Consider the following 113,339-nt stretch of genomic DNA (forward strand, 5'->3'; position numbering starts at 1 on the left):
AGCCTACGAAGAAGTCGCCAATCGTCTCGGCGTACCGCTGTAATCGACGCAAGCATCTGATAGCACGGAAAAAAATCGCTTTTGGGGTTTGCTTCCGCGAAACACACTGTTATGATGCGCGCCGTTGGAGAGATGCCAGAGTGGCCGAATGGGACGGATTCGAAATCCGTTGTACCTTCACCGGTACCTAGGGTTCGAATCCCTATCTCTCCGCCATTATTGAAAGTCCTTATAAATCAATAGGTTATGAGGATTTTGGCAAAGCGAATTTGTACCAGCGCTTTGTACCAAAAATAGCCCTGATCTTCGGATTAGGGCTTTTTTTTGCTTGATTTTTGATCTGACGAATCTAGTATGAGGCCTTGATCAAATCCCGCGAGGTATCGATTTCGTTTGTTTTAATAAGCGTCAGTCGCCCCATGCCCACTCCAACGGAGTAACCTTTTAGGTTGCACGCGCTCAACGCCCTAACTTTGTAGGAGCATTCGTGAAACTCAATCAGCTATCTTTACGGGATTACCGCTGTTTTGATGCGCTCGAAATCGATTTTCATCCGGAACTTACTGTTTTGGTTGCGAGCAATGGTGCAGGTAAAACGTCGATTCTCGATGCTATCGCAGTAGCGTTTGGGCCATACGTTGGAGCCTTCGATGAGGCTGTTGGCAAGCACTTTGAGCCTAGTGACATTCGTCAGGTCCGAGCGCGAACCACGCTTACTCATGAGATGGAGTATTCCGCCAAGGGAGTAAGACTTGAAGCGAGAGGTGTGATCCCTGGTAGCGTCGCAGAGCAACTAGATGATTTACCATCAATATGGCGCCGGAGCCTCACTGGCCCGACTAAAACCAAGACGTCGGTCAAGGACGCAAAGGAGTTGAGAGATTGCGGCAAGCGTATGCAGGAAGCTGTTCGTACTCCTGGCAGCGATGTAGTCTTGCCTCTGCTCGCTTATTATGGCACTGGACGATTGTGGCAACAGAAAAACCAGAAAAAGCAGTCTTGGTCCAATAAAATTGTCCGGACGTCTCGCACTGTCGGGTATACCGACTGCTTAGACCCTGCATCCAAGTACAAAGCGTTCGTGGAGTGGTTTCGGTACTGGAACTTTAATGCCAAAGAGCTGCGTATCAAGGCCTTGGAGCTGAGAGAAACGGCTGTCGTAAGCGAATTTGACGGGTATATAGAATCAGTCAGTGCTGCCGTCAATGCATGCCTCGAACCCGCCGGTTGGAAGAATATCGAGTACTCGTTCTCGCGGGATGCTCTGGTTGCCCATCACGATGATTTCGGTGAGCTTCCTGTTGAGTTATTGAGTGATGGTATTCGCAATATGATTGGCATGGTTGCGGATATCGGATTTCGAGCAACTAAGCTCAATGGCCAACTAGGGGCCCACGCCGCGAAGTCTACGCCAGGAATCGTGCTCATTGATGAGGTGGATATGCATCTTCACCCTCGATGGCAGCAGACGATTCTTTCGCAGCTTAGAAATGCATTTCCCAGACTTCAATTCATCGTGACCACTCACAGCCCACAGGTATTGACGACTGTACCTTCGGAGTCTATTCGCATTCTTCGGGGTAACAAGGTTTATTCGGCTCCGCCCGGTACGGAGGGTTCGGAGCCGGAGCGAATGCTGAAGCAGGTGTTGGGGCTGGAAGAGGTGCGTCCGCCTGGTAATCCTGCTACACAAGAATTAAAAGAGTACCTAGCGTTAGTTGATCGAGACCAATGGAGCAGTGAGCGTGCAAAAACGCTTCGCGAGCGTTTGGATCGGCGCTATCAAGGGCAGGAACCTGCTTTGTTGGATGCTGACTTGCAAATTGACAATCGCAAATGGGAGTTGGGCGATTGAAGCGGGTGGTAAGGACTGCCGAGCCTGATGAATTGAAAGCCTATCGAGAAGCCAATCCGATGTTTGGCTGGGACGAGATGCGTCAGGATGCAGAAGGGCGTGCGGTCTATGACGTTATTCGCCCACGCCTGATTGAAGGTCAAGGCGGCATCTGCGCATTCTGTGAAATTGAGATCATAAGTCTCGATCCGACGCGCTGCCGCGTCGAGCACTTTCATCCCAAGTCAGACAGGGCAACACCTCACAACTGGGCGCTTGACTGGCAGAACATGATTGCTGTCTGCATGGGCGGTTCACAACGACATCACGCCTTGCCTTATACGAAAGAGCCTTTACCTGAAAACCTTAGTTGCGATGCGCACAAGGATAAAATGATTCAGAGCCATCGGCTGGAGGAGTGTTGCGAGGGGTGGATTATCAATCCGGTGGCTTTGCCCGCTTTTCCCAGGCTATTTTTCCTAGAAAAAAGCACTGGGGAATTGTTGCCAGATGGGCAATGTTGCTCGGAAGTCAGCGTGGAGGGAAACAAACATCCTACTACTCAGGCGCTGGTAGAGCACACGATCAACATGCTGAATCTAAACTGCGACCGTTTGTGTGAGGCTCGGAAGAGCGTACTTTGGAATATTGAGCGTAACAAAAAGCGACTGCGTGATGCTGCGAAAACACCCCAGCAAGGTATGGATGAGTTGGCGGGCCGTTTTTTACAGCAGCGGTGGCCAGGCTTTTTTACTACTATCCGTTTCTGTCTAGGGGCCGCAGCAGAGCGATATCTACAGAACAACGAGTATCGTGGGTGATGGCGACATCCGCCTTGCAACTCTTCGTTGAGTACCCGTGTCAACTAGCCTAGTAGTAGCTGCCTAGCGAGTACACTGTTTCGATTTGTACCAGTATTTTGTACCAAAACTAAGCTGTAGCCCCTATGCTGCTTGCGTTTCGGGGGCTGCAGAGCATTTCGCAGAGTGTCCCTATCTCTCCGCCATTATTGAATAAGACTAAGCCCCTGTAATCGTTAAAGATTACAGGGGCTTTTTCGTTTCTCAAGTTTGGTTTAGGGCAAATTTAGGGCATAAATGGCTTCTTTGAGACCGCCCTAGGCTGCTATAGCCCATCCGATTAACGGCCGTGGCACTTCTTGAATTTTGTCCCGCTGCCGCACCAGCAGGGTTCATTGCGCCCCGGAATTCGTGCTGGGCGTTCGGCTAACGCTGACGATGAGGTCGTTAGTTCAATAGTCCGGCGGCTCAATGCTACCGCGTCCGCTTTAATTGCGTCTGAAGTCATCTGCTCGCGCCGAATCCAGTATGGCGTTGCGTGGGTGGCTAACCGCCGAAACGTTACCTGCGCAAGTCACGCCATCTGCCAACATTGTCAATCTGAGCAGGTACGATCTCGATGAGTTGTGCATAGGTTCACTCAATCATTTCTGAGCCTCGTCACGGGCGCTTGGCACCAAGCAAGTGGTAGCTTATGGCTTAGATATCCTACCGACGACGAGCCTGGTGACGGTCATCGTCAGTAAGATCGCCGTCATCATCACAATTAGGGCCAAAAATGCACTCGGTGAGGCGCCCGGCAGTGACTGCAACAGTAGCGAATCGTTGCCACCGGGTATAAGTGTCGAACCTGCGCCCATGAATCCCCCGGCGGCGAGGGTACGTGCCGCTGACCATGCCGTTGGAAACTCAAACTTAAACGTACCAAATCGCTGAGCTGACATCACGCTGCCTGCCAGCGTGGCTAACGCCGCTATGCAGGCTACGGTGCCGACGCTGCCTGTAACCATACCGCCAACGAGGCTCGCTAAGGTCCAACTAGGCTCGATCGCAAACAGCAGCCCGGCGACTGCACCGATCATAACCATCCGCCGTCCGCTACCGGGTCGAACACCTAGGTACCTTTCAGCGCTCATGAAAGCAGCCAACAATCCTATGAATCCCCATGCGATCAGGCAGTACGTCGCGACCGACAGCGGTGTGGGCTCACTGAGGACAGATGGGTATTCCACGCGCTGACCCACGCGCGTCCCGTCGGTCAACAGGAAGCCAGCGCCCAGGCCGACCGGAAGCACGATCAACCGGACCTCGCCGTTACCGATGCGTCCCAGCGAGCCTAGAAGACATGCATCGTTAACCAACGCGCCGATACCGAAGAGTACGGCACCGATGATCAAGGTAAGTTCGACCGAGAACACAGGCGCCAATACCAACGTAGGCGAAGATATCCAGGACAACGGCAGAAGCAATCCGCTGGACGCCATTGCAGCCAAAGCGAGCCCACCCACGCGCCAGGCACGACGCTTGTACAGAACCTCGTGCGCTGCAGAAACCAGGCATGTGCCGGATCGGTTCACTATGAAACCCACGGTAAACGCAAGGGCAGCTACGAGCACCAGTACCCAGATAGGCAAGAGATCAGGCATCGATGGCGTCCTCAGCGTCGGTGTTATTTCGGGTGATACGCGAGTAAGAACACGAAAGCTGATCAGCCCGCCACGGGAGTGCGCATGGTGACGAATTCTTCCGCCGCCGTCGGGTGCACGCCGATGGTTTCATCGAAATGCTGCTTGGTCGCGCCTGCCTTGAGCGCGATCGCCAACCCCTGGATGATTTCACCGGCATCCGGACCTACCATGTGGCAACCCAGGACTTTGTCGGTGTCTGCGTCGACCACCAACTTCATCAGGGTGCGCTCCTGGCAGTCGGTCAACCTTAGCTTCATCGGCTGGAAGCGGCTTTCGAAAACCTGCACCTTGTGGCCGTCAGCCTTGGCGTGCTCTTCGCTCAAGCCGACTGTGCCAATGTTCGGAAGGCTGAACACCGCAGTCGGGATCATCGCGTAATCCACCGGACGATATTGCTCAGGCTTGAACAGACGACGCGCCACCGCCATGCCTTCGGCCAACGCCACTGGCGTCAGCTGCACGCGCCCGATCACATCGCCAATGGCCAGGATCGACGACTCAGCCGTCTGATAGAGATCGTCCACTTCAACAAAGCCACGCTTGTCCAGTTTGACGCCGGTGTTTTCCAGCCTCAGGTTGTCAAGCATCGGACGTCGGCCGGTGGCGTAGAACACGCAATCCGCTTCCAGCACGCGCCCGTCTTTCAGAGTGGCCTTGAGGCTGCCGTCGGCCTGTTTATCGATGCGTTCGATATCAGCATTGAACTGCAAGTCCATCCCGCGCTTGGTCAGCTCTTCCTGCAGATGCTTGCGCACCGCGCCATCAAAGCCTCGCAGGAACAGATCACCGCGATACAGCAGCGTTGTTTGCGCGCCAAGGCCATGGAAAATCCCGGCAAACTCCACCGCGATATAACCACCCCCCACCACCAGCACGCGCTTGGGCAGCGCTTTGAGGAAGAACACTTCGTTGGAACCGATGGCATGCTCGCGTCCCGGAATGTCCGGAATCTGCGGCCAGCCGCCGGTGGCGATCAGGATATGTTTGGCGGTGAAGCACTCACCGTTGATCTCCACCTGGTGCGGATCCACCAGGCGTGCGTGCCCTTCATGCAGGGTCACGCCACTGTTGACCAGCAGGTTGCGATAAATGCCATTGAGGCGATTGATCTCGCGGTCTTTGTTGGCAATCAAGGTCGGCCAATCAAAGTTCGCCTCACCCAGCGACCAGCCGAAACCACTGGCCTGCTCAAAATCTTCGGCAAAGTGCGCGCCGTAGACCAGCAGTTTTTTGGGCACACAACCCACGTTGACGCAGGTGCCGCCTAGGTAGCGGCTTTCAGCCACGGCCACCTTGGCACCATAGCCTGCGGCGAAACGCGCAGCCCGAATACCGCCAGAGCCCGCACCAATTACATAAAGGTCAAAATCGTAGGCCATATCACTCTCCTCGGCAGGCAACAGCAAACCTATTGCGGCCCTTATCCGGCGCATTGCGACCGGCCAGCTACTTGCTCGTCAATTGGGTGAGGGCACCCAGATCGTTTGTTCGCATCTCTAAGTGGACCAACATGCCTTCACTATTGAGCGTAAAAACTCTGTGGCTTGGATAACCACTTGGCGTTCGCTGAAAGTCGCGCCGTTAGGCATGCTGAAGGTGCCACCGTTGAGTTCAATGACGATATCGTCGTCGACTAGAGCGCTTTTTTTCGACTTGGTTATGTGAAAATCGTAACCAACATCTAAATAGCAGGGGACTAAACGTCCCCGGTCAAATTTGCGCCGGTTTAGCCGCAGGTTCATTTATGTAGCAAAAGTTGCTGCTCTGTTGGACAACCAATGTTCGCCAAGACTATTCGGCGAAAGCGGCTTCGAGATTGAGTTTTGCGGCATCACCTTCCCGTTGAAAGCCAGGCTGGTTCAACTTCACGGACCATACATAGTCGTGTTTGGGGCCCACGTTGTCGATGTGGCATTGGGCGCACTGAGCACGCGCTCGCGGCGGGGAGGATTGTTCATAGGGTGGTGCCTGATGCCCAAAACTGAAGTAAGACCAGCCGCCCGGCTCGTCAGGATAGCGCTTGCTGTCCTTGAGCATTAGGCTGAGCCCTGTTTGCCCGTGGGAAAAAATGACCTTGCTGCTACCGAGGTTGCAAACATACGCTGGCGGACCATCGCAGCTCTTTGGGTCGATACTGGTGATGCTGAACTCTTTGACCATCAGAGAACCTTCCGGCCATACCCCCGTTTTCATGAACGTCCGATAGGCGTTTGGCTCAACATAGACGCTATGGAATTCGGGCGTCTTGGTTACTGTGCTGTCCAGGGGGGTCACAGTGATAGATTCCCACGCCGCATAAGCGTGCACCCACGAACGGTAGCCTTTCGGAAGGGCAGCCTCACCGTTTTCGTTGAAAGCGAGCTTCACTGCCGGGAGAGGCAGTCCGACATCGCTGGATTGCTTTTCCATGGTGCCGGCCAAGGCAAACGTCCCCGCCAAGGCTGCCGCCGCCATCATCAGCCCGTAGGGCACTAATCGAACCATACATCCTCCTAGAAACGCTGCCCGTGAGAACGTTCTCACTGCATTGTTCGCTTTCCTTCAAGGTGCAAATAATCAAAGCACTTGGCCCTGAGTTCCGTTCCCATCACCGGTCCACTTACTGTTGTAGTGAACCAGTGAGCGTTTGCGGTTAGAGCGCTGCGCGCTGTGTATCACTCTGTTCGGAGCGAGCCGTCAGGTGTTGCGCCGCATTCTTGAACAGCACCAACGAACCGGCCATCAACATCAGATCCTTGATCAGGAAGGAGGTGGCCCCGCCCATGGCTGGGAAGCCCCCTGCCGAAGCCTCCCAACCACCCGGAGTTGTTAGAAGCAGGCTGGCGGTTGTCAGGTAGGTCAGAAAAGAGCCAGCCGCAGCAATCAGAGCGATCCTCGGCGACCATGCCCCGATGGCCAGACCCAGACCGATAGTGCATTCAGCTACGCCCAGGGCATAACTTGCGCCCTGAGTACCAAACACTGGGTACATCCACGAAAGGAGAGGGCTGTTGCTAATCAGCGGAATTAATGCCTGGGCTTCGTAATCAAACCATTTAGTGTAGGAAAACATAAAAAATATTAACACTAGGACCCAGCGTGTGAATTCGATTTCAAACGGTTGGCGAAGAAAGCGGGAATAAATTGATGAGAGCATAGTCCTTCCTTAAAACAGATAAGAGTTGTTGGTGTAAAGCCTGCTAAAATCGATGTATTACAGTTCTTGTAAGTTTTTTGAGAAGCTGAGAGAGTCACACTGGCTTCCAGGCCAAATGACAACGATTGAATCACGCCGGGCCTAATGCTCTGATAGTTCTGATTAACAGCAGATCACATGTCATAGAGTTGTCATACGCAGTATGGGGACTAATCTAGTTATGCTTTCCGCCTATATAGTGTGCTTGTGGCACTGACACTCGGGCCGACGGCCACGCTGTCCCCCAGAGTGAAAAGGTCCACAACATAGTACCCATCAAGGCGCACCAACCCACTTTATGCAGCATGCGCCCAGCCACTACAACCGCCCCCCGCCCCGAACGAAACTCACAAGCCGTCACTGCAAATAGGCCTACCCCACACACAGGCTGCCGCTTGCATCTGCGATGGCACCTACTGCCAAAATCCTCTCACTTAATTTCCGTAAACACTCCAACCAGCCCGCTATCTCCGACGCAAAATCTGTCAGATTTTCGGTTATAGTCTGAGCAAGAACCATGCGCTCATGCCGAATGTTACTTACCGGTAAGTAACATGTCAAGCGTAGTGGGCGCCACATAAAAAATAGGTGTTATGTCATGACTGATACTTCAACGGACCAGGTAGCGCGTGCAAAAAAAGAGGTGCGCTCAATTGCACCGAGAGAGAGAATTTTGCGTGCCGCAGTAGAGATGTTCCATAAATATGGAATTCACGCAGTCGGGGTTGAGGCGATTGCAGCAGCAGCGCACAGCAACAAAATGACTTTGTATCGACACTTTTCCTCTAAAGAGCTGTTAATTGCAGCCACCATTCGAGAGCAGCACAAAGCGAGTGAGGCTGCATGGCAAGCATTGCAGGAGGCGCATCCGAATGATCCGCGGGGAGAGCTCAACGGTTGGCTAGAAATGATGTACGCCTATATCCAGTCGCCAGAAGAGCTGAGCTGCAAATTCATAGATAAGGCAATAGATGTACGGGACGCTCAACATCCAGCTCGGTTGGCGATTGAGGAAATCAATCATGTGCACATCAACCATCTGATCGAGATGTGCCGTGCCATAGGCTTCAAGAACCCTGAGGTGCTGGCTATCAATTTGTTCATTGTATTTAAGGGCGCAGACGAAAGCCGCCATATCGGAACTCATCGTTTGGCAGTATCACTCCCTCAAATGGTGCAAACACTGATCGCCCCCCACGAGCCGCATTAGGGGCTTCAGTACTGCATCGGTTTTTGGTCAGTGCTAACAGCCCAGGTTGACACTTCAGTGTTTCTCTAACAGCCAACCACGGCCTATTGCTTCTTTGTGCAGTGGGTGGTAGCTTGTCAAATGTTACTTTTTGGTAACACTTAGGTTTGATGATTTTTAATACGTAACTGCCGCTAGCTCCGCTGTGCTGGACCTTCCGGCATTTGCCAGCGGCGCAATGGGCTACGTAAACCGTGCATAGTGGTCTAAGTGAGGTTGTTCACGCTGGTAGCAAGTTCTACAAGCAGATGGCATCGAGGCCATTGCCCGAATGCGTGGTTTGAACACGATAGTCTATCGAGTCGATGCAGTGGTCACTCGCGGCGATAAGGCGATCATAGTCGGTTACGACGCAATGTTTAAGTAGTCGTCTGCAGTACTAACTGGGCGCAGGACATATATACCTCGAAATGAAGTTGGACTGGGCACCTACCGGGAGCAGCGCCTCTATGAGTAATAAAACATTTGTCGCCCATCGCTTGCTAATGAAAGCGGTAGTTGCCGCTGTTCTTGCCAGTTCTGCCGTGCTGGTACATGCCAGCCATCACTTTGAGATTGCCATTGCACGGACCAACACGGCGATCAGCCAGCTGGACAACTATGTATTTCAAGCGGCTTCACCGGGGCGCACGGTCATTATCATGGATGTGAATTCAAGTCCGCGTCATGGTGCCACCTTCTCGCCGGATGCGTTGTACAACATCCACGTCGCCTCGGATGGCAAGTTCAAGGAGGGGCATACGTTCTCCTTCCAGTTTCAGGACGGTCAGGTCATGGCCTACCTATCGGATAACCCAAACGGACGGGTGGGTGAAACGGGTGTGGCTATTGGTAAAGGCAAGGTTGGCGGCAGCGTCAATCTGAAGGACAAGATTGCACTTTGGACCGGCATCATCAAAGACCCGTTCTACGGCAATTCGTCCGGCTTGGGGGCGTATTCGGCGCAACTGACGGCCGGCAAGTATGACCGTCAAGTCTGGAAATCCGCCTCCGGCACCAATATTTTCAAAGACCAGGAATGCGGCGCAATTGTGCTGGAAATTCCCAATGAAATGCTGGGCAAAAATATCAAGGTCTTCATGACGACGGCGCTCAAGGAAAATGGCAAGTGGAACCAGGTTCAATACTCGGCCAACCCTTTGCTGTCGCACATTATGTATTTCGCAGACGAGGCTGTCAGAGTCGAGCATGATCGCAGCCGGCCCAACAGCCAGTCAGTACTGAAAAATTTCGTATCAGCAAGCACCGCCCGCGCCGCAGGCATTGCACAGACGCAGGCTCAACCATTCGTCTATGGCGACAAAGTGGCTGATGCGCTGATTCCCGATGTGCTGAGTTATGAGGTTGGCAGCAAGGCAGTGTTTTCGGCCGATGTGCGTAACGGGCGCTACCTTGATGATGATGCGATGAGCGCCATGCTCACCCTCCTCATAGGCGAACCCACCAACCAGGCCATCGACAATCCCAAGTTGTATACCGACCAGTTCCCCTACGTCATTCCGTCAGGCAAAAAGTGATCCGAGGTCAAATCTGGACATAAGGCTAGGCCCGCACCACAAGGAAAGGCACGCCATGATCACTAAAACCTTACGCACAGTGGGTGCGAGCTTCGCACTGTTATTGCTGACCAATGCAATGGTTCAGGCTGATACCGACGACGTTGTGCGTGGCCAAAAGGCCTGGCTGCTCAATTGCGGCAGGTGTCATCAACTGGATGTGAATTCGGTAGGGCCGATGCACCGTGGCGTCGTGGGCAGGCATGCTGGTAGTGCAGAGGGTTTTGCGTATTCAGAAGCACTGAGGGAGTCTGACGTTATCTGGACGCCCGCCAACCTGAACCGATGGTTGACAGACCCGGAACAGTTTATCCCGGGGCAGGCCATGGGGTTCAGCGTTGAAAACGCCCAGGTGCGGCAGGACATCATTGCCTATTTGGCGACACAAAAAGCGCCTTGATCGGTTGCAGATAGGGATGTGAAAGCTGCTGGGGCTAAGGGAGGAGGGGCATGATGATTTGGCGGCCTATTTGGCTTGGAGTATTGCTGGCGACACTAAGCGGCAACTGTTTTGCCCATGCTTTCTGGCTGGTTCCTCACAAAGGGTTGGTCAGCAAAGATGATCTGGTGGCCATCGACCTGCGGGTGGGTGTCAGTTGGCCAGGTGAGAGAGTGGGGCGTCTGCCTGGCATGATCGAGACGTTTGACCGTTACGACGCGCAAGGTAAACAGGCCGTAAAGGGTCGTGACGGTGCGGCCCCGGTGGGACATTTTCGCGCCGGTCCGCCCGGCACCGTTGTTGTGGCCATGCTTACCCATGCTCAGGCCCTTACTCTGCCCGGTGATGAGTTCGACAAATACCTGATCGAAGAGGGGCTGGAGCAGGTGCGCAGCGAACGGCAAAAACTGGGTATCGCCGATGCGCCAGGGCGTGAGCAGTTTTTGCGTTGCGCCAAGACTTTGGTTCGGGTCAATAGCGATAGTGCCGGCTTTGACCGGGTGGTGGATTTGCCGCTGGAACTTGTTGCTGTCACTGACCCGTTCCAGCTCAAGCCGGGCGGGCGGTTCAAAGCCCGCTTGCTGCGCGAGGGCAAACCTGTGGCTGGGGTGCTGGTTAGGGCCTGGGCCAAGGATGGTCCACAGCAGGAGCAACAGGCCAGAACGGACCAGGACGGTGTAGTGGAACTTACTTTGGAAAAGACTGGATTGTGGTTTCTGAGTGCAGTCCAGATGCATTCGGTGATCGAGTACCAGGCCGACTGGGAAAGCATCTGGGCCTCCTTAAGTTTTGAGATACCTACGCCATGAATACTCGCCAACACCAACTTGAGGGCGTCTGTGTCGCCATCGTCTTGGCACTAACCACGTTTAGCGCACAAGCCCACAGCGGCATAGATGCCGGCTGGTTGCACCCATTGACTGGGTTGGATCACTTTTTGGCCATGGTGGCGGTTGGGGCCTGGAGTGCCCAAATCGGCGGTCGCGCCATCTGGCTCGTCCCCGGCGCTTTTGTGCTGTGCATGCTCTTTGGTGGCCTTATCGGCATGTCGATGATAGATCTGCAAGGCCTGGAAGTTGGCATTGCGCTGTCAGTCATCGCCCTGGGTGCAGCCATTGCCCTGCATCAACGCATGCCTACCGTGGTTGCCACGCTGGGCGTTGGCCTATTCGGCACGCTGCATGGTTATGCGCATGGCTATGAAATGCCCATCATTGACGACAAGATTGGCTACACACTTGGCTTTTTAGCCACCACCGCCACCCTGCACCTGATCGGGGCATTGGGAGCACTTGGTCTAATGCGCATCCAGGGAGGCGGCAGGATCTTGCGAGGGTTGGGCGTGATTTGCTCGATGTGTGGAGGCTGGATTATGTTCACCGCAGTTGGAAATCTTTGATGGTTTTCTTGGAATAAGTCATGACACGACGTGAAACGGACATTCTCATTGACGACTGTTTTTGGGGGGATGCAGGATTTTATGCCAGCTTTTCAAAGTATTCTTCGTCGGGTAGCCCAACTGACGAATAGTTGTTCCGGCGTGCATTTTATTCAGGATGATTGGCAGGTCGCCAGCGGCAACAGATAACACTCAGTTGGCGACGCTGGATGCTTTGTTCGCTACCGCACGGTTATCGGGTAGATCTGTTGTCATGATCAAGCTTGCAGTGTTCGGCCAGCTTGATGAGCGGGTTTGTGTAACAGCATGGCGCAGGACTTAATGAGAACGCCCGGTTGAGCGAACGCCGAGTGACCTTGGGTAAAGTCGCAGGTATCCACTGACCTTGCCTTGTCGATGTTCTGCGTTCAAAACTTTTGAAAGGGAGAGCACGATGCTTCGCCAAACGAAAGACCTGCAGGATCTCGCCATAGACGCCACCGATGGCGCCCTCGGCGACGTGAAGGACCTCTACTTTGATGACCAGGCCTGGGTGATTCGCTACCTCGTCATTGAGGCCGGCTCATGGCTGTCCAGCCGTAAAGTTTTAATCTCGCCCATTGCCGCTGGCACGCCCGATTGGTCCGCCAACTTGCTGCCGGTTTCGCTAACCCGCGAGCAAGTCAAGAACAGCCCTGTCATCGACAGCGACAAGCCAGTATCGCGGCAACAAGAGATGGATTTCATGGGGTACTACGGTTATCCCTATTATTGGGGAGGTGCCGGGCTCTGGGGCGAAGGAGCTTCCCCGGGAATGCTCATGAGCGGCTATTCCAACCTCGGTGCGGGACAGTCATCCGGACGGCCTCAAGTGGCTGAAGCTTACGAGCAGGCCGACGCGACGGCGCATCAGGATGACGACCTCCATCTGCGCAGTTGCAAAGCGGTCAAGGGCTACCATATCCACGCGAGCGATGGCGACATCGGCCACGTACAGGGTCTGATCGTCGACGTGGAGACCTGGGCCATTCGATACGTCATCGTGGACACCAGCAACTGGTGGCTTGGTCATCAAGTGCTGATTCCGCCGCAATGGATCCAGGAAGTGAGCTGGGCCGATGACAAGGTCTCGGTCAACCTCACCCGCCAGGCCGTGAAAGACGCGCCTCACTACGATGCATCGGCACAACTTGATCGCAAGCAGGAATCAAAAATCTACGAACACTACGGTCGTCCCGGCTATTGGGAAAGCGGGAAGTAACTCGAGGCAGCGGTTTAATGCCATCAGGTCCGCGTCTGAAGTTATGTACGCAACCCGCTTAATTCGGACCATCACGCAACAGGGAGAACACGCGATGCAACGCAATAAAGAAACAAGAATAATGACACGACCATCGCTTGCCACTGCCTTGGCTGCGCTCTTTTGCTTTGGCTTCGCCGCCCCGATTATTGCGGCGCCGTCTCCGGAAAACTCTGCGGGACACAAGTCGTCTCCGGACGCAAAAGCCGTAAGCACCAGGCCGCCAGCGAAGAAATGCTTAGCCGATCTGCGCGCCTTCGACAGTCAGATGCAAAAGGACGGCTACTGGATGCACGGATCCGGCTACGGATATGGCTATCCGATGTATGGCTATGGCGGCCGTGGCATGATGCCGGCCAGCGGCGCTGGCACTCATCAGCCTGGAGCAAGTTTCCGGCGCGCGCGACCGGGCTACGAAGTTCGTACGATGATCGCCTCCACTAACATTCTGGCGCAACACGGTGATCAAAAGGCGTGTGAGGTAATGCTTAGCGCTACGCGCGATATCTACAATAACTACTCCGCTGATTTGCAAAAAGGTGGAGCGACCAAGCTGGATGTGCCGGGCTGGCGGGCCCAGCAGATTTCAGCCGCGCAACCTGTGACCGAAGGTGACACCGCCTTCCGCTCCGATCAATTGGTCGGCACCGGCGTGGTCAACCCGCAAGGTGAAGACCTCGGCAGTGTCGACGATATCGTTATGAGTCCGCAGACCGGAAAGATCGCTTATTTGGTGATTGGTCGAGGGGGAGTATTCGGATTCGGTGAGAAGTACGTCCCGGTGCCTTGGGATCACTTCAAGACAACCACTGACGTCAACCTGCTGGTGTTGGGCACGACCGAAGCCGACTTGGACGCCGCTCCACTCGTAAAAGAAGACCGGTTCTCCCCACTTGGCGACTTCGGTCAGCAGAGTGAAAAGGTGGATGACTACTGGAAGGCGCACCTGTCGAAGTGAACTCGGTGGGCAGCATTTAATGTGTTATGCGTCATCGAGTCCACTGCAGCCGGTGAACCGTTGCACCGCATGCTCGCCTTCCTGCGAGGGGCCTCGGCGATCAGTCTCTGCTTAGGGGGCGGTTTACCGGGAACTGCTTTCTCCGGCTGGCTTAAAAAGGAAAAGCTCTATGAGAACATCCATCACGCTCACACTTGCCTGGCGTGGCCCGTCAACGCTTGGTCGCAACTCTCCAACAGCCCTATCCTCGATTTCACAGCGACTGCGCTCACAGGGGAAAAAGTCAGCGCTGCCCAGTTGCTTGGCCAATCGACGATCTTGATCGTCACGCCGAGCACCGACGCCGCAAAGAGCACGGGTCTGTGGGCCGAAGCGCTGCGCAAGAACATTGATCCGACTAGGGGGCATATCAGAGACGTGCTCGCTACTTGCTCCGCGTATTTTTCGCACCTGACGCAACCGCTCACTGTGGGCCGAGTAACGGTTGGTGCTGCTTACCGGACCAAGCAGGACGCGCCAGCATAAACGGTGTTGGCAGCGATCAGTCGATGGCTTTTCGAGAGCCGAATGTCCGGGCGAAAACGCAGGTGAACTCTGCGCCCACCAACAGGATCTGTGCTGAAAAGTAGACCCAGAGCAGTACCACCACTAACGAGCCAGCCGCTCCAAAGCCCGACGCGACGTTGCTGCGGCCGATGTAAGCGCCGATCACCACCTTGCCCCCAGTGAAGAGTAAAGCCGCCAGCAATGCGCCGAGCCACACATCGGACGCTAGGACACGCTGACGCGGCATAACCTTGTAGATCAGGCCGAAACTGAGCGCCACTAGTATGAAGCCGCCGAGCGCGTCGCCGGCCTCCACCACCGTCTGCCATTCGCCAAGTACCGGCTCCAGTTGGCGGCCCACGACAGCGAGCAGCGCACTGGTGAGCAACGATAAGATCAGCAGGAAGCCCAACGCGAGGACCATACCGAACGCCATCAGGCGTGCGCGCACGACCGAGAACCAGCCTTTCTTGCGCAGCTCCTCAGGCACTTGCCAAATCCGGTCGAGCGCGTTCTGTAGTTCGGCAAAAACGCTTGTGGCGCCAACGAACAGCAGCACCATCCCAACAGCAGTGGCGGTCAGTCCCTCGGCGGGCTCGCGCACGCTGACCAGCAGGCTCTGCACCGCGCCCGCGCTCCTCTCGCCCATCAGGTTCTGTAACTGCGCCTGGATTTCACCACGAGCGGCGTCTTCACCGAACAGCAGTCCAGCCATCGACATCACAACAAGCAGCATCGGTGCCAGCGAGAATATCGTGTAGTAGGCCAGCGCGGCGCCCATGCTTGGGACGTAGTCGTCAAGCCAAGAGGTTGCGACCTGCTTGGTCAGTCCCCACCAGGCGGCGGGCCGGCCGGACAGCGTCACAGGAGGTCGGTATTGAGTAGAATTTCAGTGGTATTCATATCTATTCCTTCACGGGTGCGCGCGACTTGGTGGTTGGAACCACCGAGTTCGAGGGGCCCGCACTCGCGCTGTCGGTTGCGCCCTGCAAGCGCTTTCCTGGCCGTAGCGGTAAGTGACACGCCTCGGTGGGTGAAAAACAAATGCATCCTGCCCCGTTTGCGCGCGCGAGTCTGTGCGACAGCACACACACGAGTGTATGCGCGCCGACCACGATGGGCCTTCAATCGAGGACTCCATCATAAGTTTTCAGCATTTTTTGGGCTTTTTTCACAATCTTTGGCTAGCTAACGATGAGCTTCTGAAAAAACTTTCGGTTGTGAGTAGCGAAGGGCGGGTGGGTAAAACGTTGAACCTGCGTCTCGTCATCGACACGCGAAAACGCGTAACGAGCCTGAAGCAAACCTGCAGATCACGCGATTTATCTGTATGGCAGCGCACACAGAACGACTTTTTCTAGTCGCACACGCAGCTTAGAAAATCAGCTCATTGGACTGAACGCTTTTGACCCCCCGTACGTTCTGCGCAAGTTCGATGGCCAGCGCCTGTTCAGTACCATTATTGACTTTACCACTGAGACTGACGACGCCCTTATTGGTGGTCACGTCGATGAATGAGCCGGCCACGTTGCTGGTGTACAGCAGGGTTGACTTAACCTTGGTCGTGATCCAACTGTCGCTAATGTCGCTACCCGCCTCGTCTACCACCTGCTTGCTACTCTCGACCATGCTGGGTTTCATCGCATTGACTTTGATCTGGTTATCAACCGCGATCACGCCATGGGTATTGCGCGCCAGACGACCGGCCAATTCACGCTCAGCCGCGCTTTGTGCAGTACCACTCAAAATCACCCGAGCAAACTTGGTGTCGACGTTTGTGCTCAATCCGGCGGCACTCTTGCTCCACAGCAGCTTCGATTTGACCGCTGCGGTGATGCTGGCGTCCTCAATCACATCACTGAAACCGCGCTCAGTGCCGGGCTTTGGCGCAACGTAGTTGGCGTCTACGATGATCTGGTTATCCACCGCTGTAATGCCTTTAACGCTCAGGGCAATTTCCTTGGCCAGATCCTTGTTAACCTCTTCCGTGACATCGCCTTGCAGAATGGCCTTGCCGTTCTCCACCGTGACATCAATTTTATTGCTGCGCAGATAAGGGCTTAATGCGAAGGTGGTCCAGATCTGAGTTTCCTGACGGGCATTGGTGACCTCTTGCGAATCGCCAGCGGCGTAAGCACTGAGACTGGCGCCGGCGATTGAAAGTGCGAGGAAGGTGCTGAGAAATAAGCTATTGGGCTGATTGTTCATGATGGTTCTCACTTTTAAGAAAGACCTGATGGGTCGAGATGCTGTCAAATAACAGCCCCCAATACCCAGCACTGCTCTGGCTAACCAAACAATGGGGCCAGACTCAGCGTTTAGATTGATGGATAAAATCGTTGACCGGCGTCTGTGCTGCTTCACGCGTGATGGCGTAGCGCTCCTGCTGCGACTTTTCTTCTTCGTTGTTGGTGCTGGGCTGTTGCTCTTCACGAGCCGCCCTTCTTGGTTCTTGGGTGTCGCCCTGCGGAAAAATCGTTATGGCTTTGTAATACGGCTGAGTCGTGCTCTTGCCGCTAGGCTCTTGTGCGCGGCTTTTGCTGGACGCACTGAGGTGGCGTTGTTCGCTGGGTTTGTTCATTTAAACCTCTGGCAAATACCTGGAGCGCTGCGAAGTTGCAGGGTCTCGGGATTAGGATAATGACAGTGGTGTGCATGCGCGTCGGTGCGCTAGCGCGCTTAAAAATAGCCCGCGGTCGAGATTTAAAAAAGTCTCAAACCTGAGCTGGCGGCATCAGCGCAATGCAGCGAAGCCCCAAGTACCTTGCACGTGCGCAGGGTATAACAAGGCTATGTGCGCTAACGGGCAGACCAGGCGGGTGCTCAGTAGAATCCGAGCCGTACGCCTGCCAATTGAGCTGCGCCGGATGAACGCAACAAAGCGCTCCGTCCTACTATTGCCCATGCCGTAGGAAACGCAGTCTTGCGCAGCTACCGCGCCGATCTGGCGCAGCAAACGGATATGGCCGTGCGCTTAGCTTGCGTTGCGTAGCTGCTGTGTGCGTTGCGTATGCGTTCGGGTCGCCAATCCGGCGTCCATGCAGCGACGCAGCACTTCATTGAACAACCAGCGAAACAGATCGCTGTCCCGCAAACGGCTGTGTCGATTCTTGGAACAGGTTGAGTGATTAGGGACTTCACCTTCAAGACTCAACCGGCAGAATCAGCGATACGCCAGGTTCAAATGGACCTCTTCGCACAACCGCGGCTCTGAGCGATTGACGAGGCGTTCGCCGGTCTGACCGGTATTGGTGGGCTGGATCCGTTGGGTAGGCAGATCCGCGCCCAGAATTCCCTGTGCAAGAAGGTACGTGTGTGCATCCGCACCGGCATGTTCAACCCGGAGGAGGCGAAATATGCCAATGGGGTGTTAGTGGATATGCCGTATCCCACTGACGACGTGCGGCTGCTCACGCAGGCGGCGGTGGGTGCACTTGATCAAATATTCCGACCAGGCTTCAAGTACGGTGAGGCTGAAGTGATGTTGCTCAATCTGTGTCAGCCTGGTGAGTACACCGATGATCTGTTCGCTGTATCGCAGCCGGCCGAGGCAACCTGGGTGATGACGGTGCTGGATCAGGTTAATGAGTGGTAGCGCTATCGCCTGTCATTAAAAAACGTTGCTGATGTACTTGGGGATTTTTCTTTTTTCAAGACTGCTAGGGAAATTGGTGGGCTGCGTCCAAACCATCAGCGGATGGTTTCGGCCGGCCGGATCTGGAGAATTTTGCATGGGGCAAATCATAAGCCATTCAATGCCCATTATGCATTTATGCAACCAGGAATTGGCAGGCCTTAAAGTCACTAGGTATGGGCCTATGCGCCAAAGGCATACAACGCGGCTCGATAAGCTCTGCCAGCTTAGGGCAAATTTAGGGAATGACCTACGCCGCAGTGGGCCGTTTCTGTCCTTTGAGCTTATCCAAAACCCAATATAATTGCGGCTTAGAGCGGGTTGTAGGGCGTGTTGGTCGGGTTCGAATCCCTATCTCTGCGCCACTACATAGAAAAAGCCCCGTAGCTGAACAAGCTGCGGGGCTTTTTCGTTTATGTGGTTTTTACATCGGTCTGGTTAGCCCGGCTGCAACACCACGTTATTACTCACATTGCGCCCCAGCACCAGCACCGTTACGAAACCGCAACCCACCAACGCTGTAGCCAAACTCAACAACACCGCGCTACCCATCTGGTCAACAATCTGCCCGCCGAAGAACGAACCCAAGGCAATAATCACCTGGAACAAGGCGACAAACAGCGGCATGCCGCGTTCGACATCTTTGGGTGCTACGACAAACATCCAGATGCTGGCGCAGGCGGGGAAGGCGCCGAAGGCGAAGCCCCAGAGTGCGATTAGCATTGCGGCGCCGGTCATGCCGGTGGCGAAGTAGGGGAACAGGGCGGTGCTGGTGCCGATCATCAGTGCGACCAGCAGCAGGGTGTAACGGACGCTGCGGTTGGCGGCGAAGCCGGCAAAGACATTACCCATCACCCCGGCGACGCCATACAGCAGTAGCAGTGAGCCAATTGTCGGGCCGTCAAAGCCGGAACTGTTTTTGAAGAAGGGCGCGACATAGGTGTAGGCGGCAAAGTGCGCCAGGCCGATCAGCAAAACAGCGATCAAGCCGACTCGTGCTTGCGGATTGATGAACAAGGCTGGGAGGTCACGGACCTGAATAGCCTTTTCCGGGGTGAGTCGCGGTAGCAGGAACACCTGCGCCAGCAGCACCGGTATGCCGACCAACGCGGTCACCAGAAAGGTCATGCGCCAGCCCATCAGGCCACTCAGCCACGTACCCACGGGCACGCCCAGTACGGTGGCCAGGGTCACCCCCATCATGATAATCGAGGTCGCCTTCGCGACTCCCACGCCCTTGGGCGCCAGGCGCCCGCTCAGGGCGATGGCCGTCGCCCAGAACCCGCCGATGCTGATGCCCAGCAACACTCGGCCGAACAGCAACAGGTTGAAGTCGCTGGCGTAGGCCACCACCGAGTTGGCGATGATCATGATCAGCGTCAGGCCGATCAGCAGGTAGCGGCGGTCCATGGCGCCGATGCTGACAGACAGCAACGGCGCGGCAAGGGCGGCCATGATGCCGGGCAGTGTGACCATCAGGCCAGCGTGGCCGGCGCTGATGCCGAGGTCGCTGGCGACGTCGTTGAGCACGCCCACTGGCAGAAACTCACTGGTCACCAGGGCGAAGGCACCCACGGCGACCGAGAGAATCGCCAGCCACTGCTGTTTGACACTCTGTTGATTATGTTCGGGAGGGCCGCTAGGGGCCTGGCTGGCGCTTGGCATGGTGTTGGGTTCCAGAGGGGAATGTCGCCTGAAGCCAGGCGAGGGGAAGGGAAATTGGAGGCGATTATAGGAATCGGTTCTGGCAATCACACAGGCGATCGTTTCGATAATAAACATCAGTGCAATCGATTCGACGCTCTCAGGCAGGCTTGAGGAAAGGTGGGCTGGGGAATACGGCAATGTCCTTCGCCCCGTGGTTTTGCAGAGGGGGCGTTTTTAGGTTTCAGTGCGTTAGCCAGGTGTTAATTTCATTTCACGGCTAACGCGTCGTTGCACCGCTACCTTTGGAGTGCTTCTGTTGCCGCATTGCTGCTTTGCGTATTTATCTGGTCGTGGAGTTTTTTAGCCACGCCCAAGCGTGAGAGCTTGGTCAATAGGCAGAAAACAGCAACGATGGAAAAGCACGCTATAAAAAGTAAAAAGCCCTTTTGTTCGGTCAGCGCTCTCTTTACATCTTCACGGTAGGTGGGGGAAAGGAAGAGCGAACATAGTGTGTTGATGGTGTCTTCAGAGAAGTCGTCGTTGTAGAACTTTTCGAGTACCGTCGGTGATTTGCAGTCGTCGACAGACAGCGTCTCGCTGGGCCAGATGTGAAACTTGGCGTTGTTTTCTGAAAGATAAAAAGCGGGGACATCAGGGGCTTTTTTCAAGGACACCATCAGGTAGCTGGAGCCCGCCAGCGGCGGCGTTATGCTGATGATCACAAGGAAAAAGATTCCAAGCCCCAGACACCCGTTCTTTTTGAAAGGTGTCAGCATTTTTTCTTTAAGCGATACGTTGGCGAAGTCGCTCCAGTCAATATACTTTCTGATTCTCGCGACATCGCTATAGCTGAAGCGGTTAGCGGTGATCCACTGGTCGGCTTGTTGGGCTTGCTCCAGGTTCTGCGCGGGGATGTTGAACTCGAACCGGTAGTATTCGACTTCGCGCAGATTTTTGCGGGTGGCTTCATATTTCTCGTTTTCAAAAGCCGTTGAACCGCCGAAAAAACGCCACAGTAAATCACGTAAAAAAATCAGCGAGCCTGAACGCGAGTAGATATATAAAACTAAAGCGCATATTGCCAGGCCACTTAATAGCCCGACGATGGCGGCGTAGTTTTGAAATGTCCACGTTACGATGTTGTCATTGAGTGCCGGTTGAGACATGCGGGGTCATCCTTGAAAGGGTTTCGGGGTAGGGGCGTGTCAGTGGCGCTACGGCAGCGAGTCGGATGAAAATCTAATGAAAATAGGCAGAGGGCTCAAGTTTTTTCAGATGTATTCATGTCTTTTAGAGCAGTTACTATAGGGACTACGAAGTGGTGGTTTATTTCGTACGTGTTTTCAAAAAAACGGCTACAGCTAGTTCGTTGCGAAGGCCTATTTAACTCACTATCTTTTTACGCCGAGCGAAGTCGCCCGAACATCTAGTTAGAAATCCCGCAACTGCAAAGGACATGCACGATGAGTACGAATACGAAAAAAACGTCCGGCAAGATGGCCACTTTGGCGGCGCAAACCCTCAGTAATCCAAACGCGTCGGCCATCACCAAAAGCCTGGCCGCTTCAGCGTTGGCGCAGCGCGGTACCGATAAGCAGACGAGTGCAGAGCTGGAGGAGAAAGCAGGGAAGGCGCTTCAGAGTGACAAATACAGCGAGGAGACCAAAGCCCTTGCGGCCTCGGTCCTGTCCCAAGCCAATAAGGAGCGGGGAAACTGAGTTAAAAACGACGCCATCACCTAGGAACGCCCGTAGCCTGAACAGCTGCGGGCTTTTTTGTATTCGGTTCGCTTCGAAGCATTTCTCACACCTCACCGAATAACTTCCGCCGCTGCGGTGTTCACCTCAAAGACCACCCAGGGAACGCCCATGAACACCTCTTCCGACCGCTACGACCGACTGACCCGCACGTTCCACTGGCTCACCGCCGCCGTGGTGATCTTCATGTTTGCCAGTGCCCATATCTGGGAAAACCTGGAGAAAGGCACGCCGCTGCGCAAGGGCCTGCAATCGGTGCATATCTCGCTCGGCATTGCCATGGCGCTGTTGATCGTCGTACGGATTGTATGGCGTGTGTTCTGCGGCAATCGGCCAAAGGCTGACAGTCACCCGACGCTTAACCTGCTGGCAAAAATAGCGCATGGTTGCCTATACCTGTTGCTGCTGGCGCAGATCGTGCTGGGCTTCCTGTTTCGCTGGGCTCAAGGTGAGCCTTTCAACTTTTTCGGACTGTTCCCCATTCCTGCGCCCTTTGCGATCGATCACGCCTGGCGGGGCACCCTGGGTGGCCTACATAACAATGTGGCCTGGGCGATCATTGTGCTGGCGGGTTTGCATGCCGCCGCTGCGCTCTGGCATCACTCCGTGTTGGGCGACAGCACGCTACGCCGCATGTTGCCGGGTTCACGCAATGCGCTTCAAAAGTGATGTTTCCTCCCCAACGTTACGGAGCATGACAACCATGAAGAATCGCCACGAACACCCCATCACTCAACGCATCGCGCTGTTATTCGGCGCGTGCCTGGCCGCCGCCTTACTCGCCGGCCAAGCCCACGCCTCCGGTGATGAATCAGCACCGCCCAAGCCCAATTGCCCCAAAGGTCAGGTCTGGGACACCAAGACCGGAAAATGCGTGCTGCAAACCAGCAAAGCCACCTCGGATGCCGACCGCACCGATTACGCCTACCGCCTGGCCAAAGATGGCCGCTACGACGAGGCCCTGGCCTTGCTCGACACCCTGCAAAACCCGAACACCGCCAAGGCCCTCAATTATCGCGGTTACGCCACGCGCAAACTGGGGCGCACCGATGAAGGCATCAGTTATTACCTGAAGTCAGTCGCGCTCGACCCCAACTACGCCCAAGTCCGCGAGTACCTGGGTGAGGCCTACGTGATCAAGGGCCGCGTTGATTTGGCGCAAGAGCAATTGGTGAAAATCAAAGCCTTGTGCAGCACCACCTGCGAAGAGTACGAAGACTTGGCCGCCGCCATCGCCGCCGCCCCACAGGCGTGAAACCGATGAGCGAATCAGCAGGGGGCAGCTATCACCACGGAGGCTGAGTTTCGCCGCGAGTTGGGCCTGTTGTTGCCGCGTTTATGGCGATACGGGTGGGTGTTGTCGCGACAAAAGCACGTGGCTGACGATCTGGTGCAGGCCACCTGTGTACGGGCGCTGGAGCGTGCCGGGCAGTTCGCGGCCGGCACGCGGTTGGACCGCTGGCTGCTGTCGATCATGCATTCCATCTGGCTCAACGAGCTGCGCTCGCAACGTGTGCGTCAGGGGCAAGGGTTTGTCGATGCGGAGCAGGAGCTGTCGTTCGATGGCGAGAGCCAGGCTCAGGATCAGGTATTGGCGGCGCAGGTGATCAAACGCGTTAACAGCTTGCCCGAAGCGCAGCGCGAAACGGTGTTTCTGGCGTATGTCGAGGGGCTTTCCTACAAAGAGATTGCCGAGGTGCTGCATATTCCCGTGGGGACCGTGATGAGCCGGTTGGCGGCCGCACGTTTGAAACTTGCAGAGAGCGCCCCTGCAAAAGCCCAGCAGGATAAATCCAGCGGAGAACGGCGATGACTCACACTAACGCACCGTCCGATGAGCGGTTGGTGGCTTTCCTGGACGGCGAACTGGAGGCTGAACAGCAGAAGGTTATCGCCGATCAGGTTCGCGCTGACCCGGCACTTGCCGCACGCCTGGGTGCCTTGCAGTGCGCCGACTTACCCTTCAAAACCGCGTTTGATACGGTGCTGGATCAAGCGCCCAGCGAGCGTTTGCACACAATGCTCAACGCGCTGCCACCGGCACAAGCCCCAACCCTGAGTCGGCGTCGCTTCCTTGCCGTCGCCGCCAGTTTTGCCGTGGCCGGTGTGGTCGCCGACCGCCTGTTCATAAGCTGGCCACGCGTGGAGTCCGGTCAAGGCTGGCGTGCCTCGGTCGCCAATTACATGGCCCTTTACACGCCCCAGACCTTGGAAAACCTCAGTCCCGATCCAGCCTCTCACATCGCTCAACTGCATGGCGTAGGCGAGCAATTGGGGTTGCCGTTGGCTCCAGCGTCTGTGAGCCTGCCCGGCGCCGAGTTTCGGCGTGCGCAGATCCTCGACTACGACGGCATCTTGATTGGCCAACTGACCTACCTGGACCCGCGCCACGGGCCATTGGCGTTGTGCATCAGGGCCAGCAGAAAGGGCACTGAGCCCGTCGCTACCGAACAGCGCCGAGGCATGAACGTGGTGTACTGGGCCAGCCAGTCCCATGGGTTCATGCTGATTGGTCGAAACCCTTTTGAGGATTTGCAGGTCATGGCCCGCAGCGTCGAGCGCACATTGCCGGCCTGATCTCAATGGGCGCGCGCCGCCTGCATCGCACGCCAGCGAGCCGGCGTTGTGCCTTCCCAGGTGCGGAACGCCCGATAAAACGAGTTCGTGTCTTCATAACCGAGCAGGCAAGCAATCTCCTCGATTTCGAGAGTCGGCTCGGTCAGCAAGTGGCGCACCATTTCCTGACGCGTTTGCAGCATGAGTTGGCGAAAACTGCTGCCCTCCTCGGTAATACGCCGCTGCAATGTGCGCTCGCTCATACCCAGTTCGCGCGCCACCTCGACCATGTCCGGGCGACCGCTGGCGAGGATGCGCCTGAGGGCGCTCTTCACCTGATGGCTGATCGTGACCGGTGCAGTTGCTTGGGCCAACGCCGCGGTCAAGGTCGGGTTGAGCATTTCGAGCAGTTCAGGATTGTGACCGGGAAACGGCCGGTTTAAATCGGTGGTGTCGAACACCAAGGCGTTACGCTCGGCGCCGAAACGTACCGTACAACCGAAAAATTCAGCCAGCGCAGTGTTGCCGTTCTGTGGGCGGGCCAGTTCGACACTGCGCGGCGTGATAGGCACCCTGGCGCCGCGTCGCCCCAATTCAACAAACGTCGCAAACGCTGCGTCGATCAATAACGCAGGAGGGGGCTGCTGGGTACGCAGCCAATCGAGGGTGACTGTGCAGCTCATGCTGTCTTCGCTCAGTTGCACACGCTCGGGTGTACACAGTTGTTTGAAACGGGCGAGGCGGTGCAGGCCATCACGAAAGTCGCGAGCAATAAACGCCGCAAAGCTGGAAGGCGGCAGTGTGGTGCTGTCTAGCCGCGTGACGATCAGCACGCCGGCAGCGGGGTCCGGGTTGAGCACAGCCACCGCCTCCCATAAGCGGAAGAATTCCTCGGTGCTGACTTGCCGACGTTCACGCCGCTCGCGAAAATTGAGTGTTACGGGAAGCCGTGCCTGACGCAACACCGCCGATGGCTCCAGCCCGATCGTTCTGAGGGCCTGCCAAAAAACGTCGGGGATATTGAAATGGGTTTGGCGTACGTCAGACATAGACCACCTTTATGCAATCAATCAGAGGCTGACACACTGAGATCATGCCATTTCTCGTCGCTGGCCGTGAGCTCTGCCGCCGCCCGTGCTGCGTATTGCACCGCATCGCTGCCGATCAGCAGGCGTAACGGCGCGTCCTTGTTCAGCGCCAACTCCAGTACGATCTCGGCAACTCGCTGCGGGCCAGTCGGCAGAATGCGCGGCGAGTTGAGCCGTTCAGCCAAGGCGCCGACACTTTGCTGGTAGGGCTCACTGATCGGCGCAATGGTCATGGAGCTGCCCGACCAATCAGTCCGCATGCCACCGGGCTCCAGCACCGTCACTTGAACGCCTAATGGATTGACCTCTTGCGCCAACACGGTCGAAAAACCACCGACGGCCCATTTCGCACTCTGGTAAGCCGCCAGGCCAGCCGTGCCGATGCGTCCGCCCAATGACGATACCTGAAAGATATGCCCGCTGCCCTGAGTACGCAGGATCGGCACCACGGCCTTGGTCACATACACCACGCCGTAAAAGTTAGTGTCGATCTGCGCCGAAAAATCGTCCAGGGTCACATCTTCAACCGACGCCAAGTCACCGTAACCCGCATTGTTGACCACCACATCCAGGCGGCCAAAATGCGCCACTGCCGCGTCGACCGCTTGCACCACCTGCGAGTTATTGGCCACATCCAACTGCAGTGGATAGACCGCATCACCGTATTCGGCGACCAGCTCATCCAGCTGGCGGGGGTTGCGTGCAGTGGCAACCACTCGATCACCGGCACGCAGGGCTGCCTCGGTGATGGCACGGCCAAGGCCCCGGGAGCTGCCGGTGATAAACCATATTTTGGACATGTGAACACCTCTTGGTGTGAAACGGCTGATGCAGCCAGTCAGCGAAGGATGGTCGATTGGCGTTTTTCAGGCACTAGCGGGAAGGCGCCAAGTGACTTGCAAAAGGCGCCAATTTAGCGCGTCAGAAGTCTTCAAGAGCCGCCAAGGAGATCCGTCCAAAAATCCACGGCGTTACGAGTTCAGTGTGTACTGCCCATAGCAATGGCCCCCATTCGGCGCGACGGTGCGCACCCGGCCCCATGATCATTAGCAAGCGGTAGCAGTCACAGCAATCGTCATAGGCGCAAATAAACCAGAAGGCGTTGTGCGGATCATTCAAGGTGGTCGTGCGGTAGTACCTGGCGCTTGATCTTGGCCCGCTGGGCTTGCGTCCGAGCGGTGCCGACCAGGTGGATATGATGCCTGTCGCTGAGCTCGAGGGGCGTTCACCGCAGACGTTGTCGTTGAAAAGTGCGCAGCGAAATGTACCCAGTGGTTGATCTTTTGGAACAGTGGGGAGATTTTTACCGCGGGCATTCAATCCTACTTGGAGATTGGAAGCTGGCTGCTGATCACGTAGGTGTCGAAGACTTTTTGGCCATCACGCGCGGCTTGCCGTCCATCAAGGAATGTCAGCGCCTTGCTGACGACCTTTTGCGTGGCTTGTCGACTTTTCTGGCGGTGACCATCGGAGCCACCGAAGGATGTGTGTTGCCTCGATACACGTTCAAGGTCTGCACTAAGAGACGTGTCTGGTCGCTACGTCAGCAACATCTCTAATTACATGGGCACGTGTCTTATTGCACCAACCGCCCGCACAGACGCTCAATAAACACGGTCTGCGCCCGACTCATCTTTTGCTCCCACTTCCACAGCAGATGAATATCGACATCGGCAATCCCTCCATCCGGCGGTAGCCGCCACAGCAGCCCATTCTTCGCATCCTCGGCGACCACATGAGTCGGCAGGCAACCCAGGCCGTACCCGGCAATCACCAACCGTCGCACCTCCTCAAGGCTGGATGACGACGCCACGATCCGGCCGCTGAAGCCTTGCTGGTCACGAAAGATCGTCAACGGCGACAGCATCCCGCCGATCTGGTCGCTGGTAAAACTCACGAAGTTTTCCGACTGCAAATCGCCTTCAGCCAAGCCGGTGCGGCCAAACAGAGGGTGGTGTTTTCCGCAAAAAAACGCATAGCGCTGGCGCAGGAACAGGTGCTGTTCCAAGCGTACCCGCCGCTTATGCGCTATGCCGCCCGCCCGGACATCACGCCCGTTACGACGCGGCAGGCGGCTTCTGCTACATCAACAATGCGGCGGTAGCGGCACACGTGTTGCGCGAAGGTTTCCAGCGTGTCGCCGTGCTCGACACCGACATGCACCACGGCCAAGGCATCCAGGAGATTTTCTACGACCGTGACGACGTGCTGTAGGTGTCGATCCACGGCGACCCTACCAACTTCTACCCCGGCGTCGCAGGTTTTGCCGAAGAGCGTGGCGTTGTTGGGGGGGAAGGCTTTAACCTGAATCTGCCGATGGCCCATGGCGCCAGTGAGGCGGTGTTCTTCGAAAAGCTGGAACAGGCCTTGACGGCGGTAAAGGATTTCTCCGCGGATGTGCTGGTGTTGTCCCTGGGGTTTGATATCTACGAACTGGACCCGCAAAGCAAAGTGACCGTGACGCGCGAAGGGTTTGCGCGCTTGGGCGAGTGCGTTCGGCAGTTGGGCTTACCCTGCGTGATCGTGCAGGAGGGCGGGTATCACCTGGAGACCTTGGACAGTAATGCGCAGGCGTTTTTTAGCGGCCCCCAGGCTTGGGGGCAATAAGCTGACGATACCCTTCGTGGATGCGTGATATCTTTGTGCCATCACGTGTCGTGATGTTCACGGAGGATCGTATGAAAAAGCTGTCGTTGGTTGGGTTGCTGGTGGTCTTGATGGTCACCCCGATGTTCGCGGCGGCATGCCCAAAGGGCACGCATCCGGTTGGGGGCACGGGGTCGCATCATAAAGGCGGAACTTGCCAGTAGTGAGTGTTCAGTTTTTCGCAGGGCTGCGTCAGTGCTGCGCGTCGTCGCTGGCCATTGCCAGCGACTTGCGCACCAGTTTCAATACTCGGTTACGCCCCCCTTCTGCCAGTAGATAAGTACCGTCGCCTGTTCGCACAATCGACTGCGGCGCCTTCAAGAATGACAAGATTGTCTGTTGCTGCCCGTGTTTATCAATCAGCAGCAACCGGGCGCGATGCGTCGAGTCTTCATTGACCCACAACCCGCGCTCATCACACATCAGGAATGTCGGTTTGTTGAGGCCCGTCAGCACCACCGGATCGCTGCCGTCACTGGTCAGCTCACGTATCACGCCTTTTTTCTTTTCCGTGTAGAGCATTCGCCCATCGGTACACCGCGTGATGGACTCGCCTTCGTGCAGTTGGTCACGCAGTACGGTGAGTGACTGGTCGCTCCAGCGATAGCGTAATAGCCGGCCATTGTCCTTGCGGTCTTCGATGGCGTAGAGGTCGTCGCCTTCGACCCACAAGCCTTGTACATTTTCGCCGCGAAACAGGTCAGTGACGACACCGTCCTTGAGAAAGCTGACCGGCGCGTTGCCGGTTTCCTGGCTGAACACCCAGCCGCCGTGGGTCGCGAACATGCCATCAGGTTTGGACAGGCTGCCCACCACCACTTCGCGTCGACCATCGGGATGGATCCGCACGATGCTGCCTTTTGCATCGTTGAGTTCCTGGCTGATCATCAGCGAGCCGTCCGGGAGAGGCATCAGCGAGGCGGCTTTCGGGACGTCGCTGTGCACCGTTTGAATGCTCCAGCCGGTTGCTGCGCTCACGGGATAGAAGCTTTGCCAGGCGAAGAAGCCGACGGTTGCGACCCCCATCAAGCCAAACAGATACAACCCCAATCGCAACGCTCGGTGCAGAGATCCGGTGGTATTGATTATTATCGTCCTTGTCATTGATCACTCTGTCGGCCAGTGTTGGCGATGTGTTCAACCGTCTCCCGGTGGGATGGGCTGTCCGTCATTCTGTAAAAGTGCTGCGTAGTTTCGCCCACCGTAATACCCCCCCAAAATCGACACCGTTTGAGTATCGGCGGCCACCATGAACGCGATGGTGGTGGTGTGCTGATAGTGAGTGATGCGCAACGTGGGCAGCAGCTCGTCACGGTGGCTGCCGCGCAGTGGGAACACGCAAAGGCTTTCGCAGTGGCTGATGATGTTGTCGATAAACCGTGCTGCAACACGTGGGGATGCGGTATCGCTGATGCAGTCTTCAAGGGCTTCCAGTTGCACCAGTGCTTCCGGCGAAAAGGCTACCGAATGGCTCACGGCTTCTCAGTGCTTTTTCGCTGACGCTTGGCTGCCATGTGCTCGCGAACCTGCCCGGTGGACAGCGCCCTGCCAGGGTCCGCCTGAAGGGCGGCGGCCGCTGGAATGACCTCGTCTCGCAGCCAGTCGCCCATCGCGCGATCTCGCGCCAGCAGGGCTCGCAGGCCGTCGCGCAGCACTTCACTTTCACTGGCGTATTCACCGCAAGCGACTTTGGCTTTGACCCGTGCGGCCATTTCGATTGGCAAGGTAATGCTCATTTGCTGGGTTGAGCGCATTTCGAAGTCCGCAAGCGTCGGGTAGGATTCAATCCTGCTCGACCATTGGCGCGTTGCAAGGAGCAACTGATCGATGCCAAGCGTCGGTGACTCGTCGTCTGCCCAAAAAGGGTGTGGGTTTTGACAGGGTTCCATGAGTGTCTTTCTCCAAGTGAATTAAGTCAGGCCTGAAGTATTGACGCTTTTTTGCAGACGCGTGGCTCAACCACATAAATAACTCACTGATATGTATGACTTCATATGTGTAGCAGGGTTATTAACTCACACCGACGCCGCTACGCGTGGCGCAGTACCGGCGCCCATACGATAATGCCCCCCAAATCGACCACACTGGCCCATCCCCGTGATCATCAACTTCGACCTCAACGACCTCCAAGCCTTCCGCGCTGTGGTAGACAAGGGCAGTTTTCGCGGCGCCGCCGAGGCCATTCGTATCTCGCAACCGGCCCTGAGCCGGCGTATCGAAAAGCTCGAATCTGCCCTCGACGTAAAGCTGTTCGAACGCACCACGCGGCGCGTCAGCCTGACCATGGTCGGGCGAGCGTTCCTGCCACAGGTCGAGCGCTTACTCGACGACCTCGACATTGCCTTGATGGGCATCAGTAACGTTGCGTCCACGCGCATGGGTAATGTCACCATCGCCTGCGTGCCGTCCACTGCGTACTACTTCATGCCCCACGTGATCTCCGAGTTCCACAAGCTTTACCCGAAGATTCGCCTGCGGGTGCTGGATGCCAGCGCCGGCGAGGTGTGCAATGCGGTGGCCAGTGGCGAGGCGGATTTCGGCGTGAGTTTCAGCGGCAGCCTGGCTGATGAGGTGGAGTTCGAACTGTTGTTGCAGGAGCGCTACGTGCTGGCGTGTCGCCGTGACCATCCGTTGGCCGAGCGTGAGAGCGTGACGTGGACCGAGGCCTATGAACATGACTACATCACCGTGGACAAAACCTCGGGCAACCGCTTCCTGCTGGATCAGGCTTTGCGCGGCGTGCGGGTGAAGAAACCGAGTATCTGCGAGACCCACCATGTGACCACGATGATCGGGCTGGTTGAAGCAGGGTTGGGCGTAGCGATGGTGCCGTCGATTGCGATGCCAGCGGGCACGCACCCGATTCTGGTGAGTGTGCCGCTGGTCGAGCCGCTGGTGATGCGCAATGTAGGCTTGATCAAGCGCCGCGGGCGGACGTTGCCGCCGGCGGCGCTGGAGTTGGAGCGGTTAGTGCGGGAGATGCCGTTTCGGTCAGTGTGACACCGAGTCCAAACCGGTGGATTGCACCACCGGTTGCGCCTCAGGCGAGGCCAGGTAGTGCAACAATGCCTTGGCCTGCGCCGGGTGTCGGGCGTTGACCGGAATGCCCGCGGCAAAACGCGTCACCGATTGCACGTCTTCCGGGATCTTGCCGACGTAAGTCACGCCCGGCACCGGCAACAACTCCGCTACCTGTTGCAAGCCTACCTCGTAATCACCCTTGGCGACCTGTTCGGCGACCGGGACGCGTTCGATCATCGTGCCCTTGGCGGGCATACCGAGCTTCTTGAACAACTCTTTCTCGACATACACGCCGCTGGCGCTGTCCGAATACGCCACGGACTTGGCCTGACTCAGCACCGCCTTCAACTCGGCATCGGTGCCGATCGCCGGTTTGGCTGCGCCTTCCTTGACCACCAAGCCGATGCGCGAATCCGCCAGCTCCACGCGGGATGCCGGGTCAACCTTGCCCTGTTTGATCAAGTCATCCAGGGCGTAGCCGACCATGATCACCACGTCGGCTTGTTCGCCCCGGGCGAGGCGGTTGGGAATGGCTTCCGGCGCCTTGCCCATTGACGGGCCGAGAAGGGTGTCGAGGGTGTCGCCGCTCTGCTTGGCGTACTGCGGACCGAGCAATTTATACGCGGCGGTGAAGCCCCCGGAGGTCATCACTTTGAGTTCTTCGGCCTGGGCCGTCAGCGCCAGGGCACCGAGGGCCAGGGCTGTCAAGGTGTTGAGCAGCGGCTTCATAACGCTGCCCCCTGCATCACTTGCCCACGGGTGTTGGCGCGGCGATACAACGCGAGGGTCGAGCACAGCGCGCACAGCGCGGCAAAAATCATCCAGTAGGCCGGCGAGGCCTTGTCTGCGGTGATGTGAATGAACCAAGTGGAGATCGCCGGCGTGAACCCGCCGAAGATCGCCGTCGCCAGGCTGTAGGCCAGAGAGAAGCCCGCCACGCGAACCTCTACCGGCATGATTTCGGTCAGGGCCGGGATCATCGCGCCGTTGTACATGCCGTACAGGAACGAGAACCACAGCAGGGTTTCCAACATGTGGCCGAAGCTCGGCGCGTTGACCACGAACGACAGCGCCGGATAGGCGGTGATCACGGTCAGGGCGGTCATCAACACCAGCACCGGCTTGCGGCCAAAACGGTCGCTCAGGGTGCCCCCGATCGGCAGCCAGATGAAGTTCGACACGGCCACCAGCAAGGTCACCAGCAGGGCGTCGGAGGTGCTCAGTTGCAGCACGGTCTTACCGAAGGTCGGCGCGTACACGGTAATCAGGTAGAACGCGGTAGTGGTCATGGCCACCATCAACATGCCGCCGATCACCACGGTCCAGTTTTTCACCAGAGTAGCGAGCACTTCGCGCATGGTCGGGCGATGCTTGCGGTTGGCGAACTCTTCGGTTTCCTGCAGGTTACGACGCAGCACGAAGATGAACGGGATGATCACGCAACCGATGGCGAACGGAATACGCCAGCCCCAATCGGCAACCACAGCCGGTTGCATCCACACGTTCAGGCCATAACCCAACGCGGCGGCAACCACGATGGAAATCTGTTGGCTGCCCGACTGCCAACTGGTGTAGAAGCCTTTGCGGCCGGGGGTGGCCATTTCGGAAAGATAAACCGATACGCCGCCCAGTTCCGCACCGGCCGAGAAACCCTGCAGCAGGCGGCCCAGCAGTACGAGCAGAGGGGCCCATAGACCGATGGCTTGATAACCCGGCACCAGCACGATCAGCAACGTGCCGCTGGCCATGATCGACAGGGTCACGATCAACCCTTTGCGGCGACCGACGTCATCGATATACGCACCCAAAATGATCGCACCGAGGGGGCGCATCAGGAAGCCTGCACCGAACACGGCGAAGGTCATCATTAATGACGCAAACTCATTGGCGGCGGGGAAGAACGCGGCAGCGATGTAGGTGGCGTAGAAACCGAACAGAAAGAAGTCAAACTGTTCGAGGAAGTTACCCGAAGTAACGCGCAATACCGCACCCACTTTCGAGCGGGCAGAGTCGGGCCGGGAAGGGCTAGTCATGGTTTTGTGTCTCCAGCGTTCTTTTTAAAGTGCTTGTTTCGCTTAAGACTGCGGATAGTGGCTGACACATTTAGAAATGATAAGTGAGTAATTTGGATGCATTGATGCGCATACGCTATCAATCAATACGCCCGACCAACATGCTCACCCTGTTCTATGCTTGCAGGTGTGACCAATTCTTAAGGATGGGAGGTGGCAATGGCTAACGAGCACACGCACCGGGATGAGCCGGAGCATGATCAACCCCGGCGGCGGCCTGAAGAGGAAAAGCCGCAGACCTGGAAGCATCCGGACGATGGTACGGAGCTTTCCGAGCGGGATCAGGAACGTCCACTCAAGCCCTGAGTAACCAGGCAATAATGATTAACTGTGGGAGCCGGCAAGCCCGCTGCCACATTCGTGCTGTATTCAGCCCACGATTGGCGTACACAGTTCCACCAACGTGCCGTCCGGGCAACGCACATACGACACCACTTGCCCCCACGGCTTGGTGCTCGGCGCGGCCAGCTCTTTCGCGCCGAGTACAAGGGCTTTGGCGTGCGCGACGAACACATCCTCGGTGACGAAACCCACCTCCATGCCCAGCGGCTGCCGGGACGCGTGCGCCTCCACGTGCCCGCCGTCGAAATTCAATTCGCCCAATTCATGCGCGGCAAACGAGAGGGTGGTGTCGCCGGTTTCCAACTCGCCATAGGTGCCTGACTCATGCAGGAAACGGCGACTGAAACCGAAGGCTTTTTCGAAGAATGCCAGGGATGCAGCGACGTCCGGCACATAGATGATGGTGTAGGCGAATTTCATGATTAAGCGCTCCTTGCTGAAGAGTGGATTAATGCGGCTCAGGAAAGCAGCACGGCAATCGGAAAGCCTCGCGCCAGTACCACATAGGCTAACGCCGCTGCCAGGCACAAGCCGACAAACACCCGCAGCAACGTGCGGGCGGTGGGGGTGGCGATGAACCTGATTACCCAGAGACAGAACCCGGCCACCACAATGGCCAAGGCGAGAATGACCAGCACAATAATGTTCCTGTGACCCTGCAAAGCTGATTTATAGACGCAAAGGCCCGCGTTGAACAGTGCGCGCATAGACGCAGGCCCCCGGGTGTTTCTACACTGCCTCTTGTCTAGGGCAGTGGGGCGAGCGCCGATGAATCGAAATGAATTACGCAAGGCCGACATCAACCTCATGGTCGTCTTTGAAACGTTGATGCTTGAACGCAATGTGACACGGGTGGCGGAGAAGCTGTTTCTCGGCCAGCCGACCATCAGTTCGGCGCTCAATCGCCTGCGCACGCTGTTCAATGACCCGCTGTTCATTCGCGTCGGCCATCGCATGGAACCGACCGCGCGGGCCGAGGAAATCATCAAACACCTGTCGCCGGCCCTCGACTCCTTATCGTCGGCCCTGAGCCTGACCCACGATTTCGACCCGTCCATCAGCACCATGACCTTTCGCATCGGCCTGTCCGATGACGTCGAGTTCGGCCTGCTGCCGCCCTTGCTGCGCGCCTTGCGCCAGGAAGCGCCGTTGGTGGTGTTCGTGGTGCAGCATGTGGATTACTGGCGTATCCCCGACCTGCTGGCGTCCGGCGATATCACCGTCGGCATCACCCAGACCCGCGGCCTGCCAGCTAACGCCAAACGTAAACTGTTACGGCATATCCGCCCCTGCCTGTTGCGCGCCGATGCCTCGGACAAACCGCTGACCCTCGACGAATATTGCGCACGCCCCCATGTGCTGGTGTCCCACACCGCCAACGTGTCCGGGTTTGCCGATGAATGGCTGGCGGAGATTGGCCGCAAGCGTCACGTGGTGCTGTCGGTGCCGCAATACAGCGCGCTGCCAGCGTTGCTCGCCGGCACCGACATGATCGCCAGCCTGCCGGACTATACGGCCCAGGCCATGGCCGCTGGCGGGAACCTGTTCTGCGAGCCGTTTCCGTTCGAAACGCCGACCCTGGACTTGTCCATGGTCTGGCTGAGCCACGTCGACACCGACCCGGCGGAACGCTGGATGCGCTCGCGGCTGGAGGCGTTCATGAGTGAGCGCGACCTGTTGCCGGTGCGGGTGCCAAAATCTTGAGATAAACCCTTCAAGGAGAAACCATCGATGAGCCCGTTCCCTTCCTTGCTGCGTAGTCGCGGCAGTCATGACAGCGGCAAGGTTGGCATGGTCGAGCTGTTTTTCGACCTGGTGTTCGTGTTTGCCGTGACGCAGTTGTCGCATTCGCTGCTGGCCCATCTGACCCTTGGCGGCGCGCTGCAGGTGGCGCTGATGATGGTCGCGGTATGGTGGGTGTGGATCTTCACGTCATGGATCACCAACTGGCTCGACCCGGACAAAATCCCGATTCGTATTGGCCTGTTCGGCTTGATGGTCGCCGGCCTATTGTTGTCTTCGTCGATCCCCAAGGCCTTTACCGACCGAGGTCTGCTATTTGCTGGCGCCTACGTATTCATGCAAGTAGGGCGCACGCTGTTTGCGTTGTGGGCAGTGCGTGGCGAGTCGCGGAACATGACCCGAAATTTCCAGCGAATCCTGGCGTGGATGGTCTTTTCGGGCGTGTTCTGGATCACCGGCAGCCTGCTCGAAGGCGAGCATCGCCTGGCGTTCTGGGCGCTGGCACTGTTGATCGAACTGATATCGCCTTCGGTGTATTTCTGGGTGCCGGGCCTCGGGCGTTCGACGCTTGCGGATTGGAACGTGGAAGGCAACCACATGGCCGAACGCTGCGGCCTGTTTGTGATTATCGCCCTCGGGGAGTCATTGCTGGTGACCGGCGCCACCTTCGCTGAATTGCCCTGGAGCCTCGAAGGCCTTGGCGCGTTCCTGGTGGCGGTGGTGGGTAGCATCGCCCTGTGGTGGATCTATTTCGACAGCGGCGCCGAGCGCGCGCATCACCGCATCGCCAGCTCTGCCGACCCGGGCCGCCAGGCGCGGATTGCCTACACCTATCTGCACGTGTTGATCGTCGCCGGGATCATTGTCAGCGCGGTGGCCGACGAACTGGTGCTGGTGCATCCGGGGCATGCTAGCCAGGCGGGTGTCGTCGCGATCATCGCCGGGCCGTGGTTGTTTCTGTTGGGCAGCGCGTTGTTCAAATGGGTAATGAGTGACCGGCCGTGGCCACCGCTCTCGCACCTGGGCGGGCTGCTGATGTTGCTGCTGGTATTGCCGCTGGGCTTACAGCAGGTGTTTTCGGCATTGATGCTGGGTGCGCTGACCACGGCGGTGTTGGTGATCGTGGCGTTCTGGGAGAGTCGTGCGTTGCGCAGCCTGACCGAAAGTTCACACTGAAAACGCTCTGATTCAGTTTGGCTGCGTGCTATACGTAGGCTCTTTTCCTACAACCATTCGGAGCTTTTCATGCCGCACCTGCACCTGGAATACACCGCCAATCTCCCCGGCCTGGCCGTTGAGAAAACCCTGTTGCGGCTTAACAATGTGCTGATGGCGTCCGGGCAGTTCGGTTCCGAGTTTGATATCAAAAGCCGCGCCGTGAAGGTCGAGACTTTCCAGGTCGGCACCTCCCTCAGCCCGCGCGGCTTTATTGCGGTGAAGCTGTCGCTGCTCAGCGGGCGTTCACCACAGGTCAAGACGCAGCTGTCGGAAAGCCTGTTGGCGGCGTTGCAGGACCAGTGCGAGTGGCCGGCGGATATACAGGTTCAACTCAGCGTATTGCTGGTCGACATGGATCGCGATTCTTACAGCAAAGTTGTCATTGGCTGACGGTTACAACAACCCTTGCTCAGCACACACCTTCACCACCTGCTCACGAAACCAGGTATTGGCGTTGTCCTGGCCACTTGTTTCGTTCCACTGCATGTCCAGGGTAAACCCCGGTAAACCGCTGGGCGCCTCGCAATGGCCGAACACCGTGGCCGGCGCCAGCAGCTTTTGCACGCGACGGGGCAGGGTGACAACAAAGTCGGTGCCGGTGATCATCTTCAAGGCCGCGCTGTAACTGTTCGCACGGGCGATCACCTGGCGCTTGTGAGCCTGGCGCGCCAGCCAGCCGTCGATCATGTTGGTGTCGGATGTCCACGGCGTGGGGAACACATGGCGCCGCTCGACAAAGGAGTGCAGGCTCAATGCCGGCTCGCGCGGGGCTGAGCGTTTATCGAACACGCAGACCAAATCATCTTCCAGCAGCATCTGGGTCTTGAAGTCTTTGTGGGCGCGGTGAAAGTGCGGGCCGAAGCAAATCACCAGGTCGAGGCGGCCTTCGCGCAGGTCGTCGGCGGGGATGTCGGTTTCCAGCTTCTGCACATTAACGATCACCGGCAGGTCGGCGCGGTCGAAGTGCTTCAACAGGCGCGGCAGGATCAACTGTTCGAAGTATTCCGGGGCGCAGACATTAAAGGTTACGGCCGTCGAAGTCGGGTCAAACGCTTGGCCACCCGCGTGGCACAGGTTGATGCTTTCCAGGATCTTCTGCACATGCCCATACATGGTGGTGGCTTTGTACGTAGGCCGCATGCCCGCCCGCGTGTTGATAAACAGCTCATCCTCAAAACTGGTGCGCAGTTTCTTCAGGCTGTAACTCACGGTGGACTGGCTGACGAACAGCGTTTCAGACACCTCGGTAACGCTGCTCTGGTCGTAGACGGCGATAAACACCATCAAGTCCTGCATATCCAGTTTTCTGAGCAAATTACTGTTTAGCATCCATTCCGTCCGGTAAGCCTTGGCACTGTGACAGCGCGCGACAAGGGCAAAAGCTTAACGGAACGGTCGTGCCAATAGAAAGCTCTGTAGGGCGTTTCTATGTTTGGTGTGGGACAAAAAATGTTGGCAACACGACGTTACTGGATATGCCGTGCGTAATGCGTTGGATTGAACCGCGTGACGATCAGCAGCATCACCACGGCCACCGCCGTCAGCGACCACCAGGCCCATTCGAAGCTGCCTAACTGGTCTCGGATCATCCCGGCAATAAGTGGCGACAGGCTGGCAATCAGATAACCGATGCCTTGCACAAACGCGGTCAGGCCACCGGCGCGGCGCGGGTTGTCCAGGTGGTCGAGGGACAGGATCAGGCTCATCGGAAACAGCCCGCCGATGCCCAGGCCCAATAGGCAAGGCCACAACAGGTGCAGGTGTTGGGGCATAAGAATGAGGCCGCACAAACCCAGGATGATCAGCACCAGCAGCACCGCAACGACGCGGCGTTTATCTTTTCGGCGGTTGGCGATGGCCGGGGTGACCAGGCCGGACACCACTTCCATGGCGGTCAAGAACCCCAGCAGTAAACCGGCGTTCTGTTCGCTTAAGCCTTGCTCCACGTAATACGGCGCCAGCCACGCCAGCACACAGGTGTAGGACGCGGTGCCGAGGCCGAAAAAGATCGCCAGCAACCACGCGCGGCGGTTACCAAAAAATGATTCCTGCGCGCCGGAGCCGGCTTGGGGCAATGGCGGCATCGCCGCGCGCTGGGCGTACCAGAACACCAACGCCAATAACGCCAGTGCCGCCCAGATCGCCAAGCCGACGCGCCAACTGCCGGTCTGCACCTGCACAAATGGCGCGAACGACGCCGCGAGTGCCGCGCCACCCATGATCGCGGTGACATACAGGCCCATGAACAGCGAAACGTTATCGCCAAAGCGTGTCTTGATCAGCGCTGGCATCAGCGCCTGGATCATGGCGATGCCGACGCCAGCTGCAATGGCACTGACGATCAATTCCAGTGCTGAATCCAGAAACAGCCGAGACAGTGTGGCCAGGCCAATCACCCCTAACGACAGCACAATGCTGCGGTGCTCACCAAAGCGTTTGCCCAGGCCAATGCCAAAAAACATCGCCAATCCCATCGCCATGACCGGCAACATGGTCAGCAAGGCGGCGCCGCTGAAGCTCAGCGGTACATCGCCGCGAATCGAAGACAATAGCGGGCCAACGGCGGCCATCGACGGGCGCAGGTTAAGGGCGACCAGGACAACGCTGATCATCAGCCAGATGGCGGTGGTGGGTGTTGCGCGAACGTTTTCCATGGGTGGGCCTTAGATAGACAAGGGCGAATCAGGCCACGCATGGGGGAGAGGGGCAAATGAGAAAGTCGCAGGCGCTATCTAAAAATTGCAGGTAACTGACACACCCTAGATCAAAAGGATGAGAGCGGGCTTGCTCGCTCCCACAGGTGACCTTCGTCGTTAGTTGGAGCGGATCACATGCTTGATCTCCTGAAACGTCGCCAGCCCCACGGCCCCAGTTCGCGTGAAATAGCCCTTCGCCAGGTCGGCCGGTCGTTCACCGCCGCACAGCAAACGCGCGCCGTCCGCGATGCCGCGATCACGGCCGGTGCTTTTCGACCCGTCGATAAAGGCCGCGCTGGCCGCCTCAACGGCTTGGGCCACGACGCTCCCACCACCCCACGCTGACGTGGGCCAAGGTGGCTTCGGTGGCTGGGTTGATCACCTCGAGCACGTCATGGCTTGCACGCCACTCACCACCGATAAACACACCGTTCAATACGTCGCTTATACCGCTACCTCCTGCATCCAGAGCCCTTGGTCGATTTCAATCAGTGTCGGCCCCTGGCGATTGGCGGCGGCGCGCAATGCCCTGCGCAACTGCTCGATGCCCTGGATGCTCTCGGCCGCGCAGCCCAAGGCCGTGGCCACGCCGACAAAGTCCGGTGTGTAGATGTCCACACCGACCGGCTCGATGGCGCGGTTGACCATGTATTTCTTGATCTCCTCGTAGCCTTGGTTATTCCACAGCAGCACGATGACCGGCACGCGCGCTTGCACCGCGCTGGCCAGTTCCGGCAGGGTGAATTGCAGGCCGCCGTCGCCGATCAGGCACACCACCGGCTGCCCATCGCCGCGTCCCAGCCATGCGCCGATAGCGGCGGGCAGGGCGTAACCCAAAGTGCCGTAGCCGGTCGAAGCGTTGAACCAGCGACGTGGGTGGTCGAGGTTGAGGGTCAGGTTGGCGCTGTACACCGGCTGGGTGGAGTCGCCCACCAGCACGGCGCCAGGCAGTTCTTCCAGCACGGTGTTGAGAAACAGGGTTTGCGCGCGGGTGGCGGCGTCCCAGGTAGGTGTCAATTCAGCCCACAGGCGCGCGACGCGGTGGCTGCCCCAGCTTGGATCGCGCGCGGGCAGTGCCTGGGTGTTCAGTTCGGCGAGCAATGCTTCGGCGGCAATTTGTGCATCGGCGACCAGCGCGAGGTGCGGCGGGTAGCTGCGCACGGTCTGGTCCGGGTCGATGTCGATGCGCAGCAACGCGCCGGGAATCTCGAAGCCGCCCGCAAAGGTCACGTCGTAGTCGGTTTCTGCCAGCTCGGTGCCGATGGCAAGCACCACATCGGCTTCGGCGACCAAGGCTCGGGTGGCCTCCAGCGTCTGGGTCGAGCCGATCAGCAGCGGGTGCGCGGACGCCAGCATGCCCTTGGCGTTGATGGTCAGGGCTACCGGCGCATCCAGTGTTTCGGCCAAGCGGGTCAGTTCCGGCGCGGCATCAATGGCGCCACCACCGGCAAGGATCAGCGGGCGTTTTGCCGCCGCCAGCCACTGGCTCATCTGCTTCACCGCCGACGGCGCCGCGCCGGCTCGTGCCACGTTGACAGGTTCGCTGCCGAGCAATGCGTCGGCATTTTCCACCAGCACATCCAGCGGAATTTCGATATGCACCGGGCGCGGCCGCCCGGCCTGGAACAGCGCAAAGGCGCGCGCCAGCACGCCAGGCAACTCCGCTGCCGACATCAAGGTATGCGAGAACGCCGCCACGCCTGCGATCATCGCGCCCTGGTTCGGCAGTTCATGCAACTTGCCGCGACCGCCGCCCAATTGGCTGCGCGACTGCACGCTGGAAATCACCAGCATCGGGATCGAGTCGGCATACGCCTGGCCCATGGCGGTGGCGATGTTGGTCATGCCGGGGCCGGTGATGATGAAGCACACACCCGGTTTACCGCAGGTGCGCGCGTAACCGTCGGCCATGAAGCCTGCGCCCTGTTCATGGCGCGGGGTCACATGGCGGATGTTCGAGCGTGCCAGGCCGCGGTACAGCTCCACGGTGTGCACACCGGGAATGCCGAACACCTGGCCCACGCCGTAGCTTTCCAGGAGGTTGACCAATACTTCGCCGCAGGTCGCCATACATGTCGCTCTTGTTATGGATTCGAGGCGCTATTGGAGCGGCTGGCCGCTAGCGGCAACAATCGATAAAAAGTCATACTAGCCATGTCTCCACGTCATGGCTCATCCCTCGATGAAACGCCTGCCACCGCTGCCCGTCTTGCACACCTTCTGGGTCACGGCCCAGTGCTGCAACTTCACCCGCGCCGCCGAGCAACTGCACATTACCCAAGGTGCGGTGAGCCGGCAGATCGCCGGGCTGGAAAGCCATTTGGGCTATGCCTTGTTCCAGCGCCAGGCGCGCGGCCTGAGCTTGACCGAAGAAGGTCGCGAGTGGTCGCTGCGCGCGCAGCAGGTGTTTGGCCTGATCGGTGACGCGGTGGAGCAGATCGGCGGCCGCCGCGCGACCCTGCAACTCAAGGCGCCCACTTGCGTAATGCGCTGGCTGCTGCCGCGCCTGATGCAGTGGCAAAAGGAACGCCCGGACGTGCCGGTGGAGCTGACGACCACCGTGGCCTGCACCGTGGACTTTCGCCGCGAGCAATTCGACGCGGCGTTGATCTATGCGCCCATCGCCGAGCAGTCGGCGCAGGCGCGGCATTTATTCGATGAGCAACTCACGCCGGTCTGTGCACCGGCATTGCTCGGCGGCTTGCACGCACCGGCCGACCTGCAGCAACAGGTGCTGCTGCACCCCACGCGCGATGAGCGCGATTGGGCGTTGTGGCTGAAGGCGGCGAATACGCGGTTGAGCAACCTGGCCCAGGGGCATCATTTCGAAACGCTGGATTTGGCCATGACGGTGGCGTCCCAAGGTTCCGGTGTGGCGATTGGCGACAGTGCGTTGATTGGCGAGGATCTGAAAGCGGGGCGCTTGGCGACGCCGTTTGAATTAAGGGTGCCGACGGGGATGGGGTATTACTTGGTGTGTCCGCCAGGGACGGCGCCTTCGGTTGGGCTTGAAGCACTGATGGATTGGCTAGTGAGCCAAGCCCAACAGTCGTAGCGCTGAAGAACTAACGGTGGGAGCGAGCAAGCCCGCCCCCACCGTTTTTACCGAGATGTTTCAGTAACCCACGGTGAAACGCTGGCGCGAGTGCTTCGGTGTTTCTACTTCGTCGATCAATGCAATGGCGTAGTCAGCAAAGCTGATCCAACTACGGCCTTCAGCACTCACCAGCAAGTCATCCTGGCCCACGCGGAATTTGCCGGTGCGTTCGGTCTCAACGAATTCCGCCGACGGCGACAGGAAGGTCCAATCCAGTTCCTTTTCCTGGCGCAGTGTTTCGAGGAACTCAGCGCCTGCGCTGGCTTCGGCCTTGTACTCTGCCGGGAAACCTTCGCTGTCGATCACGCGCCCGCCACCTGGCAGCAGCAACGAACCCGCGCCGCCGACCACCAGCAGGCGTTTGACCGAGGCTTTCTTCACCGGGCCGATCACGGCACTGGCCGGCAGCGTGGCGAAATGCGCCGCACTGATCACCACATCGTTGCCGCTGACGGCCTGTTGCAACGCTTCGGCATCCAGCGCATCGACTTGTTTGACGGTAACGCCCGGGCGTGCCGCCAGTTTGTCGGTATTACGCGCGATGGCGGTGACGGTATGCCCACGACGCAGCGCTTCTTCCAGCACTTGGCTACCGGCACGGCCGGTGGCACCAATGATTGCGATCTTGCTCATGACGTTCTCCAGTACGTTAAGGTTTAAAACCACTCACCACTTCATTTCGCCCTTGGCGACTTTGGCGCTCAGGTCCAACGAGCTTTCGTCGGCGAGGTTGGGGTAGCGTTTTTTCATCGCTGCGATCAGCGCGGCGGAGTCCTTGGCCTTGGCGGTTTCGACGTCGAACGCCTTGATGTAGTCAGCGGTAAAGGCCACGGACTTCAGTGACGGGCTGCCCAGGTAATGGCCTGGAATCACCGTAGCCGGTTTCAGCTGTTGGATACGTTGCAGCGTTGCTAGCCAATCCTTGTGGGACTGTGCGCTCTGGGTGTCGGCCATCCACACGTGGATGTTTTCGGCGACCACCACACCGCCGATCACGGCCTTGATCGAGGGAATCCACACAAAGCTGCGATCCGGCTGCGGGCCGTCCAGGCCGATGATTTCCAGGGGTTGGCCTTCGAGGGTCAGGCTGTGGCCTTCAAGCACGTGCGGCACGATGGTTTTTGCCGGTTTGTCGGCGCCCATTTTCGGGCCCCAGAACTCCAGCTTGCCGGCGACGGTTGCCTTGATATGGTCGACCACCGGTTGCGGTGCCAGCACCTTGGCGTCTGGGAAGGCGGCGGTCAGGGTGTCGAGGCCGAAGTAGTAGTCCGGGTCGCCATGGCTGATGTAGATGGTGGTGAGGTGCTTGCCGCTGGCGCGAATCTTTTGCACCAGTTGCTCGGCCTGGCCTTTGCCGAATTGCGCGTCGACCAGGATCGCGTCTTTTTCGCCGCTCACCAACACCGAGCTGACCGGGAAGATCGCAGCTTCACCTGGGTTGTACACGTCGAGCTTCAGCGCTGCCGCCGAAGCTTGGGCGGCGAAGGCCAGGGCGGCGGTCGCGAGGGTCAGGCGTTTGAGGGTGGATAGCATCGGGGGCAACTCCAGTGGTCGTTAAAGGATGCACAGAGCTTAGTTGCACTAAACGCTACAAAAAATGCGATGCTGAAACATAGTTTGTTTCTAAAAGCGTGCAAATCATGGATCGTCTTCAAGCAATGCGGGTGTTTGTCACGGTAGTCGACCTGGGGAGCCAGTCAGCCGCCGCTGATCAGTTGGACCTGTCGCGGCCAGTGGTTTCACGGTATCTGGCCGAGCTGGAGGATTGGGTGGGCGCGCGCCTGATGCATCGCACCACGCGCAAGCTCAGCCTTACCGCCGCAGGTAGCGAAATGCTGCCCCGTTGTCGGCAAATGCTCGAGTTGTGCAACGACATGCAGTCGGCCGTCAGTGAGCCGGACGAATCGCCGCGTGGCCAACTGCGGCTAAGTGTCAGCAGCTCATTCGGCCAGGCGCAGTTGGCGGATGCCGTGGCCGAGTTCGTCAAACGCTACCCGTTGGTCAGTATTGATATGCAGATGCTCGACCGTACGGTGAACCTGGTCGATGAGCGTATTGACCTGGCCATCCGCACCAGTTTTGAGCTGGACCCTAATCTGATCGCGCGTAAGCTGACGCTCTGCCGTTCGGTGATTTGCGCGTCCCCGGCGTACCTGCTCGAGCATGCGCATCCGCAGCACGTGCACGACTTGGCCGAGCACAACTGCCTCACGCACTCCTACTTCGGCAAAAGTCTATGGCACTTCACCGAAAAGGGTGAGCCGGTGTCGGTGGCGGTGCAGGGCAATATCAGCGCTAACGAGGCGACGACGCTGTTAAGGGTGACGCTGGCGGGCGCTGGGGTGGCGCGGCTGCCTAGCTATCAGGCGGGGGATTACATCCGCAGCGGCGAATTGATCCGTTTGCTGCCCGAGGCCGAGCCGCAACAGATGAATGTCTACGCGGTGTTTGCCTCACGTAAACACATGCCGTCGGCGCTGCGCAGCCTGCTGGACTTCCTGGTGTTGCGGTTCCCGGAGGAGCCGGTTTGGGATATCGGTCTCTGAGCCCGACATAAAGATGTTGAATGGCGCCCCATAATGGCAACTCGCCCTGACTGACCTATGCTTTAAACAGCACCGAGTCGTTTTATTCAGAGGTGTGCCATGACTCTAAAAATCAGAAAGTACCTGATGATTTTCATCCTGTGCGCCTTGGCGACCGCGCTGTACGGCACAGCCGCCTACCGGGTTGAACAGACGCGCATGCAGCCGACCTTTGCGGTCAGCTGTCATCAGGACCTGTGCGTTCCGCGCACCGGCAGTTTCAGCGCGCTCCGATAGGCAGCATGAGCGTTCTCACGCTCCACGTGGGAACGCAGCCCGAGACGCTCCGCGTGCCTAATCGGCCTTCAGTTGCTCGCGAAACGCCTTGGGTGAAAACCCGACCCGCCGGCGAAAGAGCCGTGAGAAGTTGGTCGGGTCGGAAAACCCCAGCACCTGCGACATCTCATTGATGGTCATGCTGGTGTAGGTCAGCAGGCGCTTGGCTTCCAGTAGCTGGCGGTCATGCATGATCTGCAGCGCAGGCTGCCCGCCCAATTCCCGACACGTACCGTTCAGGTGTGAGACCGAGATGCCCAGCTTGTGCGCCAGGTCTTCGATCTTCGGGTGTTCGCGGTAGTGCTGTTCGACCAACTGAGTGAAGCGGCGGAAATATTCACGCCCACGCGGGGCTCGCGGGTGCAGACGTTGGATGGCGTGGCGGCTGATCCACACCAGCAATACGCTGACCAGGGCGTGCATCATCATGTCGCGCGCCGGTTGCTCATCGGCGTATTCGTCCTGCAGGCGCGCAAACAGGCTGTTGAGGTAGTCGCTGTCCTTGCCGGCCGGGTAATTGCCCAGCGCTTGCAAACCGTCCACCGTTGAGCCCACTTGCGCCTGCAAATGGCTGACCAGCGGCGCTGACAGCGTCACGATGAAACCTTCTACATCCTCGGCAAACCGAAACCCATGCACACACAACGGCGGCAGCACCTGCAAGGTCGCCTCGTTGAGCGTGGTGCGCTGGCCTTCGATCTCCAACTGCGCCTGGCCTTGGTGTACGTACAACAACTGGCACAGATCCGCGTGCCGGTGGGGCTGGATTTCCCACTGGTATTCCCGGCTGCGCCGAGAAATGGTTTCACAGTGCAACAAATCCGGCGTCGGCCATTGCTGGCTTTCCCCGTAAAGCTTGAAGACCGGAATTGCGGTGCTGGCAGTGTTGGTCATGGTTTCAATCCGATACTCAGGAGAGTGGTGCGGTAATCGCCCCGATTGGCAAAAAGCACAGGCTTTGTCTCAGTTTTCACCTTCTTATGAGGGGCGCTCAAGTGAAAAATGATCAGTAACAAGATCAATGACAACTCTTTCACCTGATCCGTTCGGGTGTCGCTTGCGAGCCATAAAAATAATGAAAACGCTGAAAACCCAAGTCGCCATTATTGGTGCCGGTCCTTCAGGATTGCTGCTCGGCCAACTGCTGCATAATGCGGGTATTGAGACCCTGATTGTAGAGCGCCAGAACGGCGCTTACGTGCAAGGCCGCATCCGTGCCGGGGTGCTGGAGCAAGGCATGGTCGACCTGTTGCGCGAGGCGGGCGTCAGTCGGCGCATGGATGCCGAAGGCTTGGTGCATGACGGCTTTGAGCTGGCGCTCAATGGCCAGCTCAGTCATATCGATCTCAAAGCGCTGACCGGCGGTCAGTCGGTGATGATCTATGGGCAGACCGAAGTCACCCGCGACCTGATGCAAGCGCGCGAAGCGGCCGGCGCTATCACCCTGTATGACGCGCACAACGTGCAACCCCATGACCTCAAAAGTGATCGACCCTGGCTGACCTTCGAGCATCAGGGCGAGGCCTTTCGCCTGGAGTGCGACTACATCGCCGGTTGCGATGGTTTCCACGGCGTGGCACGCCAGTCGATTCCGGCTGAATCGTTAAAAGTCTTCGAGCGCGTTTATCCCTTTGGCTGGCTGGGCATCCTCGCCGACACACCACCGGTGCATGCCGAACTGGTCTACGCCAAGCACGCGCGTGGTTTTGCCCTGTGCAGCATGCGTTCGCCAACGCGCAGTCGGTATTACTTGCAAGTGCCGGCTGAGGAGCCGCTGGATGAATGGTCGGATGCGCGTTTCTGGGACGAACTGAAGACCCGTCTGCCCAGCCAGTTGGCGGCGCAACTGGTGACCGGCCCGTCGATCGAAAAAAGCATCGCGCCGCTGCGCAGCTTCGTGGTGGAACCGATGCAATATGGACGCCTGTTCCTGCTGGGGGATGCCGCACACATCGTGCCGCCCACCGGAGCAAAAGGTCTGAACCTGGCAGCCAGCGATGTGAGCACGCTGTTTCGCATCCTGCTCAAGGTATACCGCGAGGGGCGCGTGGACTTGCTGGAAAAGTACTCGGCGATCTGCCTGCGCCGAGTGTGGAAGGCCGAACGGTTTTCCTGGTGGATGACCTCGATGCTGCACCCGTTTCCCGATGCGGATGGCTTCAGCCAGCGCATTGCCGAGAGTGAACTGGAATATTTCATCCACTCGGAGGCAGGTCGCAGAACCATCGCAGAAAATTACGTTGGACTTCCTTACGAAGCTATCGAGTAGCCTGCTCTCGTATCGAGCATTTTGAACGTGCTGCCGTGATCAACCTGAATCAGCCTACCCAACTCGTTCGCGCCGTACGCAGTGTGTTGGCCGCCGAGGGCTGGCGCTGACATTGCGGCAGTTGCTGAGGGTAAGTGCGGCGGTGTGCTGTTGGGGCTGGCCGCAGTAACAGCGATGCCTATTCGAGCGCTGCGTGGGCGTGAAGACGACGCTAAGTAATTGACACCATGATGATCAGGCTGAGGGAGCAGGCAAGCCAACTCCCACGGTGACGCGCAGTTCACGTCTGGTCAGGGGCTGTAGTCCCCGACCGCCACGATGAAATGCCCAGCCTTGTGCAAGTACGCGTGTTTGTTCTCGACCTTATCGGTCACCGGATTTTTCCAGCGATATTTGTACTCGCCCTGATCCTGATCGGCCATCAGCGTAAGAATAGGCTCGCCTACTGGCTTGCCGTCCGGGTCCTTGACCTTGCTAAAGTCGGTGTTGACCAACCGAGGCGTGGTGCCATGGGCTACATAGCGCCCGGTATTCAGGTCCACCACAAACACATACAGGTCATCCTGCACAAACCCACCCCGCAATGTATTGATCGCGTTGAGTGTGCCCGCCTCATCCTTGAGCAGCGCCTCAACCGCTTTGTCGAGTAAACCTCGCGCATGCTCCGGTGTGGCTCGCGGCAGGTAGTAACCCACCGCCAGGATGCGTTCGCCGACCCGCTGATAGAACACATGCTTGTGCTCAACCTTGCCGTCGTTCCAATTCTGCCAACGGTAATCAGCCTGCTGGATCCCCTGGCCTTCGGCCACCTTGAGCGCGGCCTTGAATGACTTACGTAGATCAGGCCCAAGCAACTCGGACACATCGCGACCGATCAAGATGGAGGAGGGGCCGCCACTGGCCAGTAGCGTGCCCTTGGTATCAACCACAAACACATAGCGGTCGTGGTCGATAAACTCACCCTGGCGACTGAAGGCGGCGAATGCTTTTTCACCGTTGCTGTGGTAGTAGGTCAAAGCCTTTTCCAGCAGGGCCTTGGCGGCATGGGCGTCCTCATCCTGAGTGGCCGCGTGCACCTGGCTGAAACACAACAGCAGCAGCCACGTGAGTCGGAGCAGTCCTTTCATTACCCGTCCCTCATTGTTATTGATGTGACCACAGCGTAGACGGCTTCGGCTTAGGGCGCCGCCAGCCATTGATTGACGATACCGTTGTACACCCCAGTGGCGACGCTCAGGTGCAACCATTGGTCGACATAGCTTTTCCAGGCGACATCATCGCGAGGCAGCAGGAAGGCTTTTTCGCTGTATTGCATCTGCCGCTCAGGGTTGACCGCGCACAGCCCAGGCTTGAGCTTTTGCTGGAAGCGCGCCTCGCTGGCGTCAGTAATCATCACGTCGGCCTTGCCCGCCAGCAGTTCGTCGAAGATCGTCACGTTGTCGTGCAGGCGGATCTGCGCCTGTCCCAGGTGGGCGCGGGCGAACACTTCGTTGGTGCCGCCCGCCGGCTCGATCACGCGCACCTGCGGCTGGTTGATCTGCTCGACCGTCTGGTAGCGCTGCACATCGGCGCAGCGCACCAGCGGGATCTTGCCGTCGACACCCAAGGTTTGGCTGAAGAAGGCTTTTTTCTGGCGCTCCAACGAGACCGAAATGCCCCCCACGGCGATGTCGCACTGTTGGGCGAGGAAGTCCGGCATCAGGGTTTTCCAGGTGGTCGGCACCCAGGTGATTTTTGCGTTCAGGCTCTTGGCGAGCGACTCGGCCATGGCAATGTCGATGCCTTCGTAACGGCCATCGGCGCGCAGTGACGTGTAGGGTTTGTAGTCGCCGGTGGTGCAGACGGTGAGCGTGCCGCGCTGCAGCACTTCATCCAGGCGCGAGGGTGGGGTGTCGGCCAGTGCGGTGGTTGCCATACTCGCCAATACACACAGGGCTAAGGGAGCTTTCATGCAGTCGAGTCCTTGGGGCAAGATCGGGGCGGTTATTATTTCCAGCTGGACGACAAGGTAGCAAGGGCCGCGCAATGTTTAGCCAACCTGCACCCAAACTCCATCAACCCTGAATTTAACCGCCTATCCAGGCGTGTGACGCTGCCGGGTATCGATCTCACTGTGAATCCTGCATGGACGCTTGCGCCGACACTCACCCCGCGACACCGCCTGGCGCTTTGGTGCCCAGCTGTCCGACGATTGTCGAAGCGCTCCCCTCCGAGCTGGCCTTCTGGGCCCTGTTCCACTGCCGACACGCGCGCCCACCGGATACTTCTCTCCTACGTTGATCTGCCCCATGGATGACGCGCACCTGTGCGCATCTGCCCGGCGGCGCCTGCGCGCCTGCCTGACGCAAACGTATGAGACTTGCCATGAGTGTTTTTGCCTGCCTGCACGAAGCCCGATCTTTCCTTGAGCAAAACCCGGACATCGAGCTGTTTGAACTGTTTATTCTCGACAACAACGGCGTGCCACGCGGCAAGTTGCTGCATCGCGATGAACTGCTGGCGGTGTACGAAAGCGGGCGGCCTTTGCCCAGCACCATTCTCGGCCTGACGATTAAAGGTGATGATGTGGAAAACTCCGGGCTGGTGTGGGAAGTCGGTGATATCGACTGCCGCGCCTACCCAATCAGCGGCAGTTTGCAGCGCATGCCGTGGCGCCTGATCCCGACGGCGGCGGTGCAAGTCAGCATGCACCCCACCGAAGGCCTGCCCGCCACCGTGGCCGACCCTCGGCAGTTGCTCGCCAAGGTCATCGACGGGCTGAAGGCCGATGGTTATTACCCGGTGATGGCGGCGGAGCTGGAGTTTTACCTGCTTGACCAGAAGCCCGACAGCAACGGCCGCCCGCAACCGGCGCGGGACGTGGACGGCAATCGCCCGCGTTCGACCCAAGTCTATGGCTTGCGCGAGCTGGAGCAGATCGAGCCGTTTCTCGCCGACCTCTATAGCGCTTGCAAACTGCAAGGCATCCCGGCGCGCACCGCGATTTCCGAATACGCCCCGGGCCAGGTGGAAATCACCCTGCAACATCGCGCCGACGCGCTGCAAGCGATGGACGAAGCGGTGCGTTACAAGCGCCTGGTCAAGGGCGTGGCGCACAAGCATGGAATGGCGGCGTGTTTCATGGCCAAGCCGTTCGATGACCTGGCGGGCACCGGCATGCACATGCACATCAGCCTGGCCGATGCCGACGGCAATAACCTGTTCGCCAGCGAGGCTGCCGACGGCACGCCGCTCTTGCGTCAGGCGGTGGCCGGCATGCTCAGTACCTTGCTCGATTCGTTGCTGCTGTTTTGCCCCAACGCCAACTCCTACCGGCGTTTCCAGACCAACAGTTACGCGCCGCTGGCTGCCACGTGGGGCGTGGACAACCGTACCGTGAGCCTGCGCGTACCTGGTGGACCGGCGAATTCTCGGCACATTGAACACCGTATTTGCGGCGCCGACGCCAACCCTTACCTGGCCGCTGCGGCGATCCTGGCGGGGATTCATCGAGGCATCCGCGAACAGCGCGATCCTGGTGCTCCGGTGGAAGGCAACGGTTACGCGCAGGCCAAGGAGTTGCTGCCTACCGACTGGCTTACCACCTTGCGCGCACTTGAAGGTTCAAGCTGGGCGCGGGATGCGTTTGGCAGTGAGTTCCTCAGTGTGTACCTGGCGGTGAAACGTGCTGAGTATCGCCAGTTCATGGGGGAGGTTGGTGAGCAGGATTGGCGGTGGTATCTGCATCAGGCTTGAGCCACAGCGGGCTTGCTCGCGAATGCGGTGGTTCAGTTACAAATAAACTGACTGACACACCGCCATCGGGAGCAAACCCCCTCCCACAGTTTTAACCGAGTACATGTCGGGCTCTTTCAAAAGGGACCCGCTGTACAGAGTGGAGCCCCTCTCAGCCATCACCGAAATAACCGATATGGCCCCATCCCACCTGCAACGCCGCCCCGCACTCACATACCCAGCGCGTGCGATTTCAACGCAATCACGGCTTCGACCTTTTTTTCACGTTGCAGTGGTTAAGCTCTGAATCAAGGTCGTTCACTACCGTTCCCTACACATGAGTCCGTGATGTCGTCACCCACTCCATCCTCTATCGAGACTGAATTCGCCGAGCGCTGTGACCGTGAGCATGCCAGGGTCTGCGGCGACACGCGCCCACCTGCGCTGCTCAAGCGTTTGGCTGCCTGGCGCGATGAGCGGTTAGTGCGCCATGCATTGAAAGTCGCCGGTGAACCGGGGCTGATTCTTGACCTGGCCTGTGGCTCCGGCCGGTTCTGGCCGGTGTTGGCCGAACACATCAACCGGGTGATCCTGGCCTCGGACAACTCTCAGGCCATGCTCGACCATGCGTGCACTCATCACCCGGCGGCGTTGCTCAAGCGTGTCAAGACGTTCCAGGGCTCGGCGTTTTCCATCGGCTTGTCAGCAAACGCAGTGGATTGCATTTTTTGCCTGGAATTGTTTCGCCATGTACCGAGTAGCGAAGGGCGTTTGGCGTTGCTGAGTGAGTTTCATCGGGTCAGCCGCGACACGGTGATTGTCTCGGTGAATGCGCAGACGCCCGTTGAAGGCGAATTCCGTCAGGCGGGTTTCAAGGTCTTGAACTACCAAGAATTCCTGCCGGGCTCCAAGCTCTGGCGGGTTTACGTTCTGCGTAAGAGAGGCTGACTCCCGCCTGTCGGACTATTCTTCATCTCTGTAGGAGTTTTCATGATGGTGTGTGCACTACGGATGCTCGCAAGGGGCTTTCGCGATATATACTGCGCGCCATTCTTCAAGGGAGAGCCGTGTGGCCATCGATATTCACTGGATCTGCGACAACGATAGCCTCGGCCAGCACTGCGCCGAATGGCAGCAGTTGCCATTCGTCGCCCTCGACACCGAATTCATGCGGGTCGATACCTTTTATCCCATTGCCGGGCTGATCCAGATCGGCGATGGCCTGCGTGCTTACCTGATCGACCCCCTGACCATCGACAACTGGCAACCCTTGGCTGCCTTGCTGGAGAACCCAGCGGTGATCAAGGTGGTGCACGCCTGCAGTGAAGACCTGGAAGTGTTGCTGCGCCTGACGGGCAGCCTGCCGGTGCCGTTGTTCGACACCCAATTGGCGGCGGCTTATTTGAACCTCGGTTTCTCCATGGGCTACTCGCGCCTGGTGCAAGCCGTGTTGGATATCGAGCTGCCCAAGGGTGAGACCCGCTCGGACTGGCTGCAGCGGCCATTGTCCGAGACCCAAGTGAGCTACGCGGCCGAAGACGCGGTGCACTTGGCCGAGGTTTACATTCGCCTGCGCCCGCGGCTGTCAGACGACAAACACGCCTGGGTGCTGGAAGACGGCGCCGAGTTAGTGGCCAACTTGCGTCGCGAGGTCGACCCGTACGAGGTGTATCGCGACGCCAAGCTGGCGTGGAAGCTGTCCCGCGCCCAGCTCGCCGTGCTGCGTGAATTGTGCGCCTGGCGCGAGCATCAAGCCCGTGCCCGTGACTTGCCACGTAACCGCATTATTCGCGAACACGCGTTGTGGCCCCTGGCCAAGTCCCAGCCGGATAACCTCGCCGCTCTGGGTAAAATCGAAGACATGCACCCGCGCACCGTGCGTCAGGATGGGCAGTTTCTGCTGGACTTGATCAAACGTGCCGGCAGCGTACCGATGGACCAATGGCCACCTGCCGTGGCTGAGCCGCTGCCGGTGGACGCCGCCACGCTGATCAAGCAACTGCGCGCCCTGGGCCAGGCCGAAGCCGAACGCCTGGACATGGCGCCGGAACTGATGCTGCGCAAGAAAACCCTTGAAGCCCTGGTTAAAAGTGGCTACCCCGATGGGCCCTATAAATTGCCAGACTCGCTGCGTGGCTGGCGCCGCGAGTTGATGGGCCAAGCGCTGCTTGACAGCCTGGCCACTGCCGGAGAACAGCCTTGAAACGTATTTGCTCCATCTATCGCAGCTTGAAAAAAGACGGAATGTACCTCTACGTGCTGAAAAGCGATGCGTTGGAGCGTGTGCCGGAACCGTTGATGGAAGCCTTCGGCAAGGCGCATCTGGCCTTCGAGATGATACTGACCCCGGAGCGCAAGCTCTCCCGCGAGGACATCACCGTGGTCCTTGAGAACCTCGATAAGCAGGGCTACCACCTGCAAATGCCGCCCGCCGAGGATGAGTACATCGAACACTTGCCCGAAGAGCTGCTGCGACGCAACGACCCAATGTGATCGGTCAGTGCCCTGTGCAGGGCACATTCTTCAATGCAAACGTATAAGTGGGTGGTGGCCGTAAGGATGCGGGCGGCTGTCTGCAGTGTTTTTGAAAGGTTTGAACCATGCGTGTTCTGATTGCTGAACAGGATTACCCGCTCTACGCCCAATTACTCAGTGACGCGGCACCGGACGTCGAGGTGCTGACCAGCGGCGACTCGGCCGAACTGTCGCGCCTGGCCGCCGATTGCCCGGTATGGCTGGGCCAGCCGGACCTGCTGGGCACGTTGTTGCGCCAGGGGCACCAACCGCAATGGCTGCAATCGACTTGGGCCGGTGTCACACCGCTGCTGGCCGAGGGCTTGCCCCGCGATTATCGCCTGACCCGTGCGGTCGGCATTTTTGGCCAAGTCATGGCCGAATTTGTGCTCACCTACATGCTCGGTCACGAGCGCGAAGTGCTCGCGCGCCTGGTCAGCCAAGTCGAACGCAAATGGGATAACCGCATGGGCCAGAGCCTGGCGGGGCGTAAGGCGCTGATCGTCGGCACCGGCGATATCGGCCAGAGTGTTGCCGAGTTCCTGCTGCCGTTTGGCGTCACGTTGTACGGCATCGCCAGCACTGCGCGTGAGCAGGCGCCGTTTATCGAAGTGGCCGGGCTGGACCAATTGGGCCGTCTGGTGGGCGAGGTGGATTACGTCATCAACCTGCTGCCCAACACGCCAAACACCCATGACCTGTACAACGCGGCGTTGTTCAAGCAATTCAAACCGACCGGGTTGTTTATCAATGTCGGGCGCGGCGTGGCTGTGGTCGATGCCGATTTGGTCTGGGCCTTGAAAGAAGGGCACCTGGCCGGTGCGGTGATCGATGTGTGCCGCCAGGAACCGCTGCCGCAACGCCATCCGTTCTGGACCGCCTGGGGGCTACTGTTGACCGGGCACAGCTCTGCGCCGACCTCGCCGAGCATGATGGTGGAGTTGTTTGTGCATAACCTGCGGGCTTATCAGGCCAAGGAAGCATTGCGCGGCGAAGTGGATTTCGAGCGCGGTTATTAATGTGGGGCTTGCCCGCGATGACGGTGTATCAGCCTGCCATGCAGTGACTGGCCCACAGCTATCGCGGGCAAGCCCGCTCCCACAGGGATTTCAGTAAGGGTTACAGGCTGAAGTCACCTTCCGACACCAGCTCGCTCAGCGGCTTGCGCGGGCTTGGCGCCTCACGCCCTTGCAGGTACTCCGGCAAGCTCGACTTGTCGCCCAGCTTGCCCACGGCCACCGCCGCGTGCAGTGCATAACCGGCTGGAATCTTCAGCTCTTTGCGGGTCAGTTCCTGATCGAAACCGGCCATGCCGTGAGTATGCCAGCCGCTGAGACTGGCCTGCAGTGCCAGGTGGCCCCAGGCCGAGCCGGTGTCGAAGGTGTGCCACAGCGCCGGGGTTTCTTCAGTGGCGCCGGGGGCGGTGAAGTCGGTTTTCGAGGCGATGATCACCAACGCCGAGGCGTGTTGCGCCCAACCGCGGTTGAACTCATTCAGCAAGCCCAGGAAACGTTCCCAGTCCGGCGTGTCCCGGCGCGCGTAGAGAAACCGCCACGGCTGCGAGTTGTAGGCCGATGGTGCCCAGCGTGCGGCTTCGAAGAAACTCAGCAGGGTGTCCTGCGGGATGCTTTCGCCGGTGAAGGCGCGGGGCGACCAGCGCTCGGTGAACTGAGTGTGAATCGGGTAATCGGCAACGCGTGTCATGGGCAGTTCCTGATCGTCAATTTGGCGCTCAAAGCTACTGCGCGCCCACCAGACTGACAAGTGATGTTACACCGCCAGTCGCAAGCGCTTGGCCCCAACGGCCTTGGGCACTAGACTGACGGCCTTTTCACCTACCGATACTGATGCAGAGCCATGGCCGCCAAAGTCGAACCTTTCTGGATACGCAAAACCCTTGAACACCTCGACCAGGAGGAATGGGAGTCGTTGTGCGACGGCTGCGGCCTGTGCTGCTTGCAGAAGCTCGAGGATGAGGACGACAACAGCGTCTATTACACACGTATTGCCTGCAAACTGCTCGACCTGAAAACCTGCCAGTGCACCGACTACCCCAACCGCCGCGCGTCGGTGCCTGACTGCATCCAGCTCACGCCGGGCCAGGCCGACCAGTTCAAATGGCTGCCGCCCACCTGCGGCTACCGCCTGGTCAGCGAACGCAAGGACTTGCCGCTGTGGCATCACCTGGTCTGTGGCGACCGCGATGCTGTGCATCACGAACGCATTTCCCAGTCCGGCCGCATGCTCGCCGAAGGCAGCGTGCCCGAAGATGACTGGGAGGATCACCTGATCTTCCGCGCGGGCTGAAATAGGAGTGTGTATGACGGTGGCAACCAAGCTGGCAGCCTCTTTCGTGCTGCTGGCGCTGAGCCTGCCTGCGTGGTGCGCGAAGAAAGTCGACCTCGACTATCACGTCAAGCTACTGCCCCAAAGTGATCAGGCCGAGGTGCGTGTGATCCTGTCCCATGGCTCGGCGGTGCGCAGCCTGAATTTCGACCTGGGCCGTGATGGTGACTACAGCGACTTCAAGGCCGATGGCCAGTGGAAGATCAACGGTAACCGTGGCCTGTGGCAGCCCAGTGCTGACAAGGCCAGCCTGAGCTACCGCGTACGGCTAACCCACGCACGTAAACCCGGAATGTATGACGCGCGGATGACGCCAAGTTGGGCAGTGTTTCGCGGTGAGGACCTGGTGCCAGCGGCGCGGCTCGACCAGCAGGACGGCGTAGAACTGGTCTCGCGCCTGATATTCGAACTGCCGGCAGGCTGGAAAAGCATCGAAACCGCCTGGCCACGTATCGGCAAGAATAAATTCCGTATCGACAACGTGTCCCGCCTGTTCGACCGACCCACCGGCTGGATGCTCGCCGGCACGCTGGGCAGCCGCCGCGTGCGCCTGGGCGAAACCGACGTTACCGTGGCCTCGCCCAAGGGCCAGGCTATGCGGCGCATGGATGTGCTTACCGTGCTGACGTTCGTCTGGCCGCAGGTGGCGGCGGCGTTCCCTCGTCACCCGGCCAAGCTGCTAGTGGTGGGGGCCAGTGACCCGATGCGCCGTGGCGCGTTCTCGGCGCGTGACTCGATCTACCTCAATAGCCGCACTCCGTTGGTCAGCGAAAACGGCAGCAGCCCGTTGATTCGCGAAGTGGTGCAGGCCATCGGCCGCTTCAATGACCATGATACGAGTGACTGGATCAGCGAAGGGCTTGGCGAGTATTACGCCGTCGAGTTGCTACGACGTGCGGGTGGCATCACCGATGAACGGTATGCGGCAATCCAGGCGCGATTGAGCAAGGAGGGCAAAGAGGTAACCACGCTGCGTGGCGATCACGTCAACGGGGCGACAGTGGCTCGGGCGGTGGTGGTGCTGCAGGAGCTGGATCGCGAAATTCGCGTGAAGACTCACAACAAGCGTTCGTTGGATGACCTCGCGCAGGCGGTCATGCGCGCGAACAGCATCACCACTGCGGAGTTTGTGCAGTTGGCCGAGAGTGTGATCGGCGAGTCGTCGGTGGTGCTGGAGAGTAAATTACTGCGCTGATCCCGAGCCATAAATGGCTCGACATGTGGGAGGGGGCTTGCTCGCGAAAGCGCAGTATCAGTCACTGCAATTGTTGACTGACCCACCGCTATCGGGGGAAAGCCCCCTCCCGCCTTTAGATCTGCGTAGAACTGGAGATCGGAGTTAGCCCCTCGTTTTAGTGGCCTTCTCAGCCGCCACTTCAGCCTTGGTTTTGAGGCTTTTCAGCTCTTCGCCAGCGCGTTCGATCTTCGTGCGCACACTGTTCATTTCCTGGCGGCCCTGCTCCAGCTTGTCTTTGAGCGAGCTGTGCCCGGTCACACCACGTACCAGCGCCACACCACCAATCGCCACCTGGATCAGCCCGAAGATCCCGCCACGACGCAGGCCTTTGCCGACCATCATCACGCCGCCGGCCACCGAGCCGATGCGCTCCCAGCCGTGCACGTTTTGCGTGGGCTGGGTTTCAAAGGGTGTGTGTTCGATGATAGGTCGCAGGATTTTGCTGTCGCTCATGATCTGTCTCCAACAAGGGCAAGTGATAAGTAGCTGACTGTTTGCGGGTGCTGGATGTTCCCGAAAAATCAGTACTTGGGGCCCGAACGGGTGTTGTTGCCCTTGGCCATTCGGTCGTAAAGCACAACGTTGACGGTGGCGGCGAGGTTCATGCAGCCGGTGGTCGGTATGTACACCACGTCCTCACACCAGTCGCGAATCTCTTTATCCAGCGAGCCGTCTTCGGGGCCAAAGATATACAGCGCGCGGTCCGGGTGAGTGTATTCGGGCAGCGGGCGGGCGCCCTCGACCAGTTCCACGGCGACCGGGATGCAGCCCAGCGGCAGGATCTTTTTCAGGTCATCAATGCCGATCAGCGGAATGTCGTGATGGACTTTCTTGGTGTCGGTGATGAAATCCCGGGCGCGCTCGTAACGCACGCCGGTGTAAAACACCGAGGCCACGCCGTAGCAGCCGGCGGCACGCATCACCGAGCCAACGTTTTCGGGGGATTTGGGGTTATACAGACCGATGCAACTGTAGCGTTTATTGCCCACGAGGAAGGGTGCCTTGGAGAAAAGCTGCGATTATACGAGGATTGGTCGGGCTGCGGTCGGTATCAAGAGGTGTGATGCAATCTTGTCGCGAGGGAACAAGCGCCCTCGCTACAAAAAGCCCCGCAAGCCAGGCTTCAGTCGTCCTTCTTCATCAACCCCGCCAACGCCGCAAACGGGTTGTGCGTCGCCTTGGCAATCGTCGGGCTGCTGGTGGAGCCTTCGCCGAAGTACTGCTGGTCGGTGTAGCGCGAGTGTTCGTTGTCGTGGCAGTACAGGCACAGCAACTCCCAGTTGGAGCCGTCCTGAGGGTTGTCATCATGGTTGTGGTTGCGATGGTGTACGGTCAGTTCGCTCAAGCGTTTTCCGGCGAACTCACGGGCGCAACGGCCACACACGTGCGGGTACATTTTCAAGGCTTTGTCGCGGTAGCCCATTTCCAGGTCGCGCTGGGCATCGGCGAGGATGCGGTCCAGCTTGGCGGTGTGGGAGGGCGGGTTGGTCGAGCTCATCATGGCTCCTGGCTATTTGGTGGGTCACGGATAACATAGATTCTAGCCGCTCGCGCTGTAAAACACCGCTGGCTTTTTCAGCAACGCTACAGCCTGGCAGCGGCAATCGTTTGTAGTATCGGCTCACGCCATTCACCGGGATCTGAAATTTATGCGTCTGCACACATGGACCGTTGCACTCCTGCTCTGCGCCTTGACGGCTCAAGCCCATGCGTTCTCCACGCCCAAACCCGGCCAGGTGATCGAGGTGTCCCTTGAACAACTGCACCCGACTCAGGCCGTGGTGGGGTTCGACCAGATTGACTACAGCCTGGGGCTGTTCGCCGACAAGCCCGCCAAGGTGTTCGACGAGTACTGTGAAACCAACGGGCAGGGCGCCGCCGACAACGTACCCAAAAAGGCCGACTTGCACCAACCGGCGAGCTTCACCTGCAAGGACCCGGTGGGCACTCACCCCGAGGACATGAAAACCGTGGTGGTCGGCCCCGCAGGCCAGCTGTACCTGACCGACGGTCACCACAGCTTCACCACCTTGTGGGAAGTGCCCGGCGGTGGCCCTCAGTTGAAAATGTGGGTCAAGGTGACCGACGATTTCAGCAACAGCCCTGACCTGGCCACGTTCTGGCAACGCATGGAGGCTGCCCGCAAAGTCTGGCTCAAGGACAACCAGGGCCACACCCTGCCACCTGCACAGTTGCCGGCGCACTTGGGCTTTAAGAGCTTGCAGGACGACACTTTCCGCAGCCTGGTGTATTTCACGCGCAAGGCCGCCTACGGCAAGCCGGACGATGGCGCGATCGCACCGGAATTCCTGGAGTTTTACTGGGGCAACTGGCTGCGCACGCAAATTGATTTGAGCGCTTTCAACCTGAACAAGAAGGGCGGCTACAAGGACGCAATTGAAGCCGTGGCCAAGCGCATGGTCAGCCTGGCACCGGGCTCACAGGTCGGTGACAGCGGTTTTACCGCCCATCAATTGGGCGGCATGACCACGCTTGACCAACGTGAGCTGGAAAAGACCTTCGACAAAAAAGTGCCGTACTTGATTGATTACCGCAAAGCCCGTAACTGACGGGGACCCAAAATGTGAGAGCTGGCTTGCCTGCAATGCTGTCACCTCGGTGTATACGGCGTACCGAGTTGAAGCCATCGCAGGCAAGCCAGCTCCCACAGGGGAGTCGCGGCTCAGCCCTTGAGCTTTTCGGCAATCCAGATGGTATGCCGGGTGCCCTTGTTGCCATGGGCAAACACCTGCACTTCTTCGGCCTTGAAACCGGCTTTGCGCAGTTTGTCGCTGAACAGTTTGTCGGCACTGGCTGACCACACCGCCAGCACGCCTTTGGGGCGCAGGGCCTTGGCGCAGGCGGCCAGGCCACCGGCTGAGTAGAGCCAGCTATTGGCTTTTTGCGTGAGGCCTTCGGGGCCGTTGTCGACGTCGAGCATGATTGCGTCAAAACCCTGAGGCTCGGCCTGCAGCACCTTGGCCACGTCTTCCATGCGAATCACCGTGCGCGGGTCGAGCAACGGGCGACCGGACTTTTCCCCCAGCGGGCCACGGTTCCACTCCACCACGCCGGGCACCAGTTCGGCGACCACCACTTCGGCGGTCTTGCCCAAATGCTTGAGCGCCGAGGCCAGGGTAAAGCCCATGCCCAACCCGCCGATCAGCACTCGCGAACCCGGGCGCCCGGCGACTTTGCGGCAGGGAATCTCCGCCAGCGCGTCTTCGGAGCCGTGCATGCGCGTGTTCATCAACTGGCCGCCGTCACCGCCCTGGATCTTGATGACAAAATCCTCACCATATTCGAACAGGCACAAGGCACCGCCGTTATCGGGGATTGGAGTGGTGTCCAGCAGAACGAAACGTTTCATGGAAATCTCATTGGGAAGGGCATTCTTACGCGGTTGGGAGTAGCCTTACGATATTCCGGTCAGGCCATGGAGCCATCGATGAAGTGCAGCATTCTAACGGTCATTGTGCTTGGCGCGCTCACATTGGGTGCAGCGCAAGCCCAGGAGTTGCAAACCGTGCCGGTCGCACCCGCGCCAACCCCCGGTGCGCCGGGTACGCCGACGCCGACGTTGTACCCGCAAGTCACCCCGCCTGTGGCGCCCAAGGCCACCGCCAACGGCTCGCCCGCGTTGGTGCCGATCGTGTTGCCCACGCCACCCAAAGACCAGAGCGTGCCCGGCCTGCTGCAAAATGACAGCAAGCCGAAGACGCCTGGCGGTTAAACCTGTTGGGAGAGTAATTGCCCGTCGGCCATGCGCAGGCGTTTGGACAAGGCAATCGCAATTGCGCGGATGATCTTGGCTGCAACCCTGGGTGTTTCGTTGAGCATTTTTTCCAGGGAATCCTTGCCCAGGTTCAACAGCACGCAATCACTTGCCGCGATGCAACTGGCAGAACGCCGTTCGCCATCCAGCACCGCCATTTCGCCAAAGGCCCTGCCACTGCGCAGGGTGGCGATGGTCAGGCGCTGGCCTTCGTGGTTGGTTTTCTGCACGGCCACCTGGCCGCTATGGATGATGCACATGAAGGTGCCAGCGTCGCCCTCACGAAAAATCGCTTCGCCCTGGGCAATGCTGCTGATATTGAAGTAGCCGGCGGCGACGTGAAAATCTTCCGCCAGCAAGGGGTCGAACAGGCCGCAGTCCATGAGCATGTCGCGGATTTCATTGTTGAGCAGGGTGGGTTGCGGCATTTCTTATCTTGGTCCATCCATCAAGTAGGCGGTCTGTGTGTTCAGACAGGGCCGCCGTACGAAGTTCCTTAAATCAACCCCAGCGCCTTGAACACAAATGCATATTCGAGCGCTACGTCACGTAATCCTTGGTAACGGCCGCTCATCCCGCCGTGGCCGGCGCCCAATTCGGTCTTGAGCAACAGCAGGTTGTCGTCCGTCTTGGTATCACGCAGCTTGGCCACCCACTTGGCCGCTTCCCAGTACTGCACACGGCTGTCGTTGTAACCGGCAATCACCAGTGTGGCGGGGTAGGCCTGGGCGCTGACATTCTCATAGGGTGCGTAGGCCTTGATGCGCTCAAACACGTCAGGCGCTTCGGGGTTGCCCCACTCGTCATACTCGGTGATGGTCAGCGGCAGCTCCGGGTCGAGCATGGTGTTGAGTACATCGACGAACGGCACTTCGGCAATCGCCGCCTGGAACAAGTCCGGGCGTTGATTGAGCACCGCGCCGATCAACAGGCCGCCGGCACTGCCGCCGCTGATGGCCAGTTGCTTGGAGGTGGTCAGGCCCTCGGCGATCAAGTGCTCGGCGCAGGCGATGAAGTCGCTGAAGGTGTTTTGTTTGTGTTCCTGCTTGCCGTGGCGGTACCAGGCTTCACCCAGTTCGCCGCCGCCGCGTACATGCGCGATGGCAAACGCCACGCCGCGGTCCAACAGGCTCAGGCGTGCATGCGAGAACCACGGGTCGAGGCTTTGGCCGTAGGCGCCGTAGCCATACAGGTACAGAGGCACAGGCTTGCCGAGTTGGTCGCGTTTGACCACTAAACTGATCGGCACCTGAGTGCCATCGGCGGACGTGGCCCACAGCCGCTGGCTGACGTAATCGTCGGCATTGAACACACCAAGTACCGGGGTTTCCTTGAGCACCTCTTGTGCGCCGCTCGCCAATTCAAGCTGGCGCACCTGGGCCGGACGGTTCAGGGCTTCATAGCGCAGGCGGACCTTGTCGCTGGCAAATTCCAGGCTGTTTTGTACGTAAAGGCTGTAGGCGGCGTCGGGCAATTCCACGCGGTACGCCGGCACGTCTTGAGGGTGCACTTCGATCACCGGCAGGCCGCCGATGCGCAGGCTCAAGGTCATGGCGCCGGCGTTCAGGCTTACGCCGTCGAGCATCACTTCGTCGCTGTGCGGGATCAGGTTCTGCCATTGATCTTCCGTCGGCACGCTGCCGGTGTCGGCGGCGACGAACAGCGCGTAGTTGATGCCGTCGCGGTTGCTGCGGATAAACCAGGCCCACTCGCCATCGCGCATGCCGTGGTCGACATCGTATTCGTGGTCCTCGACCCGTGGCGCCAGGCAGGCGAAGTCCAGGTGTGGCAGGTCGGCGTCCAGCGCCCAGATTTCGCTGGTGGTCTTGCTGCCCAGGGCCAGCAGCAACTGGCGCTCGGAGCTGGAGCGGTAGCAATGCAGGAAGAAACGCCCGTCTGGCTCGTGGAACACTTCCTGCGCCGCCGTGCCATCCAGGCGATAGCGATAGAGCTTGTGCGGGCGATGGGTGTCGTCCAGTTCGCCGAAAAACAGGGTCAGGCTGTCATTGGCCCAGGTCATGCTGCCGTCGCAGTCTTCGAACTCCAGTTCGCTGACTTTGCCGTTGGCCAATTCCTTCACGTACAGGGTGTAAATCTCTTCACCGCTGGTATCGAGGCTGTAGGCCAGGCGCTGGTGGTCGGGGCTGATGCTGAACGCGCCCAGGGAGAAAAAACCACCGTTGGCGAGCTCGTTGGGGTCGAGCAGCAGTTCTTCACTGCTTGGGTCCACCTGGTTGCTGTCGTCCGCTGGGCGGCGGCAGCGGTAGTGGCGGGCGTATTCATCACCGGCGGTGGTGCGCGTGTAATACAGGTACGGCCCCCACGGCGAAGGCAGGGACAGGTCGGTTTCGAGCATGCGGCCCTTGATCTCTTCGAACAGGGTTTCACGCAGCGCTTGCTGATCGGCGAGCTGGGCTTCCTGCCAGGCATTTTCGGCTTTGAGGTAATCGAGGACTTCGGCCGTGTCACGCGCTTGCAGCCAGGCGTACGGGTCCTGGCCTTCGGCCTTACGGGCAATTGGGGCGGCAGTGATGTGGGTCGATGACGGCATGGATCACTCTCTGTCTGGCGGATGGTGGCAGGCATTGCAGCCGCGACACGCAAAAGCCGTTATCATAGCCGCCTGTTTGCCTACCTTGCCATGGACACCATGACCGAGAACGACTATCTGACCGCTTGGGGCCTTTACGCCTTCGCCGCTTTGGGCTGCCTGTTGGTGTGGTGGCGCATGACCTGCTGGATCTGGCGCTGGCTGCGCGAGCCGCTGCAACTGCTGATGGCGGTGTTGCTGCTCAGCCCGACCATCGTTGACCCGTGCAAGACCCAGTTCGCGCCGGCCGTGGCCATCACGGCCCTGGACTTGGTGCTGCATGTCGGCAATAACGCCTGGCGGGCCATCTCCGATCTGTTCATGTACACGATGATCACGTTTGGCGTGTATATCGTGTTTGCGTTGATCCGCTGGCCCATCGAGCGCGCCGCCAACGCCCGCCGTGAGCGTAAGGCCGCTACCGATGCCGCGTTGGCTGCCGAGCCTGTGGACGAAGATGACGAGCCGTTTCGTCGCCCGGCGCCCGTGAGTGGTATGCGGGTCGAACCGCGTCTTTAACGTTGTCCGCCCTGCAGCGAGAGCCCTGGCATGTGTGAATTATTGGGCATGAGTGCCAACGTCCCCACCGATATCGTATTCAGCTTTACCGGGCTGATGCAGCGGGGCGGGCGTACTGGCCCTCACCGCGATGGGTGGGGTATCGCCTTTTACGAGGGCCGTGGCCTGCGACTTTTCCAGGACCCGGCCGCCAGCTGTGAGTCGCAAGTTGCGCTGCTGGTGCAGCGTTATCCCATCAAAAGTGAAGTGGTGATTGGCCATATCCGCCAAGCCAACGTGGGCAAGGTGAGCCTGGCCAATACCCACCCCTTCGTACGGGAACTGTGGGGCCGCAACTGGTGCTTTGCGCACAACGGCCAACTCGCGGACTTCAACCCGCGCGCCACGTTCTACCGCCCGGTGGGTGATACCGACAGCGAAGCGGCGTTCTGCGACCTGCTCAACCGGGTGCGCGAAGCCTTCCCGGAGCCGGTGGACATCGAACAGGTGCTGCCGGATCTGATCGCTGCCTGTGCTGACTACCGCAGCAAAGGCGTATTCAACTGCCTGCTCAGCGACGGCGACTGGCTGTTTTGCTACTGCACGACCAAACTGGCGCAGATTACCCGGCGCGCACCGTTCGGCCCGGCGCGCTTGAAAGATGTCGACGTGATCGTGGATTTTCAGGCCGAAACCACGCCAAATGACGTGGTCACGGTGATCGCCACCGAGCCGTTGACCGACAATGAAAACTGGACCCGCTACGAACCGGGTCAATGGAGCCTGTGGCGACGCGGTGAATGCGTCAGCCAGGGCATTACCGAGTAAGGATATCGACCATGCTGCTCAGTTATCTGCGGTTGGTGCTGTTTGCCATTGGCTTGTTGGTCGGCGTGCAAGTGCCGGGGTTTATCAATGACTATGCCAAGCGCGTCGAGGCCCACCTGATCGAGGCCCAGACCGGCCTTAGCGGGTTTGAAACCACTGCGCGGCAGTTCTTCAAGGGTGACTTGCAGGCATTGGTGGCGCATTACCGCGCCAGTAATGACCCGGTGTTCCAGAGCGACGCCAACAGCCTGGGCACTATGCTCGATCGCCAAGTGGCGTTGGACAAGCAATTCCAGGCCATGCAAGGCCCGTGGTACATCCGCGCCCTGCAAGTGGCGGTGGCCGCCGACCCGGCGATTCGCCTGGAAACCTGGAACGGCTACAGCTACCAGATCCTGTTGACGCCGGAGGCCATGGGCTGGGGCTTGGGCGGGGCGATGCTGTTGTCGTTCGGCATTGAATGCCTGTTCCGGTTGATCGACTGGGTGGTGTTGGGCGGCAAGCGCCTGCGCCAGAGTCGGCCGATTGAAGAGCGAGACCTTAAAGGTCTCTAAAAACCAGCTCGGTCAAAGTGGGAGCAGGCAAGCCAGCTCCCACAGTTTTAATCCGATTTGGCCAGTAGCATGTGCTCTTCGCCGACTTCCTCGGCATACCTGGCCACCACCTTCTGGCACAGCCCGACAATCTCCTCCACCAGCTCCACGCCCACACGCCACGACACCACTACCTGTAAATTCGGCAGTTTTTGCGCCATCGGCAGCATCACCAATTCCCCGCGTGCCAATTCTTCGCTGACCAACACCGGCGGCAGCGCGCCAATACCGAAACCATCGCGCAACAGGCGGGTAATCGCCGACACCGAATTCACGCAGTTCATGCGTGGCGCGGCCACGCCGTTGGCTTGCATCAGGCTCAGCACGTCCTGGTGCGGATGCGAGTTTTTCGAGTAGGTGATGATGCGCTCCTGGGCCAGTTCGGCGAGGGAGGCGTAGTCGCGGTTGTAGAGGGAGTGGCTGGCGACGATCCAGGCCATCGGGTGGCTGGCCAGTTCCAGGCTGCGTACGGTTTCCAAACGCAGCAGGTCGGTTTGCAGGATTAAATCGAGGAAGCCTTTTTGCAGCTGATCACTGAGGTTCAATGCGGTATCGGCGACTAACTCGATTTCTACCAGCGGAAAATGGTCCATCAGTTCGGCCACCAATGGGCTGAGCCAGGTGTGAATCACCGTGTCCATCGCGCCGATTCGGATGCGCCCGACCTTGCTGCTGGTGGTTTCCAGGGACTGCTTCAACCCCTGCATGGTCACCATCATCTGCTCGGCGTAGTCGAGCACCTTCAAGCCGTCCGGTGTCAGGCTCACGCCGCGCGAATCGCGCAGAAACAGCTTCACGCCCAACTCGCTTTCGAGCACGGCAATGCGGCTGGAGATCGAGGCCTGGGTGGTGAACAGCTTCTCGGCGGTCAGGCGAAAGCTCTTGAGCTTGGCCACCCAGACGAAGGTTTCGAGGAACTTCAAATTCATGGGATCAACTTTTCTTATGCATGGATCGGTTTTTATTAGTTGGACGCCGCACCGGGCAAACGCCAAAAATCGAGCTATTCCACGATAAGCGTCGTTGGGGTGTGAGGACAAGTTGCCAGTTCTGCGTGAAAAATCCCACACTACAAAAAATACAAAGCCTAGAGGAGCACCCACCGTGAGCCGTCTGCTACTGAATTGCGACATCGGCGAAAGCTTCGGCAACTGGACCATGGGTCTGGACGCCGAGGTCATGCCGTTCATTGATTGTGCCAACGTGGCGTGCGGCTTCCATGCCGGCGACCCGAGCATCATGCGCAAGACCGTCAGCCTGGCGCTCAAGCACGGCGTGCAAGTAGGTGCGCACCCTGCGTACCAGGACCTGCAAGGGTTCGGCCGCCGCTCCATGGCCTACACTGCGCAGGAAATCCAGGACCTGTTGCACTACCAGATCGGCGCCCTCGACGGCATCTGCCGCGCGCAAGGCGCGCGGGTCAGCTACGTCAAACCCCATGGCGCGATGTACAACGACATGATGGCCAACCCCCCGCAATTGCGCGCAGTGATCCAGGCCGTAGCCGCCTATGGCGACCTGCCGCTGATGCTGCTGGCCACTCGCGACAACAGCGCGGCCCAGGCTTTGGCTGACGAGTACGGGGTAACGCTGTGGTTCGAAGCCTTCGCCGACCGTGCCTACGACCACAAAGGGCACTTGGTCTCGCGCCAACTGCCCGGCGCCGTCCACCATGATTCGCAGACCATCGTGCAGCAGGCGCTGACCATTTCCCGCAGCGAAGCCCTGACAGCCAGCGATGGCAGCACCTTGGTCTTGCAGGCCAACACCCTGTGTGTGCATGGCGATAACGCCAGCTCGGTGGCTGCCGTGAAACGTATCCGCGAGGCGTTGAAACCAGCATGAAGCCACGCATTGAAGTGGTGGCGATCGACTGCCTGATGGTGCGTCTGTTTGATGCAATTGCCGAAGCCAACATGCCGTGGATGCTCGCCGCCACTGAACGCCTGCGCGAAGGGTTTGGCGCGGCATTGGTGGATCTGGTGCCGTCCTACACCACGCTGATGGTGCATTACAATCTCAGCGCCTTGAGCCCGGCCCAGGCGCGGGAGTTGATCGACCTGGCGCTGACCGACCTGCAACCCCAGGCCCAAGGCAGCGGCCAGTGTCACGTGTTGCCGGTGTGGTACGACCTGAGTGTTGGCCCGGAACTGACCTTGCTCAGCCAGCGCAGCGGCCTTGCGGTAGACGATGTGATCCGCCGCCACAGCGCCCACGAATACCAAGTGTTCGCCCTCGGCTTTGCGCCCGGTTTTGCTTTTATGGGGCTGGTGGACGAAAGCCTCGCCACGCCACGCCTGAATACCCCACGCAAACGCGTGGCGGCTGGCAGCGTCGGCATCGCCGAACGGCAAACCGCCGCGTACCCGGTGGTTTCCCCGGGCGGCTGGAACTTGATCGGCCGCACCCCGGCCAAACTGTTCGACCGCGAGCGCGACGGCTACAGCCTGATGCAACCCGGCGACACGGTGCGTTTCGAGGCGGTCGGCCACGCCGAATTTATCCACCTGGGTGGCGATGACACGCCGTTGGAGGCGCACACATGAGCCGCTTGTTGATCGAGGCCAGCACGCCGCTGTGCCTGTTGCAGGACGCTGGTCGCTTTGGCGTGCGCCACCTGGGCGTGACCCAGGGCGGCGCGCTGGATTGGGTGTCGATGTCCTGGGCCAACTGGCTGCTGGGCAATGCGCTGGATGCGCCGGTGGTGGAAATCACCTTGGGCGGGTTCACCGTGCAGGCTGAGGGTTATTGCCTGCTGGCATTGGCCGGGGCGGATTTGGGCGCGTACATCGACGAACGCGCGATCAGCCCGGGGCGCAGTTTTATCCTGCAAAAGGGCCAGCGCCTGCGCTTCACCCAGCCGTTCAGTGGCGCGCGGGCTTACCTGGCGCCGCCGGGTGGGTTTGATGCGCCGGATGTGCTCGGCAGTTGCGCCACGGTGGTTCGTGAAGAATTGGGCGGGGTGGACGGTTTCGGCAAGGCGTTGGCCGAAGGCGGGCGCTTGGCCTATTCCGGCACGGGCGGTGCGATGAAGGTATTGAGTGTGCCTGGTTTGCCCGCCAAGGCGCCGCTGGAGGTGATAGTCGGCGCGCAGATCGGGCAGTTCAGCGGGCAGAGTGTGTTTGATGCGTTCAACACTGAATGGGCCTTGGACAGTCGGGCGGATCGCATGGGCATGCGTTTGCTCGGTACGCCGTTGCAGTATCAGGGGCCGTCGTTGATCTCTGAAGGCATTCCGCTGGGGGCCATCCAGGTGCCGCCGGATGGGCAGCCGATAGTGTTGCTTAATGACCGGCAGACCATCGGTGGCTACCCGCGTTTGGGCGCGTTGACGCCGTTGGCGCTGGCGCGGCTGGCGCAGTGTTTGCCGGGGGAGAAGGTCAAGTTGGCGCCAGTGGTGCAGGAGACGGCGCATCGGCAGCACAGCGACTTTTTGCAGCGCTTCACCGAAGGCTGAAAAGCGCCGCAATCCAAAATGTGGGAGTGGGCTTGTTCGCGAAGGCAGGGTGTCAGTCAGCACATCTTTAACTGATCCACCGCATTCGCGAGCAAGCCCGCTCCCACATTTAGATTTCGGTTACTTGGAGAGAAACCGCATCCCTTCTTCCAAGCCCCGAAGGGTCAGCGGATACATCTGATCCTCGACCAACTCCCGCACAATCCCCGTCGATGCCGTATAGCCCCACGTATCTTTCGGGTATGGGTTTATCCAGATCAGCTTCTTGTACTTGGCCATGAAGCGCTGCATCCACACATACCCAGGCTCTTCATTCCAGTGCTCGACGCTGCCGCCGGCCTGGGTGATTTCATACGGCGCCATCGACGCATCGCCGATAAAGATCACTTTGTAATCGGCGCCGTACTTGTGCAGCAAATCCTGGGTAGAGGTGCGCTCCGAGGTGCGGCGCCCGTTGTTCTTCCACACCGACTCGTACACGAAGTTGTGGAAGTAGAAGTACTCCAGGTGCTTGAACTCGGTCTTGCACGCGGAGAACAGCTCTTCGCAGATCTTCACATGCGCATCCATCGAGCCGCCGATGTCGAACAGCAGCAACAGCTTGATGGTGTTACGCCGCTCCGGACGCATCTGGATATTCAGCAACCCGGCATCGCGGGCGGTGTGGTCGATGGTGCCGTCGATGTCCAGCTCTTCGGCCGCCCCTTGGCGCGCGAACTTGCGCAGGCGGCGCAGGGCGATCTTGATGTTGCGCGTGCCCAGTTCCACCTGATCGTCGAGGTTCTTGTATTCACGCTGGTCCCAGACTTTCACCGCCTTGCCCTGGCGCTTGCCGGCGTCACCCACGCGAATGCCTTCAGGGTTATAGCCACCCGAGCCGAACGGGCTGGTGCCGCCAGTGCCGATCCACTTGTTACCACCGGCGTGGCGTTCTTTCTGTTCTTCCAGGCGTTTTTTGAATTCCTCGATCAGCTTGTCCAGGCCGCCAAGCGACTGAATCTGCGCGCGCTCTTCATCGCTCAGCGAGCGCTCGAACTCTTTGCGCAGCCACTCTTCGGGGATCAGCGCCTGCAGGTGGTCATCGAGCTTTTCCAGGCCGTTGAAGTACGCGCCAAAGGCCCGGTCGAACTTGTCGAAATGCCGTTCGTCCTTGACCAGAATCGCCCTGGCCAAGTAGTAAAACTCGTCCATGTCGGCGAAGACCACGCGCTGTTTCAGCGCGTTGATCAGGTCGAGCAGCTCGCGCACCGACACTGGCACCTTGGCGGCACGCATCTCATTGAACAGGTTGAGCAACATTATCGATTACCGCGACGGCTCATGAATGCCAGACGTTCCAGCAATTGCACGTCTTGTTCGTTTTTCACCAGCGCACCGGCCAGCGGCGGGATGGCCTTGGTCGGGTCGCGTTCGCGCAGCACCGCTTCGCCAATGTTGTCGGCCATCAGCAACTTGAGCCAGTCGACCAGTTCGGAGGTGGAGGGTTTTTTCTTCAGGCCGGGCACTTTACGCACGTCGAAGAACACGTCCAGCGCTTCGCTGACCAGGTCTTTCTTGATGTCGGGGTAGTGCACATCGACGATCTTTTGCAGGGTAGTGCGGTCGGGGAAGGCAATGTAGTGGAAGAAGCAGCGGCGCAGGAACGCGTCCGGCAGCTCTTTTTCGTTGTTGGAGGTGATGATGATGATCGGGCGTTTTTTGGCCTTGATGGTCTCGTCGATTTCGTAGACGTAGAACTCCATCTTGTCGAGTTCTTGCAGCAGGTCGTTAGGGAATTCGATGTCGGCTTTGTCGATTTCATCGATCAGCAGAATCACCCGATCCTCGGACTCGAAGGCTTCCCAGAGCTTGCCCTTTTTCAGGTAGTTGCGTACGTCGTGCACCTTGTCCACGCCCAGTTGCGAGTCGCGCAGGCGGCTGACCGCGTCGTACTCGTAGAGGCCCTGATGCGCCTTGGTGGTGGACTTGATGTGCCAGGTGATCAACTTGGCGCCGAAGGATTCGGCCAGTTGCTCGGCGAGCATGGTCTTGCCGGTGCCTGGCTCGCCCTTGACCAGCAGCGGCCGTTGCAGGGTGATGGCGGCGTTGACGGCCAGTTTCAGGTCATCGGTAGCCACATAGGCCTGGGTGCCTTCGAACTTCATTGGTCATTCCTCGAATTCATCAATGCCCGGACTATACCGCGCAGCCCCGGCGACTGTGAACGCAGACGGGTTATTCAGTCTCTGAATGGCCGGTCAGGCTCAATCCGCCGAGGGCTTGGGTTGCTCATAGCGCGCATTGAACGCCTGGATAAAACCATTGCGCAAAATCGCCAAAAACGCCGAAAACGCGCTGACATTTTGCTGGTGCACGCTGCCGCTGAGTTCGACGCGGGTGGCAAACTGGTTTTTGTTCTGGTTCTTCAAGACGGTCTCGCTGGCGCCAACCACGGCTTCCCAGATCGAGCGGAAGATATTTTTGTCCTTGTTTTCGACATCCTGTTTCCAGTCGAACACCTCTACGTCGCGCAGCAGCGGCTTGATATAACCGCTCAGTTGGCCTTTTTCGGCCTGGGCTTCGACCACCAGGTCGCCGGTGCCGGCCTTGAAGTCGAATTTGCCGTACGCCGACGCGAAGTCGTTCAGGCGCTTGAGTTGAATATCCTTGGCGCGAAAGCGGAACTCGAAGTCTTCAAAGTTGCTCAGCGGGTCGAACGCGGCAGTCGCTTCCAGCGGCGCCTGGCCGAGCAATTGCGCGTTGCCTTCGAAGGTGGCGTCACGCTTGCCTTTGATGTCCACTGCGTTGGTCAGGTTGTAGAAGCTGGCGTTGACCTGGGTGGCGTAGATATTCACTGCGGGCTTTGAATTGAAGTTGTGGAAGGCGATCTTGCCGTCCTGAATGCGCACTTCGTTGAGAGTAATCGGCAACAGCTTGCTCAGCTGTTCGCGCCAGTCGGTGCCTTTACCGGTCTGGGACGCCTGTTGGTTGCCGCCGTCGACGAAATTTAGCTCCGGCTTGATGAACTGCGCCTCGGCCACCACTGCATGGTCGTACCACAGCGAGTGCCAGCTCACCGCGAGGTCGATCACCGGCGCTTTGACGAACGGCACCGGCACCTTGCCGTCGACTTTAACGATCTGCAGGCCATTGATCTTGTACGCGCCGCGCCACAAGGCCACGTCCACATCGGTGATTTGGCCACGGTAATCGCCCATGTCGGCGAGTTTGTCGTTCAGGTAGTTACGCACCAGGTAGGGCAGGGCGAGGTCCAGGGCGATCAGCACTACCACCAGTACGGCGACGATCCATAGCAGCCCACTGTAGCGACGTTTCATATCAGGTTCTCCAACGGTATAGGCGATGGACCGCGCGCATTGGCGCAACGTTCCTCTGACTGGACGCCTCCCAGCCTGAGGCATACCCTTGGGGCCTTATTGAAATTGCCTTAAGGACCCGTCATGAGCCGCATCTTTGCAGACAACGCGCACTCCATCGGCAACACGCCGCTGGTGCAGATCAATCGCATCGCACCGCGTGGCGTGACCATCCTGGCCAAGATCGAAGGGCGTAACCCGGGTTATTCGGTGAAGTGCCGCATTGGCGCAAACATGATCTGGGATGCTGAAAGCACCGGTAAGCTCAAGCCGGGCATGACCATCGTAGAGCCGACCTCCGGCAACACCGGTATCGGCCTGGCGTTTGTCGCTGCGGCCCGCGGTTACAAGCTGCTGCTGACCATGCCGGCGTCCATGAGCATCGAGCGGCGTAAAGTGCTCAAGGCGCTTGGCGCCGAGTTGGTGTTGACTGAGCCGGCCAAGGGCATGCCAGGCGCCATCGCCAAAGCCGCTGAGATCGTCGCCAGCGACCCGGCCACCTACTTTATGCCGGGCCAGTTCGAAAACCCGGCCAACCCGGCAATCCACGAGAAAACCACCGGCCCGGAGATCTGGAACGACACCGATGGCGCCGTCGACGTGCTGGTCGCGGGCGTGGGCACCGGCGGCACCATTACCGGTGTGTCGCGCTATATCAAGAACATTGCCGGCAAGCCGATTCTGTCGGTGGCCGTTGAACCGTTCGCCTCGCCAGTGATTACTCAAGCACTGGCCGGTGAAGAGATCAAACCGAGCCCGCATAAAATCCAGGGCATTGGCGCCGGTTTTGTGCCGAAAAACCTCGACCTGTCGATGGTTGACCGTGTGGAACGGGTGACCGATGACGAATCCAAGGCCATGGCCCGGCGCTTGATGCAGGAAGAAGGGATTCTGTGCGGAATCTCCTGCGGCGCCGCCATGGCGGTGGCGGTACGTCTGGCCGAGAAACCGGACATGCAGGGCAAGACCATCGTGGTGATTCTGCCGGACTCCGGTGAGCGCTACCTGTCGAGCATGCTGTTCAGCGATTTGTTTACCGAGCAGGAAAACCAGGCTTGATTGACTTCCTGTGGCAAGCGGGCTTGTTGTGAGGAGTGGAGGTGTTGTGTTGAGCGTGCCGTCGTGGCGAGCCTGCTCGCCACAGCCCCAGGGTGTTGATTTAGGTCAGCCGGTCGGCCTGGGCCTTCTGCATAATGGCCCAAGTGTTTATCATGGCCGGCTGCTACGTCTGGTTTCCCGTTGACGGGAGGTTGCTGGCCAGGCGCTTATTTCCAGGAGTTGCTGCATGACCTTTTCTTTGGCCGCCAAACTGTCAGTGTTGCTGCTGTTTATCGGCAGCACGTTGTATGTGCACTTGCGCGGCAAGGCTCGTTTGCCGATGTTGCGCCAGTTCGTCAACCATTCGGCGCTGTTCGCTCCGTATAACGCCTTGATGTACCTGTTCTCGGCTGTACCGTCCAAACCCTACCTGGACCGCAGCAAGTTCCCGGAATTGGATGTGCTCAAGGACAACTGGGAAGTGATCCGCGAAGAGGCGATGCACCTGTTCGACGAGGGTTACATCCGCGCCGCCGAAAAGAACAACGACGCCGGTTTCGGTTCGTTCTTCAAGAAGGGCTGGAAGCGTTTCTACCTCAAGTGGTACGACAAACCGCTGCCATCGGCCGAGACGTTGTGCCCAAAAACCGTGGCCTTGGTCAGCAGCATCCCTAACGTCAAAGGCGCGATGTTCGCGCTGTTGCCGGGCGGCAGCCACCTCAACCCGCACCGTGACCCGTTTGCCGGTTCCCTGCGTTATCACCTGGGCTTGTCCACGCCGAACTCCGATGACTGCCGCATCTTCGTCGACGGCCAGGTCTATGCCTGGCGCGACGGTGAAGACGTGATGTTCGACGAAACCTACGTGCACTGGGTGAAGAACGAAACCGACCAGACCCGCGTGATCCTGTTCTGCGACATCGAACGCCCGCTGAGCAATCGCATCATGACCGGCATCAACCGCTGGGTCAGCAAGCAACTGGGCCGCGCAACTGCGCCGCAGAACCTGGATGACGAACGCGTCGGCGGGATCAACCAGGCGTATGCCTGGAGCAAAACCTTCAGCGACAAGTTCAGCGGTGTGGTCAAGCAGTGGAAGCGCAAGCATCCGAAGGCCTACCGCATTGCGCGGCCGGTGCTGGCGGTGGTTGTGCTAGTGCTGTTGTGGAAGTGGCTGTTCGGCTGATCTGAAACACGTTCAAAACTGTGGGAGCGGGCTTGCTCGCGAATGCTGAGTGTCAGTCGATACATTAATTGACTGATCCACCGCATTCGCGAGCAAGCCCGCTCCCACAGTTGGTTTTGCAGTGTTGCTTACGACGCGATCAGTTGGCGCAGCACATAGTGCAAGATGCCACCGGCCTTGAAGTATTCCACTTCATTGAAGGTATCAATCCGGCACAGCACGTCGACCTTCTCGCTGCTGCCATCCTCGCGTGTAATCACCAACGTCAGGTTCATCCGCGGTTCGATCTCGGCATCGGTCAGCCCAAGAATGTCGATCTTCTCCTTGCCGGTCAGTTTGAGCGCCTTGCGGTTCTGATCCAACTTGAACTGCAAAGGCAGCACGCCCATGCCGACGAGGTTGGAGCGATGAATCCGCTCGAAGCTTTCGGCGATCACCGCCTTGACCCCCAGCAGATTAGTGCCCTTGGCCGCCCAGTCGCGGCTTGAGCCGGTACCGTATTCCTGGCCAGCAATCACCACCAGCGGTGTGCCCGACGCCTGATACTTCATGGCCGCGTCGTAAATCGGCATTTTCTCGCCGGTGGGGATGTACAGCGTATTACCGCCTTCCTCGCCGCCGAGCATTTCGTTGCGGATACGGATATTGGCAAAGGTGCCGCGCATCATCACTTCATGGTTGCCCCGGCGTGAACCGTAGGAGTTGAAATCACGCGGCTCCACGCCTTGTTCGCGCAGGTAACGGCCGGCGGGGCTGTCGGTTTTGATGTTGCCGGCGGGGGAGATGTGGTCGGTGGTCACCGAATCGCCCAGCAGTGCCAGCACGTTGGCGCCTTTGACGTCTTCGATCACCGGCAAAGGCCCGGCAATGTCGTCAAAAAACGGTGGGTGCTGGATGTAAGTGGAATCCTTCTGCCACACGTAAGTCGCGGCCTGCGGCACCTCAATGGCTTGCCACTGTTCGTCACCGGCAAACACCTCGGCGTATTCCTTGTGGAACATGCCGGTGCTGACTTGCGCGACAGCGTCGGCGATTTCCTGGCTGCTCGGCCAGATATCCTTCAGGTATACCGGTTTGCCGTCCTTATCGTTACCCAGCGGCTCGCTGCTGATATCGATACGCACGGTGCCTGCCAACGCATAGGCGACCACCAGCGGTGGTGAAGCCAGCCAGTTGGTTTTCACCAGCGGGTGTACGCGGCCTTCGAAGTTGCGGTTGCCGGACAGCACCGAAGCGACGGCGAGGTCGGCTTTCTGAATGGCCTTTTCGATGGGTTCGGGCAGTGGGCCGGAGTTGCCGATGCAGGTGGTGCAGCCATAGCCGACCAAGTCGAAGCCGAGCGCGTCGAGGTATTGGGTAAGGCCCGCCGCCTTGTAGTAATCGGTGACCACTTTGGAGCCGGGCGCCAAGGAGGTTTTTACCCACGGTTTGCTGGTAAGGCCCTTTTCCACGGCTTTTTTCGCCACCAGACCTGCGGCCATCATCACGCTGGGGTTGGAGGTATTGGTGCACGAGGTGATTGCGGCAATCACCACTGCACCGTTTTTCAGCCGATACGTGCGGCCGTCGTATTCATAGTCGGTTTCGCCCACCAAGTCGGCGTTGCCCACGGCAACGCCGCCGCCACCTTCACTTTCCAGGCGGCCCTCTTCTTTGTTGGTCGGCTTGAATTGCAGGTCGAGGAAATCGCTGAAGGCCTGGCCTACATTCGGCAGAGATACACGGTCCTGGGGGCGTTTCGGCCCGGCCAGGCTGGCTTCGACACTGCCCATGTCCAGCGCCAGGGTGTCGGTGAACACCGGCTCCTGGCCGGCATTACGCCACAGGCCCTGGGCCTTGGTGTAGGCCTCGACCAGTTTGACGGTTTCGGCAGGACGGCCGGACAGGCGCAGGTAGTCCAGCGTCACCTCGTCCACTGGGAAAAAGCCGCAGGTGGCGCCGTATTCCGGGGCCATGTTGGCGATGGTGGCGCGGTCGGCCAGGGGCAGGTCGGCCAAGCCGTCGCCGTAAAACTCGACGAATTTACCCACCACGCCTTTTTTACGCAGCATCTGGGTGACGGTCAGTACCAGGTCGGTCGCTGTGATGCCTTCCTTGAGCTTGCCGGTGAGCTTGAAGCCGATCACTTCCGGAATCAGCATCGACACCGGCTGGCCGAGCATCGCTGCTTCTGCCTCAATGCCACCCACGCCCCAGCCCAGGACGCCGAGGCCGTTGATCATGGTGGTGTGGGAGTCGGTGCCCACCAGTGTGTCCGGGAAGGCGTAGGTGCGGCCGTCTTCGTCCTTGGTCCACACGGTGCGGCCCAGGTACTCGAGGTTCACCTGGTGGCAGATGCCGGTGCCTGGTGGCACGACGCTGAAGTTGTCGAAGGCGCTCTGGCCCCAGCGCAGGAAGGCGTAGCGTTCGCCGTTGCGCTGCATTTCGATGTCGACGTTCTGCTCAAACGCGCTGGTGCTGCCGAACTTGTCGACCATCACCGAGTGGTCGATGACCAAATCCACGGGAGACAGCGGGTTGATGCGCTGCGGGTCGCCACCGGCCTTGGCCATGGCGGCGCGCATGGCGGCCAGGTCGACCACGGCCGGCACGCCGGTAAAGTCTTGCATCAGTACCCTGGCCGGGCGGTATTGGATCTCGCGGTCGGACTGGCGCTCTTTGAGCCAGGCGGCGATGGCCTTGAGGTCGGTACCGGTGACGGTCTTGGCGTCTTCCCAGCGCAGCAGGTTTTCCAGCAGCACCTTGAGGGACATCGGCAGCTTGTCCAGGTCGCCCAGGCTTTTGGCGGCTTCGGGCAAGCTGAAGTAATGGTAGGTCTTGGCGTCGATTTGCAGGGTTTTAAGGGTTCTCAGGCTATCAAGGGATGACATTACATGACTCCTTATGGTCCGCACGGCTACGGACCTGACGGGACGAACAGAGCGTTCAACTTAGCCCTGTTTTCATTAGCAGGCTAATAACTGGACTCTATCGTTAAGTCCAAGGTTCCGAACTCGGCTATCATGCCCGCGTTTTCATGACAGGTAGTGCGATAGCGCAATGCCGGTTGAGTCACCAGGAGAGTTGATGAACACCCTTTTTATGCACTGCCGCCCAGGTTTTGAAGGCGAAGTCTGTTCCGAGATCGCGGAACACGCCGCGCGCCTGAACGTTTCCGGCTACGCCAAGACCAAGACCGGCAGCGCCTGCGCCGAATTTGTCTGCACCGAAGAAGATGGCGCCCAGCGCCTGATGCACGGCCAGCGCTTTGCCGAGCTGATCTTCCCAAGGCAGTGGGCGCGCGGGGTGTTTATCGACCTGCCGGAAACCGACCGCATCAGCGTGATCCTCGCCCACCTGCAAGGCTTCCCGGTGTGTGGCAGCCTGTGGCTGGAGATGGTCGACACCAACGACGGCAAGGAACTGTCGAACTTCTGCAAGAAATTCGAAGTGCACTTGCGCAAAGCCTTGTTGAATGCCGGCAAGCTGGTGGATGACCCGAGCAAGCCGCGCCTGCTGCTGACCTTCAAAAGCGGCCGTGAAGTGTTCATGGGCCTGGCTGAGTCGAACAATTCGGCGATGTGGCCGATGGGCATTCCGCGCCTCAAGTTCCCGCGCGACGCGCCAAGCCGCTCGACCCTGAAACTGGAAGAAGCCTGGCACCACTTCATCCCCCGCGACCAGTGGGACGAGCGCCTGCACGGCGACATGACCGGCGTCGACCTCGGCGCAGCGCCGGGTGGCTGGACCTGGCAATTGGTCAACCGTGGCATGCTGGTGACCGCCATCGATAACGGCCCGATGGCCGAAAGCCTGATGGACACTGGCCTTGTGCAGCACTTGATGGCGGACGGCTTCACCTTCGTGCCCAAGCAGCCGGTGGACTGGATGGTCTGCGATATCGTCGAAAAACCGGCGCGTAATGCGGCGTTGCTGGAAACCTGGATTGGCGAGGGCTATTGCCGTGAGGCGGTGGTGAACTTGAAGTTGCCGATGAAGCAGCGTTACGCCGAGGTGAAACGCCTGCTGGAGCGCATTGAGGAAGGCTTCAAAGCGCGCGGTATTCGCGTGCAGATCGGCTGCAAGCAGCTGTACCACGACCGTGAGGAAGTGACGTGCCATTTGCGTCGGCTGGTGGATGCGAAGAAACCTAAGGCGCGCTGAGTTCTAATGTGGAAGCTGGCTTGCCTGCGGTAGCGGTATAACAGTAGAAATCTATGTTGAATGCGCCCCGTCATCGCGGGCAAGCCCGCTCCCACAGTGATCGGGCAGTTTCAGGAGTGAACTATGAGTGTTGATTTACCTGTCGACGGCACGCTCGACGCCACCGGCCTCAACTGCCCGGAACCGGTGATGATGCTGCACCAACACATCCGCGACCTGCCGCCTGGCGGCCTGCTCAAGGTGATCGCGACCGACCCGTCGACCCGCCGCGATATCCCCAAGTTCTGCGTGTTCCTGGACCATGAGCTGGTGGATCAGCAGGAGCAGGCCGGTACGTACCTGTACTGGATTCGCAAGAAGATCGATTAAGCCAGCGCCGCACCGTGGCGAATCCGCCGGCGCGCGCTGCGTGTCAGGCGGATCACCAGCATCGCGGCGGCGCAGCTCAAGCCCACGATCAATCCCTGCCACAGGCCGCTTGGCCCGCTGGCGGCGCCCAGCCAGTCGGTCAGCCCCAAGGCATAACCCACCGGCAAGCCCACGCCCCAATACGCAAACAAGGTCAGCACCATGGTCACCCGTGTGTCCTGGTAGCCACGCAGCGCGCCAGCCGCAGTGACCTGGATCGCGTCGGAAAACTGGAACAGCGCTGCAAACACGATCAGCATCGACGCCACGTGGATCACTGACGGGTCAGGTGTGTAGATCGTGGCGATCTGCTCGCGAAACAGCAGCATCAGGCTGCAGGACACGCAGGCGTAGGTCAGTGCCGTGCCCATGCCGACCCCTGCGGCAAAACGTGCTTCACGCGGCTCGCCACGGCCCAGGGCCTGGCCGACACGCACGGTGACCGCCATGCTCAGCGAGTAAGGAATCATGAACACCAGCGAGCTGAAGTTCAGCGCGACCTGGTGCCCGGCCACCACGTTGGCGCCCAGGCTGCCGATCAGCAGGGCGATCACCGCAAAGATGCTCGACTCGGCAAACACCGCGATGCCAATCGGCAGCCCAATGCTCAGCACGTGCTTGATCACCGACCATTTTGGCCAGTCGAAACGCTTGAATAACTCGCTGCTCTGGTAAGCCGGCGCCCAACGGGTCCAGGCGGCCAGGCCGAGCATCATCACCCACATCACGATCGCCGTGGCCCAGCCACAGCCCACGCCGCCCATGGCTGGCACGCCGAAATGACCATAGATAAATATGTAGTTCAGCGGAATATTCAGCGCCAGCCCGCACAGCCCCATGACCATGCTCGGCCGCGTGTGGCCCAGGCCATCGCTGAAGCAGCGCAGTACGTAATACAGGGCGACGGCCGGCATGCCGGAGGCGATGCCGTGCAAGTAAGCCATGCACGGTTTGATCAGCTCAGGGTCGACGTTCATCGCATGCAGGATCGGCTCGGCGCTAACCAGCATCAGCAGCGCGGTGAGCCCCACCACCACCGCCAGCCATAAGGACTGGCGCACCAACGGGCCAATCTCGGTGTGGTGGCCGGCGCCGAAGCGCTGGGCGACTTTGGGCGTGGTGGCCAACAGCGTACCGGTCATCAGCAGGTACACCGGAATCCAGATCGAATTGCCCAACGCCACCGCCGCCAAATCCCGAGGGCTCACACGCCCGGCCATCACCGCATCGACAAAGCCCATGGCGGTGGTCGCCAATTGGCCGATCATGATCGGCAGGGCCAGGGTCAGCAGGTTGCGCACCTCACGGCTGACGCGGGCGGGGCGGGAGAGGGCGGTGGTGGCGGTGTTCACGTACGGGTGTCCATTAAAAGCATCACGAAGGACGGCGAAGTCTACGCGCTGACGCACTGGTCAGGAAAAAACCTGTGTTGCTGATTTGTAATGTGATCGCCACTGGCGACCCCTAATCCTGTGGGCACGAGCGAGCCCCACACGCGATCTGAGCTGGAACACAAATCGCATCCCTGTACACTGCGGGTCCGCGAAAGGAGCCTGCCATGTTGATTGTTGCCGACGAAAATATCCCGCTGCTCGATGCATTCTTCGAAGGGTTTGGCGAGATCCGCCGGGTGCCCGGCCGTTCCATCGACCGCGCCACGGTCGAGCAGGCCGACGTGCTGCTGGTGCGCTCGGTGACCAACGTCAACCGCGCGTTGCTGGAGGGTAGCAAGGTGCGTTTTGTCGGCACGTGCACCATTGGCACCGATCACTTGGACCTCGAGTTCTTCAAGCGCGCCGGTATCAGCTGGTCCAGCGCACCTGGCTGCAATGCGCGGGGCGTGGTGGACTATGTGCTGGGCAGCTTGCAGACGCTGGCCGAAATCGAGGGCGCCGACCTCAATCAGCGTACCTACGGCGTCGTCGGTGCCGGTGAAGTCGGTGGGCGGCTGGTCAAGGTGCTCAAGGGCTTGGGTTGGAACGTGCTGGTCTGTGACCCGCCGCGCCAGATCGCCGAAGACGCTGACTACGTCAGCCTGGAGCAGATTATCCAGCAGTGCGACGTGATCAGCCTGCACACGCCGTTGACCAAGTCCGGCAACGGCTCCACCTGGCATCTGTTCGATCGCGCGCGCCTCAACCGCCTCAAGCCTGGTGCCTGGCTGATCAACGCCAGCCGTGGCCCGGTGGTGGACAACGCTGCCCTGCGTGAGGTGCTGCTTGCGCGTGAAGACCTGCAAGCGGTGCTGGACGTGTGGGAAGGCGAGCCCGAGGTGGATGTCGATCTGGCCGATCTGTGTGTGCTGGCTACCCCGCACATCGCCGGTTACAGCCTCGACGGCAAGCAGCGCGGCACCGCGCAGATTTATCAGGCGTTCTGCGCCCATCTGGGCCAACAGCCAAGCATTCAATTAAGTGACCTGCTGCCTCAACCGTGGCTGGCCGAAGTGCACTTGAATGCGTCCACCGACCCAGCCTGGGCCCTGGCGACCTTGTGCCGCAGCGTCTACGACCCGCGCCGCGATGACGCGGATTTCCGCCGTAGCCTCGTAGGAACCGTAGAAGAGCAACGCAAGGCGTTCGACCTGCTGCGCAAGCACTACCCGGAGCGTCGTGAGATTGATGGCTTGAAGGTGCGCATCAATGGCGAGTCGGCGGCGTTGTCGAACATCGTCTCGGCATTGGGCGCGGTCACCCTTTAAACATGCATAAAAAACCCGGCCATCAAGGCCGGGTCTGAACGAGCATGGGCGCTTCAGCCTTGCTTGGCAGGCTTGACCAGTCGCTGTTCCAGCTCGCGGCACGCCTGCTGGATCATCTCTTCGGTAATCTGCACTTCGCGGCCTTGGGCGTCGATCACGGAGCAAGGCAGATGCTGCGGTTGGCGGATCACTTCAATCTTGGCATCGCTGCTATTTTCCAAGGTCATGGCCTGTCTCCTCATCAGGTAGTGTACCTACTGTGCTGCTTACTCTAAGTCGCCGACGTGACCAGGCTATTACAACGCCTAACAAAGTCGCCGGTTCGAACACCCAGTGCACCAGAAACCGATACAAATTTCCAGCCAGGGGTTAGACCGATAGCCTCTAGGGCTCAGCATCGGCGGGCATAATTAATCTGACCCATTGCTGTTTACGAAAGTTGTTATTTACCCAAGTTCCCCCAATGTTATGTACAGGTTCCTCATCGGTATGCCCCCCATGTTCTCAGTCCGTCAACGCCGTGCAATTCGTTTGGCCAGCCGCTTTGTTGCGCCCTACCGTTGGCAGGCGTTTGGCGCTTTGCTGGCGCTGATTGTCACGGCCGGCATCACCTTGTCCATGGGGCAGGGCATTCGCCTGCTGGTGGATCAGGGGTTCATGACGCAATCGCCGCACCTGCTTAATCAGTCCATCGGCCTGTTCATGGTGCTGGTGCTGGGCCTGGCGGTGGGTACGTTTGCGCGGTTTTACCTGGTGTCGTGGATCGGCGAGCGGGTGGTGGCGGACATTCGCCAGCAAGTGTTCAACCACCTGATCTACCTGCACCCCGGCTTTTATGAAAACAACCGCAGCTCGGAGATCCAGTCACGGCTAACCACCGACACCACATTGCTGCAATCGGTGATCGGCTCGTCGCTGTCGCTGTTTCTGCGCAACGCCTTGATGGTCATTGGCGGCATCGTGCTGTTGTTTGTCACCAACCCCAAGCTCACCAGCATCGTGGTGATCGCGCTGCCGCTGGTGCTGGCGCCGATCCTGATTTTTGGGCGCCGTGTGCGTAGCCTGTCGCGTCAGAGCCAGGACCGCATCGCTGACGTCGGCAGCTATGTGTCCGAGACCCTTGGCCAGATCAAGACCGTGCAAGCCTACAACCACCAGGTGCAGGACGAACAGCGCTTCGCCGTGACCGTGGAAGAAGCATTTGCCACGGCGCGCAAGCGCATTGCACAGCGCGCCTGGCTGATTACGCTCGTGATCATGCTGGTGCTGGGGGCCGTGGGCGTGATGCTGTGGGTCGGCGGTATGGACGTGATCAGCGGGCGCATTTCTGGTGGTGAACTGGCGGCGTTCGTGTTCTACAGCTTGATCGTCGGCAGCGCTGTGGGCACCTTGAGCGAAGTGCTCGGCGAACTGCAGCGCGCCGCCGGTGCCGCCGAGCGGATTGGCGAGTTGCTGCAATCGAGCAATGAAATCCAGGCCCCCGCCGCTGGTACTGTGCAGTTGCCGGAGCGCGTCAGCGGCCGCATGGAACTGCAAGACCTGCGCTTTTCCTACCCGTCGCGGCCGGACAGCTATGCCATTGACGGCTTGAGTCTGACCATCAATCCCGGGGAAACCCTCGCGCTCGTAGGTCCGTCCGGTGCGGGTAAATCGACGATCTTTGACCTGCTGCTGCGTTTCTACGACCCCCAGCAAGGGCGCATCCTGCTGGAAGGGCACGCGCTGACCGATCTCGACCCTATGGACCTGCGCCGCCACTTCGCGTTGGTGTCGCAGAGCCCGGCGCTGTTTTTCGGCAGCGTTGAAGAAAACATCCGCTACGGCAACCCGTCCGCCACCCGCGAGCAGGTCGAGGCCGCTGCGCGTATCGCCCATGCACACGATTTCATCCTGCAAATGCCCGACGGCTACCAGACCCACCTCGGCGACGGCGGCATGGGCCTCTCGGGCGGCCAGCGTCAACGCCTGGCCATCGCCCGCGCGCTGCTGGTGGACGCGCCGATCCTGCTACTGGACGAAGCTACCAGTGCGCTTGATGCCCAAAGTGAGCACTTGATCCAGCAGGCATTGCCGCAACTGATGCAGGGGCGCACCACGCTGGTGATCGCCCATCGGTTGGCGACGGTGAAGAACGCGGATCGGATTGCGGTGATGGACCAAGGCAAGCTGGTGGCGGTGGGCACGCATCAGCAGTTGATTGCGAACAATCCGCTGTATGCGCGGTTAGCAGCGTTGCAGTTCAGTGATGGGCTTGAGGTCGTACACGAGGGCTAATGGCTAACAGGTTTGCGGTGTCGAGCGGGGCTTGTTGTGGCAAGCCCGCTCGCCACAATTAGCCGGCGGGCTACAGTGGCTTCGTCAGTCAGCCTCACTGATCATCAAAATACCGCTCATGCCAATCCACCAGTGGTTGCGGTGAGTTGAGCTTTCGCCCGTAGATCACCGAATAAGACAGCACGTTCTGCACGTACTGGCGGGTTTCGTCGAACGGGATGCTTTCCACCCACACGTCGAAGCTCAGGTGATCAGCCCCGCGCAGCCATTGGCGCACACGGCCAGGGCCGGCGTTGTAGGCGGCGGAGGCGAGCACACGGTTACCGTTGAACTGGCTGTGCACCTGGCTCAGGTAAGCTGCGCCGAGCTGGATATTTTTGTCCGGGTCTAGCACTTGGGCCGGGGAAGCCAGCGGAATGCTGAACTTGCGTGCAGTTTCTTTGGCGGTGCCGGGCATCAGTTGCATCAGCCCGCTGGCGCCGACGCCGGAGCGGGCGTCATCCATGAAGGCACTTTCCTGGCGGGTGATGGCAAACACCCAGCTCGAATGCAGGCCACGCACCTTGGCTTCGCGCACCAAGGTGTCGCGGTGGGCCATTGGGAAGCGAATATCCAAGTCATCCCAGTATTGCGCCTGGCTGATGGTGCGGATCGCCGGGAAGTACCACTTCATGTCATAGGCCAGCTTGGCCTGGGCGACCATCTCGTCACGGTTGAAGTGGCGGGTGACGTGGTACCACTCGCGACGGCCGTCGACGATCTGGCCACGCGCGTAGAACTCCAGTGCGCGGCGCACGCCAGGGGTGTTGCGGACCTTGTTGACCAGTGCTTGGCTCATTACCAACGGCTTGTTGTTCAACTGATAGGGCGCTTTGGAGCGATCAGCGGCGAGGAAGCCGTAGAAATCGCGCTCCTTGGCCACTTTTTTGTACAGCACCAGGGCTTGCGGGTTTTTCGGCTCGGCCAGCTCTAGGCTGCGGGCTTGCCAGTAGCGCCAACGGTTGGTGGTGGCCAGGTCTTGTGGGAGCTTGCGAGTCAATTGGTAGGCGTCTTCCCAGCGCGCCAGGCGTAACAGCAGGCGCAGGCGCCATTCGGAGACGGTGTTGTCGCGCAGCTCGGGGTCGTACTTGGTCATCACCTCAAGGGCGCGGGGGTCGAAGCGCTTGGCCAGAGTCAGGCCGATCTCGCGGGCAATCGACACTTTTTCGTCACGGGAAAAGTGCATGCTGCTGGCGTAACCGTCGAGCAGGGCCATGGCCTTGTCCGGGTCCTGGCGCGCCAGGCGGCGCAGGCCCAGGCCCACAGCGTCGGACATGGCCTCGGTGGCCGGCAGGAAGCGCGACGGGTCGCTGAGCCTATCGGGCTTCTGCGCCACGTCTACCATCACGCGGCCTTGCGCGCTGAGGGTCGGCAGGGTTTTCACCAGGCTGTTGGCCAGCGCGTAGTTACGGGCTTCGGCGGCGAGTTTGGTGCGCTTCCAGATTTTTTGTTCGGTGAGTTGACCATCGGCGGCCCACTGACCAAAGGTGGCGTCACAGGCGGCCGGCTGGGATTTGCCGGTCATCCACAACTTTTCGGCGGTCTTGTAGCCTTCGGCCTTTAGATTGTGACTGAGCTGATACTGGCCATGCAGGCAGTCCAGTTCGACGAAATTGAGTTTGGCGTCGTAGTACTTTTCAAATGTCTGCCAGTCGCCACGGTCGGCCAGCCAGCGCAACCAGCGCAGTTTCATCCAGTTGGCTTGGGGCAGGTCGCCGTTTTTGGCGAGGAACTGTTCGATTTCCTCGTTACTCGCGGTTTTCAGCCGCGCGGTCAGCTCGTCGTAAGCCAGGTACGGCGTGAGCGGGTAGTCGGCCAGCGCTTGGCTGTATTGCATGTACGGGCCGGTGTCGCCTTTGGCCAAGGCGCGTTTGGCTTCATCGTAATATTGACGTTGGGTGGTGAGGTCCACGGCCTGGGCGGATTGAACGGCGGTGGCGGAAAGAAGCAGACAAGATAAAAAGTTGAAAAGGCGACTGCGCATGAGACGTCCGTGCAGAGAAATCACGACTAGCACCGGCACTGCCGACACTGATTGCCCCTAGCTTAGCCTTTTGCCAGCGGCTGGCGAAAGCTTTGCCGGCCGGCTGGCTGAAGTTCATCGTAAATGTCCTACAGAACGTGTCGCCAGCGAAAATGCCGACCGCATCCCACCTTCAAGTCAGGTAGAATGCGCGCCCAGTTTTTGGAGAAGCGTATGACCCTGCTCAAATTCAGCGATGTGTCCCTTGCTTTCGGCGCTATGCCGTTGTTGGACAAGGTGTCCTGGCAGATCGCCCGTGGTGAGCGGGTGTGCATCATCGGCCGCAACGGCACCGGCAAGTCGAGCATGATGAAGCTGGTAAAAGGCGACCAGAAGCCCGATGACGGCTCTGTCTGGCGCGCCCCGGGCCTCAAGATTGGCGAATTGCCGCAAGAGTTGCCGGTAGCCGACGGACGGACAGTGTTCGACGTGGTTGCCGAAGGCCTCGACGGCGTGGGTGAATTGCTCGCGCAATACCATCACCTGGCGCAGAACTGCGTCACCGAAGCAGACCTGGACAAGCTGATGCACGTCCAGCAAGACCTCGAAGCCCGTGATGGCTGGCGCTTGCAGCAACTGGTCGACAGCACCTTGAGCCGCCTGCAACTGCCGGCTGACAAGACCCTCGCCGAATTGTCCGGTGGCTGGCGTCGTCGCGTGCTGCTGGCCCAGGCATTGGTGTCCGAGCCGGACCTGCTGCTGCTCGACGAACCCACCAACCACTTGGACATCGGCGCAATCGCCTGGCTGGAAGAAGCCATCAAGGACTTCCAGGGCGCCGTGCTGTTTATCACGCACGACCGTGCCTTCCTGCAGAGCCTGGCCACGCGCATCCTAGAACTGGACCGAGGCGGCCTGATCGACTGGAACGGCGACTACGCGAGTTTCCTGGTGCACAAGGAAGCCGCACTGTCCGCTGAAGAAACCGCCAACGCGCTGTTCGACAAAAAGCTGGCTCAGGAAGAAGTCTGGATCCGCCAGGGCATCAAGGCCCGTCGCACCCGTAACGAAGGTCGCGTACGTGCCCTCAAGGCACTGCGCAATGAGCGTAGCGAGCGTCGCGAACGCACTGGCAAGGCGAATATTCAGCTCGACACCGCCGACAAGTCGGGCAAGCAGGTTATGGTGCTGGAGAACGTCAGCTTCCATCACCCGGATGGCCCGTTCCTGATCAAGGACTTCTCCATGGTCCTGCAGCGCGGCGACCGTATCGGCCTGCTGGGCGCCAACGGTACCGGCAAGACCACTTTGCTCAAGCTGATGCTCAATGGCCTGCAACCGACCAGCGGCACGGTAGAGGAAGGCACCAAGATCGACGTGGCCTACTTCGACCAGTTGCGCCACCAGTTGGACCTGGAAAAAACCGTGATCGATAACGTTGCTGAAGGCCGCGACTTTATTGATATCGACGGCCAGAGCCGCCACGTATTGAGCTACCTGGGCGACTTCCTGTTCAGCCCGCAGCGTGCACGTACGCCGGTGAAAGCCTTGTCCGGTGGTGAGCGCGCGCGCCTGTTGCTGGCCAAGCTGTTCAGCAAACCAGCCAACCTGCTGGTACTCGACGAACCGACCAACGACCTCGACGTGGAAACCCTCGAACTGTTGGAAGAGGTCTTGCTGACCTTCAACGGCACCGTGCTGATGGTCAGCCACGACCGTGCATTCCTCGACAACGTGGTCACCAGCACCCTGGTCTTCGAAGGTGAAGGCAAGGTGCGTGAATACGTCGGTGGTTATCAGGACTGGCTGCGCCAGGGCGGCTCGCCACGCCTGCTGGGCGTGACCGAGAGCAAGTCGGGCAAGGCCGACTTGACCTCGGCGGTGGTGGCACCAGCCGCCGCTGCAGAGCCCGCCCAGGACGCCGCGCCGGCGGCCAAGAAGAAGCTCAGCTACAAGCTGCAGCGCGAGCTGGAAGCCTTGCCGGGTGATATCGACGCCAAGGAACAGCAGATCGCCGCGGTAGAAGCGGCGATGGCTGACGCGGGGTTCTACCTGCGCCCGGCGGCAGAAACTGCCAAGGTCATTGCTTCCCTGGAAACGTTGAACCAGGAACTGGAAGTGTTGGTTGAGCGCTGGGCCGAGCTGGATGCCTGATTGATTCAAGCGCATTAAAAAAAGCCCGGCGCCCATTTGTATGAACGCCGGGCTTTTTATATGCAATGCGATTAGAAATGTGGGAGCGGGCTTGCTCGCGAAAGCGGTACATCAGTCGCCAGATGCGTCAACTGACAGACTGCTTTCGCGAGCAAGCCCGCTCCCGCACTTGGGGAGCGTGGTTCTTAAGCGCTTTTTACCAGCTTCACGGCCAACACATCGCACGGCGCGCCGTGCAACACATCATTGGCGGTCGAGCCCAGTAGCAGCGCCAAGCCATGGCGGCCATGGCTACCGACCACGATCAGGTCGCAGCCCTGTTCCTTGGCCAGGTGGTGGATTTCCTGGCGCGGCTGGCCGTAAGTGAGGTGCGAGTTTTCTTTGGTTACTTGCGGGTATTTGAGGATCAACCGGTCCAGGCGTTCTTTGGCCTGGTCAAACTGTTGTTGCTGCAACTGGGAAAGATCCATCGGCACGTCGCCACCAAAGGCCATGGCCATCGGCTCGACGATATGCACCAGTGACAGCTTGGCGCCGTTGGCGACCGCGGAGTCCTGCGCGCGCTTGATGACTGGATCGCACTCTTCGGTCAGGTCGACGGCGACCAGAATATGTTTGTAGGACATGGGGCGTTCCTCCAGGGGACTGCAATACATTCAGTATGGCTGCTTTCAAGCGGATGGGGTTGTGTCAGATCAAATCCGCTCATTTAGAAATTCGGGAGTACACATATGACGGTCTGGATAGTGGTGTCAATCCTTCTGGTGGTTCTGAGCCCTCTGGCATGGCTGCGGCCCTCGCGCCATCAGAGCGGGCGTATGGCCCTGCGGATGGAGGCGCGCCGCATCGGCCTGGCCATGCAATTGGCGCCGCAGGAGTGGCCGCACTGGCTCAAGCAGGAGCCGCCGAGCCCGTGCGCGCAGTACTGCCGGCCGCGACGAGGGAGTGCGCCGGCGCTCTGGTGTTATTGGCAGTTGGAGCCGGGGGTGTGGGTCAATCAGTGGCGTGAAGTGTGCACCGATGAAAAGTTGTTGCCGCATTTTGCGACGCTGCCGGATAACGTCTACAAGGTCGAGGCCGACAAGCAGATGATTGCTTTGTACTGGGGCGAGAAGGGCGAGGCGAGTGTGTTGAAGGACATTGATACGTTGCTCAAGGCCTTGGCTTGATCAGCCGTTGATAAAAGCCGAGCAATAAAAAGCCCGACATCATCATCGGGCTGGAGTTGGCCAGGCAGGCCGGAAATCTGTGATTCACGCCTCGGATGTTCATCCAGGCGCATTCAGCGTGTCGCAAGCCTAGCGGCATATCTCGATGTGTACAGCCTTTTCCCACAAATTTCTCACTATTGATTTCGTGAATATTTGAATATTGACGCGGCGCAGGCCTATGGTCGGGGTTCTGAAATGACTGGAAAGTCGCGTTTTTCCTAGCCTTTCGAGCGATTGACAATTGCCCGGAATTGGATGAAGGTGGCGTACCCAAATCAAACGGGCGTATGAATTGAGCGTTTGTCTGTCAGACCGCTCATACAGAACCCCGACTAGCGCATTGGCGGGTGTGCCTGGCGGATTGGCGTGAGTATTGACCAAATCATCAATGTCAAACCAATAGGCCAGCGTCCAATGTGTACTGTTCAGCTTCCATATCGTGGAGATCAGTTGATGATTTACGAAGGTAAAGCCATCACGGTTAAGGCTCTTGAAAGTGGCATCGTCGAATTGAAATTCGACCTCAAGGGTGAGTCCGTCAACAAGTTCAACCGTCTAACCCTGAATGAATTGCGTCAGGCCGTAGACACCATCAAAGCAGATGCTTCGGTCAAGGGCGTGATCGTCTCCAGCGGCAAGGACGTGTTTATCGTCGGCGCTGACATCACCGAATTCGTCGACAACTTCAAGCTGCCCGATGCCGAGCTGGTGGCTGGCAACCTCGAAGCCAACAAGATCTTCAGCGATTTCGAAGACCTCAACGTGCCGACCGTTGCCGCAATCAATGGCATCGCGTTGGGCGGCGGCCTGGAAATGTGCCTGGCCGCGGACTTCCGCGTCATGTCGGCGACCGCCAAAATCGGGCTGCCTGAAGTCAAACTGGGCATCTACCCAGGTTTTGGCGGCACCGTACGCCTGCCGCGCATCATCGGGGCCGACAACGCCATCGAGTGGATTGCCGCGGGTAAGGAAAACCGTGCAGAAGACGCGCTGAAAGTCGGCGCGGTCGATGCGGTGGTTGCCCCGGACAAACTGGCCGAAGCTGCACTGAACCTGATCAAAGGCGCCATCAGCGGCGAATTTGACTACAAGGCCAAGCGTCAGCCGAAGCTTGAGAAACTCAAGCTCAACGCCATCGAACAAATGATGTCGTTCGAAACCGCCAAAGGTTTCGTGGCTGGCCAAGCCGGCCCGAACTACCCGGCGCCGGTTGAAGCGATCAAGACCATCCAGAAAGCCGCGAACTTCGGTCGCGACAAAGCCCTGGAAGTGGAAGCTGCAGGCTTTGTCAAACTGGCGAAAACCTCGGCTGCCCAGGGCCTGATCGGCCTGTTCCTGAACGATCAGGAATTGAAGAAAAAGGCCAAGGCCTACGACGAAATCGCCAAAGACGTGAAACAGGCTGCCGTACTCGGCGCCGGTATCATGGGCGGCGGTATCGCTTATCAGTCGGCGTCCAAAGGCACGCCGATCCTGATGAAAGACATCAACGAGCACGGCATCGAGCAGGGCCTGGCGGAAGCCGCCAAGCTGTTGGTGGGCCGCGTCGATAAAGGCCGCATGACTGCTGCGAAAATGGCTGAAGTGCTTAACGGCATTCGTCCTACGCTGTCCTACGGCGATTTCGGCCACGTCGACCTGGTGGTCGAAGCGGTTGTCGAGAACCCGAAGGTCAAGCAGGCCGTTCTGGCTGAAGTGGAAGCCCAGGTTAAAGAAGACACGATCCTGGCGTCTAACACCTCGACCATTTCCATCAGCTTGCTGGCCAAGGCCCTCCAGCGTCCGGAAAACTTCGTCGGCATGCACTTCTTCAACCCGGTGCACATGATGCCGCTGGTGGAAGTGATCCGTGGTGAGAAGTCCAGCGAACTGGCCGTAGCGACCACCGTTGCCTATGCCAAGAAAATGGGCAAGAACCCGATCGTGGTCAATGACTGCCCGGGCTTCTTGGTCAACCGCGTGCTGTTCCCGTACTTCGGCGGTTTCGCCAAGTTGGTCAGCGCCGGTGTGGACTTCGTGCGTATCGACAAAGTCATGGAAAAATTCGGCTGGCCAATGGGCCCGGCGTACCTGATGGACGTGGTCGGCATCGACACCGGCCACCACGGTCGCGACGTGATGGCTGAAGGTTTCCCGGACCGCATGAAAGACGACCGCCGTTCGGCGATCGACGCGCTCTACGAGGCCAAGCGCCTGGGCCAGAAGAACGGCAAGGGCTTCTACGCCTACGAGGCGGACAAGAAGGGCAAGCAGAAGAAAGTCGCCGACCCTTCGGTTCACGAAGTACTCGCGCCGGTCATCTACGAACAGCGTGAGGTATCCGACGAGGACATCATCAACTGGATGATGATCGCCCTGTGCCTGGAAACCGTGCGTTGCCTGGAAGACGGCATCGTTGAAACCGCCGCCGAAGCCGATATGGGCTTGGTGTACGGCATTGGTTTCCCTCCGTTCCGTGGTGGTGCGCTGCGTTACATCGACTCGATCGGTGTAGCCGAGTTCGTTGCCTTGGCTGACAAATACGCTGATTTGGGCCCGCTGTACCACCCGACCGCGAAGCTGCGTGAGATGGCCAAAAATGGCCAGAGCTTCTTCGGTTAAGCGCCCAGACGAATAGAGCGAGAATATTTATGAGCTTGAATCCAAGAGACGTGGTGATTGTCGACTTCGGTCGCACACCAATGGGCCGCTCCAAGGGCGGCATGCACCGCAACACCCGTGCCGAAGACATGTCGGCGCACCTGATCAGCAAATTGCTGGAACGCAACGTCAAGGTCGACCCGAACGAAGTCGAGGACGTGATCTGGGGCTGCGTCAACCAGACCCTGGAGCAGGGCTGGAACATCGCGCGCATGGCGTCGTTGATGACCCAAATCCCGCACACTGCAGCCGGCCAGACCGTCAGCCGCCTGTGTGGCTCGTCGATGAGCGCGCTGCACACCGCTGCGCAGGCGATCATGACCGGCAACGGTGATGTGTTCGTGGTCGGCGGCGTGGAGCACATGGGCCACGTCAGCATGATGCACGGCGTCGACCCTAACCCGCACATGTCGCTATACGCGGCAAAAGCCTCGGGCATGATGGGCCTCACCGCAGAAATGCTCGGCAAAATGCATGGCATTACCCGGGAAGCCCAGGACGCATTCGGTGTGCGTTCCCACCAGTTGGCCCACAAGGCGACTGTGGAAGGCAAGTTCAAGGATGAAATCATCCCGATGAACGGCTACGACGAGAACGGTTTCCTGAAACTGTTCGATTACGACGAAACCATTCGTCCGGACACCACCCTGGAAAGCCTGGCGGCCTTGAAACCGGCCTTCAATCCAAAGGGCGGCACCGTGACTGCCGGTACTTCGTCGCAAATCACTGACGGTGCTTCGTGCATGATCGTGATGTCGGCGCAGCGTGCCCAGGACCTGGGTATCCAGCCGATGGCCGTGATTCGTTCGATGGCTGTGGCGGGTGTGGACCCGGCAATCATGGGCTATGGTCCAGTACCGGCCACACAAAAAGCCTTGAAGCGCGCAGGCCTGACCATCGCCGATATCGACTTCTTCGAGCTTAACGAAGCTTTCGCCGCACAGGCCCTGCCAGTGCTGAAAGATTTGAAAGTGCTCGACAAGATGAACGAGAAGGTTAACCTGCACGGCGGTGCGATTGCCCTGGGCCACCCATTCGGTTGCTCCGGTGCACGTATTTCCGGCACTTTGCTTAACGTGATGAAGCAAAATGGCGGCAACCTTGGGGTTGCAACCATGTGCATTGGTCTCGGCCAAGGCATTTCCACCGTCTTCGAACGCGTCTAAGCGTTAGGTTGACGGAAGCCGGGGCCCAGTGCCCCGGTTTTTGTTTTTCGGAATTTTTAATTTTTTTTTAACACATTTTGCAGGAGGGCCAAAACATGAAAGTCGCCCCAGGGCTCTACCAGCATTATAAGGGGCCGCAGTACCGCGTTTTTAACGTGGCACGGCACTCCGAGACCGAAGAAGAAGTGGTGTTTTACCAAGCACTGTATGGCGATTACGGCTTTTGGGTGCGCCCTTTGAGCATGTTTCTGGAGACCGTCGAAGTTGACGGCGAGCAGGTCCCACGCTTTGCTTTGGTCCAGGTCGAACCCAGTCTTTTTTCAGGGCAATAACGGCAGGCCGCGCAGAATGCTGCGCTTGACCTCACCTTGTTGCCACTATATATAGCGTTGCCGCGACAGGCGCCAACTGCCTTTCACTTCTCGAATTCAGGAATTTTCCGATCCATGGGCAAATCGCTGGTCATTGTGGAATCCCCGGCTAAGGCCAAGACCATCAACAAGTACTTGGGTAACGAGTACGTGGTGAAGTCGAGTATCGGCCATATCCGAGACCTGCCCACCAGCGGTTCGGCTAGCGCCAGCAAGGAGCCTGCCGCCAAGCGCGGCAAGGCGGCTGCGGGCGAAGGTCCGGTGCTCACCCCTAAAGAGAAAGCGCGCAAGCAGCTGGTCTCCCGCATGGGTGTGGACCCGGATCATGGCTGGAAGGCCAAGTACGAAATCCTTCCCGGCAAGGAAAAGGTCATCGAAGAGCTGCGCCGGCTCGCCAAAGATGCTGACACCATCTATCTCGCAACCGACTTGGACCGCGAAGGGGAGGCTATTGCCTGGCACCTGCGGGAAGCCATCGGTGGTGACGACAGCCGCTACAAGCGCGTGGTGTTCAACGAAATTACCAAGAAAGCCATCCAGGAAGCCTTCTCCAAGCCGGGCGAACTGGACATTGACCGCGTCAATGCCCAGCAGGCCCGTCGCTTCCTCGACCGCGTCGTGGGTTACATGGTTTCGCCGCTGCTGTGGGCGAAGATCGCCCGTGGCCTGTCCGCCGGCCGTGTGCAATCGGTTGCGGTAAAGCTGGTGGTGGAGCGTGAGCGCGAGATTCGTGCGTTCAACCCCGAAGAATACTGGGAAGTGCACGCTGACCTGGGCACTGCCAAGGGCAACAACGTGCGTTTTGAAGTGGCCCGCGAGAAAGGCGAGGCCTTCAAGCCGCTCAACGAAGCCCAGGCCATGGCCGCGCTGGAGAAGCTCAAGGCTTCCAGCTACAGCATCGTCAAGCGTGAAGACAAGCCCACCAGCAGCAAGCCGTCGGCGCCGTTCATCACGTCCACCCTGCAACAGGCTGCGAGCAACCGCCTGGGCTTCGGTGTGAAGAAGACCATGATGATGGCCCAGCGTCTGTATGAAGCGGGCTACATCACGTATATGCGTACCGACTCCACCAACCTGTCGCAAGACGCGGTGGCGATGGCACGCACTTACATTGAAAGCGAGTTCGGCAAGAAGTACCTGCCGGAGAAGCCGAACGTCTATAGCAGCAAGGAAGGCGCACAGGAGGCTCACGAAGCGATTCGTCCCTCCGACGCCAACACCGAGCCAAGCAAGTTGACGGGCATGGAGCGCGACGCTGAGCGCCTCTACGAGCTGATCTGGCGCCAGTTCCTGGCGTGCCAGATGCTGCCAGCGCAATATTTGTCCACCACCGTCAGTGTGGGCGCAGGCGACTTCGAGCTGCGTGCCAAGGGCCGTATCCTCAAGTTCGACGGCTACACCCGCGTGATGCCGCAAATCGCCAAGCCAGGCGATGACGATGTACTGCCGGACATGGCCCAGGGCGACACGTTGAAGCTGATCAAGCTCGACCCGTCCCAGCACTTCACCAAGCCGCCGGCGCGTTATTCGGAAGCCAGCCTGGTGAAAGAGATGGAAAAACGCGGTATCGGTCGTCCTTCGACCTACGCGGCGATCATCTCGACCATTCAGGACCGTGGCTATGTGGCGCTGCATAACCGTCGTTTCTACTCGGAAAAGATGGGCGACATCGTTACCGAGCGCCTGTCCGAGAGCTTCTCCAACCTGATGGACTACGGCTTTACCGCTGGCATGGAAGAGAACCTCGATGACGTGGCCCAGGGCGAGCGCGACTGGAAAAACGTACTGGATGAGTTCTACGGCGACTTCAAGAAAAAGCTCGAAGTGGCCGAAAGTCCTGAGAGCGGCATGCGTGCCAACCAGCCGGTAATGACTGACATCCCGTGCCTGACCTGCGGCCGCCCGATGCAGATTCGTACGGCGTCCACTGGCGTGTTCCTCGGTTGCTCGGGCTACAGCCTGCCGCCGAAAGAGCGCTGCAAGGCCACCGTTAACCTGGTGCCAGGTGATGAAATCGCGGCTGACGACGAGGGTGAATCCGAGTCGCTGGTATTGCGTGGCAAGCACCGCTGCCCGATCTGCAGCACGGCGATGGACGCTTACCTGCTCGACGAGAAGCACAAGTTGCACATCTGCGGTAACAACCCGGATTGCGACGGCTACGAGATCGAAGAGGGCAGCTACCGCATCAAGGGCTACGAAGGCCCGAGCTTGGAGTGCGACAAGTGCGGCAGCGAGATGCAGCTCAAGACCGGTCGTTTCGGCAAGTTCTTCGGTTGCACCAACCCAACCTGCAAGAACACCCGCAAACTGCTGAAGAGTGGTGACGCGGCGCCGCCGAAGATGGACCCGGTGAAGATGCCTGAGCTCAAGTGCGAGAAGGTCAACGACACCTACATCCTGCGTGACGGCGCTTCGGGCTTGTTCCTGGCGGCCAGCCAGTTCCCGAAGAACCGCGAGACCCGTGCGCCGTTGGTGATGGAAATCGTGCCGCACAAAGACGAGATCGATCCGAAGTACCACTTCCTGTGTGAAGCGCCGAAGAAGGATCCCGACGGTCGCCCGTCCGTGATCCGCTACAGCCGCAAAACCAAGGAGCAGTACGTGCAGACCGAAGTGGACGGCAAGCCTACCGGCTGGAAAGCGTTCTACGACGGCGGCAAGTGGAAAGTCGAGGACAAGCGCCAGGGCGCTTGATCGACGACGCTACACAATACAAAGGCCGCCTGTTCAGGCGGCCTTTTTTTGCGCTTGCAGTGCGTTCGGCTGATCCGTGACACTGTTCAGCCAGCATCCTGCTTATTTCGTTGTGGAGACTGCCGTTATGGCCAACGAACTCTATACCCGTACCAATCAGAAGATTTACTTCGCGGGTTTGTCCCTGGAAGCCCTTGGCCGCGCCGAGGAAGGGAAGGAGATGAATGCCATCGCGCTGGTCCAGGCCGGGCGTGAGGCGGCGCTGTTCCACCTGTACGGCGCTTTGCTGGGGCTGTGCCATGAAATCGCTGGTTTCTACCGTTTGCCCCAGGCCGGTTCACCGCGCACAGAAATGATCATGAACCGCGAAGTGCTGGATTCCATGGCTATCCCTGAACTGGCTGAACTGGTGGAAATGGCCCAGAGCCCCGACAGTTGGGTAGCCCGCTTGCTCAAGGCGCATGCCGATATGTTCCAGCCACCACGTGTTCCCCATGTGCCCAAGGGCGATGTGACGCAGCCGCTGATCGTGGCCGTCGCGTTGGAAGAAGATGAGCCTAAGCCATTGAGCCGGGAAGAGCTGGAGGGCTGGCGTCAGGAGTTGAAGAAGATGGCGTTGCGGTTTCGCGAAGGCTTGAACGAGTGCTGAGGTGTTTTCGCTGAGCAAATGTGCAAGCCAGCTCTCACATTGATAGCCGTGTTCCCGAGAGCACCATTCATCAAGCCGTAAAGAAACCTGTTCAGATCCTCACCGAGGCTGAGTGGATGACTGATATAATCCCGGCCTTTCGTGGAGAACAGACTTTTATGCCAACGTCCTTTCTGGAAATTGTAGAGTTGCCTGACGGCCGAATCGAGCTGCGCCGGGCTGAGGACGAGGGTTCTCTGGTTATTTTGGATTTTTCCGAAGACGCAAAAGCGTTCCTACAAGGCCAGCACGTGGAAGTGGCAAAAGCCATGTTGAGCGTCGGTGTGCAGATGGCGGGTCGGCTGGCAGAAGGCGAGCCGGAGAAGGACGATGGGCCGCGGGTTCTTCACTGATTTCTTTCGCTAAGCGCGCTTTTTATGTGAGCGTGCTTGCTGTGGCAGCCCCGCTTGCCACACAAGCCCAGTGGCAACAACAAGTCAATCTGCCACAGAAGGCACTCTGCCAAATCGGCAGCATTATCCCAAACGAATATTCAAACTCTGCGCATCGCCTGTACGTGCAGCGCTGATCAGCTGTTGCTTGGCCGTAGCATTCAGCGGGTTCAACCAGCTCACCACCGTATGGCTACGCCCCAGGCGCAAGGCTTCGCAGGTTAGTTGCTGGGCGCTTTGAGCGCCACGTGGTTGCAGCAGCAGGATGCGCTCGCGGTTGAGGCCGGCGTCCCGCAGCCAGGCCTGGGTCAGGCTGGCGGGCGGGGCGATGAGCGTCAGCCACCGCGCGTCCTGCTCCTCGCTGAGTTCGCGAAGGATCGGCGCCAGCAGGCTCAGGCAGCTCCCGGCTGCACCGCGCAACGACAGTTCACTGAACGCCTCGGGTTCGGAGCCCCAAGGGGCCTCGACCGTTTCCTTGAGGATAGGCGCAAGGGGTTGGGCCATAAAGGCCTCGAACAGCGACAGTTGTGTGTGTTGTGGGGTGTGCACGAGCTGCATGGTGCCTCCTTTAGCGGCGAATGACGCCAACGCTCAAGCCTTCGATCACGAGGTCCTGATCTTTCAGGTTCACTTCAATCGGGGCGAACTCAGGGTTCTCGGCCAGTAGCCAAACCTTGCTGCCTTCGCGCTTGAAGCGTTTTACGGTGACTTCATCGCCGATACGCGCGACGACTATCTGGCCATTACGGGCTTCACGAGTTGTATGGACGGCCAGCAGGTCGCCGTCGAAAATGCCCACGTCCTTCATGCTCATGCCGTGTACGCGCAACAGGTAGTCGGCACGCGGATGGAAGAAGGTCGGGTTGATGTTGCAGGATTCCTCGACGTGCTGCTGCGCAAGGATCGGCGCACCAGCGGCGACGCGCCCGATGATCGGCAGGGTCGATTCGTCGGCCTTGGCTTCGAAGCCAGGGATGCGAATACCGCGTGAAGCACCCGGAGTCATTTCGATCGCGCCTTTGCGAGCGAGGGCCTTGAGGTGTTCTTCGGCGGCGTTGGGGGACTTGAACCCCAGTTCCAGCGCAATTTCCGCTCGTGTCGGCGGGTAGCCGTTGTCATCGAGGCAGCGCTTGATAAAAGCCAGAATCTCAGCTTGGCGTGGCGTCAGTTTTAGCATGTTGATCGCTCTGTCTTTTTATACAGTGACTGGGATTATATACAGTGAACTGCGCTTGGCAATCATCCTTTTCGGGCACTCCGCTGGACGGTCATTCGCCATCCGTCCTGTAAGACAGAGACAGCGCTGCCTACAGAGCAGGAAGTATGTGATTAAATAGCGATGAAATAGATGACTGACCGGCCGGAAAACGGACTCGCAGGCTTGACAATACACACTCTGAAACGTATGTTTCAAACAAGTGTTTGTCAGGCGGAGTAGCCATGGCCCAGTCGGAAACCGTTGAACGCATTCTCGATGCTGCCGAGCAATTGTTCGCGGAAAAAGGATTTGCTGAAACTTCATTGCGGCTGATCACCAGCAAGGCTGGGGTTAACCTCGCCGCAGTGAATTACCATTTCGGCTCGAAAAAAGCCCTGATCCAGGCGGTGTTCTCGCGCTTTCTGGGGCCGTTCTGCGCCAGCCTCGACCGTGAGCTGGAGCGCCGCCAGACCAAGCCTGAAAACAAGCCAAGCCTTGAAGATTTGCTGGAAATCCTGGTTGAGCAAGCGCTGGTGGTTCAACCGCGCAGCGGCAATGACCTGTCGATCTTCATGCGCTTGCTGGGCCTGGCCTTCAGCCAGAGCCAGGGCCACCTGCGGCGTTACCTGGAAGACATGTACGGTAAGGTGTTCCGTCGCTACATGTTGTTGGTTAACGAAGCGGCGCCGCGTATTCCACCGATCGAGTTGTTCTGGCGCGTGCACTTCATGCTCGGTGCCGCTGCGTTCAGCATGTCTGGGATCAAAGCCTTACGCGCGATTGCCGAGACCGATTTCGGCGTCAACACCTCCATCGAGCAGGTGATGCGCCTGATGGTGCCGTTCCTTGCCGCCGGCATGCGCGCCGAAACCGGCGTGACCGACCAGGCCATGGCTGCTGCGCAATTGCGCCCGCGCAGCAAATCCACGCCGGCCACCGCCAAGGCATGATCGTCCGGGTGTGCGCGGCCGCTTGCATCCGCTAAGCTAGCCGCCATGCCGATTTCAGCTATTTACTCGCAACCCGTTGTGCTCACCGCGCTGATCGCGCCACGTGAGGGCGACGGGTTGTGTGCGTTATATAAGGAAGGTTTATGACTGTTGCCCTGCAAGGTTCTTTAATGGTCGACGTTGCCGGTACCTGGCTGACGGCCGAGGATCGCCACCTGTTGCGTCAGCCTGAAGTGGGCGGTTTGATCATTTTCGCGCGCAACATCGAGCACCCTCGCCAAGTGCGCGAGTTGAGCGCGGCGATTCGTGCCGTGCGCCCAGACTTGCTGTTGGCCGTCGATCAGGAAGGCGGTCGCGTGCAACGCCTGCGCCAAGGCTTTGTGCGCCTGCCGGCCATGCGCGCGTTAGCAGATAACCCGAATGCCGAATACTTGGCCGAGCAGTGCGGCTGGATCATGGCCACTGAAGTGCTGGCGGTCGGCCTCGACCTGAGCTTCGCCCCGGTACTGGACCTCGACTATCAGCGCAGCGCCGTGGTCGGCACTCGCTCGTTCGAAGGCGACCCCGAGCGCGCCGCTGTGCTCGCCGGTGCCTTCATTCGCGGCATGAACAGCGCCGGCATGGCCGCCACCGGCAAACACTTCCCAGGCCACGGGTGGGCCGAGGCGGATTCCCACGTCGCGATTCCCAATGATGAACGCAGCCTGGAACAGATTCGCGCCAATGACCTGGTGCCTTTCGCGCGCCTGAGCAAGCAATTGGCCGCCGTAATGCCTGCCCACGTCATCTACCCGCAGGTTGACGCCCAGCCTGCCGGGTTCTCGCGTCGCTGGTTGCAGGACATTCTGCGTGGCGAGTTGCAGTTTGATGGGGTGATTTTCAGCGATGACCTGTCCATGGCCGGAGCGCATGTGGTTGGGGATGCGGCCAGCCGGATTGAAGCGGCGCTGACGGCCGGTTGCGACATGGGGTTGGTGTGTAACGATCGTGCGGCTGCTGAGCTGGCACTGAGTGCGGCACAGCGCATGAAGGTCACCCCTTCGGCGCGGATTGCGCGGATGCGTGGGCAGGCGATTGCTTCGACGGACTACAAGCAGGATCCGCGTTGGCTGACAGCGCTTACTGCATTGCGGGATGCTCAGTTGATCGAGTGACAAGACGTGTTTGGTAAGCGCAAAAAACGTCGGAAATATCGGAATTCAGTTGCCGGTTATTCGTACTCGTAGGCAGGAAGTAACCGTCTTTATTTTGGCCACGCTTAGCGTAAAGTGAGCCCCCATGAATAGCCTATTGACGCGTCTTGCTGGACTGGAATGGCAAGAAAACTTCGCTCCCCGAACACTCGATCGTGGTTTTAACTATGTAGCCGAAGACCGCGTCCAAGTCTTGGAGGTCGGAACACAGCGACTGATCGCCAGGTGCAGAGGCTCTGGCGGTAGTCTCTATTCGTTGGTGATCTCTCTGGCCGCCACGGACGACCCGCATTGGACTGATATCGATTGTGTGTGTTCCTGCCCGGTCGGGGTGGACTGCAAACACGCCGCCGCCGTTTTATTCAGAGTCCTTGCACTGGCGGACGAGCTGGATGAGCCCAAGGCACCCAGTGATCGCCTCAACCCGCAGATCGAGCAATGGCTTAACAACATGCCTGCGGCGACGCCAGAGGTTGAGTCGTTACCCAAAAGCAGCAACACCTGTTTGCTGTACCAGCTCAGTCCCGACGCCTACTCAAACCGTTGGTCGCTGGCCGTCTTTCGGGCACGCACCCTGAAAAAGGGCGGCTATAGCGAAATCAAGGCGCTGTACTCGCTCGATGAAACCCTGGCGCGTGCGCCCGGTTATATGCTCGATGTGGACAAGCGCATCTGTCGGCTCCTTATGCTTGGGCGTGCGTACGGTCGCTACGGCAGCAGTTTTGCGCTGGAGGGCGAGGACGGCGCCGACATTCTAAAACTGGCGCTCAAAACCGAGCGGTTATTCGTGGACTTTGATGCCCCATTGGCGCTCAACCCAGGTCCCACGCGTGTCGCCCGCTTCAATTGGGCCGTGCAGCCAGACGGTAGCTATCGACCGCAATGGCTAAGCGACGATCTACTGTTGCACGAGGTCTTGCCACTCAAGCCGCTTCATTATTTGAACCTGGATAACATGGAGCTGGGGCCGCTTGAGTATGAGATGGATGATCGCCTGGCTATTCACCTGTCCAGCTTGCCCGAGATTCCGGAAAACCAGGTCGCGTTATTCAGTCATCGCATCAGTGCCGTGGGCGCCGCGATACCGCCGCCGCGTGCGTTGACCGAGCGAGTGGTCGATACACTCGAGCCCCAGGCGTGCCTGTCATTGGGCAGCGATGAAACCTATGCTTATAGCGCAGAATTTCGCAGGCCAATGCCGACATTTGAACACCGTGCCGCATTGGCTTATCGCTATGGCGATAGCCTGGCCAGCGACAAGGGCGGCGCTGAGATACGGTTGTTGAGCGGTACCGAAACCCAGCGTATCCAGCGTAAACCTGCGGCCGAAAAAGCCTTGCGCAAAGTCCTGACCAAACTCGGTTTTGCCAAGGTCACTCGCAAAACACGCGCGTTGCCGCAAAACGCCGGCGAGATGTTTGATCTGGCTACCGATAACGATTGGTTGAACTTCATTGAGGATCATCTGCCAGCCCTTCAAAAGGCTGGGTGGGATATCAGCATCCAGCCTGATTTTTACTACCATGTGGAAGATGTGGACCATTGGTACGCCGATGTCGAAGAGTCTCCCGGTCACGAGTGGTTTGATCTTGAGCTGGGGATCGAGGTCAATGGCCAGCGCTACAGCCTGCTACCCATTGTGCTGGAATTAATGGCTCGTCAGCCCAAACTGCTCGACGCCGATTACATGATTGAACGCGCTGACGAGGAGCGCGTGCTCGTAAGCCTAGGGACTCGCGAGCGTACTAAGGTCGCTCTGCCTTATGGCCGGATCAAACCTCTGATGGCGACGTTAGGTGCCCTGTATTTACGCGACCCCGGCAGCGACAAGCTGCGATTGAGTGCCCCTGATGCAGCCCGTCTCAGTGATTTGGACGGTATTCCTCTGATCTGGCAGGGTGGTGAGCGCGTGCGGCATTTCGCCAAGCGCCTGAAGGAATCGACCCATGTGCAAGTCTCGGCTCCCCAGGGCTTGAATGCCGAACTGCGTGGCTACCAGCTCGAAGGCCTGAATTGGATGCAAACCCTGCGAGAGCTGGGCGTCGGCGGGATTCTTGGCGATGACATGGGGCTGGGCAAAACCTTGCAAGCCTTGGCGCATCTACTCTGTGAAAAGCAGGCCGGCCGATTGCAAACCCCTGCGCTGGTGGTGATGCCCACCAGCCTGATCCCTAATTGGTTGGATGAAGCCGCGCGTTTTACCCCACAGCTCAAGGTGCTGGCCCTGCATGGTGCGCAACGCCAGAGCGATTTCACACGTTTGGGCGATTACGATCTGGTGCTCACCACGTACGCGTTGTTGCCACGCGATCTTGACGTCTTGCAGCCCAAACGCTGGAGCATGCTGATCCTCGACGAAGCGCAAAACATCAAGAACCCCAACAGCAAGGCCGCCCAGGCTGCCCGGCAATTAGAGGCCGATCAACGTCTGTGTCTTTCAGGCACGCCGCTGGAAAACCACTTGGGCGAACTGTGGTCGCTGTTTCATTTTCTGCTGCCGGGATGGCTGGGCGACAGCAAAACCTTCAACCGGGATTACCGCACGCCCATCGAAAAGCACGCGAATGCACATCGTATGCAGCACCTCACAGCGCGTATCAAACCTTTTCTGTTACGTCGCAAGAAGGAGCAGGTTGCCACTGAGTTGCCGCCCAAGACTGAAATTATTCATTGGGTGGCGTTGAATGATGCGCAACGGGATGTGTACGAAACCGTACGTGTGGCCATGGATAAAAAGGTGCGCGATGAAATCAGCCGCCACGGTGTGGCCCGCAGCCAGATCATCATCCTTGAAGCGTTGCTCAAACTGCGCCAGGTGTGTTGCGATTTACGCCTGGTAAAGTCTGCCCCGGTTTCTAAAGCGGCTAAGGCCGGCACCGGCAAGCTGGGTAGCTTGATGGAGATGCTGGAGGAGTTGCTCAGTGAAGGGCGACGGATTTTGCTGTTCTCGCAATTCACTTCGATGCTGGCGCTGATTGAAGAAGAGTTGAAGCAGCGTGAGATTGGGTATTCGATACTGACGGGTGACACCCTTGACCGACGCACGCCGGTGAAGGACTTCCAGGACGGCAAGACGCCGTTGTTCCTGATCAGCCTGAAAGCCGGTGGTACGGGCTTGAACCTGACGGCAGCTGACACGGTGATTCATTACGACCCATGGTGGAACCCCGCGGTGGAGAACCAGGCAACCGACCGGGCTTATCGCATTGGGCAGGACAAGTCGGTGTTTGTGTACAAGATGATTGCGCGCGGCACCGTGGAGGAGAAAATTCAGGCGTTACAGTTGGAAAAGGCAGCGTTGGCCGATGGGGTTCTTGAAGGTGGCGCCAGTGCCGGGTGGAAGCTGGAGCAGCGGGATATTGAGGCGCTGTTTGCGCCATTGCCAGGCTGAAAACCGTGGCGCGCCCTTCGCGAGCAAGCCCGCTCCCACATTCGATCGCATTCCAAGCGATGTACGCGATTAAAGGTGGGAGCGGGCTTGCCCGCGATAGCGATCTGAAGGTCAACGCTTCTCTTGTTTGTTAGGCAGCGGCGCAAACAACGCCTCGATATCCTCGTTGCCCAACTGCCAATCCCCCGTCTTGCGCCCATCCAGCACGCCTGCCGCCAGGTCGGACTTTTCCTTCTGTAGGTGCTGGATTTTCTCCTCCACCGTACCCCGCGCGATCATCTTGTAGACGAACACCGGCTTCTCCTGCCCGATGCGATAAGCCCGGTCGGTCGCCTGGTTTTCCGTGGCCGGGTTCCACCACGGGTCATAGTGGATCACCGTGTCGGCTTCGGTCAGGTTCAAGCCCACGCCGCCCGCCTTCAAGCTAATCAGAAAAATCTGTAGCTTGCCGCTCTGAAAATCTTTCACCGGCGTGCGCCGGTCGCGGGTCTGGCCGGTCAGCAGTGCGTAGGCCACGCCGCGCTTGTTCAATTCGGCTTCGATCAGGCTCAGCATCGAGGTGAATTGGGAGAACAGCAGAATCCGGCGCCCTTCGGCAAACAGCTCCTCGAGCATTTGCATCAGGCTGTCGAGTTTGCCCGAGCTGCTGCCACGCGCGGGCAGGGTGGCGTCGTTGACCAGCCGCAGGTCGCAACACACCTGGCGCAGTTTGAGCAGTGCTTCAAGAATGATGATCTGGCTGCGCGCCACGCCCTTGCGGGTGATCTCGTCGCGTACCTTCTTGTCCATGGCCAGGCGCATGGTTTCGTACACGTCACGCTGTGCCTCGTTGAGGTCGACCCAATGGATGATTTCGGTTTTGGGCGGCAATTCCGTGGCCACTTGTTCCTTGGTGCGGCGCAGCAGGAAAGGTTTGATCCGACCGTTAAGGTGCTGCAATCGCACATCACTGGCGCGCTTTTCGATGGGCGCGCGGTAATCGCGGTTGAAGCTTTTCACGTCGCCCAGCCAGCCCGGCAGCAGGAAGTGGAACAGCGACCACAGCTCGCCCAGGTGGTTTTCCAGTGGCGTACCGCTCAGGCACAGGCGCTGACGTGCATTCAGCTCGCGCGCGGCCTGGGCGGCCTTGCTGTTGGGGTTCTTGATGTACTGCGCTTCATCGAGGATCAGCACGTGCAAGGGCAGGGCGGCGAGTTGTTCGATGTCTTTGGGCAGCAGCGCGTAGGTGGTCAGCAGCAGGTCATAGTCCTGCAAGCTCTGGAAATGTTTCTTGCGCGTCGCGCCATACAGCGCCAGCACTTTAAGTTGCGGCGTAAAGTGCGCCGCTTCGTCGAGCCAGTTGGGGATCAGGCTGGTGGGCATTACCACCATGCACGGCCGATCCAGGCGCCCGGCGATTTTTTCACTGAGAATATGCGCCAAGGTCTGCAAGGTTTTGCCCAGGCCCATGTCATCCGCAAGAATTCCGCCCACGTCGAGCTGGCGCAGCGACTGCATCCAGCTCAGGCCTTCGAGCTGATACGGGCGTAAGGTCGCGTTCAAGCCTTCGGGCGCCACGCAGGTGAAGTCCTTGATGTCGCGCAGGCGTTGGGCGAAGTTGCGGATCTTGTCGCCGCCTTCCCATTGCAGCGGCAAGTCTTCCAGCGGGTTGAGGCGAATCGCATCGGCTTTGGCCAGGCGCAATGTGGTGTTGCCGGGCTCCTGCAAGTAAAACTCGCCAAGGGTGGCCAGCACTGGTTTCAATCGCCCATAAGGCAGCGCCACTTGCAGCGGGCCGTGACCGTTGGGCAGGCCAGGGATATTCACCAGAATCAGCTCGTCATCGCGGCGCCGGGCGAGTTTTTCCGGGTTGAGGATCTCGGTGTGCGAACGCATCAGGTTGAGCAGGATCGGCAACAGGCTCAGCCGCTCGCCGTTGACAATGATCCCCAGTTCCAGATCAAACCAGTCGCGCTCCGGGCCTTCATCGACGGTGGCGTACCAGTCATCAACGGCACTCAAGTCGAAGCCGAAGTCCTCATCGATTTGCAGCTCCCAGCCCTCGGCGCGCAAGGTTGGCGATGCGTTGAGGGTGAAGTTCAGCCAGGCGCTGTCATTGACCATCTCGAACAGTTCGCCGGCACTCTCCGGCAGCGCTTTGCTCTGGCGCGTGGCGATCTTGAAGCCGAGCAGGCGCAGTTGCTCGCGATACGGCTGCTCCAGCTCCGGGTGGCGTTTGATGCGCAGGCTCTGGGTCTCTTGGCGCACGATAATATCGGCGTTCTTTTGCCCGCTGACATAGTTGCCCAGGTAGTTGAACGACAGCGCCGCACGGTGCTGGATGTAGCGCTGCATCTTGCCATTGCGCGGTTCAAACGCGCTGAACTCGACACTCGCCAGCCACAGGCGTGGCACCGGTCGCACGTCCTCCATCACCACTTGGGGCAGTACCACGCGGTTATCCAGTACGGCCTGGAGTTTTTCCAGCAGTTCGGCATCCTGGGCGGCTGCCGGGTAGGCCAGGGTTTCCTGGACCTTGAGCAGCACCGCCGCGATGTGTTTGCAGTTGGTGTGCACCGGGCACGTGCAGCGGCTGTCCACCAGAATCAGCATGCCTTTGGCCGATTCACGCAGCGAGATGGTCTGCCGGTAAACGTTGCCGCCCGAGCCTTCGCAACTGGCAATGATGGTGCTGTCGCCGGACTCGACGATGCGCACGCGATTTTCCAGGGCGTAGCGCCGCCCGCGCTCAAGGCTTTGCTCTTTAAAGCGATTGGCCCACGAAGGGGCCAGGGGTTTGGTCAACGACGACGTCAGGGGCATGGCGCTGGATCAGTCCTGAATGTCGGGCGGTGGCGCGCTGGGTGGTTTGGCAGTCAGCGAAGTGATCTTGATCAGCAGCGCCAAGTGGCCGCCGTCGAGGTAGTTGAGCTGGTTGTTCTTGGTGCGCACGTCTTGCTGGCTCAGGTGTTCGCTGGCAATGACGCTGCCGTTGGCACCGAACTGGTTGATCCAGAAGTCTGCGTCGATATCGGTAAAGCGCCCCAGTTGCAGGTTCAGCGTGCCTTCGATGGGGAACTGGCCAAATTGCTCCTGGCCGTCGGTAATAGCCAGCTTTACCGGCTGCTCGCCCAGGTTCTGGTCCCAGGCGCGGTGCAGCAGCACGGTATAGCTATTGTCGGCACTGAGTTTGTCGACGATGTTGCTCAGCCGCGGCGGGCTCATTTTGTCTGCCGGCAGCCGTGGTGCTCTGGCGTCCCAGTTTTCCGGCGCGGCGCGGCTATTGATCACCGGCTCTGCGTTCTGGCGCACCAGAATCATTTCCACCAAGTACGGGCTGTCGGCAAACGCCGAAGGAGCAACGACCACCAACAACAAGCTCAAAATGCGGAACAGGCGCATTGGGGCGTCCTTCAAGCAGATTTCGGGATGAGGCGCTCAAACAGCGCCTCTAATGTATTAAAGCGTTCTTCGGCACGTTCCATCGGCACCATGAATTTGAACAGCGTAGCCCCTTCGAACTTGTAGCGGTTGGGCTGGCCCTGAATCAGCTTGATCAGCACCAGTGGGTCAACCGGGGTTTGCGCTTCGAACTCGATACGTCCGCCTTGTGGCCCGGCGTCGACTTTCTTGATGCCCAACTGCTCGGCCTGCAATTTAAGCAGGGTCAGACGCACCAGGTTCTTGGTCGGCTCCGGCAACAAGCCGAAGCGGTCGATCATCTCCACTTGCAGGTCCTTGAGGCCTTCTTCGTCGGGGGCCGAGGCAATGCGCTTGTACAGGATCAGCCGCGCGTGCACGTCCGGCAGGTAGTCTTCGGGAATCAACGCTGGCAAGCGCAGGTTGATTTCCGGGCCGCCACCCAAGGGTTGATCAAGGTTCGGTTGTTCGCCTTTGCGGATGGCCTTAACCGCGCGCTCAAGCATCTCCATATACAGGGTAAAACCCACCGCTTGGATCTGCCCGCTCTGGCCGTCGCCGAGCAGTTCGCCGGCGCCACGGATTTCCAAGTCGTTGGTGGCCAGTACAAAACCGGCACCGAGGTCCTGGGTGTTGGCGATGGCTTCCAGGCGCTTTTCAGCGTCGCCGGTAATTTGCTGGCGCGGTGGCGTCAGCAAGTAGGCATAGGCTTGGTGGTGACTACGCCCAACCCGGCCGCGCAATTGGTGCAGTTGCGCCAGGCCGAACTTGTCGGCGCGCTCGATGATGATGGTGTTGGCGCTTGGCACGTCGATGCCGGTCTCGATGATGGTCGAGGCGATCAGCACGTTGAAGCGCTTGTGGTAGAAGTCGCTCATTACCTGTTCGAGTTCGCGCTCGCGCATCTGCCCGTGGCCGATGGCGATACGTGCTTCCGGCACCAGTTCGGCGAGGTCGGCGGCGCATTTCTCGATGGTCTTCACGTCGTTGTGCAGGTAGTACACCTGACCGCCGCGCAGCAGTTCACGCAGCAGCGCTTCCTTGACCGTGCTTTTGTTCTGCTCCATCACGAAGGTGCGCACCGACAAGCGTCGCGCCGGCGGCGTGGCGATGATCGACAGGTCGCGCATGCCTGACACGGCCATGTTCAGCGTGCGCGGAATTGGCGTGGCGGTGAGGGTAAGAATGTCGACTTCACTGCGCAGGTTTTTCAGCTGTTCTTTCTGGCGCACTCCGAAGCGGTGTTCTTCGTCGATGATCACCAGCCCGAGGTTTTTGATCTTCACATCGTCCGACAACAGCTTGTGGGTGCCGATCACGATGTCGATTTTACCTTCCGCCAAGTCGGCGACGGCGGCATTCACTTCCTTGGCTGATTTGAAGCGGCTCATCACTTCTACGCTCACCGGCCAGTCGGCGAAGCGGTCGCGGAAGCTGTTGTAATGCTGTTGGGTGAGCAGGGTGGTCGGCACCAGAATTGCCACCTGCTTGCCGCCATGCACCGCGATAAAGGCGGCGCGCATGGCCACTTCGGTCTTGCCGAAGCCCACGTCGCCGCACACCAGGCGGTCCATCGGCTTGGGTGCGAGCATGTCAGCGCGCACCGCTTCGATGGTGGTTTGCTGGTCCGGGGTTTCTTCAAAGGCGAAGCCGGCGCTGAACGTGGCGTAGTCGGCTTTCGGGTCAGCGAAGGCGTAACCCTCGCGGGCTGCGCGGCGTGCATAGATGTCGAGCAATTCGGCGGCGACGTCGCGCACCTGCTCGGCGGCTTTGCGCTTGGCTTTCTGCCAGGTCTCGGAGCCCAGGCGGTGCAACGGCGCCAGGGCGTCGTCGCTGCCGGTGTAGCGTGCGATCAAGTGCAGGCTGGCCACCGGCACGTAGAGCTTGGCGCCCTCAGCGTATTCCATGGTGAGGAATTCGGCGGCCTGGTTGTCGATCTCCAGGGTTTGCAGGCCCAAGTAGCGGCCCACGCCGTGGTCGATATGCACCACCGGCGCGCCTTCGCGCAGCTCGGTCAGGTTCTTGATCACCGCGTCGTTGTTGGCGTCCGCGCGTTTTTCACGGCGACGGCGCTGCATCACGCGTTGGCCGAACAGCGGGCTCTCGGCGATCAGCGCCAAGGCCGGGTCATCCAGCAACAAGCCTTCGTCCAGCGGCGCAATGGTGATCGCCAGGCGCTCTTTGCTGGCGACAAAATCCGGCCAGCTGTCGACGGTTTTCGGGCGCAGCTTCAGGCGTTCCAGCAACTCCAGCAGCACTTCGCGGCGGCCGGCGGATTCGGCGGTAAACAGCACGCGGCCAGGGAAGTCGCCGAGGAAGTTGGACAACGCTTCCAGCGGTTGCGTGGCTTTGGCCTGGATCGCCAAGTCCGGCAGTGTGCCTGCCGGGAAGCGTTCGCGGCCGCTGCCGGCGTCCACGTCCTGTTGGCTGGCGACTACGCGTGGCCAATTTTTCAGGCGGGCGAAGCAGTCTTCCACCGGCAGGAACAGTTCGGCAGGCGGCAATAAAGGCCTGGACGGATCAACGCGGCGTTCTTCATAGCGATTACGCACATCGTTCCAGAAGTTCTCCGCTGCTTGCTCGATACCCGGCAGCGAGAACACTTGGGTGTCCTGGGGCAGGTAGTCGAACAGCGTGGAGGTTTCGTCGAAGAACAGCGGCAGGTAGTACTCGATACCGGCCGGTGTAATTCCGCTGCTCAAGTCTTGAAAGATCGGGCAGCGGCGGAAGTCCACGTCGAAGCGTTCGCGAAAGCGTGCCTTGAAACGCGTGACCGCGTCTTTTTGCAGCGGGAATTCCCGTGCTGGCAGCAGCTTGATCGAGTCCACTTTATCAATGGAGCGTTGGTTGTCCGGGTCGAAGGTGCGCAGCGTTTCGATTTCGTCATCGAACAGGTCGATGCGGTACGGCAGTTTGCTGCCCATCGGGAACAGGTCGATTAACGCCCCGCGCACGGCGAACTCGCCGTGTTCGTACACCGTGTCGACGCAGCGGTAGCCGCTGGCCTCAAGGCGCGTGCGCATTTGCTCCACGTCGAGCTTCTGGCCGACATCCAGCACCAGGCTGCTGCCCAGCAGGAACTTGGTCGGTGCCAGGCGATGCAGGGCCGTGGTGATCGGCACCACCAGCACGCCGTGGGCCAGTTCCGGCAAGCGGTACAGGCTGGCGATGCGCTGGGAAATGATGTCCTGGTGCGGCGAGAACAGGTCGTAGGGCAGGGTTTCCCAGTCGGGAAAATGCAGCACCGGCAAATCGGGGGCGAAGAAGCTCAGCTCCTGCTCCAGCCGCTCGGCGCTTTGGCTGTCGGCGGTGAGCAGCAGGGTAAAGCGCTTGGCTGCGCTGGCAGCCTCGGCAATGGCCAGGCTCAGGGCGGCACCGGGCAGGTTGCCCCAGTGCTGTTTACCTGCCGCGGCAGGGAGAAGCGGTAGACGCAGAACGGGCACGGAAGGTTGAGCTCCAAGCGTTGCGACAAAGTCGGTAATTGTAACGGCCCCAGGTGCCGCCTGTCAGTTGCTGACTGAGCCTATTACGGTTTGTAGGAAATGTAGTGGCTAAGACAAACAATGGCGTGTTTTGACTCAATATGTAGTGCCATTTTGTGCAGATGTTTCGGAGGGTTACGGACAAGTCGGGGTTGATGCTCAACGAGCGGCCTTCTGGAACCCGCGTATTTACTGGGCTGCAGCGGGGTGTGATTTTTTCGCAAGCACTTTTTGTTGCCTGACGCGCATTGCTCCGAGGCAGGCCGGGCGGCATAATGTAGCCCCTTTTTTCTGCCCCTACATGTGGAAGGTTCCCGTGACTCAGAAGCCCGACCAGTGTCTTGGTGAATGGATCGACCGTGAAGCGCTCGCTGAAGCGATGATTCCGCTTATCGGTCAGCTGTACCGCAATAACAATGTGGTGAGCTCGATCTATGGCCGCAGCCTGATCAACCAATCAGTCATCGCGATTCTCAAGGCGCATCGCTTTGCTCGCCATCGTTCTGCCGACGACAGCGAACTCTCCGTCCACGAAACATTCCCTCTGCTCAAAGCCATGAGCGAGCTCAAGCTCGGCGCGGCCTCGGTAGACCTGGGCAAGTTGGCTTACAAATTCCGCAAAGAAGGTGCCGGCCGCAGCGCCGAGCAGTTCGTGCGTGAAGAAATGGCCGATGTAGTTGGCCAGCAAAACGCTGCTGCCCGTAAAGGCACCGACGTTGTGCTGTACGGCTTCGGTCGTATCGGCCGCCTGCTGGCGCGCATCCTGATCGAAAAAACCGGTGGCGGCGACGGCCTGCGCCTGCGTGCCATCGTCGTGCGCAAAGGCGCCGAAAACGACCTGACCAAACGCGCCAGCCTGCTGCGCCGCGACTCGGTACACGGTCCGTTCAACGGCACCATCGTCATCGACGAAGAAAACAACACCATCACTGCCAACGGTAACCTGATCCAGGTGATCTACGCGAAGAACCCGGCTGAGGTGGATTACACCCAGTACGGCATCAAGGACGCCCTGCTGGTGGACAACACCGGCGTATGGCGTGATGCCGAGGGCCTGGGCCAGCACTTGGCTTGCCCGGGTATCGACCGCGTTGTCCTGACTGCGCCTGGCAAGGGCAAGCTGAAGAACATCGTTCACGGTATCAACCACACTGAAATCACGGCTGACGACAAGATCGTGTCCGCCGCTTCCTGCACCACCAACGCCATCGTGCCGGTGCTCAAAGCGGTGAATGACAAGTTCGGTATCGTTAACGGCCACGTCGAAACGGTTCACTCGTACACCAACGACCAGAACCTGATCGACAACTTCCACAAAGGCGATCGCCGTGGTCGTAGCGCCGCGCTGAACATGGTCATCACCGAGACCGGCGCTGCCACCGCTGCTGCCAAGGCCCTGCCTGAGCTGGCCGGCAAGCTGACCGGTAACGCGATCCGTGTTCCAACGCCAAACGTGTCGATGGCCATTCTCAACCTGAACCTTGAGAAAGCCGCCACCCGCGAAGAAATGAACGAGTACCTGCGCTACATGGCGCTGCACTCTGACCTGCATAAGCAGATCGACTTCGTTAACTCGCAGGAAGTGGTGTCCACCGACTTCGTCGGCTCGCGCCACGCAGGCGTGGTGGATGCTGAGGCCACCATCACCCAGGACAACCGCGTTGTACTGTACGTGTGGTACGACAACGAGTTCGGCTACAGCTGCCAGGTGGTTCGCGTGATGGAAGACATGGCTGGGGTTAACCCGCCTGCGTTTCCGCGCTAAGCCTTTGCGGTAAATGAAAAAGCCCCGACTGGTTCGGGGCTTTTTTATGGGTGTGGGTTTTGTGGTGGTTGGGTTGGCCTCATCGCGGCATAGGTATCTACACATCTTTTTATGGGTTGAATGCTTTGGTTGTCTCGGGGGCGCTGGGTGCATATCCGTTATTTGGGTGATGGCTGATATGGGTTCCGCTCTTACAGCGGGTCACTTTTGAAAGAGCGCAAAAGTAACCAAAACGCTCTTGCCCCACCACTCGGCACCTCGCCTAGGCTCGGTGTGCCCTCACGCAGGCTTTGGACCGTGGGCCGCCGCGATGGGCCATCCTTGGCCCATCGCGGCTAAACCGGCGTCCTGCCGGTTTACCCACGCTCCAAAGCCTGCGTTCGGCCAGCGTGGTTTAACGGGGCGCCTAAGA

The 113,339-nt window shown here is 59.2% G+C and carries 106 protein-coding genes, 1 tRNA gene and 5 pseudogenes (1 of these 112 only partly in view); 61 read left to right on the forward strand and 51 right to left on the reverse strand.

All coding sequences use genetic code 11. From position 1 onward, the window contains the following. The 4 genes from purC to E0F99_RS07445 form a co-directional block, all read left to right on the forward strand. On the forward strand, window positions 1-43 hold the end of the coding sequence (purC, locus tag E0F99_RS07430) for a phosphoribosylaminoimidazolesuccinocarboxamide synthase (protein ID WP_130908737.1). Its footprint begins 671 nt before the window's first position; only the last 43 of its 714 coding nucleotides appear in the window; its start codon lies beyond the left edge, outside the window; its stop codon occupies window positions 41-43. Window positions 44-126: 83 nt separating this feature from the next. Continuing rightward, a tRNA-Ser gene (locus E0F99_RS07435) sits at window positions 127-216 on the forward strand. Window positions 217-487: 271 nt separating this feature from the next. Beyond that, on the forward strand, window positions 488-1,855 hold the full coding sequence (locus E0F99_RS07440; RefSeq protein ID WP_048398789.1) for an AAA family ATPase: 1,368 nt from the start codon (window positions 488-490) through the stop codon (window positions 1,853-1,855). A gap of 5 nt (window positions 1,856-1,860) precedes the next feature. Further along, window positions 1,861-2,655: a retron system putative HNH endonuclease gene (locus tag E0F99_RS07445; protein WP_231809628.1), complete on the forward strand. Its 795-nt coding sequence runs from the start codon at window positions 1,861-1,863 to the stop codon at window positions 2,653-2,655. 319 nt (window positions 2,656-2,974) lie between these two features. Here E0F99_RS07445 and E0F99_RS31075 read toward each other — a convergent pair whose 3' ends face one another. From E0F99_RS31075 to E0F99_RS07470, 5 genes are all read right to left on the reverse strand, one after another. Further along, on the reverse strand, window positions 2,975-3,142 hold the full coding sequence (locus tag E0F99_RS31075) for an SEC-C metal-binding domain-containing protein (RefSeq protein WP_083359642.1): 168 nt from the start codon (window positions 3,140-3,142) through the stop codon (window positions 2,975-2,977). 184 nt (window positions 3,143-3,326) lie between these two features. After that, window positions 3,327-4,280 carry a YeeE/YedE thiosulfate transporter family protein gene (locus E0F99_RS07455; RefSeq protein WP_083359641.1) on the reverse strand — a complete coding sequence of 318 codons (954 nt, stop codon included), beginning with the start codon at window positions 4,278-4,280 and terminating at the stop codon, window positions 3,327-3,329. A 62-nt stretch (window positions 4,281-4,342) separates the two neighbouring features. Beyond that, a complete protein-coding gene (gorA, locus tag E0F99_RS07460; RefSeq protein WP_083359640.1) occupies window positions 4,343-5,701 on the reverse strand; it encodes a glutathione-disulfide reductase in 1,359 nt (452 codons plus the stop codon). 412 nt (window positions 5,702-6,113) lie between these two features. Then, window positions 6,114-6,806: a cytochrome P460 family protein gene (locus E0F99_RS07465; RefSeq protein WP_083359639.1), complete on the reverse strand. Its 693-nt coding sequence runs from the start codon at window positions 6,804-6,806 to the stop codon at window positions 6,114-6,116. A gap of 148 nt (window positions 6,807-6,954) precedes the next feature. Beyond that, window positions 6,955-7,458, reverse strand: coding sequence for a YkgB family protein (locus E0F99_RS07470; RefSeq protein WP_083359638.1), 504 nt, complete (start codon window positions 7,456-7,458; stop codon window positions 6,955-6,957). A 637-nt stretch (window positions 7,459-8,095) separates the two neighbouring features. Between E0F99_RS07470 and E0F99_RS07475 the strand changes: the two genes are divergently transcribed. From E0F99_RS07475 to E0F99_RS07510, 8 genes are all read left to right on the forward strand, one after another. Beyond that, window positions 8,096-8,707 carry a TetR/AcrR family transcriptional regulator gene (locus E0F99_RS07475; RefSeq protein ID WP_083359637.1) on the forward strand — a complete coding sequence of 204 codons (612 nt, stop codon included), beginning with the start codon at window positions 8,096-8,098 and terminating at the stop codon, window positions 8,705-8,707. Between the two features lie 488 nt (window positions 8,708-9,195). Then, window positions 9,196-10,263 (forward strand): DUF4331 family protein, encoded by a 1,068-nt coding sequence (locus E0F99_RS07480; protein ID WP_162276198.1) that lies wholly within the window; start codon window positions 9,196-9,198, stop codon window positions 10,261-10,263. A 55-nt stretch (window positions 10,264-10,318) separates the two neighbouring features. Beyond that, on the forward strand, window positions 10,319-10,702 hold the full coding sequence (locus E0F99_RS07485; RefSeq protein ID WP_130908738.1) for a c-type cytochrome: 384 nt from the start codon (window positions 10,319-10,321) through the stop codon (window positions 10,700-10,702). 50 nt (window positions 10,703-10,752) lie between these two features. Continuing rightward, entirely contained in the window at window positions 10,753-11,550 is a 798-nt protein-coding gene (locus E0F99_RS07490; protein WP_083359635.1) for a DUF4198 domain-containing protein, read from the forward strand. After that, window positions 11,547-12,140 (forward strand): HupE/UreJ family protein, encoded by a 594-nt coding sequence (locus tag E0F99_RS07495; RefSeq protein ID WP_083359634.1) that lies wholly within the window; start codon window positions 11,547-11,549, stop codon window positions 12,138-12,140. Before E0F99_RS07490 ends, E0F99_RS07495 begins: the two co-directional genes overlap by 4 nt. 433 nt (window positions 12,141-12,573) lie before the next feature. Then, entirely contained in the window at window positions 12,574-13,380 is an 807-nt protein-coding gene (locus E0F99_RS07500) for a PRC-barrel domain-containing protein (RefSeq protein WP_083359633.1), read from the forward strand. 94 nt (window positions 13,381-13,474) lie between these two features. Continuing rightward, window positions 13,475-14,377 (forward strand): PRC-barrel domain-containing protein, encoded by a 903-nt coding sequence (locus tag E0F99_RS07505; RefSeq protein ID WP_162276197.1) that lies wholly within the window; start codon window positions 13,475-13,477, stop codon window positions 14,375-14,377. A gap of 69 nt (window positions 14,378-14,446) precedes the next feature. After that, complete coding sequence (locus tag E0F99_RS07510) at window positions 14,447-14,902, forward strand: hypothetical protein (RefSeq protein ID WP_083359631.1); 456 nt, start codon at window positions 14,447-14,449, stop codon at window positions 14,900-14,902. 16 nt (window positions 14,903-14,918) lie between these two features. On the opposite strand, the gene E0F99_RS07515 is transcribed toward E0F99_RS07510, so the two are convergent. The 4 genes and pseudogenes from E0F99_RS07515 to E0F99_RS07530 form a co-directional block, all read right to left on the reverse strand. Next, window positions 14,919-15,788: a YihY/virulence factor BrkB family protein gene (locus E0F99_RS07515; protein ID WP_197679979.1), complete on the reverse strand. Its 870-nt coding sequence runs from the start codon at window positions 15,786-15,788 to the stop codon at window positions 14,919-14,921. Between the two features lie 509 nt (window positions 15,789-16,297). Next, the gene (locus E0F99_RS07520) at window positions 16,298-17,131 is read right to left on the reverse strand and encodes a BON domain-containing protein (protein WP_083359628.1); all 834 of its coding nucleotides are present in this window, start codon (window positions 17,129-17,131) and stop codon (window positions 16,298-16,300) included. 103 nt (window positions 17,132-17,234) lie between these two features. Then, window positions 17,235-17,504, reverse strand: coding sequence for a hypothetical protein (locus E0F99_RS07525; RefSeq protein WP_083359627.1), 270 nt, complete (start codon window positions 17,502-17,504; stop codon window positions 17,235-17,237). 444 nt (window positions 17,505-17,948) lie between these two features. After that, window positions 17,949-18,140: pseudogene (locus tag E0F99_RS07530) on the reverse strand (transposase); the annotation flags it as partial. A gap of 57 nt (window positions 18,141-18,197) precedes the next feature. Here E0F99_RS07530 and E0F99_RS07535 point away from each other — a divergent pair. Further along, a pseudogene (locus tag E0F99_RS07535) lies at window positions 18,198-18,509 on the forward strand (DinB/UmuC family translesion DNA polymerase); the annotation flags it as partial. A gap of 486 nt (window positions 18,510-18,995) precedes the next feature. Here the strand turns inward: E0F99_RS07535 and E0F99_RS07540 are convergent. Both E0F99_RS07540 and E0F99_RS07545 read right to left on the reverse strand, forming a co-directional pair. Next, entirely contained in the window at window positions 18,996-20,222 is a 1,227-nt protein-coding gene (locus E0F99_RS07540) for an MFS transporter (protein ID WP_083359626.1), read from the reverse strand. Window positions 20,223-20,500: 278 nt separating this feature from the next. Next, the gene (locus tag E0F99_RS07545; RefSeq protein ID WP_083359625.1) at window positions 20,501-21,370 is read right to left on the reverse strand and encodes a DUF6216 family protein; all 870 of its coding nucleotides are present in this window, start codon (window positions 21,368-21,370) and stop codon (window positions 20,501-20,503) included. A gap of 297 nt (window positions 21,371-21,667) precedes the next feature. On the opposite strand from E0F99_RS07545, the gene E0F99_RS07550 reads away from it, so the two are divergent. The 5 genes from E0F99_RS07550 (at window position 21,668) to E0F99_RS07570 (ending at window position 24,538) form a co-directional block, all read left to right on the forward strand. Then, the gene (locus E0F99_RS07550) at window positions 21,668-21,922 is read left to right on the forward strand and encodes a hypothetical protein (protein ID WP_083359624.1); all 255 of its coding nucleotides are present in this window, start codon (window positions 21,668-21,670) and stop codon (window positions 21,920-21,922) included. Window positions 21,923-22,072: 150 nt separating this feature from the next. Beyond that, a complete protein-coding gene (locus E0F99_RS07555) occupies window positions 22,073-22,630 on the forward strand; it encodes a cytochrome b (RefSeq protein ID WP_083359623.1) in 558 nt (185 codons plus the stop codon). 34 nt (window positions 22,631-22,664) lie between these two features. Next, window positions 22,665-23,216, forward strand: coding sequence for a tetratricopeptide repeat protein (locus E0F99_RS07560; RefSeq protein ID WP_173667128.1), 552 nt, complete (start codon window positions 22,665-22,667; stop codon window positions 23,214-23,216). A 60-nt stretch (window positions 23,217-23,276) separates the two neighbouring features. Continuing rightward, the gene (locus E0F99_RS07565) at window positions 23,277-23,774 is read left to right on the forward strand and encodes an RNA polymerase sigma factor (protein WP_083359622.1); all 498 of its coding nucleotides are present in this window, start codon (window positions 23,277-23,279) and stop codon (window positions 23,772-23,774) included. Continuing rightward, window positions 23,771-24,538, forward strand: coding sequence for an anti-sigma factor family protein (locus E0F99_RS07570; RefSeq protein WP_083359621.1), 768 nt, complete (start codon window positions 23,771-23,773; stop codon window positions 24,536-24,538). Before E0F99_RS07565 ends, E0F99_RS07570 begins: the two co-directional genes overlap by 4 nt. A 2-nt stretch (window positions 24,539-24,540) precedes the next feature. Here the strand turns inward: E0F99_RS07570 and E0F99_RS07575 are convergent, their stop codons facing one another. Together E0F99_RS07575 and E0F99_RS07580 are read right to left on the reverse strand one after the other, a co-directional pair. Then, the gene (locus tag E0F99_RS07575) at window positions 24,541-25,566 is read right to left on the reverse strand and encodes an AraC family transcriptional regulator (RefSeq protein WP_083359620.1); all 1,026 of its coding nucleotides are present in this window, start codon (window positions 25,564-25,566) and stop codon (window positions 24,541-24,543) included. Window positions 25,567-25,583: 17 nt separating this feature from the next. Next, window positions 25,584-26,405 carry an SDR family NAD(P)-dependent oxidoreductase gene (locus E0F99_RS07580; RefSeq protein WP_083359619.1) on the reverse strand — a complete coding sequence of 274 codons (822 nt, stop codon included), beginning with the start codon at window positions 26,403-26,405 and terminating at the stop codon, window positions 25,584-25,586. Between the two features lie 462 nt (window positions 26,406-26,867). Here E0F99_RS07580 and E0F99_RS29975 point away from each other — a divergent pair, with 462 nt between their 5' ends. Continuing rightward, the gene (locus E0F99_RS29975) at window positions 26,868-27,164 is read left to right on the forward strand and encodes a hypothetical protein (protein ID WP_156795361.1); all 297 of its coding nucleotides are present in this window, start codon (window positions 26,868-26,870) and stop codon (window positions 27,162-27,164) included. Between the two features lie 17 nt (window positions 27,165-27,181). Here E0F99_RS29975 and E0F99_RS07590 read toward each other — a convergent pair. Continuing rightward, window positions 27,182-27,625 (reverse strand): annotated as a pseudogene (locus E0F99_RS07590) (substrate-binding domain-containing protein); the annotation flags it as partial. Here E0F99_RS07590 and E0F99_RS07595 point away from each other — a divergent pair. Beyond that, a pseudogene (locus E0F99_RS07595) lies at window positions 27,616-28,212 on the forward strand (histone deacetylase family protein); the annotation flags it as partial. The pseudogenes E0F99_RS07590 and E0F99_RS07595 sit on opposite strands and share 10 nt — an antisense overlap. A gap of 231 nt (window positions 28,213-28,443) precedes the next feature. Here the strand turns inward: E0F99_RS07595 and E0F99_RS07600 are convergent. The 3 genes from E0F99_RS07600 to E0F99_RS07610 form a co-directional block, all read right to left on the reverse strand. After that, window positions 28,444-29,277, reverse strand: a complete 834-nt coding sequence (locus E0F99_RS07600; protein ID WP_083360486.1) for an SMP-30/gluconolactonase/LRE family protein — start codon at window positions 29,275-29,277, stop codon at window positions 28,444-28,446. A gap of 111 nt (window positions 29,278-29,388) precedes the next feature. Continuing rightward, window positions 29,389-29,727 carry a type II toxin-antitoxin system RelE/ParE family toxin gene (locus tag E0F99_RS07605; protein WP_083359618.1) on the reverse strand — a complete coding sequence of 113 codons (339 nt, stop codon included), beginning with the start codon at window positions 29,725-29,727 and terminating at the stop codon, window positions 29,389-29,391. After that, entirely contained in the window at window positions 29,724-30,140 is a 417-nt protein-coding gene (locus E0F99_RS07610; RefSeq protein ID WP_130908739.1) for a ribbon-helix-helix domain-containing protein, read from the reverse strand. Before E0F99_RS07610 ends, E0F99_RS07605 begins: the two co-directional genes overlap by 4 nt. Window positions 30,141-30,348: 208 nt before the next feature. Here E0F99_RS07610 and E0F99_RS07615 point away from each other — a divergent pair, with 208 nt between their 5' ends. Beyond that, complete coding sequence (locus E0F99_RS07615; protein ID WP_083359617.1) at window positions 30,349-31,251, forward strand: LysR family transcriptional regulator; 903 nt, start codon at window positions 30,349-30,351, stop codon at window positions 31,249-31,251. On the opposite strand, the gene E0F99_RS07620 is transcribed toward E0F99_RS07615, so the two are convergent. From E0F99_RS07620 to E0F99_RS07635, 4 genes are all read right to left on the reverse strand, one after another. Continuing rightward, on the reverse strand, window positions 31,243-32,001 hold the full coding sequence (locus E0F99_RS07620) for a substrate-binding domain-containing protein (protein WP_083359616.1): 759 nt from the start codon (window positions 31,999-32,001) through the stop codon (window positions 31,243-31,245). The two genes, E0F99_RS07615 and E0F99_RS07620, sit on opposite strands and share 9 nt — an antisense overlap. After that, on the reverse strand, window positions 31,998-33,305 hold the full coding sequence (gene tcuC, locus E0F99_RS07625) for an MFS transporter (RefSeq protein ID WP_083359615.1): 1,308 nt from the start codon (window positions 33,303-33,305) through the stop codon (window positions 31,998-32,000). The genes E0F99_RS07620 and tcuC overlap by 4 nt, the downstream gene beginning before the upstream one ends. A 408-nt stretch (window positions 33,306-33,713) precedes the next feature. Next, window positions 33,714-34,106 carry a VOC family protein gene (locus E0F99_RS07630; RefSeq protein WP_083359614.1) on the reverse strand — a complete coding sequence of 131 codons (393 nt, stop codon included), beginning with the start codon at window positions 34,104-34,106 and terminating at the stop codon, window positions 33,714-33,716. A 38-nt stretch (window positions 34,107-34,144) separates the two neighbouring features. Then, window positions 34,145-34,324 carry a hypothetical protein gene (locus E0F99_RS07635; protein WP_083359613.1) on the reverse strand — a complete coding sequence of 60 codons (180 nt, stop codon included), beginning with the start codon at window positions 34,322-34,324 and terminating at the stop codon, window positions 34,145-34,147. A gap of 130 nt (window positions 34,325-34,454) precedes the next feature. On the opposite strand from E0F99_RS07635, the gene E0F99_RS07640 reads away from it, so the two are divergent. The 3 genes from E0F99_RS07640 (at window position 34,455) to E0F99_RS07650 (ending at window position 37,037) form a co-directional block, all read left to right on the forward strand. Further along, entirely contained in the window at window positions 34,455-35,390 is a 936-nt protein-coding gene (locus E0F99_RS07640) for a LysR substrate-binding domain-containing protein (protein ID WP_083359612.1), read from the forward strand. 27 nt (window positions 35,391-35,417) lie between these two features. Continuing rightward, a complete protein-coding gene (locus E0F99_RS07645) occupies window positions 35,418-36,605 on the forward strand; it encodes a low temperature requirement protein A (protein ID WP_083359611.1) in 1,188 nt (395 codons plus the stop codon). A 69-nt stretch (window positions 36,606-36,674) separates the two neighbouring features. Then, entirely contained in the window at window positions 36,675-37,037 is a 363-nt protein-coding gene (locus tag E0F99_RS07650; RefSeq protein WP_083359610.1) for a 5-carboxymethyl-2-hydroxymuconate Delta-isomerase, read from the forward strand. Window positions 37,038-37,040: 3 nt separating this feature from the next. Here the strand turns inward: E0F99_RS07650 and E0F99_RS07655 are convergent, their stop codons facing one another. From E0F99_RS07655 to E0F99_RS07670, 4 genes and pseudogenes are all read right to left on the reverse strand, one after another. Next, window positions 37,041-37,976, reverse strand: coding sequence for a LysR family transcriptional regulator (locus tag E0F99_RS07655; RefSeq protein WP_083359609.1), 936 nt, complete (start codon window positions 37,974-37,976; stop codon window positions 37,041-37,043). Between the two features lie 137 nt (window positions 37,977-38,113). After that, complete coding sequence (locus tag E0F99_RS07660; RefSeq protein ID WP_083359608.1) at window positions 38,114-39,301, reverse strand: cyanate transporter; 1,188 nt, start codon at window positions 39,299-39,301, stop codon at window positions 38,114-38,116. A gap of 294 nt (window positions 39,302-39,595) precedes the next feature. After that, window positions 39,596-39,791: pseudogene (locus tag E0F99_RS07665) on the reverse strand (aldehyde dehydrogenase family protein); the annotation flags it as partial. Beyond that, the gene (locus E0F99_RS07670) at window positions 39,788-41,413 is read right to left on the reverse strand and encodes a 5-guanidino-2-oxopentanoate decarboxylase (RefSeq protein WP_083359607.1); all 1,626 of its coding nucleotides are present in this window, start codon (window positions 41,411-41,413) and stop codon (window positions 39,788-39,790) included. The pseudogene E0F99_RS07665 and the gene E0F99_RS07670, both read right to left, overlap by 4 nt. Before the next feature lie 112 nt (window positions 41,414-41,525). Here E0F99_RS07670 and E0F99_RS07675 point away from each other — a divergent pair, with 112 nt between their 5' ends. Then, window positions 41,526-42,398: a LysR substrate-binding domain-containing protein gene (locus tag E0F99_RS07675; protein ID WP_083359606.1), complete on the forward strand. Its 873-nt coding sequence runs from the start codon at window positions 41,526-41,528 to the stop codon at window positions 42,396-42,398. Window positions 42,399-42,458: 60 nt separating this feature from the next. Here E0F99_RS07675 and E0F99_RS07680 read toward each other — a convergent pair whose 3' ends face one another. Together E0F99_RS07680 and E0F99_RS07685 are read right to left on the reverse strand one after the other, a co-directional pair. Then, a complete protein-coding gene (locus E0F99_RS07680) occupies window positions 42,459-43,073 on the reverse strand; it encodes an NAD(P)-dependent oxidoreductase (RefSeq protein ID WP_083359605.1) in 615 nt (204 codons plus the stop codon). Window positions 43,074-43,106: 33 nt separating this feature from the next. Beyond that, entirely contained in the window at window positions 43,107-43,973 is an 867-nt protein-coding gene (locus E0F99_RS07685) for an MBL fold metallo-hydrolase (protein WP_083359604.1), read from the reverse strand. 107 nt (window positions 43,974-44,080) lie between these two features. Here E0F99_RS07685 and E0F99_RS07690 point away from each other — a divergent pair, with 107 nt between their 5' ends. Then, window positions 44,081-44,986: a LysR family transcriptional regulator gene (locus E0F99_RS07690; protein ID WP_083359603.1), complete on the forward strand. Its 906-nt coding sequence runs from the start codon at window positions 44,081-44,083 to the stop codon at window positions 44,984-44,986. 99 nt (window positions 44,987-45,085) lie between these two features. Then, window positions 45,086-45,262, forward strand: a complete 177-nt coding sequence (locus tag E0F99_RS29980; protein ID WP_165447608.1) for a hypothetical protein — start codon at window positions 45,086-45,088, stop codon at window positions 45,260-45,262. A gap of 57 nt (window positions 45,263-45,319) precedes the next feature. Here E0F99_RS29980 and E0F99_RS07695 read toward each other — a convergent pair whose 3' ends face one another. After that, complete coding sequence (locus E0F99_RS07695) at window positions 45,320-46,195, reverse strand: helix-turn-helix domain-containing protein (RefSeq protein ID WP_083359602.1); 876 nt, start codon at window positions 46,193-46,195, stop codon at window positions 45,320-45,322. 190 nt (window positions 46,196-46,385) lie between these two features. On the opposite strand from E0F99_RS07695, the gene pobA reads away from it, so the two are divergent. After that, window positions 46,386-47,570, forward strand: coding sequence for a 4-hydroxybenzoate 3-monooxygenase (pobA, locus tag E0F99_RS07700; RefSeq protein ID WP_173667157.1), 1,185 nt, complete (start codon window positions 46,386-46,388; stop codon window positions 47,568-47,570). A gap of 290 nt (window positions 47,571-47,860) precedes the next feature. Here the strand turns inward: pobA and E0F99_RS07705 are convergent, their stop codons facing one another. Further along, window positions 47,861-48,697, reverse strand: coding sequence for a cache domain-containing protein (locus tag E0F99_RS07705; RefSeq protein WP_083359600.1), 837 nt, complete (start codon window positions 48,695-48,697; stop codon window positions 47,861-47,863). A gap of 50 nt (window positions 48,698-48,747) precedes the next feature. Further along, the gene (locus tag E0F99_RS07710; RefSeq protein WP_083359599.1) at window positions 48,748-49,521 is read right to left on the reverse strand and encodes a transporter substrate-binding domain-containing protein; all 774 of its coding nucleotides are present in this window, start codon (window positions 49,519-49,521) and stop codon (window positions 48,748-48,750) included. A 413-nt stretch (window positions 49,522-49,934) separates the two neighbouring features. Between E0F99_RS07710 and E0F99_RS07715 the strand changes: the two genes are divergently transcribed. From E0F99_RS07715 to E0F99_RS07735, 5 genes are all read left to right on the forward strand, one after another. Then, complete coding sequence (locus E0F99_RS07715; RefSeq protein ID WP_083359598.1) at window positions 49,935-51,305, forward strand: glutamine synthetase family protein; 1,371 nt, start codon at window positions 49,935-49,937, stop codon at window positions 51,303-51,305. A 327-nt stretch (window positions 51,306-51,632) separates the two neighbouring features. Further along, the gene (locus tag E0F99_RS07720; RefSeq protein WP_083359597.1) at window positions 51,633-52,232 is read left to right on the forward strand and encodes a class I SAM-dependent methyltransferase; all 600 of its coding nucleotides are present in this window, start codon (window positions 51,633-51,635) and stop codon (window positions 52,230-52,232) included. Between the two features lie 121 nt (window positions 52,233-52,353). After that, window positions 52,354-53,487 carry a ribonuclease D gene (rnd, locus tag E0F99_RS07725; RefSeq protein WP_083359596.1) on the forward strand — a complete coding sequence of 378 codons (1,134 nt, stop codon included), beginning with the start codon at window positions 52,354-52,356 and terminating at the stop codon, window positions 53,485-53,487. Further along, window positions 53,484-53,777: a YcgL domain-containing protein gene (locus E0F99_RS07730; RefSeq protein ID WP_083359595.1), complete on the forward strand. Its 294-nt coding sequence runs from the start codon at window positions 53,484-53,486 to the stop codon at window positions 53,775-53,777. The genes rnd and E0F99_RS07730 overlap by 4 nt, the downstream gene beginning before the upstream one ends. A gap of 107 nt (window positions 53,778-53,884) precedes the next feature. Continuing rightward, entirely contained in the window at window positions 53,885-54,817 is a 933-nt protein-coding gene (locus tag E0F99_RS07735) for a D-2-hydroxyacid dehydrogenase (protein ID WP_083359594.1), read from the forward strand. A gap of 100 nt (window positions 54,818-54,917) precedes the next feature. On the opposite strand, the gene E0F99_RS07740 is transcribed toward E0F99_RS07735, so the two are convergent. Next, entirely contained in the window at window positions 54,918-55,502 is a 585-nt protein-coding gene (locus E0F99_RS07740) for a nitroreductase family protein (protein WP_083359593.1), read from the reverse strand. A gap of 153 nt (window positions 55,503-55,655) precedes the next feature. On the opposite strand from E0F99_RS07740, the gene E0F99_RS07745 reads away from it, so the two are divergent. Both E0F99_RS07745 and E0F99_RS07750 read left to right on the forward strand, forming a co-directional pair. After that, window positions 55,656-56,105 (forward strand): YcgN family cysteine cluster protein, encoded by a 450-nt coding sequence (locus E0F99_RS07745; RefSeq protein ID WP_053255005.1) that lies wholly within the window; start codon window positions 55,656-55,658, stop codon window positions 56,103-56,105. A 13-nt stretch (window positions 56,106-56,118) separates the two neighbouring features. Next, window positions 56,119-57,339 (forward strand): hypothetical protein, encoded by a 1,221-nt coding sequence (locus E0F99_RS07750; protein ID WP_083359592.1) that lies wholly within the window; start codon window positions 56,119-56,121, stop codon window positions 57,337-57,339. Window positions 57,340-57,483: 144 nt separating this feature from the next. Here the strand turns inward: E0F99_RS07750 and E0F99_RS07755 are convergent, their stop codons facing one another. From E0F99_RS07755 to E0F99_RS07765, 3 genes are all read right to left on the reverse strand, one after another. Further along, window positions 57,484-57,834 (reverse strand): YgaP family membrane protein, encoded by a 351-nt coding sequence (locus E0F99_RS07755; protein ID WP_083359591.1) that lies wholly within the window; start codon window positions 57,832-57,834, stop codon window positions 57,484-57,486. A gap of 68 nt (window positions 57,835-57,902) precedes the next feature. After that, complete coding sequence (locus tag E0F99_RS07760) at window positions 57,903-58,370, reverse strand: RNA methyltransferase (RefSeq protein ID WP_017526685.1); 468 nt, start codon at window positions 58,368-58,370, stop codon at window positions 57,903-57,905. Between the two features lie 134 nt (window positions 58,371-58,504). Continuing rightward, the gene (locus E0F99_RS07765) at window positions 58,505-58,879 is read right to left on the reverse strand and encodes a YajD family HNH nuclease (RefSeq protein WP_083359590.1); all 375 of its coding nucleotides are present in this window, start codon (window positions 58,877-58,879) and stop codon (window positions 58,505-58,507) included. Between the two features lie 151 nt (window positions 58,880-59,030). On the opposite strand from E0F99_RS07765, the gene E0F99_RS07770 reads away from it, so the two are divergent. Then, the gene (locus tag E0F99_RS07770) at window positions 59,031-59,951 is read left to right on the forward strand and encodes a ParB/Srx family N-terminal domain-containing protein (RefSeq protein ID WP_083359589.1); all 921 of its coding nucleotides are present in this window, start codon (window positions 59,031-59,033) and stop codon (window positions 59,949-59,951) included. Window positions 59,952-60,064: 113 nt separating this feature from the next. Here E0F99_RS07770 and E0F99_RS07775 read toward each other — a convergent pair whose 3' ends face one another. After that, window positions 60,065-60,751 carry a spermidine synthase gene (locus E0F99_RS07775; protein WP_058411058.1) on the reverse strand — a complete coding sequence of 229 codons (687 nt, stop codon included), beginning with the start codon at window positions 60,749-60,751 and terminating at the stop codon, window positions 60,065-60,067. 78 nt (window positions 60,752-60,829) lie between these two features. Here E0F99_RS07775 and E0F99_RS07780 point away from each other — a divergent pair, with 78 nt between their 5' ends. Beyond that, a complete protein-coding gene (locus E0F99_RS07780) occupies window positions 60,830-61,114 on the forward strand; it encodes a hypothetical protein (RefSeq protein WP_083359588.1) in 285 nt (94 codons plus the stop codon). Here the strand turns inward: E0F99_RS07780 and E0F99_RS07785 are convergent. Beyond that, window positions 61,111-61,584, reverse strand: a complete 474-nt coding sequence (locus E0F99_RS07785; RefSeq protein ID WP_083359587.1) for a cyclic nucleotide-binding domain-containing protein — start codon at window positions 61,582-61,584, stop codon at window positions 61,111-61,113. The two genes, E0F99_RS07780 and E0F99_RS07785, sit on opposite strands and share 4 nt — an antisense overlap. A gap of 68 nt (window positions 61,585-61,652) precedes the next feature. Continuing rightward, entirely contained in the window at window positions 61,653-63,707 is a 2,055-nt protein-coding gene (locus E0F99_RS07790; protein ID WP_083359586.1) for a S9 family peptidase, read from the reverse strand. Window positions 63,708-63,728: 21 nt separating this feature from the next. On the opposite strand from E0F99_RS07790, the gene E0F99_RS07795 reads away from it, so the two are divergent. The 3 genes from E0F99_RS07795 to E0F99_RS07805 are packed head-to-tail and all read left to right on the forward strand — an operon-like array spanning window position 63,729 to window position 65,626. Further along, window positions 63,729-64,265, forward strand: a complete 537-nt coding sequence (locus E0F99_RS07795; RefSeq protein WP_130908740.1) for an MFS transporter — start codon at window positions 63,729-63,731, stop codon at window positions 64,263-64,265. A gap of 30 nt (window positions 64,266-64,295) precedes the next feature. Beyond that, entirely contained in the window at window positions 64,296-65,072 is a 777-nt protein-coding gene (locus E0F99_RS07800) for a class II glutamine amidotransferase (RefSeq protein WP_083359584.1), read from the forward strand. An 11-nt stretch (window positions 65,073-65,083) separates the two neighbouring features. Beyond that, window positions 65,084-65,626 carry a DUF2937 family protein gene (locus tag E0F99_RS07805; protein WP_083359583.1) on the forward strand — a complete coding sequence of 181 codons (543 nt, stop codon included), beginning with the start codon at window positions 65,084-65,086 and terminating at the stop codon, window positions 65,624-65,626. A gap of 47 nt (window positions 65,627-65,673) precedes the next feature. Here E0F99_RS07805 and E0F99_RS07810 read toward each other — a convergent pair whose 3' ends face one another. After that, window positions 65,674-66,594: a LysR family transcriptional regulator gene (locus E0F99_RS07810; protein ID WP_083359582.1), complete on the reverse strand. Its 921-nt coding sequence runs from the start codon at window positions 66,592-66,594 to the stop codon at window positions 65,674-65,676. A 175-nt stretch (window positions 66,595-66,769) separates the two neighbouring features. Here E0F99_RS07810 and E0F99_RS07815 point away from each other — a divergent pair, with 175 nt between their 5' ends. From E0F99_RS07815 to E0F99_RS07825, 3 genes are read left to right on the forward strand one after another with little or no spacing between them, the layout of a single operon-like run. After that, window positions 66,770-67,510 carry a 5-oxoprolinase subunit PxpA gene (locus E0F99_RS07815; protein ID WP_083359581.1) on the forward strand — a complete coding sequence of 247 codons (741 nt, stop codon included), beginning with the start codon at window positions 66,770-66,772 and terminating at the stop codon, window positions 67,508-67,510. Next, window positions 67,507-68,211, forward strand: a complete 705-nt coding sequence (locus E0F99_RS07820) for a 5-oxoprolinase subunit B family protein (protein ID WP_083359580.1) — start codon at window positions 67,507-67,509, stop codon at window positions 68,209-68,211. Before E0F99_RS07815 ends, E0F99_RS07820 begins: the two co-directional genes overlap by 4 nt. Beyond that, window positions 68,208-69,122: a 5-oxoprolinase subunit C family protein gene (locus tag E0F99_RS07825; RefSeq protein ID WP_083359579.1), complete on the forward strand. Its 915-nt coding sequence runs from the start codon at window positions 68,208-68,210 to the stop codon at window positions 69,120-69,122. Before E0F99_RS07820 ends, E0F99_RS07825 begins: the two co-directional genes overlap by 4 nt. 120 nt (window positions 69,123-69,242) lie before the next feature. Here E0F99_RS07825 and E0F99_RS07830 read toward each other — a convergent pair whose 3' ends face one another. The 3 genes from E0F99_RS07830 to E0F99_RS07840 form a co-directional block, all read right to left on the reverse strand. Further along, window positions 69,243-70,421, reverse strand: a complete 1,179-nt coding sequence (locus tag E0F99_RS07830) for a vWA domain-containing protein (RefSeq protein ID WP_083359578.1) — start codon at window positions 70,419-70,421, stop codon at window positions 69,243-69,245. Then, window positions 70,421-71,266, reverse strand: a complete 846-nt coding sequence (locus tag E0F99_RS07835) for an AAA family ATPase (RefSeq protein ID WP_083359577.1) — start codon at window positions 71,264-71,266, stop codon at window positions 70,421-70,423. The genes E0F99_RS07830 and E0F99_RS07835 overlap by 1 nt, the downstream gene beginning before the upstream one ends. Before the next feature lie 99 nt (window positions 71,267-71,365). Continuing rightward, entirely contained in the window at window positions 71,366-72,439 is a 1,074-nt protein-coding gene (locus E0F99_RS07840; protein WP_083359576.1) for a DUF748 domain-containing protein, read from the reverse strand. 123 nt (window positions 72,440-72,562) lie between these two features. Here E0F99_RS07840 and cysK point away from each other — a divergent pair, with 123 nt between their 5' ends. Together cysK and E0F99_RS07850 are read left to right on the forward strand one after the other, a co-directional pair. Continuing rightward, complete coding sequence (gene cysK, locus E0F99_RS07845; RefSeq protein ID WP_083359575.1) at window positions 72,563-73,537, forward strand: cysteine synthase A; 975 nt, start codon at window positions 72,563-72,565, stop codon at window positions 73,535-73,537. 226 nt (window positions 73,538-73,763) lie between these two features. Next, window positions 73,764-74,702: an aspartyl/asparaginyl beta-hydroxylase domain-containing protein gene (locus E0F99_RS07850; protein ID WP_083359574.1), complete on the forward strand. Its 939-nt coding sequence runs from the start codon at window positions 73,764-73,766 to the stop codon at window positions 74,700-74,702. A 128-nt stretch (window positions 74,703-74,830) separates the two neighbouring features. On the opposite strand, the gene acnA is transcribed toward E0F99_RS07850, so the two are convergent. Next, on the reverse strand, window positions 74,831-77,572 hold the full coding sequence (acnA, locus tag E0F99_RS07855) for an aconitate hydratase AcnA (protein WP_083359573.1): 2,742 nt from the start codon (window positions 77,570-77,572) through the stop codon (window positions 74,831-74,833). Window positions 77,573-77,768: 196 nt separating this feature from the next. Here acnA and rlmM point away from each other — a divergent pair, with 196 nt between their 5' ends. Beyond that, on the forward strand, window positions 77,769-78,845 hold the full coding sequence (gene rlmM, locus E0F99_RS07860; RefSeq protein WP_083359572.1) for a 23S rRNA (cytidine(2498)-2'-O)-methyltransferase RlmM: 1,077 nt from the start codon (window positions 77,769-77,771) through the stop codon (window positions 78,843-78,845). Window positions 78,846-78,968: 123 nt separating this feature from the next. After that, a complete protein-coding gene (gene tusA, locus E0F99_RS07865; protein ID WP_083359571.1) occupies window positions 78,969-79,214 on the forward strand; it encodes a sulfurtransferase TusA in 246 nt (81 codons plus the stop codon). Here tusA and E0F99_RS07870 read toward each other — a convergent pair. Next, window positions 79,211-80,605, reverse strand: coding sequence for an MATE family efflux transporter (locus E0F99_RS07870; protein WP_083359570.1), 1,395 nt, complete (start codon window positions 80,603-80,605; stop codon window positions 79,211-79,213). The two genes, tusA and E0F99_RS07870, sit on opposite strands and share 4 nt — an antisense overlap. Window positions 80,606-80,811: 206 nt before the next feature. On the opposite strand from E0F99_RS07870, the gene pdxB reads away from it, so the two are divergent. After that, a complete protein-coding gene (gene pdxB / locus E0F99_RS07875; protein WP_083359569.1) occupies window positions 80,812-81,954 on the forward strand; it encodes a 4-phosphoerythronate dehydrogenase PdxB in 1,143 nt (380 codons plus the stop codon). Between the two features lie 53 nt (window positions 81,955-82,007). Here pdxB and E0F99_RS29985 read toward each other — a convergent pair whose 3' ends face one another. Then, window positions 82,008-82,181 (reverse strand): PA1571 family protein, encoded by a 174-nt coding sequence (locus E0F99_RS29985; RefSeq protein ID WP_165447609.1) that lies wholly within the window; start codon window positions 82,179-82,181, stop codon window positions 82,008-82,010. Between the two features lie 262 nt (window positions 82,182-82,443). Here E0F99_RS29985 and E0F99_RS07880 point away from each other — a divergent pair, with 262 nt between their 5' ends. Next, entirely contained in the window at window positions 82,444-84,228 is a 1,785-nt protein-coding gene (locus E0F99_RS07880; RefSeq protein ID WP_162276196.1) for an ABC transporter transmembrane domain-containing protein, read from the forward strand. Window positions 84,229-84,322: 94 nt separating this feature from the next. Here E0F99_RS07880 and E0F99_RS07885 read toward each other — a convergent pair whose 3' ends face one another. After that, window positions 84,323-86,251, reverse strand: a complete 1,929-nt coding sequence (locus E0F99_RS07885; protein WP_083359567.1) for a transglycosylase SLT domain-containing protein — start codon at window positions 86,249-86,251, stop codon at window positions 84,323-84,325. Between the two features lie 213 nt (window positions 86,252-86,464). Between E0F99_RS07885 and E0F99_RS07890 the strand changes: the two genes are divergently transcribed. After that, the gene (locus tag E0F99_RS07890; protein ID WP_083359566.1) at window positions 86,465-88,384 is read left to right on the forward strand and encodes an ATP-binding cassette domain-containing protein; all 1,920 of its coding nucleotides are present in this window, start codon (window positions 86,465-86,467) and stop codon (window positions 88,382-88,384) included. Between the two features lie 185 nt (window positions 88,385-88,569). Here E0F99_RS07890 and E0F99_RS07900 read toward each other — a convergent pair whose 3' ends face one another. Further along, entirely contained in the window at window positions 88,570-89,010 is a 441-nt protein-coding gene (locus E0F99_RS07900; RefSeq protein ID WP_083359565.1) for a universal stress protein, read from the reverse strand. A gap of 105 nt (window positions 89,011-89,115) precedes the next feature. On the opposite strand from E0F99_RS07900, the gene E0F99_RS07905 reads away from it, so the two are divergent. From E0F99_RS07905 to E0F99_RS07940, 7 genes are all read left to right on the forward strand, one after another. Continuing rightward, complete coding sequence (locus tag E0F99_RS07905) at window positions 89,116-89,553, forward strand: hypothetical protein (RefSeq protein ID WP_083359564.1); 438 nt, start codon at window positions 89,116-89,118, stop codon at window positions 89,551-89,553. 495 nt (window positions 89,554-90,048) lie between these two features. Further along, window positions 90,049-92,196 carry a fatty acid oxidation complex subunit alpha FadB gene (fadB, locus tag E0F99_RS07915; RefSeq protein ID WP_130908742.1) on the forward strand — a complete coding sequence of 716 codons (2,148 nt, stop codon included), beginning with the start codon at window positions 90,049-90,051 and terminating at the stop codon, window positions 92,194-92,196. A gap of 29 nt (window positions 92,197-92,225) precedes the next feature. Beyond that, entirely contained in the window at window positions 92,226-93,401 is a 1,176-nt protein-coding gene (gene fadA / locus E0F99_RS07920; protein WP_083359562.1) for an acetyl-CoA C-acyltransferase FadA, read from the forward strand. Between the two features lie 95 nt (window positions 93,402-93,496). Continuing rightward, window positions 93,497-93,733 (forward strand): DUF1653 domain-containing protein, encoded by a 237-nt coding sequence (locus E0F99_RS07925; RefSeq protein ID WP_083359561.1) that lies wholly within the window; start codon window positions 93,497-93,499, stop codon window positions 93,731-93,733. A 114-nt stretch (window positions 93,734-93,847) separates the two neighbouring features. After that, a complete protein-coding gene (topA, locus tag E0F99_RS07930) occupies window positions 93,848-96,469 on the forward strand; it encodes a type I DNA topoisomerase (RefSeq protein WP_083359560.1) in 2,622 nt (873 codons plus the stop codon). A gap of 127 nt (window positions 96,470-96,596) precedes the next feature. Then, complete coding sequence (locus tag E0F99_RS07935) at window positions 96,597-97,118, forward strand: DUF6586 family protein (protein WP_083359559.1); 522 nt, start codon at window positions 96,597-96,599, stop codon at window positions 97,116-97,118. A 158-nt stretch (window positions 97,119-97,276) separates the two neighbouring features. Then, the gene (locus E0F99_RS07940) at window positions 97,277-97,510 is read left to right on the forward strand and encodes a hypothetical protein (RefSeq protein WP_053255041.1); all 234 of its coding nucleotides are present in this window, start codon (window positions 97,277-97,279) and stop codon (window positions 97,508-97,510) included. 123 nt (window positions 97,511-97,633) lie between these two features. On the opposite strand, the gene sulA is transcribed toward E0F99_RS07940, so the two are convergent. Beyond that, window positions 97,634-98,107 carry an SOS-induced cell division inhibitor SulA gene (sulA, locus tag E0F99_RS07945; RefSeq protein ID WP_083359558.1) on the reverse strand — a complete coding sequence of 158 codons (474 nt, stop codon included), beginning with the start codon at window positions 98,105-98,107 and terminating at the stop codon, window positions 97,634-97,636. Window positions 98,108-98,117: 10 nt separating this feature from the next. After that, complete coding sequence (gene lexA, locus E0F99_RS07950; protein WP_003172575.1) at window positions 98,118-98,726, reverse strand: transcriptional repressor LexA; 609 nt, start codon at window positions 98,724-98,726, stop codon at window positions 98,118-98,120. A 263-nt stretch (window positions 98,727-98,989) separates the two neighbouring features. Here lexA and E0F99_RS07955 point away from each other — a divergent pair, with 263 nt between their 5' ends. The 3 genes from E0F99_RS07955 to E0F99_RS07965 all read left to right on the forward strand — a co-directional run bounded on the left by E0F99_RS07955 (window position 98,990) and on the right by E0F99_RS07965 (window position 104,281). Beyond that, the gene (locus tag E0F99_RS07955) at window positions 98,990-99,697 is read left to right on the forward strand and encodes a TetR/AcrR family transcriptional regulator (RefSeq protein WP_083359557.1); all 708 of its coding nucleotides are present in this window, start codon (window positions 98,990-98,992) and stop codon (window positions 99,695-99,697) included. 143 nt (window positions 99,698-99,840) lie between these two features. Then, complete coding sequence (nagZ, locus tag E0F99_RS07960) at window positions 99,841-100,851, forward strand: beta-N-acetylhexosaminidase (protein WP_083359556.1); 1,011 nt, start codon at window positions 99,841-99,843, stop codon at window positions 100,849-100,851. Window positions 100,852-100,975: 124 nt separating this feature from the next. Further along, window positions 100,976-104,281: a DEAD/DEAH box helicase gene (locus tag E0F99_RS07965; protein ID WP_083359555.1), complete on the forward strand. Its 3,306-nt coding sequence runs from the start codon at window positions 100,976-100,978 to the stop codon at window positions 104,279-104,281. A gap of 111 nt (window positions 104,282-104,392) precedes the next feature. Here E0F99_RS07965 and E0F99_RS07970 read toward each other — a convergent pair whose 3' ends face one another. The 3 genes from E0F99_RS07970 to mfd are packed head-to-tail and all read right to left on the reverse strand — an operon-like array spanning window position 104,393 to window position 111,123. Continuing rightward, on the reverse strand, window positions 104,393-107,083 hold the full coding sequence (locus tag E0F99_RS07970; RefSeq protein WP_083359554.1) for a DEAD/DEAH box helicase: 2,691 nt from the start codon (window positions 107,081-107,083) through the stop codon (window positions 104,393-104,395). A gap of 9 nt (window positions 107,084-107,092) precedes the next feature. Then, the gene (locus tag E0F99_RS07975; protein WP_083359553.1) at window positions 107,093-107,662 is read right to left on the reverse strand and encodes a CsiV family protein; all 570 of its coding nucleotides are present in this window, start codon (window positions 107,660-107,662) and stop codon (window positions 107,093-107,095) included. A gap of 11 nt (window positions 107,663-107,673) precedes the next feature. Beyond that, window positions 107,674-111,123, reverse strand: a complete 3,450-nt coding sequence (mfd, locus tag E0F99_RS07980; protein WP_083359552.1) for a transcription-repair coupling factor — start codon at window positions 111,121-111,123, stop codon at window positions 107,674-107,676. A gap of 340 nt (window positions 111,124-111,463) precedes the next feature. On the opposite strand from mfd, the gene E0F99_RS07985 reads away from it, so the two are divergent. Then, the gene (locus tag E0F99_RS07985) at window positions 111,464-112,927 is read left to right on the forward strand and encodes a glyceraldehyde-3-phosphate dehydrogenase (protein WP_083359551.1); all 1,464 of its coding nucleotides are present in this window, start codon (window positions 111,464-111,466) and stop codon (window positions 112,925-112,927) included. Window positions 112,928-113,339 lie beyond the last annotated feature (412 nt).

Source organism: Pseudomonas antarctica, from assembly GCF_900624995.1.
Lineage (GTDB): Bacteria > Pseudomonadota > Gammaproteobacteria > Pseudomonadales > Pseudomonadaceae > Aquipseudomonas > Aquipseudomonas antarctica.

Coding starts and splice junctions, on each gene's coding strand:
- E0F99_RS31075 (WP_083359642.1), bottom strand. CDS start 3,142: ATGACTTCAGACGCAATTAAAGCGGACGCGGTAGCATTGAGCCGCCGG.
- E0F99_RS07455 (WP_083359641.1), bottom strand. CDS start 4,280: ATGCCTGATCTCTTGCCTATCTGGGTACTGGTGCTCGTAGCTGCCCTT.
- gorA (WP_083359640.1), bottom strand. CDS start 5,701: ATGGCCTACGATTTTGACCTTTATGTAATTGGTGCGGGCTCTGGCGGT.
- E0F99_RS07465 (WP_083359639.1), bottom strand. CDS start 6,806: ATGGTTCGATTAGTGCCCTACGGGCTGATGATGGCGGCGGCAGCCTTG.
- E0F99_RS07470 (WP_083359638.1), bottom strand. CDS start 7,458: ATGCTCTCATCAATTTATTCCCGCTTTCTTCGCCAACCGTTTGAAATC.
- E0F99_RS07475 (WP_083359637.1), top strand. CDS start 8,096: ATGACTGATACTTCAACGGACCAGGTAGCGCGTGCAAAAAAAGAGGTG.
- E0F99_RS07480 (WP_162276198.1), top strand. CDS start 9,196: ATGAGTAATAAAACATTTGTCGCCCATCGCTTGCTAATGAAAGCGGTA.
- E0F99_RS07485 (WP_130908738.1), top strand. CDS start 10,319: ATGATCACTAAAACCTTACGCACAGTGGGTGCGAGCTTCGCACTGTTA.
- E0F99_RS07490 (WP_083359635.1), top strand. CDS start 10,753: ATGATGATTTGGCGGCCTATTTGGCTTGGAGTATTGCTGGCGACACTA.
- E0F99_RS07495 (WP_083359634.1), top strand. CDS start 11,547: ATGAATACTCGCCAACACCAACTTGAGGGCGTCTGTGTCGCCATCGTC.
- E0F99_RS07500 (WP_083359633.1), top strand. CDS start 12,574: ATGCTTCGCCAAACGAAAGACCTGCAGGATCTCGCCATAGACGCCACC.
- E0F99_RS07505 (WP_162276197.1), top strand. CDS start 13,475: ATGCAACGCAATAAAGAAACAAGAATAATGACACGACCATCGCTTGCC.
- E0F99_RS07510 (WP_083359631.1), top strand. CDS start 14,447: ATGCTCGCCTTCCTGCGAGGGGCCTCGGCGATCAGTCTCTGCTTAGGG.
- E0F99_RS07520 (WP_083359628.1), bottom strand. CDS start 17,131: ATGAACAATCAGCCCAATAGCTTATTTCTCAGCACCTTCCTCGCACTT.
- E0F99_RS07525 (WP_083359627.1), bottom strand. CDS start 17,504: ATGAACAAACCCAGCGAACAACGCCACCTCAGTGCGTCCAGCAAAAGC.
- E0F99_RS07540 (WP_083359626.1), bottom strand. CDS start 20,222: ATGCCAAGCGCCAGCCAGGCCCCTAGCGGCCCTCCCGAACATAATCAA.
- E0F99_RS07545 (WP_083359625.1), bottom strand. CDS start 21,370: ATGTCTCAACCGGCACTCAATGACAACATCGTAACGTGGACATTTCAA.
- E0F99_RS07550 (WP_083359624.1), top strand. CDS start 21,668: ATGAGTACGAATACGAAAAAAACGTCCGGCAAGATGGCCACTTTGGCG.
- E0F99_RS07555 (WP_083359623.1), top strand. CDS start 22,073: ATGAACACCTCTTCCGACCGCTACGACCGACTGACCCGCACGTTCCAC.
- E0F99_RS07560 (WP_173667128.1), top strand. CDS start 22,665: ATGAAGAATCGCCACGAACACCCCATCACTCAACGCATCGCGCTGTTA.
- E0F99_RS07570 (WP_083359621.1), top strand. CDS start 23,771: ATGACTCACACTAACGCACCGTCCGATGAGCGGTTGGTGGCTTTCCTG.
- E0F99_RS07575 (WP_083359620.1), bottom strand. CDS start 25,566: ATGTCTGACGTACGCCAAACCCATTTCAATATCCCCGACGTTTTTTGG.
- E0F99_RS07580 (WP_083359619.1), bottom strand. CDS start 26,405: ATGTCCAAAATATGGTTTATCACCGGCAGCTCCCGGGGCCTTGGCCGT.
- E0F99_RS29975 (WP_156795361.1), top strand. CDS start 26,868: ATGTACCCAGTGGTTGATCTTTTGGAACAGTGGGGAGATTTTTACCGC.
- E0F99_RS07600 (WP_083360486.1), bottom strand. CDS start 29,277: ATGGGGGTCGCAACCGTCGGCTTCTTCGCCTGGCAAAGCTTCTATCCC.
- E0F99_RS07610 (WP_130908739.1), bottom strand. CDS start 30,140: ATGGAACCCTGTCAAAACCCACACCCTTTTTGGGCAGACGACGAGTCA.
- E0F99_RS07620 (WP_083359616.1), bottom strand. CDS start 32,001: ATGAAGCCGCTGCTCAACACCTTGACAGCCCTGGCCCTCGGTGCCCTG.
- tcuC (WP_083359615.1), bottom strand. CDS start 33,305: ATGACTAGCCCTTCCCGGCCCGACTCTGCCCGCTCGAAAGTGGGTGCG.
- E0F99_RS07630 (WP_083359614.1), bottom strand. CDS start 34,106: ATGAAATTCGCCTACACCATCATCTATGTGCCGGACGTCGCTGCATCC.
- E0F99_RS07640 (WP_083359612.1), top strand. CDS start 34,455: ATGAATCGAAATGAATTACGCAAGGCCGACATCAACCTCATGGTCGTC.
- E0F99_RS07645 (WP_083359611.1), top strand. CDS start 35,418: ATGAGCCCGTTCCCTTCCTTGCTGCGTAGTCGCGGCAGTCATGACAGC.
- E0F99_RS07650 (WP_083359610.1), top strand. CDS start 36,675: ATGCCGCACCTGCACCTGGAATACACCGCCAATCTCCCCGGCCTGGCC.
- E0F99_RS07655 (WP_083359609.1), bottom strand. CDS start 37,976: ATGCTAAACAGTAATTTGCTCAGAAAACTGGATATGCAGGACTTGATG.
- E0F99_RS07660 (WP_083359608.1), bottom strand. CDS start 39,301: ATGGAAAACGTTCGCGCAACACCCACCACCGCCATCTGGCTGATGATC.
- E0F99_RS07670 (WP_083359607.1), bottom strand. CDS start 41,413: ATGGCGACCTGCGGCGAAGTATTGGTCAACCTCCTGGAAAGCTACGGC.
- E0F99_RS07675 (WP_083359606.1), top strand. CDS start 41,526: ATGAAACGCCTGCCACCGCTGCCCGTCTTGCACACCTTCTGGGTCACG.
- E0F99_RS07680 (WP_083359605.1), bottom strand. CDS start 43,073: ATGAGCAAGATCGCAATCATTGGTGCCACCGGCCGTGCCGGTAGCCAA.
- E0F99_RS07685 (WP_083359604.1), bottom strand. CDS start 43,973: ATGCTATCCACCCTCAAACGCCTGACCCTCGCGACCGCCGCCCTGGCC.
- E0F99_RS07690 (WP_083359603.1), top strand. CDS start 44,081: ATGGATCGTCTTCAAGCAATGCGGGTGTTTGTCACGGTAGTCGACCTG.
- E0F99_RS29980 (WP_165447608.1), top strand. CDS start 45,086: ATGACTCTAAAAATCAGAAAGTACCTGATGATTTTCATCCTGTGCGCC.
- E0F99_RS07695 (WP_083359602.1), bottom strand. CDS start 46,195: ATGACCAACACTGCCAGCACCGCAATTCCGGTCTTCAAGCTTTACGGG.
- E0F99_RS07705 (WP_083359600.1), bottom strand. CDS start 48,697: ATGAAAGGACTGCTCCGACTCACGTGGCTGCTGCTGTTGTGTTTCAGC.
- E0F99_RS07710 (WP_083359599.1), bottom strand. CDS start 49,521: ATGAAAGCTCCCTTAGCCCTGTGTGTATTGGCGAGTATGGCAACCACC.
- E0F99_RS07715 (WP_083359598.1), top strand. CDS start 49,935: ATGAGTGTTTTTGCCTGCCTGCACGAAGCCCGATCTTTCCTTGAGCAA.
- E0F99_RS07720 (WP_083359597.1), top strand. CDS start 51,633: ATGTCGTCACCCACTCCATCCTCTATCGAGACTGAATTCGCCGAGCGC.
- E0F99_RS07735 (WP_083359594.1), top strand. CDS start 53,885: ATGCGTGTTCTGATTGCTGAACAGGATTACCCGCTCTACGCCCAATTA.
- E0F99_RS07740 (WP_083359593.1), bottom strand. CDS start 55,502: ATGACACGCGTTGCCGATTACCCGATTCACACTCAGTTCACCGAGCGC.
- E0F99_RS07745 (WP_053255005.1), top strand. CDS start 55,656: ATGGCCGCCAAAGTCGAACCTTTCTGGATACGCAAAACCCTTGAACAC.
- E0F99_RS07750 (WP_083359592.1), top strand. CDS start 56,119: ATGACGGTGGCAACCAAGCTGGCAGCCTCTTTCGTGCTGCTGGCGCTG.
- E0F99_RS07755 (WP_083359591.1), bottom strand. CDS start 57,834: ATGAGCGACAGCAAAATCCTGCGACCTATCATCGAACACACACCCTTT.
- E0F99_RS07765 (WP_083359590.1), bottom strand. CDS start 58,879: ATGAGCTCGACCAACCCGCCCTCCCACACCGCCAAGCTGGACCGCATC.
- E0F99_RS07770 (WP_083359589.1), top strand. CDS start 59,031: ATGCGTCTGCACACATGGACCGTTGCACTCCTGCTCTGCGCCTTGACG.
- E0F99_RS07775 (WP_058411058.1), bottom strand. CDS start 60,751: ATGAAACGTTTCGTTCTGCTGGACACCACTCCAATCCCCGATAACGGC.
- E0F99_RS07780 (WP_083359588.1), top strand. CDS start 60,830: ATGAAGTGCAGCATTCTAACGGTCATTGTGCTTGGCGCGCTCACATTG.
- E0F99_RS07785 (WP_083359587.1), bottom strand. CDS start 61,584: ATGCCGCAACCCACCCTGCTCAACAATGAAATCCGCGACATGCTCATG.
- E0F99_RS07790 (WP_083359586.1), bottom strand. CDS start 63,707: ATGCCGTCATCGACCCACATCACTGCCGCCCCAATTGCCCGTAAGGCC.
- E0F99_RS07795 (WP_130908740.1), top strand. CDS start 63,729: ATGGTGGCAGGCATTGCAGCCGCGACACGCAAAAGCCGTTATCATAGC.
- E0F99_RS07800 (WP_083359584.1), top strand. CDS start 64,296: ATGTGTGAATTATTGGGCATGAGTGCCAACGTCCCCACCGATATCGTA.
- E0F99_RS07805 (WP_083359583.1), top strand. CDS start 65,084: ATGCTGCTCAGTTATCTGCGGTTGGTGCTGTTTGCCATTGGCTTGTTG.
- E0F99_RS07810 (WP_083359582.1), bottom strand. CDS start 66,594: ATGAATTTGAAGTTCCTCGAAACCTTCGTCTGGGTGGCCAAGCTCAAG.
- E0F99_RS07820 (WP_083359580.1), top strand. CDS start 67,507: ATGAAGCCACGCATTGAAGTGGTGGCGATCGACTGCCTGATGGTGCGT.
- E0F99_RS07825 (WP_083359579.1), top strand. CDS start 68,208: ATGAGCCGCTTGTTGATCGAGGCCAGCACGCCGCTGTGCCTGTTGCAG.
- E0F99_RS07830 (WP_083359578.1), bottom strand. CDS start 70,421: ATGTTGCTCAACCTGTTCAATGAGATGCGTGCCGCCAAGGTGCCAGTG.
- E0F99_RS07835 (WP_083359577.1), bottom strand. CDS start 71,266: ATGAAGTTCGAAGGCACCCAGGCCTATGTGGCTACCGATGACCTGAAA.
- E0F99_RS07840 (WP_083359576.1), bottom strand. CDS start 72,439: ATGAAACGTCGCTACAGTGGGCTGCTATGGATCGTCGCCGTACTGGTG.
- cysK (WP_083359575.1), top strand. CDS start 72,563: ATGAGCCGCATCTTTGCAGACAACGCGCACTCCATCGGCAACACGCCG.
- E0F99_RS07850 (WP_083359574.1), top strand. CDS start 73,764: ATGACCTTTTCTTTGGCCGCCAAACTGTCAGTGTTGCTGCTGTTTATC.
- acnA (WP_083359573.1), bottom strand. CDS start 77,572: ATGTCATCCCTTGATAGCCTGAGAACCCTTAAAACCCTGCAAATCGAC.
- rlmM (WP_083359572.1), top strand. CDS start 77,769: ATGAACACCCTTTTTATGCACTGCCGCCCAGGTTTTGAAGGCGAAGTC.
- tusA (WP_083359571.1), top strand. CDS start 78,969: ATGAGTGTTGATTTACCTGTCGACGGCACGCTCGACGCCACCGGCCTC.
- pdxB (WP_083359569.1), top strand. CDS start 80,812: ATGTTGATTGTTGCCGACGAAAATATCCCGCTGCTCGATGCATTCTTC.
- E0F99_RS29985 (WP_165447609.1), bottom strand. CDS start 82,181: ATGACCTTGGAAAATAGCAGCGATGCCAAGATTGAAGTGATCCGCCAA.
- E0F99_RS07880 (WP_162276196.1), top strand. CDS start 82,444: ATGCCCCCCATGTTCTCAGTCCGTCAACGCCGTGCAATTCGTTTGGCC.
- E0F99_RS07885 (WP_083359567.1), bottom strand. CDS start 86,251: ATGCGCAGTCGCCTTTTCAACTTTTTATCTTGTCTGCTTCTTTCCGCC.
- E0F99_RS07890 (WP_083359566.1), top strand. CDS start 86,465: ATGACCCTGCTCAAATTCAGCGATGTGTCCCTTGCTTTCGGCGCTATG.
- E0F99_RS07900 (WP_083359565.1), bottom strand. CDS start 89,010: ATGTCCTACAAACATATTCTGGTCGCCGTCGACCTGACCGAAGAGTGC.
- E0F99_RS07905 (WP_083359564.1), top strand. CDS start 89,116: ATGACGGTCTGGATAGTGGTGTCAATCCTTCTGGTGGTTCTGAGCCCT.
- fadB (WP_130908742.1), top strand. CDS start 90,049: ATGATTTACGAAGGTAAAGCCATCACGGTTAAGGCTCTTGAAAGTGGC.
- fadA (WP_083359562.1), top strand. CDS start 92,226: ATGAGCTTGAATCCAAGAGACGTGGTGATTGTCGACTTCGGTCGCACA.
- E0F99_RS07925 (WP_083359561.1), top strand. CDS start 93,497: ATGAAAGTCGCCCCAGGGCTCTACCAGCATTATAAGGGGCCGCAGTAC.
- topA (WP_083359560.1), top strand. CDS start 93,848: ATGGGCAAATCGCTGGTCATTGTGGAATCCCCGGCTAAGGCCAAGACC.
- E0F99_RS07935 (WP_083359559.1), top strand. CDS start 96,597: ATGGCCAACGAACTCTATACCCGTACCAATCAGAAGATTTACTTCGCG.
- E0F99_RS07940 (WP_053255041.1), top strand. CDS start 97,277: ATGCCAACGTCCTTTCTGGAAATTGTAGAGTTGCCTGACGGCCGAATC.
- sulA (WP_083359558.1), bottom strand. CDS start 98,107: ATGCAGCTCGTGCACACCCCACAACACACACAACTGTCGCTGTTCGAG.
- lexA (WP_003172575.1), bottom strand. CDS start 98,726: ATGCTAAAACTGACGCCACGCCAAGCTGAGATTCTGGCTTTTATCAAG.
- E0F99_RS07955 (WP_083359557.1), top strand. CDS start 98,990: ATGGCCCAGTCGGAAACCGTTGAACGCATTCTCGATGCTGCCGAGCAA.
- nagZ (WP_083359556.1), top strand. CDS start 99,841: ATGACTGTTGCCCTGCAAGGTTCTTTAATGGTCGACGTTGCCGGTACC.
- E0F99_RS07965 (WP_083359555.1), top strand. CDS start 100,976: ATGAATAGCCTATTGACGCGTCTTGCTGGACTGGAATGGCAAGAAAAC.
- E0F99_RS07970 (WP_083359554.1), bottom strand. CDS start 107,083: ATGCCCCTGACGTCGTCGTTGACCAAACCCCTGGCCCCTTCGTGGGCC.
- E0F99_RS07975 (WP_083359553.1), bottom strand. CDS start 107,662: ATGCGCCTGTTCCGCATTTTGAGCTTGTTGTTGGTGGTCGTTGCTCCT.
- E0F99_RS07985 (WP_083359551.1), top strand. CDS start 111,464: ATGTGGAAGGTTCCCGTGACTCAGAAGCCCGACCAGTGTCTTGGTGAA.